Origin of the sequence: Frankia sp. CpI1-P (assembly GCF_001421075.1) — a bacterium.
GTDB classification, from domain to species: Bacteria; Actinomycetota; Actinomycetes; order Frankiales; family Frankiaceae; genus Frankia; species Frankia torreyi.
The window spans coordinates 2,658-116,052 of sequence record NZ_LJJX01000001.1 but is presented as its reverse complement, the minus strand read 5'-3'; the positions used below and the strand labels follow the sequence as shown (position 1 = coordinate 116,052).

Genomic DNA, 113,395 nt, shown 5'->3' with positions numbered 1-113,395 from the left:
TCGTCGAGCACCTGGCCGGCGAAGAGCGCATTCCGCGGGAAAGTATGCGGGCACAGTTGGCGAACTTCGTCACCAGAGTCCTGGCTTCCGGTCCACTGCAAGGGTTGACCGCCGAGGAGTGATCGAGGATCGGGCGAGTCCTTGATCAGCGGGGGCCTCTCGCAGACGACCACCGTGCTCCGCCGCAGGGCGCTCGGCGAGTCCGTCGAGCAGATCCAGCCCGACCTGATCATCTCCACCGGCAAACGCAGCAGGACGCCGGCGCCGGNCCGGCCGAACGGCAGCCCGACGAGCGCACCGACCCCGACCAGCACGCTACAGCCGGCGTCGGGGGCACCCTGAGTCGAGACACTCGCGATGTCTGACTCCGCCTTCCTTCTTCCTCGCCCTTCCGGGAGGGTTCCGCGTCCGGTTTGTTCCCTCTGGAAAGGCAAGGAAGTGGCACGACGAGGGCGGCGGGAGGCTGCCCGGCGTCNGGGTCAGGCGTCGAACAGGGCGCTGACCGACTCGCCGTTGTGGATGCGACGGATCGCCTCGGCCAGNGGCGGCGCGACCGTGAGCACCTCCAGCTTCGGCACCCGGTCGTCCAGCGGGATCGGCACCGTGTTCGTGCACACGATCTCCACGACGTCCGGCTGGTCGGAGATCCGCTTGAGCGCCCCGGCGGAGAACAGCCCGTGCGTGCACGCCACCCGCACCGAGCGCACGTCGAGCTCCCGCAGCCGCTCGAGCAGTTCCAGCACCGTGCTGCCCTTGGCGATCTCGTCGTCGAGGACGATGACGTCACGGCCGGCCACATCCCCGATGACCGTCGAGATGCTCACCCGGTCGTCGGCGAAACGCTGCTTGGCCCCGGCCGCGACCCGCACCCCGAGCATCCGCGCGAACGCCGCCGCCTCCTTNGCGTTACCGAGGTCCGGCGACACCACCGTCGTGTTCGACAGGTCGTGGCGGCGGAAGTGCTTGGCGAGCTCCCGCAGCGCGTGCAGATGGTCCACCGGGACGCTGAAGAAGCCGTGCACCTGCGGCGAGTGCAACGTCATCGCCAGCACCCGGCTCGCCCCGGCGGCCACGAGCAGGTCCGCGACGAGCCGCCCGCCGATCGAGATCCGCGGCGCGTCCTTCTTGTCGGAGCGGGCATAGGCGTAGTGCGGCAGGACCACCGTCGTGCGCGCCGCCGACGCCCCGCGCGCCGCGTCCAGCATCAGCAACAGCTCGACGAGGTTCTCCTGCACCGGGGCGACCAGCGGCTGGATGAGGAAGACGTCGCGCTCCCGGCAGTTCGCCGGCAGCTGCACCTCCAGGCAGTCGTTCGCGAACCGCTGGACCCGCACCCGGTGCAGCGGCACGTCGAGGTGCGCGCAGATCTCCTCGGCGAGGATGGGGTGGGCACTGCCGCTGAAGACGGCGATGTCTCGCACGAACCGCTCCCTGTTCTCTTTTCCCTGGCCGGCCGGCGTCGGTCGTCGCCGGCCTGGCGCCGCCGGCATGGCCGGCGCCCGGTCGATCGTTCCGGATGCTACCGATCGCGGCGCGCAGACGGCGGGCTCGGGCGGGGGCTCAGGCGGCGCGCAGGGCGTCGCGCAGCGCCACCCGCGTCCCCGAACGCTTCACCGCGTTGCCGTACACCCGCCCGGCCAGCCAGACCAGCACCGCGATCCACGCCAGGGTCAACGCCAGCGCGACCAGCACCTGCCAGACCGCCACACTGCCGATCCCGATCACCATCGGCATCAGGATCGGCGCGAACAGCGGGACGATCGCCAGGGCCAGGATCAGGCCGCTGTCCGGGGACGACGGCAGCACCGAGAAGCCCAGCACGTACGGGATGAGGATCATGGCGATCATCGGGGCGGTCACCCCGCCGGCGTCCTCCTGGCGTGACACCAGCGCCCCGGCGGCGGCGAACATCAGCGCATACATCGCGAAGCCGACCAGGTACCACAGCAACGCCAGCGCCACCGACCCCACGGCGACCCCCGCCGGGATACCGAGCTCCCCGGTGGCCAGCCCCAGCCCGACCCCGACCGCGCCGATCAGCACGAGCTGGCCGAGGGCCACCACGCCGATCCCCAGCACCTTGCCCGCCATGAGCTGCCACGGGCGGATGACGGCCAGCAGCAGCTCCACCACCCGGCTCGTCTTCTCCTCGATCACACTCTGCGCCACCACCGGGCCGAAGATCAGCAGCGAGATGTAGATCAGACCACCGGCGAGCAGCCCGAGCACCAGCCGCGCGGAGTCCCGCTCGGGCTGCGGGCGCAGCGCGGTGACGGCGACCCCCGCCGTCGCGACCGCCTGGCCCACCGTCGCCGGATCACCACCGAGGGCGGAGATCTGCCCCTCCAACGCCGCCTGACGGGCCGCGACGGTCAGCACGGACGTCAGCGAATCCCCCAGCTCGGAGTCCACCACCACCCGGTAGCCGCCGCCCGTCCCCGCGGCCCCGCCCGCCGGCGGCGCCGCCAGCACGAGGGCGTCGACGTCCCCGTCGAGCACCGCCTGCCGCCCGGCCGTGGCGTCGGCATAGGTGCGCACCTCGACGTCGACGCCGAGCGAACGCGCCGCCGCCCCGATCGCCGCCGCCTGCGTGCCGTCCGCCGCCGTCACCGCGACCCGCCGCACGGACGGACCGCCGCCGACGGCGCTGGTCACCAGGACGCTCGCGGCGATCGCGACGACGAACAGCGCCGTGGTGATCTGGAACGCCCGCGACCGCACCCGCGTGCCGACCTCCCGGCCGGCGACCAGGCGCAGCACCCGCCACGACCCCAGCTCGCCGTCCGCCTCATCCATCGCCGGCTCCACCGCCGCCATGACCGCCGCCATCGCCGGCGCCGACCACATCGCGGAACAGCTCCGCCAGCGACGGCCGGCGGGGATGGAACTCGCGCACCGGACCGCTCGCCAGCGCCGCGCGCAGCACCGCCTGGTCGTCGGCCCCCGGCTCGAGCTCGAGCACCGTGCGCGACCCGTCCCGCCCGCGCACCCGCACCCCGACCAGACCGTCCGCCCAGTCCGCCGGCGCGTCCGGGGCGTCCACGACGAGCCGCCCGCCACCGCCGGCCCGCAGCTCGTCGACCGGCCCGCAGGCGACCAGCCGGCCCGCCCGCACGATCCCGACTCGATCACACAGCCGCTCGACGAGGTCGAGCTGATGGCTGGAGAACACCACCGGCACCCCGGCGGCGCGCCGCTCCCGCAGCACCTCGCTNATCACGTCGACCGCGACCGGGTCCAAGCCGGAGAACGGCTCGTCGAGCACCAGCGCGACCGGATCGTGCACGAGCGCCGCGGCGAGCTGGACCCGCTGCTGGTTGCCGAGGCTGAGCTTCTGCACCTCGTCGTCGCGCCGCGCGGCGACGCCGAGCCGCTCGGTCCACCGTGCCACCGCCCGGCGCGCCGCCGCCGGCCCCAGGCCGTGGAGCTGGGCGAGGTAGTGCAACTGCTCAGCGACCTTCATCTTCGGGTACAGCCCGCGCTCCTCGGGCATGTAGCCGATCCGCCGACGGGTGCGCAGGGTCAGCGGCGCACCGTCGTAGCGGACCTGGCCGGCGTCGGCGGTGACCACCCCGAGGATGATCCGCATCGCCGTCGTCTTGCCGGCGCCGTTGCTGCCGACGAACCCGAACAGCTCGCCGGCCCGTACCTCGAACGACATCGCGTCCAGCGCCACGACGTCGCCGTAGCGCTTGGACACGGCGTCGACCTCCAGCCCCCCGTCGCCCATTCCCACCGCCTTCCTGCGCGATCCCGCGACCGCTTCGCGCCCCTGCACCAGGGACCGTTCGGACGAACATCCTCCCAGCAGCTCGGTTAGCGTGTTCGCGCCCACTTCGACCGCAGAATCGCACACCGCGCCAGCGGGTCGGGCGGCCGACTGCGGTCTGTCGGCGGCGCGGTTCCGGTGCCGACGGGTGGCGATGCCCAGCAGGAGGAAGCCGGCGAGACACAGGATGCAGCCAGCCGCGGTGCAGGTGCGAGTCTCGGCGGAAGTGGCGCCGGCCAGGCGCGGAATCGTGTTGAGGGGCGCCGCGCAGTAGAACAACAGCAGGACCCAGCCGCGCGTGCGTATCGGCGCCAACCATGTACGCAGGCGGCGGGGCACCCGGTTGGCGGCCAGGACCAGTCCCGCGGGCAGCACCGTGAGGGAGAACAGGGCCAGGCCGATCCACTGCCACATCATGATGCGGGGACTCCTCTGCTGAGGCGCCGTGCTCGTGCTGCCGTTCGCGAGCGGCAACGACGATTACCCGTGATTGCGGGCTTGTCGCCCTATCCTGAGGCATGGACACCGTGCCCCCGGGTGGCTACAAGTGGATCGTCGGGTTCTCGACGGTCAACCTCGTGGTGGCAACCGTGGGGTCCGCGGCCGTCCGCCGACGGTTCGGTGACACCGCAGCGCAGACCTTCCAGCGTCGCGCCGGCACAGTGGTCAGCGGCCTGTTCATCGTGTGGGCGGCAGTCTTCTGGGGCCTCTTCCCCTATGGCCTCTTCGGCGCGGGGCTGTTCCTGGTGTCGTTCCTCGTCGAGTGCTACTGCCGTCGGCGGGCACGCGCGGGGAGACCGCCGACCACGGACACGCGCTCACAGACACGCCGTGACGATCCGACTGCAGACCAATCGCGCTCGACAGCGGATTGACGCCAGAGCCCCTCGGATGTCCTGCTGACCACTCCCCCGGCCGGTATCGGGCACCGTCAGCTCGACGGGACGAGCAGTCCCGCCATGGCGAGCTCGACGAGCCGGCCGGCCTGGTCGGCGGACATCTGCTCGGCGACCCAGGCGGCGGCGTTCATGAGGGCGAAGATGTCGGCGCCCGTCGCCTCGCGCCGCAGCGCGCCGGCCTCGCGCGCCCGCGCGATGAGCCGGTCACCGATGTCGGTCATCTCGACGCACGCCTGGTGCAGCTCGGAGGCCTCGTCGTCGACGCCCTCGGCAAGCACGGCGGCGAGCCCCTGGTAGGCAGCGGCGTGCGCGATGACGGCGTGCACCCAGGCGGTGAGCGCCGCGGCGGCGCCGGGCTCGTCGAGCAGATCCGCCCCGCGTGCGAACAGGGCGTCGTTGCGCTGGTGCAGCAGCGCGCCGAGCAGCGCGCGGCGGTTGGGAAAGTGTGCGTAGAGCGTGCCGATCGCGACCCCGGCGCGGCGGGCGATGCCCTCCAGCGAGGCGTTCGTGCCCTGGGCGCGAAACACTGCGTCGGCCTCGGCCAGCAGCCGCTCGCGGTTGCGCCGCGCGTCGGCGCNCGGCCGCCGCCCGGACTCGGTCATTCACCCTCCATGGGCATCCATCCTCGGACGAACATCCGTCCTCGACAAACCTGAGGTTGCCTCGGAATACTGTTCCTGAGGCATCCTCAGATTAGCGGACGAGACCTTCGGGAGACACGGATGATCCTGGTAACCGGTGCCACCGGCTCCATCGGACGACCCCTCGTGCGCCGGCTGCAGCGCGCCGGGGCAGCAGTGCGGGCGCTGGTCCGCGACGAGGCGAAGGGCCGCGCGCTGGGCTGCGAGTTCGTCGTCGGCGACTTCGACGACCCCGCGTCGATCGTCGCCGCCCTGGCCGGGGTCGACCGCCTGTTCCTCAACGGCGCGGGGGCGCAGCCGGCCGACGGGGAGCAGCCGATGGTCCGCCAGCAGAAGACGATCATCGACGCGGCGGTCGCCGCCGGCGTCGAGCGGGTGGTGAAGGTGTCGGTCTGGCACGCCCAGGAGGGCGAACGGCTCGCCGGGGGCGCCCACTGGCAGATCGAGCAGTACCTGAAGGCGTCGGGGCTGGGCTGGTCGATCCTGCAGCCGAACGGCTTCATGCAGAACTTCATCACCGGACAGGGGTCCTTCACCGCCGACGGAAACCTGGTCGGCGCGTACGGCGACGCCGCGGTCTCCTACATCGACTGCGCGGACATCGCCGCCTGCGCCGCCGCGCTGCTGACCGACCGGCCCGGCGACGGCGAGACCTTCCTGCTGTCCGGGCCGCAGGCCCTGACCCACGCGCAGATCGCCGAGAAACTCTCCGCCGCGCTGGGGCGAACCGTGCGCTACGTGAACCTGACGGTCGAGGAACTGGCCGCCGCGCTGAGGGCCCAGGGGCTGCCGCCCCGGTTCACCGAGGACGTCGCCGTCCTGACGCAGGGGCTGGCCAGCGGCACCGCGGCGCCGACGACCACGGCGGTGCGCGACCTCACCGGCCGCGCGCCCCGCACCTTCGACGAGTTCCTGGTCGCCCACCACGAGGCGCTGGCCGCCCTCGCCCCGGTGCTCCCCCGTTGATCGACACGTCGCAGGTAGCGGGACGCCGTCAACACTGTTGATTATCGGTCGGGGCGGCCTGCGGCCCTCACGCGGGTGCCGAGACGCGGTCGGCCACGAGGATGCGGCCGTTGCGCAGCGAGCGGCGGTGCTGGACCGGGGTGCCGAGATCCTGCGCGAGGGNGAGCAGGGAGTCGTCCCGGGTGACCGCGAAGCCGTGGACGCCGACGGCGCGGCGCAGGGCGGCCGGCGTCCACACCGAGCGGTTCGGCTCGCGGGTCATCGGATTCGCCTGCCGGGACAGGGCGCTGAGCAGGCGCGCCGCCCCCCGGCCGAGCGGCGCCGAGGGTGCCGGGGTGTGGTAGTGCACGATCAGGCGGCTGCCCGCGGCGGAGCGGTCGCCGACGATCCGCAGCGTCCGGGTGACCTCGCCGCGGGTGAGGTAGGGCACGACGCCCTCCCAGATCCAGATCGTCGGGACCGACCGGCGGTGGCCGGCGGCGGCCAGCGCCGCGGCGAGGTCGTCCCGGCTGAAGTCCACGGGCACGAAATGCGGCGACGCGCCCGCCGGCGCCAGCTCGCCGGCGCGGTCCCGCTTGTCGCGCTGCGACGCCGGATGGTCGACCTCGAACACCGGCGTGGCGGCGAGTTCCGCCATCCGCCACGCCCGCCCGTCCAGCCCCGCCCCCAGGATGACGACCTGCGCCGCGGCAACGGGCACGCCGGCCCCGACCTCGACCTCGACGTCGGGGCCGGGGCCGGCGTCAGGGTCAGGGCCGACGCCGACGCCGGCGCCTGGGCCCGCGGGGGCTTCGCCGGTGGCGGGTAACGCCTGGCGGACGGCCTCGTCGATCGCGACGGTGCGCGGCGCCATCACCTCGGCGCAGGCGCGCACCATCTCGAAGGTCAGCCGCGGCCCCCAGCCCGCCGGCGCGTCCTCGGATCGCACCTCGTCGACGATGCCCCGCTCGGCGGGAAGCAGGAACGCCCTCGCCGTCGGATCGTCGAACCGGCCCGGGGCGAGCCGCCCGTGGGCGACAGCCCGTCCCTGGCAGACCATCACGGCCGTGCGGCTGGCACCGCCCGTTCCGCCCATCGGCCGATGACCTCTCCCCCGCGGCCGTCCTGCGGCAGAGCCCCGTGCCCTCATCGCCCGCCTCCCTCACCCTCCCCCGCCGGCCGCGGCCCGCCCCGCCGGGCGCCCCGCGTCGACGACGCCGGAGTTCCGGCCCTCATCGTCGCAGCCCACACGTCCCGGCGGCCCGGCCAGGGTCCCTTCACACCGCGTCGGGCGGCCTGTCCCGCTCGCCGCCCGCCGCGGGCCCGCGGTCGCCGGGCTGCGGATGGCGGGCGTAGTCGCCGCCGGCGAGCACGGTGATCCCGGCAGCCACGGCGAGGGCGATGACGGCGATCCGCCCGGCGGTGTCGTCGAAGATCCCACCGATGGCGTCGAAGATCTTCACGACCACTCTGGCGGTGACCGCGGCCATGACGGCACGGCCGAGGATCCGCACCACGATCGCGGCGGTCGAGCGGCCCCCGCCCGTCATGTCCCGCTCCGGCCAGGACGCGCCGCGCGCGCCGCCGCCCCGGCCCGCCACGGCACCCGCCGCCCCGCGATCATCGGATCCACTGGACCATCCACTGTCCTCATCCCCACGTGCCCCGCCGGTCCGGCCGGCGTCCGGTTGCCCCGTCACCGGTGTCGGCGTGCCGCGGTCGTGCCCGCGATGTGCCGCGGCACGGCGGCGGTGCTTCGCCGCCGGCGGGCGGGATATCGGCGGCGGAAGCGGGCAGAGAGCCGGAGGTCAACGTCATCCGTGGGGACGTCCGCCGCGGCGGGAACCGGTCGCGGCGGACGGCGAGCCCGCAACGGCGAAGGTATGGGGGTGGCATGCCCGGCAACGACAGCGGCGGGTTGGGGACGATCCGCACGGCGATCCCGGCCCGACTCGACCGGCTTCCCTGGGCCCGGTTCCACTGGATGATCGTCATCGGGTTGGGGACGGTGTGGATCCTCGACGGCCTCGAGGTGACGATGGTGGGCGCGGTGGGTTCACGCCTCACCGAATCGGGCAGCGGAATCTCGCTGTCCGCCTCCGACATCGGCACCGCGGCCGCGATCTACGTGCTCGGAAGCTGCCTGGGTGCATTGTTCTTCGGTCAGCTCACCGACCGTTTCGGCCGGAAGAAACTGTTCCTGCTGACCCTCGGCGTCTACATCGTGGCGACGANGGCGACGGCGTTCTCGTGGGCGCCGTGGTTCTTCTTCCTGACCCGGTTCTTCACCGGCGCCGGAATCGGCGGTGAATACGCGGCCATCAACTCGGCGGTCGACGAGCTGATCCCGGCACGGGTACGGGGCCGGGTCGACCTGCTCATTAACGGCTCCTACTGGCTGGGCTCCGCGGCGGGCTCGGCACTGACCGTTTTCTTCCTGTCCGAGCGCATCTTCCCGACCGATGTCGGCTGGCGCCTCAGCTTCGGCCTCGGCGCGGTGCTCGGGCTGGTCATCCTCGTCGTGCGCCGGCACGTGCCGGAAAGCCCGCGCTGGCTGTTCATCCACGGCCACGCCGACGACGCCGAACGGATCGTCGGCGACGTCGAACAGACCGTCGAGGCCGAGACGGGCATTCGGCTGGCCGCCCCGGACAGGCAGATCACCGTCCGCCAGCGCACGGTCATCCCGCTGCGGACGATCGCCTCGACGGCGTTTCGCACCTACCCCCGCCGCGCGGTGCTGGGACTGGCGCTGTTCGTCGGGCAGGCCTTCCTGTACAACGCGTTCACCTTCGACCTGGGCACGATGCTGACGACGTTCTACGGGGTCAGCTCGTCGGCGGTGCCGGTGTTCCTCGTCGTCTACGCCCTGGGTAACTGCGCCGGCCCGCTGCTGCTCGGNCGGCTGTTCGACACCGTCGGGCGCAAGCCGATGATCGCGTCCACCTATCTGGCCGCCGCCGCGCTGGCCGTGCTGCTCGCCGTGCTGTTCGACGGCGGCGCGCTGACCGCGTGGACGTTCCTGCTGCTGGTGGCGGCCACGTTCTTCTTCGCCTCGGCGGGGGCGAGCTCGGCGTACCTNACGGTCAGTGAGATCTTCCCGATGGAGACCCGGGCACTGGCGATCGCGTTCTTCTACGCCGTGGGTACCGCGGTCGGCGGTATCACCGGCCCGCTGCTGTTCGGCCACCTCATCGACACCGGCCGCACCGGGCCGGTGATGGTCGGCTTCCTCGTCGGCGCGGCGGTGATGGCCGTCGGCGGTGTCGCCGAGCTGCTGTTCGGCGTGGACGCGGCCGGCCGTTCGCTGGAGGACATCGCCGCCCCCCTCACCGCTACTGAGGACGGCGACGAGCCGTATCCCGACGAGCCGACCCGCACGTCCGGCCCAGACCGGTCGGCCGCCGCCGTCGAAGGCGGCTGACGGTCAGGGGCAGCCGCGATCCGGCTGCCCCTGACCAGCTACCCGATGTTCACCCACGGGCTCGCAGGCGCGCCGCCGGCCGGACGGCGCGTGACGGCCCGGTGGCGGATCTAGCGGGCCCGCGGACCCGCGTCGCGCTGGACCGGTACCCGCACGCCGCCGGGCGGCGCCGCCCGGCGGAGCTCGGTGAGCTCCGCCAGCCACAACTGGGCGAGACGCTCGTGGTTCGGCACACTGTCGCTGGCTGCGAACGTGATCCCGATGCGGTCCCCGAGGCCGAACAGCGCGACGGACAGGTGCTGGCGTCCGACNAGCAGCGGCCCGGTGCCGATCAGGTCGGTGACGGCGCGTCCCGCGACGGCCAGCGGCCCGCGGATCGTGCGGGCGTTGGTCGCCACCATGGCCAGCTCCCGGGTGCGCCCCCCGAAGCTCGCCGCGTAGGACAGCATGCGGGGGGTGGCCCGCGCCGCCACGGCGGGAAAGTGGTGATGCTCCACCACGCCCATCCCGCCGTCCTTGAGCCGGCGGGTCACCTTGGCGATGCGGGCCAGCCGCCGGGCCGGGTCCGGTTCGCCACACGGCAGCGGGACCCGCACTCCCGAGGTGTAGTTCGACAGCACGTTCTGGTCGGCGGCGATGCGGATGCTGACGGGCATCAGCGCGTGGACGGGCCGGGAGTCGTCCCGCCACTCCGGAAACGACCACGCCCGCACCGCGCCGGCCAGGGCGGCCAGGTAGACGTCGTTGACCGAGGCGTCGTGGCGGCGGGCGACGTCCCGCATCGGCCCGAGCTCGGTGGTGATCCAGGTATGCCGCGCCGGGCCCACCGGCTGGCCGCCCCAGGCGTCGAGAACGCGCGTCGGCGACAGGCAGCTCAGCCCCCGGCTGACGAAGCGCAGGTAGTCGCCGGCCTGCGGGCGGGGGATCGACGCGGNCAGCCCCAGGTCGGGCTCGTCCTCGCCGCCGAACAGCAGGTGCAGCGACCGGTAGAGGGCCGCGCCGTCCTGGGCGATGTGGCTGGTCCGGTAGACGACCACGGCGCCCGCGCTCCCGCGCTCGCACAGCAGATAGAGCATCCACGGCTGGGCGCTGGTGTCGACGGGGCGCCTGGCGATCCCGTCGATCGCGGCGCGGATGCGCCGGTCACCGATCGCGTCGCCGCCGATCAGACCGGCGACCTCGGCCGCGCTCGGCAGCTCCACGGCGACGACGCGCTCGTCGACCCTCATCTCCGGGTCGCAGACCCAGTGGGTCTCGTGCACCGTGGAGCGGCGGTCGGCCGGGCGGACCGTGACCGTCTCCAGCCGGTCGGTGAGCATCCGCGCCCGCGGCGCACGCAGCCGTTCGGCGACGTGCGCCCGCAGGTCCGCCAGCTCCACCGGTCCGTCGAGGAACAGCACCGCGCCGACGTCCTGGTATTCACCGGGATTGAGCCGGTGGAAGGCGAGATAGGCGCGGTCCCCCGCGGTCAGCNGGCGGGCGAATGCCCGGTTGTAGCCGGTCTTCGAGACCGTGTCGAGGAGGGTCATCAGGCGCGCCCCCAGCCCGTCGCCGGGCATTGGGTGCAGGCCTTGACAACGCGATCAATAATGTTAGCAGATCGACGCACGGATGCGTCGTGGATACCTGTACCCATGTACCTGTTNATCCGCGGGCCGTTCAGCCCATCCAGCCTTGTGTCGTACGTCTCCACACGGATGGGCAGGACGGGCGAGAACGATCCCGCCGGAGGGCACGAGCAGCAAGGGAAATGCAGGTGAGGGCGGGTCCGGCACGCTACCGACGCCCGGCCGGGACATCAACACGAATGGGCTACGGTGCTACCGCGACCGGGGTTACACGAATTCCCTCGATATTCGCGTGATAATTGCCGGAGTGCCGATCGGGGGACACCCGGGGACAAGGGATTTGGCCTTCGTGGAGGTGTGCGGCTCCCCGGCGCGCCCATCGTCGGGGCACGGCCGGCCCGGTCGCTCGCCGTGCGGACCCGGCGTCGACGAGAGGTGCCGGTAACGCGGCGGGGCCGAGGTCTTCGCCCAGATCGGGACGGTCGATCTGGGCCAGGCGGCGCGGGTCCTGCTGCAGGTCCAGACCCACATGCTCCAGGGCATGATCGACGGTCTTGGCGGGTCGTCCCGGCTCTGACCTGCGCGTCACCGACGTTGCGGGGTCCGAGGCGACCGGCGTGGTTGCAGGGCGTCGCCGGGATATGCTTTTATTCACCAAAATTGTTGAGAAAGCCGCGGGCGCGGCTGGAGAGAGGACCCGATGAGGACGATTGTGATCACGGGCGGAACCGACGGCATCGGCCGGGCGCTCGCGGACGTCCACCTCCACCGTGGCGACGCGGTCCTCATCGTGGGCCAGAGCGCCGAGAAGGGGGAACGGTTCCTCGACTCCGCGCGCGAGCTCGGCGCCGGCGATNGGGCCCACTTCGTGCGGGCGGATCTGAGTCTGATCGGCGAGAACATCCGGCTGTTCGAGGAGGTCGCCAGGGTCCTTCCCACGGTCGACGTCCTGGTGCTGGGTGCGCGCTACCACCGGTCGGTGCGCACCGAGACACCCGAGGGTCTGGAGAGCAACTTCGCGCTGTTCTACCTGAGCCGTTTCCTGCTCAGCCACGGGCTGGCACCGTCGCTGGAACGCGCCGCGACACCGATCGTTCTCAACGTGGCGGGGCCGGGGGGAACGAGCCCGATCCAGTGGGNCGACCTGCAACTGCGCCGGCACTACGTCGGGACCGGGGCGCTGGGCCACGGCGGTCGGCTCAACGACCTGCTCGGCGCCGGGTTCGCCGCCGTGCACCCGGACAGCCGGATCAGGTACATCCTGTTCCACCCCGGCGTCGTGTCGACCAGCTTCTCCGGGGAGTACGACCAGGCCACCGCCGCGCAGGTCGCCGGGCTGAAGGTGACCGGCAAGACGGTGGCACAGAGCATCGGCCAGATCCTGCCCTGCCTGGACCGGCCGCCGGCCGAGCGCCTGAGCGCCTTCACGGAGGGCAGGCGCATCGACGTGGACACCCCGTACTTCGACCGCGACGAGGCGGCCCGGCTCCACGAGATCACCGAGAAGCTGCTCAGGGNCTGATCCGCCCGGGTCCGCTGAGGGGTGTGACCGAACGCCGGGTGAGGCGGGAATGGGGNGTGTGCCCGGGGNCGTTACGCTGCCCTTGTGAGCGAACATTTCGACGTGGTGGTTCTGGGTGCGGGTCCGGGCGGGTACGTGGCCGCGATCCGTGCCGCCCAGCTCGGTCTGACCACGGCAGTGGTGGAGGAGCGGTACTGGGGCGGGGTCTGCCTGAACGTGGGCTGCATCCCGTCGAAGGCGCTGCTGCGCAACGCCGAGCTCGTGCACACCCTCACCCACGAGGCCAAGACGTTCGGCATCTCCGTCGACGGCTCGATCACGGTCAACTACGGGGCGGCGTTCCAACGCAGCCGGAAGGTCGCGGACGGCCGGGTCAAGGGCGTCCACTTCCTGATGAAGAAGAACAACATCACCGAGTACTCCGGGCGCGGCACGTTCGTCGACGACCACACCCTGTCCGTCGCCGGTGCGGACGGCTCGACCAGCACGGTGACGTTCGACCACTGCATCATCGCCGCCGGTGCCACGCCGCGNCTGCTGCCGGGCACCTCGCTGTCCGAGCGGGTGGTCACCTACGAGCAGCAGATCCTCAGCTCCGAACTGCCGCGCAGCATCGTCATCGCGGGCGCCGGGGCGATCGGCGTCGAGTTCGCCTACGTGCTGCGCAACTACGGCGTCGACGTCACGATCGTCGAGTTCCTCGACCGCATGGTGCCGCTGGAGGACGCCGAGGTCTCCGTCGAGCTCGCCCGCCACTACAAGAAGGCCGGCATCACGGTGCTGACCTCCACCCGCGTCGACACCATCGACGACTCCGGTGACACCGTCAAGGTCACCGTGACGGGCAAGGACGGCGTGTCGCAGGTGCTGGAGGCGGAGAAGGTGCTCCAGGCGATCGGCTTCGGGCCGAACATCACCGGCTACGGGCTGGAGAACACCGGCGTGGCGCTGACCGAGCGCGGCGCCATCGACGTCGACNGCTACTGCCGCACCAACGTCCCGCACATCTTNGCCATCGGCGACGTCACGGCCAAGCTCATGCTCGCCCACGCCGCCGAGGCCATGGGCATCATCGCCGCGGAGACGATCGGCGACGCCGAGACCTACCCGCTGGACTACGTGATGATCCCGCGGGCGACGTACTGCCAGCCGCAGGTCGCCAGCTTCGGCTACACCGAGGCGCAGGCCCGGGAGAAGGGCTTCGACGTGCAGGTCGCGAAGTTCCCGTTCTCGGCGAACGGCAAGGCGCACGGCCTCGGCGAGACCGCCGGCTTCGTGAAGATCCTCAGCGACGCCAAGTACGGCGAGCTGCTCGGCGCGCACCTGATCGGCCCCGACGTCACCGAACTGCTGCCGGAGCTGACCCTCGCGCAGCGCTGGGATCTCTCCGTCGCCGAGCTCGCCCGCAACGTGCACGCCCACCCGACGCTGGGCGAGTCCGTCAAGGAGGCGATCCACGGCCTCGCCGGCCACATGATCAACTTCTGAGCTGTGGTGGCTCGGCGGGTGCGCCGAGCCGCTGCGTTCCGATGACCTTGAGAAGTTGCAGCGCCCGGTGGGTGGGAGTCCCGGGTGCCGCGCTGTACAGGATGATCCACTGGTCTCGCTCGGGATCGTGCAGCGCGTCGCAGTCGAGATCGAGCCAGCCGACGTCGGGATGGTTCAGCCGCTTGCGCGTCGAGCGCCGGACCCGCACCTCGTGTTCGTTCCACAGCCGGCCGAAGTCATCGCTGGCGTCGAGGAGCCGACGCACAAGATCGCGAATGCCCGCGTCGTGGGGATAGCGTGCGGCGGCGGCGCGCAGATCCGCGACGGACTCGCGGGCGAACTGCTCCGCGCTGGTTGCGTCGTGACGTTGCCGGGCACCCGGACGGGTGCGGATGTAGTACTCGACGGACATCCCGGCGAGCTGGGCGACCTCCTGCCGGCGCAGCCCGGGCGTGCGGCGACGGTAGCCGGCTTCCAGGCCGACGTCGTCGGGCTGTAGCCGGGCTCGGCGATGGCGCAGGAACGCGGCCAGCTCGCCGCGGTCCACTTTTTCCATGGAATCAGCGTGTCCTACCGCCGGCATCGGCACCATGGGATGGCCGGTACCACCCTCGACGAGGCTCTCCCGCGGCCCCGCTCCCAGGCGGCACGGTACAGGCATGACCTCGACCACGACCAAGAAGGTCGTTCTGATCACTGGGGCGAACAAGGGCATCGGCTTCGCCTCGGCGACGTCGTTCGCCCGCGACGGGCACACCGTGTTGCTGGGCGCCCGCAACCCGCGCCTCGGTGGACCGGCCGCCGCGGCCCTCGCCCAGCGCGGACTGGACGTCACCTTCGTCCACCTCGACGTCACCGACGAGTCGACGATCGCGCAGGCCGCGGCGTTCATCGACGCTGAGTACGGTCACCTGGACGTCCTGGTCAACAACGCCGGTATCACCCGTGACCGGAGGCGTCCGCCGTCGGAACTTCCCGTCACTGCGTTGCGGGAGATCTACGACACGAACGTCTTCGGCGTCGTCGCCGTCACCAACGCCATGATCCCGCTGCTGCGCAGGTCCCGCAGCGGATTCGTCGGCAACGTCTCCAGCGGGCTCGGCACGGTCGCGTTCCTGGCCAGCCCCGACCCGGCGCTGGAAAGCTACGCCCAGCTGCTCGGCTACAACTCCTCCAAGGCCGCGCTGAACGCGATCACTCTTGTCTACGCGCGGCATCTGCGCGCCGACGGCATCACCGTCAACGCCCTGTCACCAGGCTTCTGCGCCACCGACCTCAACGGCCACACCGGCCACGACACCGCCGAGGAAGGCGGCGCTCGCATCGCGGCACAGGTACTCACCCGCCACGAGGACGGCTCAGGGGTGTTCCTGAGCGAGAACGGCGGCACCTATCCCTGGTGACCGCTATCCCTGGTGACCGCGCAGGACTGGTCGCCGTCAGGCGGGGGCACCCTGGTGCCNCCATGCCTGCGCGGTGTGCCGCGTCAACACGCCGGCCGCGAGGGCGCGCAACTGCTCGACCTCGGCGGCGGCCAACCCGGCGAACAGCTCGGGCTCCGCCTCGTCGAGCAGCGTCTCGGCCTGGTTCAGCAGGCGCTGGCCGGCCTGGGTGATGGTGAGGATCTGGCGGCGCCGGTCGCGCGGGTCGCGGTCGCGGCGGATGAGCTCGGCCGTCTGCAGCCGGTCGAGGAAGGACACCAGGTCGCCGCTGTCGAGGTCGAGACGGGCGGCGACGTCGCGCTGGATGGCCGGGCCGAACTCGTCCAGGCAGCACAGGATCGCGTGCTGGTGCTGGTTGAGGCCGAGGGTCGCCAACCGCTCGGCACAGTGCATCCGGGACAGGGCGGCGAGCCGGGCGAGCACGAAACTCGTGCGGTGACGCAGCGCGGCGGGCAGCAGAGCGTCGGACACCGTCATGATCCCCATCCTAGCCGTCGGCCGCTGGCACCCCTATTCATTGGCGATGCCAGCGATTGGTATAACCAGCAGTATGCCTTGCAAGAGAGATCCCGACGGCCGGCTGCTGCTACCGGTGGTGCTGGCCGCCTACGTCCTGTACGGCTTCGACGCCAACGTGGTGAACGTCGCCATCCCCGACCTGCAACGCCGGCTCGGCGCCGGACCCGCGGCGCTCGAGCTCGTCGTCGGCGGCTACGTGTTCACCTACGCGGCGGGAGTCGTCACCGGCGGGCGGCTCGGTGACCTGTTCGGCCACCGCCGCCTGTTCCTCGCCGGGGTGACCGGCTTCGCCGCGGCCTCACTGCTGTGCGGGCTCGCGCAGGGACCCGTCGAGCTGGTGGCGGCCCGCATGGCGCAGGGCCTGACCGCGGCGGCGATGGTCCCCCAGATCCTGGCCCTGGTGACCGCGTCGTTCACCGACGCCGAGCGCTCCCGCGCGTTGGCCTGGTACGGGGTGGCCGGCGCGGTCAGCGGGATCGGCGGGCAGGTGCTCGGCGGGCTGCTGCTCGACGCCGACGTGTTCGGCCTGGGTTGGCGGGCCGTCTTCCTCGCCACCGCGGCGGTCGGCGTCGCCGTCGCCGCGGTGGCGAGATGGGTGCTGCCCCGCGCCGAGCGGCGGACCGCCGCCGGGCTGGAGCTGGATGTTCCCGGGGCGGTAGGGATCTCCGGCGGGCTCGGGCTCGCGCTGCTGCCGCTGGTGATCGGGCACGAGACCGGCTGGCCGGTGTGGGGCTGGCTGCTGCTGGCCGCCGCCGTCCCCACGATGGCGGCCGCAGTGCGCTGGGAGCGGTCCGTGGCGCGCGGCGGCGGGCAGCCCCTCGTCGATCCCGCCCTGTTCCACACCGCGACGTTCGCCACCGGTCTCGCGGTGAACGCCGCGTTCATGGCGTCGTTCAGCAGCTGCCTGTTCGTGCTGAGCCTGCTGTTGCAGGCGGGACTCGGGCTCGGTCCGCTGGCGGCCGGGCTGGCGTTCGCGCCGATGGGCCTGCTGGCGATCGGCAGCTCGTTCCTGGGGCGCCGCCTGGTCGCCCGCCTCGGCCCGGCGGTGCTGCTGGCGGGCTGCGCCGTGACCGCCCTGAGCTTCCTGACCCTGGCGGTGGCCCTGCACACCCATCCCGGCGGCCTGTCCCCCGCCTGGCTCGTCGCCGGGATCGCCGGGATCGGGGCCGGCAACGGGCTGATCCTGCCCTCGCTCGTCGGCGCGCCGCTGGCCGGCGTCCCCCGCGAGCGGTCCGGGGTCGCCGCCGGGGTCCTGACCACCACCCAGCAGTTCGCCAGCGTCACCGGTGTCGCCGTCCTCGGCGCGGTGTTCTTCTCCCGGCTGGGCATCCATCCCGACCGCGGCGCGCACATCCGCGCCGCCGAGTCCGCGTTCTGGCTCGGCCTTGTCCTGGTCGTGGTGATGACCGCCCTGATGGCCCGCCTCNCCTGGCTCGATCCCGCCCGGCGCCACGGCCGGCCGACGGCTGCTCCCACAGCATGTGAGGAACGCGCACCAACCCCCGTGATCACGACTGCAGACGCGCCCTAGCGGGCCCCGGCGCCCGTCGGTCGGCGCGGGCGGAAGAGGACGCTGGGGGTGTCCGCGCCGGGGCGGACGTGGAACGCCGCCCGGACGGGTTGGCCGATCCTCGCCTCCCCCGGCGCGACCCCGTCGAGCCGGCCGGGCAGCCGGACCCCCTCGTCCAGGCTGACCAGCGCGAGGACGTACGGCGGGCGGCCGGCGAACGCGGGCACGCTGGGATGGCGGATGACGAGGTAGCTCTCGACGACGCCGGTGCCGGCCGACGGTGCGAAGTCCGTCGACCCCGCGCAGTGCCGGCAGCGTTCCGGGCGCGGTGGCAGCCAGCTTCGGCAGTCCAGGCACCGGGACAGCACGAACCGGTCCTCACGCAGCGCGGCCCACAACGGCCCGATGCCGTCGTCGTCCTCGGGTGGTGGCCCGGACGCTGCCGCGGAGTCCACCCCGCCCGCAGTGTCCCCGCCCGCAGTGTCCCCATCCGCCATGTTCTCCGCGCCCGCCGCGAGATCCGCCGCAGCCGGCGCCCGCTCGGTCGCCGCCTCCCCCGCACCGTCCGCCACCGCCGGTGCCACCGCCACCGCCACCGCGGCTGCCGGTGCCGTCCCGGTCGCCGCATCCCTGGAACTGTCTGCCGCCGCCGGCAGAATCACGGTCTGCGCGTCCTCGCCGAGGTCCGCCCCGGCCGCAGGATCGGCGGTCCCCGCAGCGGCGACGCCCTGCGCACCCGGGGGGTCTGCCGCCACCCGGCGTCCGGTCGGGTCCGCTGCGGGCGGTGATTCCGCGCTCGGTGATTCCGTTCCCGATTCCTCGCGGGTGTCGGAGGTCGTGGGGGACGGGGCGGTTGCAGGGGACGGGGCGGTCGTGGGGGACGGGGCGGTCGTGGGCGTGGCCGAGGGGATCACCCTGACCGACGGGATCCTGGTGGACGGGTGGATGGCGGGCGGGGAGCCGGCCGCCGACGGGTCCGGCGGGCGGGCGACCGGGCGAAGGACGCGCACGTGGGGTTGACCGCTGATCATCTGCTCCGCACCGCCGTTCTCACGATCCCCTCCGACTACCGCCGGCGCCGTCGGGGCCCGTCCCCGCCGGTGACGAGCGTCACCGCCCCTGCCGGCGGCCGGCGCCCGACGACGCCCACCACACCATGGTGGTTCATCCGATGGAGCTACGCCTCAGACACGGACTCCCCGTACGAATCGGTCGGGGAGGGATGCGGGCATACCGCGACGGACCCGCGCCGGTGACGGGCGGGCCGACCCGGTCGAACGCCTATCCTGGATCACAGTTCTTGGATCACGGTGGGTCACCGACGTCGCCGACGTCACCGGGCGCCAGGCACCGGGCGCCAGGCACCGGGCGCCAGGCACCGACATCGGCCGGGATCGCGCCGGGAGCACGGTCCGGGTCGCGCCGCGAAGGGAGATGCCGGGTGGTGATGGTGGCGATCGTGAGCCCCGGCGCGATGGGCTCGGCGCTGGGGCGCGGCTACGTCGAGGGCGGCGCCCGGGTGGTGGCCTGTGTGGCGGGCCGCTCGGAGCGGACCCGCGCGCTCGCGGATGGCCTGGACCTCGTCGACTCCCTCGACGCGGCGGTCGGGGCGGCGGACATCGTCCTGTCGGTGGTGCCGCCGGGCGAGGCCGTTGCGGTGGCCGGCGCCATCCGTCAGTCGGCCGCCGCGTCGGGAGCGACCCCGCTGGTCGCCGACCTCAACGCGGTCTCCCCCGCCACGCTCGCGCGGGTGGGGCAGGCCCTGGGCGGCCTGGACCTCGTCGACGGGTCGATCTCCGGCCCGCCGCCCCAGGCGGCGTCCGGGCGAGCCCGCACCCGGCTGTACCTGAGCGGGCCGCGAGCCGGTGAGATCGCCGCGCTGGCCCATTCCCGGCTCGAATCGCGCGTCCTGGCGGGTCCGGTGGGCACCGCGAGCGCGCTGAAGATGAGCACGGCGAGTGTCTACAAGGGGCTCGCCGCCCTCTTCCTGCAGGCGACCGCGGCGGCGCAGCAGGCCGGGGTGCTCGACGTGATGCTCGACGACCTGGGGCCGACATTCCCCGCCCAGGTCGACGGGCTCGGATCGTGGCTCGCGTTGTCGGCGAGCAAGGCGGACCGCTACGTCGCCGAGATGCGCGAGATCGCCGCGACCCAGGCCGCCGCGGGCCTGCCGCCGGAGCTGTTCGAGGCGATGGCCGTGGTGTGGGAGCGGGTCGCCCGGTCCCCGCTCGGTGCACTCACCCCGGAACAGGCCGCCGGCGTGGCGGACGCGGCCGCGGTGATCCGCGCCTTCGGCCTGCCCGCCGCCGGGCATCCGCCCGGGGCCTGAGACCGAGACCGGCAGGCCACCCCACCCCCGCCCCGCGCCGCGTCCACGGGGCGGCGGTCAGCCGGTACCGACCACGCGGGCGAGCTCGGCGGCGATCTCGTGCGGGTCGCGGCCCTCGGTGTCCACGACCTGCCCGACGCGGCGGTAGGCGTCGTCGCGGGCGGCGAACATCTCGTTCAGGGTGGTCAGCAGGTCCTCGCCGAGCCAGGGCCGGCCCTGGCCGCGGCCGACCCGCCGGGCCAGGGTCGCCGGGGTCGCCCGCAGGTAGACGACGCGGCCGGCGTCGGCGATGCGGCCGAGGTCGTCGGGGTTGTCGGCGACGCTGGCCGCGATCCCGGCGACATACGGCGCCGGGGTATCGAGCAGAGCGTGAAGCTGCCGCGACTCCTGGTCGTGCAGGGNTGCGCGGCCCAGGTCGGCCAGGGCGGGCGCGTCGAGTCCGGTTCGCTGCTGGAGCAGGGCGTCGTTGTCGAGGTAGGGCCGGCCGAGCCGATCCGCGAGCGCCCGGCCCACCGTCGACTTGCCCGAGCCCATCAGCCCGACGAGGAAGATCCGCCCGGCGCCACCGGTGGCGGCCCGTCCGACAGCCGGCACAGGCCGGGATGTTGACGACATCTGACCCGTGTACCCGCCGCCTGGAGCAGGTGAACACGGCACGAGAGCATCGACCGTGCGTAGCAGCCGAGGCCGGGCGTTACCGGCGAGACGCGGCCAGGAAGACCGTAAAAGGGTGATCGGCGAGTCCTTGTTGTTCGTTCTTCCGCCTTTAAATTCCGTCACAGGCACCCGTCCGGGACGCTTCCGATTGTGGCGTCAGATGCCCGGAGCTGGGCGCAGACATTCTAATTCCACGTCGGTTTGGCGCTGGCCGGACGGGCTGGGGTAGCGTCCCTTCCGCGCCCTCAGCGCGTTCGGATAATGACCGGAAGGGATCATAAAATGGCCCAGCAGGACCAGCAGCAGCAGCGCCAGCAGGTGGAGCAGCAGCTGCGCCAGAACTGGCGGCAGATCCGCTACCGCATCCTTGACCAGTTCGGTCAGGTCAGCACGGCGGACCTCGATGCCGCGACCGACATCGAGGACCTCGTCGCGCGCATTGCGGACAAGACGCACCACAGCGAGCGCTACGTCGAGAACCGCCTGCGTGAGCTGGCGGGCGTCGGTGGCGGCCAGGGCGGGCTCGGCGGCTCCGGCGAGCGTTTCGGCGGCGGCCAGCAGGGCGGCCAGGGGAACCTGGGGAACCAGGGCCAGCAGGGCCAGCAGGGCCAGCCGTTCGGCGCCCAGCAGTAGCCTCGTAGCTCAGGCCGGCCAATCCCGGCGCGCCATTGGTTAGTCGGTGCGTCGCCCAGCTTTCCTTCGCTACTCGGCGCGCGTTCTCAGCGCGCGNCGAGTAGCGATCTGAGCTCCAGCAGGTCGTCGATCAGCTTGACCGTGTCGGCGTTGCGAGGAAGCTGGCGTAGTTCTTCGAGCATCGCGTCGGTTTGCTCCATGCTGGGAATATCGTTGATTGACGCGACTATCGTCACGATTTCGGCCTCGGGAACACCGCCTGTCTGCATACCTCAGAGTCACACACGAGGGTTCACTCAAAATTAACTCAGGCTTCCTCCGCGTTAATTCTGGCGCCGGTCTCGGCACGGAGAGTGAGAGTCCACCCCTCATGTCACCATCCGTGTCGAACGACTGACCCCGCCAGCCGCGCGTGATCGGCGTCGGGAAGCCAGTCGCGGCCGGGTGCGTACTCGAGCCAGCGACGGCGGGCGGCGGTCTCGGCGAAGGCGCGCTGCAGGTCGCGGCCCGCGGCGCACGGTTCGCCCCGCCACAGCAGCGACCACGCGTACAGCGGCGTCGGGTCCACCAGCGGCACCCCTCGCAGGCCGGCGTCGGCGGGCAGCACCATCTCGGCGGGCAGCACGCAGACGTAGCGCGGGTCCGTGCGCGGACGCTCCAGCAACGGTTCCAGGCCGAGGTTGGCCGCGGCCGCCTCGGCCGCAATCCCGAACCTGCCGGCGAAGCGGCGCAGGAAATCCAGCCGGTCGAGGGGCGCCGGGCACCACAGCACGCTGCCGCGCAGGTCCGCGGGACGCACCCGCCCGCCGCCGGCCAGCGGATGGGCGGGGTGGAGGACCACGTCGAGTGGCTCCAGGCGGACGAGCCGGTGCGCGAACGACGGTGCGAGGCCCCCGCCAGCACCCGCGTGCTCGCGGGGGGTGTGATCGGTGAGGGCGTGATCGGTGATCGCGTGCACGCGACCGAAGCCGAGGTCGATCGATCCGCGGGTCAGCGCGTCGACGGCCGTGGGCAGGTCGCGGCTGGCGCCGAGTTCCATGGCGAGCGTCGGGGCGTCGTCGAGGACGGCCCGCAGGGTGCGCATCGGGCCGTAGAGGTGGCCCCACACGTCGACGCGCAGCGGACGGAGTTCCGTTCTGGCCGCGGCGACAGCACGGTCCCCGGCCCGCAGCGCCGCCCGGGCCGGCTCCAGGAACCGCCGTCCCGCGTCGGTCAGCTCCACCGCGTGCCCGGACCGGTGGAACAGCGCGACGCCGAGAGCGTCCTCCAGCCGGGCGATCCGTTTGGACAGCGCCTGCTGGGTGAGGAACAGTCGCCGGGCGGCCCGGCCGAAGTGCAGCTCCTCGGCCGCTGCCACGAAAGCCCGCGCCTGGCCCAGGTCGAGATCCACGGTCACCACCATGGCCGACCACCCTCGGTTGTCAAGGCGGACGGACGGCTGTTGGCCGGCGACGGNGACCGGGCGGCAGGCTGGCTGGCACGTCCGCGACAACGCCGTTCTCACCCGGNAGGAACGTTGACCACGAATCCCGCCAGCCCCGCGACCGGAGGCCCCGCATCCGCCGGACCGGCGAGCGACGACGCGCGGGCGGTGGTGGTCCGCTACGTGGAGGCCGTCCGCGACGGCGACGCCGCGGTGATCCGCGACAGCTTCGCCGCCGACGCCGTCTGGCACTATCCGGGCAGTCTGCCGATCTCGGGTGAGTGGCGGGGACGCGCCCGCATCGTCGACGACTTCCTCGGCGGGATGGGCAGGCGGCTGCAGAGCGGCGCGCCGCTGCTCGTCGAGCTGACCGGCATCCTCGCCGAGGGCCCGCGGGTCGTCGCCACCTGGACCTCCCGGGGCACCGCCGCCAGCGGCGCACCGTACGACAACCAGTGCCTCGGCATCTTCGAGGTCCGCGACGGTCGCATCGTCTCCGTCCGGGAGTACACCGACACCGACCACGTGGCCCGCGTCCTGTTCGCCTGACCGCCGGACGCCGCGACCGTCCCACCCGAGCACGGCCACCCACCCGAGCACGGCCACCCACCCGAGGACGGCCACCCACCCGAGGACGGCCACTCGGCCGGGTCGCGAGGCTCAGCCGAAGGCGCCCTGGGCGCGGTAGTCGTCGACGGTGGCGGCGTCGAGGCCGAGGCCGCGCAGCACCTCGGCGGTGTCGGCGCCGAGTTCGGGAGCGCGGGTGCGGGCGCGGGCGGGTTCGCCGTCGAACTGGTAGGGCGGGACGACCACCCGGAACGGCGTGCCGTTCTCGGCGGTCAGCTCGGAGAGGTACCCGTTCTCCCGGACCTGGACATGATCGTGGACCTCGGCGGGGGTCAGTGCGGGCGCCCACACCCCGGAGAACCCGGCCAGGGTTTCGCGCCACTCGTCGAGGGTGCGCTCGGCGAAGATGCCGTCGAGCACCTCGACGCAGGCACGGTTGTGGGTGAAGCGGGCGGCGGCGTCGAGGAACCGCGGGTCGGCGACGAGCTCGGGACGGTCGAGGACCAGGCACAGTTCGTCCCAGAACCGGTCGGCCTGCAGGCAGACCAGGTTGATCCAGCGGCCGTCCTTGGTCCGGTAGTAGTTGACGATCGGGTTTCCCGGGGCGCGGCGGTCGGCCCGCGGCACCTCGCCGGTGAACGGCGCGGCGGCGATGTCCGCACCCAGCGCCCACATGCCGGTGTTGAGCAGCGAGACGTCGACGACGGCGGTCTCGCCCGTCCGCTCCCGGCGGTAGAGGGCCATCGCGACGGCGCCGGCGATGGTGTTGCTGCCCTGCAGGTCGTAGAAGGCCGCCGGCTGGGCGACCGGCTCGTCGTCGGCGGCGCCGGTGAGCTTGTGCAGGGTCCCCGAGCTCGACCAGGCCGCCGCCGAGTCGTACCCGCCGGTGTTGACCATCGGGCCGCGGCTACCCCAGCCACTGCCGCGCACGTAGACCAGGCGGGGGTTCACCGCCCGCAGGTCGTCGACGTCGATGCCGAGGCGGGTGCGTAACGCCGGCAGGTAGCTGGTGAGGAACACGTCGGCGTCGGCGACGAGGCGCAGCAGCAGCTCACGGCCGGCCGAGGTGGTCAGGTCGAGGGTGACGCTGCGCTTGCCGTGGTTGGGGATCTCCAGGAACGGGTTGGGACCGCTGTCGTCCTGGTTGAGCAGGTTGCGCAGCAGGCGCTGCGGGTCGCCGGTGGGCGGCTCGACCTTGACGACGTCGGCGCCGAGGTCGGCGAGGATCGCGCCCGCGGCGGGCACGAACGTCCAACCGGCGATCTCGACGACGCTCACGCCCTCGAACGGTCTGCTCATCGTCCGCTCCTCCTCGCTGCACACCCGCTGCCTGAACCCCCAGGCCGTGAACCTAGTATGAACAGTAATCCATGTCAGCCAGATCACTCTTCTGACGGCGCGCAANCACCCGGCCACGAGTGCTGCTGGTGGTGGTGTCGCGAGGTGTTCGACTTCAAGATCAAGATCTTGGCGTACTGCACCGTCAACAGTGTTGATTATCTTGTACCAGCACCAGCCCCGAGTCCGACGCCTGGTGTTCCGCGGAACCNCACCATGCCGCCCGGGCACGGCGCCCTACTCGGCGACGAGGCGTTCGATGTCCGCCGGCTGCCACGCCCCGACGGCACCGGGCCGGGTGGCGAGATACCCGGCGATCCGGCCGGGCGGCCAGCCGTGCGCCTCGCGCAGGCCGGCGGCGAGCATGGCCAGGTAGCCGGCCGACGGCACGGTGGGACGCACGTCGGCCAGCGACCACGGCGCGGTGAACGTCAGAACGGGGACGCCGGCGCGGTGGCCGACGAGCACCAGCGTCTCGTAGCGGCCTGGACCCACCCGGGCCCGGCCGGTGCGCAGCACGGCGGCCAGGTCGAGGTCGACGTCGGGGGCGCGGTGCATCTCCTGGGCGGCGACGTCGGCGAACTGGCCGGCGGTGAGCAGGTAGGCCCGGCCGGCGACCTCCCCGGGGGCCGCCGGGTCGTAGAAGGCGATGCCGCCCGTCCAGATCCGCGACTCCAGCGCGAAGTACAGGGTGCCGGGCAGCATGACCGGAACCGCCAACCGCGGCGGGCGGGGATCACGGCAGCCGGGATGGCGGTGGTCGCTGCCCGGCGGGCGACCGCCGGCGAGGTAGTACGTCAGCCGGGCCCTGCGCATGTTCGAGCCGTAGCTTGCATACCAGACCAGCTCGGGCCCGGCCGATCGAGCCTGATCCGCTCGCCCGGCGGGCGCCGGTCCGCTCACCGGGCCGTCTTGCGCCCCGCCCGGGCACCGACCGCGGCGCCGTCGCCAGCGGTCCACCTCCCGCGGGCGTCCCCCCGCCGGGGCCGGCCGCGCGCACCCGGTACGCGACAACGCTTTCGCACCGTCACAGTATGCGGATCCTGTAGGTAGAAATCAGCCGGTTATGACAATTGTCAGGCACGGACGGCGACCGCACCCACGGTGGTAGGTCGGCCGGCGGAACGGACTGGCGGCCGGCCCCCCGCTCGCCCGACGCGAGGTCGACCAGGGCGTCGGCGCGTCGACGGCGGGCAGCGCCGCGCCTCAGCGCCGGCCGGGTGACGACAGGGGTGTGACCGGTCCGTTCACGACGATTCCGGCCACCGGTACCGGGTACGCCCAACGGGTGCCGCGATCCGCGTCGCTCGACGGAGGGAGGACCGCCGGACCCGCCCTGGACGTGACCGACTGTCTGTTGGAACGTCTCGACATCGGCCTGTTGGCCACCACGGCGTCCGACGGCGTGATCAGCGACGTCAACGACACCGCGAGCCGGATCCTCGGCCGCGACCGGGCCGCGCTGATCGGCTCCCGGCTGGGGGACCACCTGCTGCCCGGCGACGCCGCCCGGCTGCGGGACTACCACCACCGGCAGCTCGCCCACCTCCCACCGGACCCGGCCCACTCTGCGGTGCGCGGCCGGGCCGCGGGCGAGGCGCCGGAGCCGCCGCTGGCGGTGCGCCTGGTCCGCCCGGGCGGCTCGCTGGTGCCGGTGCTGATCGTCGCCACGGCGGTGCCCGGGGACGACGGGCCGCAGGTCGTCAGCCGGGTGCAGGACGTCACCGAGCAGGAGCAGGCGAACCGGTATCTGCGGCTCGTGCTGGACCACAGCCCGGTGTCGATGCTGCTGATCGACCAGTCGGGTCGCTCGGTGTTCGGGTTGGGCGCGCACACGGCCGAGGAGGCCGCGGGCCTCGCCGCCGCCGAGTCGGCGTCGGTGTTCGACGTGTTCGCCGATCATCCGCAGCCGATGGCCCTGCTGCGCCGGGGTCTCGCCGGTGAGCCCGGCGCGCGGATCGTCGGCGCGTTCGGCCGCTACCTCGATCTGCACGTGATGCCGATCCGCGACCCCATGGGCCAGGTCAGCCTGGTCGCGGCCATCACGATCGACATCACCGAGCGGGAAAGCGCCCGCGCCGCGCAGGCCCACCTCGCCGACCTCGCCCGCGAGGCCCTGGTCACCCTCGAGCCGGCCGTGCTGTGGCGCCGGGCGACGGCGGTGCTCGCCGAACATCTGGGGGCGACGGCGACCCTGCACGAGGTCGACGGGGATACCGGCGCGCTGGGCCTGGTGGCCACCGACGGTCCGTCGGTGTCGCGGACCGTGGCCGCCGCGATCGCCCAGCAGGCCCTGCGCGGACCCGCGGGGTCACGGTCGGCGACCGCCGGCGGCGAGGTGGACCCGCGCCAGGACGGCTGGTTCGTCCTCGCCGAGCCGATAGGTCTGCGCGGCGAACCTTCGGCGGTCCTCGCCGTCCAGCGGCCCCCGGGCGCCGCCGGGCCCCCGTACACCTCCCCCGGGACCGTCCTGCCGGCGGGGGTCGGGGCCTTCAACGACTCCGAACGCAGCTTCGTGGCGGCGGTGGCCGGCGTGCTCGGTGCGGCCGCGGCCCGCTTCGCCGCCGAGCGGGAGATCCGCTACCGCTCGCAGCACGATCTGCTCACCGGCCTGCCCAACCGGGCATCGCTGCTGGAGCGGCTGCGCAGCAGCCTGGCGGAGGACCACCGGGCGGGGGACGGCGAGGGCCGGGCGGGCGCGGGGCGCACCGGCATCGTGTTCGTCGACCTGGACAGCTTCAAGGCGGTCAACGACACCTACGGGCATCTGGCCGGCGACGCGCTCCTGCGCACGGTCGCCCGCCGGCTGCGTGCCGCGGTGCGACCGTGCGACGTCGTCGCCCGCCTCGCCGGCGACGAGTTCGCCGTGCTCTGCACGCGGATCGAGTCGGCCGACACCGTGGAGCGGGTCGCCGCGCGGGTCCTGGCCTCCCTCGCCGAGCCGGTGGCGATCGACGGCAGCACCAGCACCAGCACCATCACCATCACCGCCAGCGCCGGCGTGGCGGTCTCCGGGCCCGGCCTCACCGACCCCGACCGCCTGCTCAACGCCTCGGACATCGCGATGTACGCCGCCAAGCGCGCCGGCGCCGGGCGCTGCGTCGTCCACCAGGACTGGATGCGCCTGAGCGCGGGTCCGGCGCCCCCGTCCCTCGCACCTCCCGGGCCGCCCCCAGGGTAGGACGACGCCAGGACGGACCACGCGAGGACGGACCACGCCGGGACGGACGACGCCGGGACGGGTCAGGAAGGACGTGCGCCGATGTGCCGACTGTTCGGGCTGACCGGGGCCCCGCGACGGACCCGGGCCACGTTCTGGCTGCTCGACGCCCCGGACAGCCTCGACGAGCAGAGCCACCGCAACCCGGACGGCACGGGTCTGGGCTACTTCGACGCCGACGGCCGGGCGGAGCTGTTCCGCCAGCCGATCGCCGCCTGGGAGGACCGCCAGTTCGCCGCGCGGGCGCGCCAGGCACAGTCGACGACGTTCGTCGCCCACGTCCGGCACGCCTCCACCGGCGGGCTCGCGCCGCGCAACACCCACCCGTTCCGCCAGGACGGCCGGCTGTTCGCGCACAACGGGGTGATCGAGGGCCTCGACGTGCTGCAGGAGCATCTCGGTGCCGCCATGGCGCAGGTCGCCGGTGACACCGACTCCGAACGGCTCTTCGCCCTGATCACCCGGGAGATCCAGATCGCCGGCGGTGACGTCGCCGGCGGGATCACCGCCGCGGTGCGTTGGGTGGCCGCCACCCTGCCGGTCTACAGCATCAATCTGATCCTGATCGCGCCCGGGGACCTGTGGGCGCTGCGCTACCCGGACACCAACCGCCTGTACCTGCTGCGGCGACCCGGCGGCGGCCAGCCGCTGGACCACAGCGACGCCACAGGGGCGACGCGGGTCCACGCGGCGGAGCTGGCCAACGCGCCCGCCGTCGTCGTCGCCAGCGAGCCCATGGACGATCATCCCGGCTGGCGCTCGCTGCGCTCGGGTGAGCTCGTCCACGTCGACGCCGGCGGGCAGGTGCACTCCGTCACCATCCTGCCCGATCCCCCGGCGCACCCGCTCACCCTCGCNGACCTTCGCCCCGAGGCGGCGACCTCGCAGCAGCCCCACTGACCCGCCGCCCGGCCCGCACGCCCGATGAGATAGTGCTCTTCGNTGACCTAGTGCACTATGATGCCCGTCACGGATGCCGGGTTCATCGTGGACGAGGGAGAACGGCGTGACACAGACCACCTCCGACGGCGGACAGGCCGGGCCGGCCGACCAGGGACCCCTGGCGGGGCTGCGCGTCGTCGACCTGTCGGGCAGCCTGCCCGGGGCGCTGGCGACGCTGTTCCTCGCCGACGCCGGGGCCGACGTCGTGCTGGTCGAGCCGCCCGGCGGCAGCGCGCTGCGCCGGCGGGTCGACTGGCCGGTCCTCGGCCGCGGCCGACGCAGCGTCGTGGTGGACCTGCGCGCCGACGGCGGCCGCGACGAGCTCGACGCCCTGCTCGCCGACGCCGACGTCCTGGTCACCACGTACCGGCCGGAGACGCTCGCGGCGCTGCGGCTGACCGCCGCCGACCTCGCGGCGGCCCACCCGCGGCTGGTCAGCGCGTCGATCACCGGCTTCGGGCCGGCCGGGCCGTGGCGCGACCTGCCCGGCTACGAGGGCCTGGTGCTGGCGAAGCTCGGCGTCTTCCACGTCAAGGAGGCGATCACGGCGCGGCGCGGGCCGGCGTACGTGTCGGTGCCGTTCGCCTCCTGGGGCGCGGCGCACACCGCCGTGCACGGCATCCTCGCCGCGCTGCTCGAACGCGACGCCAGCGGGCTGGGCCAGCAGGTCGCCGCCGACCTCGCCCGCGGTGTCGGCGCCCTGGACACCTGGAACTTCTACACCGAGATCGTCGGCATCCGCTGGCCCGAGGCGTTCACCGTCGTCAACGCGTTCAACGCCGCCGGGGAGGTCCAGGGGCCGCTGGTGTACCCGCTGCTGACCGCGCCGACGAAGGACGGCACCTGGCTGCAGTTCGCGCAGGTCGAGCCGCGGCTGTTCGTCGCGCTGATGCGGGAGTTAGGCCTGGGGGACGTGTTCACCGACCCGAAGTGGGCCGGCATCCCCGCCCTGCCGACGCAGGAACTGCGCACCGAGCTGTGGGAGCTGATGATCGAACGGGTCGGGCAGCGGACCCTCGCCGAATGGGAGGAGGTGTTCGCCGCCAACGGCGACATCTCCGCCGAACCGTTCCGCCGCGGCGCCGACGCGCTGGCCCACCCGCAGCTCGTCCACGAGGGCCGCCGCGTCACCGTCACCGACCCCGAGCTCGGCCCGGTCGTGCAGCCCTCCACCCTCGTCCAGGCCGACGGCCGCCCGCTGCGCGAGCTCGCGCCCGCACCCCGCCTCGGCCAGTCGGCCGCCCCGACCGCGCCCGCCGCCCCGACCGCGCCGCCGGCGGGCGGCGCGGCCGGGCACCCGCTCGCCGGGATCATCGTGCTGGACTTCGGGCTGATGTTCGCCGGGCCGTTCGCCGCGACCCTGCTCGCCGACCTCGGCGCCCGCGTCATCAAGATCGAGACACTGGACGGCGACACCATCCGCCAGGTCGCCGGCTTCCCCGAGTCCGGCGGCGCCAAGGTCATGCAGGGCAAGGAGAGCCTGTGCGTCGACCTGGCCACCGACGAGGGCCGCGCGATCGTCCACGACCTCGCGAGGCGGGCCGACGTGGTGCTGCAGGCGTTCCGGGCGGGCGCCGCCGAACGCGCCGGCGTCGACGCCGCGACGCTGCGCGCCCTCAACCCCGACCTCGTCTACGTCAACGCCCCCGGCTACGGCACCGACGGCCCCTACGGCCGCCGCCCGGCCTATGCCCCGGCGATCGGCGCGGCCAGCGGGCTGGCGCTGACCGACGCCCCCGGCGTGCAGAGCGCGGTGACCACGGTGGCGCAGAAGAAGATCGGCGCGGTGCGCTGCTTCGCCGCCACGGCCGCCGTGCCGGTGCAGGCCGACGGCATCGCCGCCCTCGGCGCCGCCTCGGCGATCCTGCTGGGCCTCGTCGCCCGCAGCCGGGGCCGAGCCACGGGCACGCTGACGACGACGATGCTCGCGACCGCGACGCACGCCATCCTCGACCAGGTCGTGGACTACCCCGGCAGGCCGGCGCCGCGGGAGGTCGACGACGATGCCTGGGGGCTGTCCGCCCTCTACCGGATCTACCCGGCCGCGCACGGCTGGGTGTTCCTCGCCGCCCCCGCGGACAAGGAGTGGCCGTGCCTGGCCGCGGCGCTCGCCGCCCACACCGACCTCGACGCCGACCCGAGGTTCGCGACCGCGCCGGGCCGGGCCGAGCACGACGCCGCCCTCGCCGACGTGCTGGCCAAGACGTTCGGCACCCGGCCGGCCGCCGACTGGGAACGCGACCTCACCGCCGCCGGTGTCGGCTGCGTCGAGGTCGCCGGACGCTCCCAGCAGACGATCATCCAGGTGGAGCCAGCCGCGGCGGACGAGTACTGCGTGACGGTGCACAGCGACGTGTTCGACGAGCACCTGCGCCCCGGTCCCGCCACCCGCTTCTCCCGCTCCACCACGAGCCCGAAGGGCTTCACGTACGCCGGTGCGCACACCGACGCCCTCCTCACCGAACTCGGCTACGGCGCGGCCGCCATCGCCGACCTGCGCGAGCGCGGCATCGTCGGCGGCTGACCGGCACGGCCGCACCCACCGGACGGCCGCACCCACCGGACGGTCGCACCCACCGGACGGTCGCGCCGCCGGACGGTCGCGCCACCGGACGGGCCGGCCGCGCTAGCGGGGCAGGGGCGTCGGGTCGGAGCCGGCGGCCGGCACGTCGCGGCGCCCCGGGCCGGCGGCGGGTGGCGGGACCGTGACGAGGGCGGGGACCGCCTCCGGGCGTCCCTGCCCGGCCTCGGCGCCGCGGCGGGCGCGGATCCGCCCGCGCAGCCGACGCAGCGCGCGGGTCAGGGCCCGACCGACCACCTCGGCGAGCACCAGCAGCACGACCGCGACGATGCCGTCGGCCCAGAAGTGGTTCGCGGTGACGACGACGACGAGGGTCGTCACGATCGGATGCAGGACGATCAGCCACCGCCACCGGCTCGGGCTGATCCGGATGACCTCGTAGGCGATGAGGAACGCCCAGCCCACGTGCACCGAGGGCAGCGCCGAGAGCTGCGCGGCGACGCCGCTGCCGAACTCGCCGTACACCGACTGGCCGAGCAGCACCGCCTCGTCGACGAAGCCGACGGAGGTCAGCATCCGCGGCGGCGCCACCGGCAGGAACATGTGGAACAGCAGCGACGAGCCGGTGAACAGCACGATCGTCGTGCGCACCGGCGGGTAGGCGCGGCGGTGGCGGGCGAACAGCCACACCAGGAACAGGTTCATCGCCGGGAAGTGCACCCAGGAGTAGAAGTCGTTCGCCGCCCGCAGCAGGGTCTCGTGGCGCAGCATGAACCGTTCGAGCGTGACCTCGCTCGGCAGGTGCAGCCACTGCTCGGCCCGCCAGATCCATTCGGCGTGTTCGATCCCGCCGGCGACCCTGGTCACCCCGAGGATGCGGGCGATCTGCCAGAGCGTGAANAGGCCGAGGATGATGNCGNCCTCCCGGGACGCGGCGGCGATCAGCTCGATGCCGCGCCGCGGCCACCACCGGTGCACCACCCGGGCCACCACGGCCAGCGCCAGCAGCGCCCCGGCCCCGACCGCGGCCTGCTGCCACAGCGGCATCGCGCGCTCCCGTCTCCATCCCCGACATCGTGGTGTGCGGCGTACGCCGCAGATGGTGTGCGCCGTGCGCCGCGGCCAGGCCGGTCGGCGATGCGGACGCCCCGGCCGTCACGTTACGACCCGTTCGCGCCGGATGCCGTCACCGGCCCGCCGGCACCCGTAAAACCCACCGGCGCCGACGGCGGGCGCCCGCCACCCCTTGTGACGCAAACGTCAGATCATCTAGGGTCGTCTCACGTTGACCGGGATGGACTGATACGGGAGGTCTGGGATGGCGGACGTCGGCATCGTGCTCGTGCACGGCGGTCAGCACGCCGGGGACTGCTGGGAACCCACCGTCGCCGAGATCGGCTTACAGGCGCCGGGTACGCCGGTCCTCGCCGTCGACCTGCCCGGCCGGCGCTCGGCGCCCGCCGACCTGGCCACGGTCACCGTCGACGACTGGGTGACGAGCACGATCGCGCAGATCGACGCCGCCGGCATCGGCGAGTTCATCATCGTCGGCCATTCGATGGCCGGCCTGACCGTGCCCGGCGTCGTCGCGCGGCTGGGTCCCACGCGCGTGCGCCGGATGATCCTGCTGGGCGCGGCCGTGCCGCCACAGGGCCGCTCGATCGTCGACACGGTACCCGGCATCCTGGGCTGGGTCGCCCGCCGCAAGGCCGCGACCGGCCGTCCCGCCGCGCCGATGCCGCGGCTGCTGGCGCGCTACTCGTTCTGCAACGNCATGACCCGCGAGCAGCGGGCGTTCAACCTGTCCCGGCTCTACGGCGAGTCCACTGGGGTGACGATCGAGCCCACCGACCGCACCGACCTCGACCGCTCCGTCCCCCGCACCTGGCTGCTGACCCTGCGCGACCGCGCCCAGACGCCTGCCACCCAGCGCCGCTCCATCGAGGCGTTGGGCGGCGTCGACGAGATCGTCGACCTCGACACCGGCCACAACGCCATGATCAGCCACCCCGCCGAACTGGCCCGCCTCCTGCTCGACCGCGCCGGCCACGCCCTCCCCCACCCCACCGCCTGACCAGCCTCGCGCCCGGGGAGCGCTATCTCGTCGCCTCCGGCTGACAACGCGGTCAGGGCAGAAGGCGCCGCCCNACGGCGCCTCCCACCGCCGAGCAGCGGGGCCGGCCACGGCTCCGGACCTACTCCGTCGATCCAGGTGCCGCGGAACCGCGTCACGCTGCCAGCGTTTGGCCTTCAGCTCAGGGATCATGGTGATTCCGCGAAGACCCCTGCCGCTCCGGACTCGGCTGTTGCCCGATATCCGCCTCGTTGATCAAGGTGTTCCGCGGAACCGTGTCGCGGTCCCCGCGCCTACGCGGCTGGTGGTCTCTCTCCCACGCATCCACCCCGAACACCGACCCGTCGCCGCCACGCTCCGCGATCGCCGCCACCGCCACGAGCACGTGACACGGTCATTCAGATTCCGCGGAACCGGGTCCCGAGGTACGCGGCCGGCCAGGCCGGCCATCGGGCCGGACTGCGCCGTCGACATCGACAGCGCAGAAAACGGGTCGCCCCGGCGCCGGTGGGACGTTAGCTTCCTCGGCATGATCGACGACGATCCCACGGACCTCGTGCATCGCAGCTATGACGCGATCTCCTATCACTACCGGCGAGAGGCCGACGTCAGCCTTCCCGGGGAGCCCGACGGTCGACCAGGGCGGCGAGCCACGCGGGGGTGACATGGGCGAGGCTCGGCACGACAGCGTCGGCGGGGACGTCGGGGGGCTGCGGCGTCGANGGGACGAGCACGGTCACGCAACCGGCGGCCAGGCCCGCCGTCGCGCCCGAGGCGCTGTCCTCCAGCACGACGCAGCGCGCTGGCGGCACGGCGAGCAGGCGGCTGGCCCGCAGGTACGGCTCGGGATCCGGCTTGCCGCGCACCACCTCGTCTCCGGCGACCGACACCTGGAAGCGGGCGGCGCCGACCGCGCCGAGCACGTGGTCCATGAGCACCCGGGCCGACGACGACACCAGCGCCAGTGGCACCCGGTGCACCGCGAGCGCGCCGAGCAGCTCGACGGCGCCGGGCCGCGCCACGATCGCCCCCGGCGCGGCGAACAGCTCGACGATGCGGCCCATGACGAACCGCGCCGCCTCGGCGAAGCGCGATCCGTCCACCCCGAGCAGCGACAGCATGAGGTGCAGCGCCGTGTCCGGGCCGCGGCCCATGAGCGCCGCCTTGATCTCGGGGGTGAACACGCCGCCGAGGTGGGCGGCGAGGTCCTCCTGCGCCCGCGTCCACAGCCGCTCGGTGTCGACGAGCAGGCCGTCCATGTCGAACAGCACCGCCGCCGGCGCCCTCCCCTCACGTAGCCCCGCTACGGCAGACGTCATCGGTCGAGCCTGGCACATCCGCGACCCCCGCAGGCCTCGATCACGCCCCCGGCGTGGCCGGCGGAGGTCCCGGCGGGCGCGGCCGGCGCACGGCCCGCCGGGGGTGCGGTCTCAGCGCGGGCCGCCGGGGGTCAGCAACCAGCGGACGACGGCCGCCGTGCCGGCGCGGTTGGAGCCAAGGTGGTCGACGCCCGCGCCGAGGTCGACGATCGGGGCGTCGACGCCGTGCCCGCGCAGCGCCGCGCGGCAGTGCTCGCTGTTCGCCCGGGGCACCTGGGTGTCCGCGCCGCCGACGTAGAGCCGCACCGGCGCGGGCAGCGACCGGGGCAGCGACCGGGGGCCCGGTGGCGTGGAGCAGGTCGCGTCGGCCACCGCCAGCGCCGCCGCGAGCCGGCCCCGCGGATGGTGGACCAGCTCGGCGCCGCGCGGGGTGAGCAGGGCGTCGATGCTCGCCGGCAGGCCGGCGACGAACTGCTGGCCGGAGTGCTCGCCATCGAACAGCGCCTCGACCGACGGGTCGCGGAAGACTTCGGCGGGCGTGTCGTAGAGGTGGTGCAGCCGGTTGAACGCGACGAGCAGGTAGGCGGTGTAGCCGACGCCGTAGGGCCATTCGACCCGACCGTCCAGCAACGCCGGCAGCTCCACCGAGCGAAAGTCGTAGGCGCCGCTGACCGGCGCGAGCGCGCCGAGGCGCAGCGACGGGTCGGCGCCGGCCTGCAGCGCCGCGCCGAGGCCGGTCGCCGCCGAGGCGCCCTGCGAGAACCCCGTCACCAGGACCCGCGGGTCGACCGTGCGCCCCTGGGTGGCGACGAACGTCCGGGTGGCGCGCAGCAGGTCGAGCGACGCCGACACCTCGGACGGCACGTCCATCCACGGGTGCGGGCCCGGCCCGACGCCGAGGCCGAGGTAGTCGGGGGCGGCCGCGGCGAAGCCGGCCGCCGCGTAGGTGAGCGCCGGGGCCTGCCCCCAACCGTCGGCGGCCAGGTCCGTCGCCGTCGACGGGGCGTCGGCGCGGGCGATCTCGGTGCCGTGGGTGTAGGAGACGACGCGCAGCCGGCGGTCGCCGGTGGCGGGCAGGGCCAGCAGGCCGCTGGCGGTGGTCGCCCGCCCGCGCGGGTCGATCGTGCGGTAGACCAGCCGGTAGGTGACCACGCCCGCGCGCACGACCGCCGGGTCCGCGTCGAAGCCGCTCGCGGTCAGCACCGCCCGCACCTGCGCCGCGGACAGGACCCGCAACCGCTCGGACGAGATCACCCCGCCGCGGTCCACATGTCCCGCGGTCGAGAGCGGCGATGTCGCGACGACGGTAGAGGCGACGACAGCGGCAGACGCGATGGACCCGGCAGGCACGGTGGCGGGAGCTGCGGTGGCGGGAGCTGCGGTGGCGGGAGCTGCGGCGCTGCCGAGGGCGCCGGCGGCCGTCAGCGCGAGGACGGCGAGCGCGGCGGCCGCCCGCCGCCTCGGGAAGCGGCCTGGCGGGATGGTCGTTTCGTCGCGGAAACGTCTGTCATGAGGACGTACGGTCATGTCGATCACGCTAGAGAGCCCGGCGCCCCGCCCCCATCCGGCCAGCGGCCGAACCCGTCGGGGGACTGCCCCCGTCCGTTTCCTGGGGATGTCCTCACGTCTCGTCGGGGTCCGGTTGGCCGTCGCCGTGCCACTGCCCGGCGGCCGGCCGCCGGCGAGGTCGGTTCTGCGGTGCGTTGCGCACGGTCTGGGCCGGTGAAACGTACGCACCGCACCGCAATGCGGTCGGCGTGCGCGGTCGGCACGGCGGAACTGTCCGGCGGGGGGCGGCGGCGCCCCCCGCCGGACCGAGGCGGCCCGCGCGACGGCCGGGGCCGGGCCGTCGCGCGGAGCCGTCAGAGGGTCGGGCCGAGCGCCTTGCCGCACAGGTTGTCCTGCGCGACGGTGAAGGCGCTGCCCGACGGGTTGACCTGCATCAGCGCGAAGCAGGTCGGCTGGCGACCTCGGGTCGCGCCGACGTTGGTCGGTTGGATGAGGCCGCTGGCGTCGTAGTGGGTCAGGGTGCGCATCCCGGCGAGGAAGGACTGCCGGGTGGGGCAGGGTCCCGCGGCCTGCAACCCGCGCAGGAGCAGGTCGGTGTCGATGTAGCCGATCAGGCCGAACTCCTGCTCGGGGTCGTCGGTCTGCGGCGAGTAGCGCGCCATCACGTCGAGGTAGTGCGCGATCGGGGCGCCCCCGGCCTCGAACGGCCGGTAGAACACCGGGACCAGCACCCCGGCCAGGTCGGGGCCGTGGTGGCGCAGCAGGCTGTGGTCGTAGCCGGTCATCGACAGCACCACCTTCGGGCTCCCCCCGGCCTCGCGGATCGCGCGCAGCACCGGCGGCAGGGCCGGGGGGGTGAGCATGGTGACGATGGTGTCCGCGCCGGAGTCGACGATCTGGCGGGCGACGTCGGTCACGCTGTCCGCGTCGGGGGTGTAGGCGTGGCTGCCGACGACCTGCACGCCGAGGGCCTGCAGGCTCTGCCCGACCCGCAGGGTCGCGCCGGAGACCCCCGCGGACATCGCGCTGTACAGCAGGAAGGCGGACGTGCCGCCGCGGTCGTGGACGAAGCGGCCGTAGGTGTCGATCGGCGCGCCGAGGGTGTTGGAGAACGAGAACATGTTCCCGTATCGCGTCCAGACGTCCTCGGCGGCGAGGCCCACCGTGGGGATCCCCCGATCAGCGAGGTACTTCGCGCTGCCGGTGGCGGCGACGGTGAACTCCAGCAGGCCGAACACGCCGCGCTGGTCGATCAGCTCCCGGGCGCCGTTGCTGTTCCCCTCGACGGTGCCGGCGTCGTCGCGCCATTCGTAGACGACTTTCCGTCCCTGTATCCCGCCGGCGGCGTTGACCTCGCCGAGGCGGGCGTCGACGCCGGCCCGCAGCGCCGGAAACGCGCCGGCGAGCAGGCCCGAGTCGGGGTAGAGCAGGCCGACTCGAACCTCGTCGGGCGTCACCCCCGGCGCCGCCCTGCCCCCGGTGCAGGACGCCGCCGAGGAGGTTGCCCCGGAGCATCCGGTCCCGACGACCAGACCCAGCAGGATCGTCGACATTCCCAGCTTCGCCGGCAGGCTCAGCTTCGCCGGCAGGCTCAGTTTCGCCGGCAGGATCAGTTTCACGGCACAGCGGCGCATTCGAAGGTGACCCCCATGCTGACGCGGNGCACCGCCACCACAAACGGCTCCGCAAAACGGTTCGGAATCATTCAGCCAGAATGGTCGCTGCGGTCGGGCGGCATTGGCGCGGCATCATCGGCAGTGCGCTCCGCCGCCGGGGGGCCGTCCGATCCGGACCGGAGAAGACGCCCACCGAACGCGTTGACCTGTCCAGACTGCCCGGCACGTCTCGGTCGGGCCGCCACCGGCCGGAACCGAATGCGGTTTCCGGTCGGTGAAACGACAGTACTAAGCCATCCAGCACCAGGGGTCACATTGCGATGACGACACGGCATGGCACGATGGTGCACGGTACCGGGCCCCCAAAGCAATATGCAAGAGAAACGCGGTTCGGGGTGCAACAAGAAGTTGCACCCCGAACCGCGTCACCGGTAATCAGTTTCCAGTTTGTATCCGGAGGGTTTCTCTACCCGTCCGGTCGACCGTGGACGGTCAGACTTTCTGGTCGATCGCGAAGCCGGCCGGGATGAGGATGTCCTCGGGCGACAGTTCGTGNACCGACGCATGGCCGAGCCCCAGCAGCGTCTCGCTCACGCCCTGCCGGAGGATCTCCAGCACGTTCGTCACCCCGCGCTCGCCGCCGGCGGCCATGCCGAACAGGGCGGCCCGGCCGATCAGCACCGCGCGGGCGCCGAGCGCGAGCGCCTTGACGACGTCGCTGCCACGGCGGATCCCACCGTCGAGCAGCACCTCCACCTGGTCACCCACCGCGTCGACGACGCCGGGCAGGCAGCGGATCGACGCCGGGGTGGAGTCGAGGTTGTTGCCGCCGTGGTTGGACACCGAGATCGCGCTCGCGCCGACGTCCACCGCGTGGCGGGCGTCGTCCGGCCGGGTGATCCCCTTGATCATGAAGGGGCCGCCCCACTGCTCGCGCAGCCAGGCCAGGTCCGACCAGGTCGGCGGGGGCGTGCCGATCCACTGGCCGTAGGCGCCGAAGAAGGTCGGCGGCGTCGCCTCCCGCGGACCGAGGTTCGGCACGCCGAGGTCGGGCAGCGACCGGCTGCGCAGCCAGCGGGCGAGGTACCCCGGGCGCACGGCGACCTGCGGGGCGTAGCGCGCCATCGCCTTGAGGTCCAGCTTCTCCGGGATGAACGGGCTGCCCCAGTCCCGCCGCGAGTCGAACACCCAGTCCAGCGTCACGATCAGGCCCTTGGCGCCCGCCGCCCGGGCCCGCTCGGCGCGGGCGAGGATCTCCTCGCGCGCCCCCACCCAGTAGGTCTGGAACAGCAGCTTGTCGTTGACCGCGCCGACCTCCTCCACCGGCTTGGAGGCGAACGAGGACAGGCTCATCGCCGTGCCCGCGCCGGCGGCGGCCCGGGCGACGGCGACCTCGCCGTCGGGATGCACCGCCTGCACCCCGGTCGGCGAGATGAGCACCGGGAAGCTGATCTGCTGCCCCATCACCGTCGTCGACAGGTCGCGGGTCGCCGGCAGGTCGGCGACCCGGGGCCGGATCTTCAGCTCACCGAACGCGTCGACGTTGTCGTTCATCGTCACGCCGGCCTCGGTCCCGGCGACGAGCGCCTGGTACACCCCCCGCGGCAGCCGCTTACGCGCCCTGCGCTGGGCCTCGGCGACCGTTTCGAACCATGTTCTTGTGCTGGCCATCGCACTCCCACCTCGTCGTGTCCGCCCGCCACCGACCGACGATCGACGGGCCCGGATGCCTCGCCCGGCCGGGCACCGGCCGCACGTGACAGAACATCGGCCGGCAGGGTCGGGCACGATTTGGCACCGAGTGCCACTATAGCGATGCCGGTGACGGTACGCACCGGTCGCCGGGGCGGATAATCCGAGGTGTGCGCCGGCCGTTCGCCCACGAGTTCGTCCTGGTCCTGGCGCCCGGCGGCGACGAGCGCGCGCCCGGCGCGGCGATCACGGCGGCACTGTGCGGGCGCTGGGAGCATCCGCCGCCCTGCCCGCAGGCCACCTGCCCGGCGAGCCCGCCGCCGCTGCGATACCGCGCACGCGGTGGCGGCTCGTGACAAGCCGGCCCTGCGAGGTCCGCCCGGACGAGGCCGAGCGTGCCCGCCGCCTCACCGCCGGCTGACCGCCGCGGACCCGGCGGCCGAGGGCGCCCGGTTCCGCGGAACACCATGATCATCGAGAGTCGCACTCGGGCCGAGCGTTCCCGCGTCCAACCGATCACGCACAGATGTGAAGATCGGTCCGCGGCAGTCCGGCCGCGTGGCGGTCAGCAGATGCTGGAGGTTGATCCCCGTTCGCCCGGCCCAAACCGTCATCACCCTCCGCGCCCTGAGCGACCGCGCCCTGAGCGACCGAGACCTGAGCGACCGAGACCTGAGCGACCGAGACCTGAGTGGTCCGTCGCCGGGGTCCGATCGGGCGACGGGGCGGGGTCACCTCGGCGCTCGATGTGCCACGGGCCACCAGATCCTTCGCATCTGAAGACAGGGACAGCGGACGGACACCTGGCGTCACGAGAGCGATGCGGAACCACTCGCCTGGAGGCGTCTGGAGGGCCCCGTATCAGTGTGGCGAGCACGAGACCGCGCCACGCGCCCGAGCCCCGACGCGACTCGACGATCAAGGTGTTCCGCGGAACCGTGTGGACGGCGAGCCGCGAGGGCGGTCAGGCGGAGGCGTGGCGGCGGGCCTGGCGGAACAGGTCGACGACGGCGTCGACGGATCCGACCTCGGTCCAGGTGCGGGCGGCGCCGAACGAGGCGTTCCAGAAGCCGGCGGGCAGGTTCGGCGGCGGCAGCGGCGGGCCGACGTAGGCGTAGGGCGCCGCGACCGCCTCGTCCCCCGGCGACACCCCGTAGTTGATCTTCCCGGCGCGGATCGCGACGTCGAAATGCTCCGGCCACAGCGTGGGCGGGCTCGGCGCGTCGGCGGGGATCTCGGCCGACCAGCGGCGCAGCGCCGCGTCGCCCAGGGCGTACCAGTCGGCGAGGCGGCGGGCGGCGGAGGGGTCGATGTCCAGCGGCTCGTCGGGGNGGCAGGGGGNGCTCAGCCGGTAGACCGCCGCCGGGCCGCCCGGGTCGATGCCGGCCAGGCGCGCCGCCTCGCGCAGCGTCGTCAGCGGACCCCGCGCCGTCTCGGTGTCCCCGTCGCGCACGACCAGGTCGGTGCCGACCACGGCCACGGTGCGCCCGCCGGGGCCGAACGGGGGCGTGGCGAACCCGCCGGGGGTGACGGCCAGACCGAGGTGGCCGCTCGCCCGGTGGCGCGCCGCCGCGAGGACGTGCTCGGCGACGGCGTGCAGCGCGCGGCGGGTCCGGGCGAGGCCGTCGACGCCGGCGCCGGGATCGGGCGACGGCGGGGGCCCTGGTTCGGTGCTCATGCCGCCGACCCTCTCGCGCGTCGGCGTCGGGCGCCAGGCCGGTCCTGGCCCGGCCCCCCGGTGACTTGCATTTCGTTAGCCACTATCGTTTCGTACGCCCACCGTTGCAGCCGCAACGGTGTCCCGGCCTGACCGCCCCTGGAGGTCCCGTGACCGCCCCCTCGTCCGAGCTCGCACCGCTGCCGCTCGTCCCCGGAACCTGGACGCTCGACACGGCGCACTCCGCCATCAGCTTCCAGATCCGCCACCTCGGCGTCACCAACGTCCGCGGCCGCTTCGACACGTTCTCGGCGACCCTCGCCGTCGGCGAGACGCTCCAGTCGGTCGCCGTCGAGGCCTCGATCGACCTGGCCTCGATCAACACCAACCAGGCCGACCGGGACGCGCACCTGCGTTCCACCGACTTCTTCGACCTGGCCGCGCACCCGGCGATGACCTTCGTGTCGAGCTCCATCTCCGGCAGCGGCGAGGAGTACGAGCTGACCGGCGACCTGAGCATCAACGGCGTGACCAAGCCGGTGACGTTCGCGGTGGAGTTCTACGGCGTCGACACCCACCCGGCCGACGGCCGCGTCCGCTCCGGGTTCTCGGCGACCGGCGAGATCAAGCGCAGCGACTACGGCATCAACTTCAACATGCCGCTCGGCGCCGGCAAGCTCGCCCTGGCCGACAAGGTGAAGATCGAGCTCGACCTGCAGTTCATCGCCCCCTGACCCTCCGCACAACCTCACCGCATACACGCTCTGGCGCCGGGGAGGCCGGGACGTCCCGGCTCGCCCCGGCGTTCGCGCGCCGGTGTCGCGCCGTCCCCCGTCACACCGTCCCCGTCACACCGTCTGCCGCGCGCAGGCATTCCGCGACCAGGCGTCGTGGCGTTCAGTCGCAGCCGGAGGCCGCCGCCCGCGGGTCGGCGGGGACGAGATGCTCCTGCGCCCACAGCTCCAGGGCGTGCAGCGCCGGGCGCAGCGCCTCGCCGCAGGAGGTCAGCCGGTAGCGGGTGGCCAGCGGCGGCCCGCCGAGGACCTCCCGCTCGACCAGCCCGGCCTGGGACAGCTCGGCCAGGCGCCCGGACAGCATCCGCTCGCTCACCCCGGGCACCAGCTTCGCGATCTCGGNAAAGCGGGCCGGGCCGGCCAGCAGCGTGCCGATAATCAATCCGCTCCACCGCTTGCCCAGCAGGGCGAAGACGGGGGTGAGCGCCTGGCAGCTCACCCCGTCCGGCGGCATCGGGACCATGCGGTCATGCTAACGAGCCCGGCCCCGACGACCACCCGTTCGGTTGATCCCCGTCAACGCGCGACCCCGGCAGCCGGCGCGACCGCGGTAGCCGGGTCGAAGCCGGCGAGCGGGTCCTCCTGGCAGGCGCTGACCGGGGGCAGGGCCGGGGACAGCACGCTCGGTGCGCGGCCGATCGTCACCGGCACCGGACCGCTGCCGCGGCGCTTTGATGCCGTGGCGATCGAGCGGGAGTGGTCGACCGACGGCTTCGGCGGGGCGGTGTCGCCGCGGGCGAGCAGCGCGTCGACGCCGTGGCCGACCACGCACTCCGGGTCGGGGCCGTCGAGCGGCAGGCCGGTGAAGAACTTCGCCGCCATGCAACCGCCCTGGCAGGCGTCGAAGTGCCCGCAGGACGCGCACGCCCCGGCGGACTGCGGCTCGCGCAGCGCCGCGAACAGCTCCGAGGTCCGCCACACCCCGGTGAAGCCGCCGGTGTCGCGCACGTTGCCGGCGAGGAACTCGTCGTGGATGGCGAACGGGCAGGCGTAGACGTCGCCGACCGGGTCGATCAGGCAGACCACCCGGCCGGCACCGCACAGGTTCAGCCCCGGCAGCGCCTGGCCGTAGGCGGACAGGTGGAAGAAGGAGTCGCCGGTCAGCACGTTCTCNCCGGCGGCGACGAGCCAGTCGTAGAGCTCGCGCTGCTGGGCGGCGGTCGGGTGCAGCTCGTCCCACACGTCGGCGCCGCGCCCGGACGGACGCAGCCGGGTCAGCCGGAGCTGGGCGCCGTAGCGGTCCGCCAGCGCGGCGAAGGCGTCGAGCTGGCCGACGTTCTGGCGGGTGACGACGACGGACAGCTTGAACCCGCGGAAACCCGCCTCGGCCAGGTTCGCCATCGCGCGCACCGCGGTGTCGTACGAGCCGGGGCCGCGCACCGCGTCGTTGACCTCGGCGGTCGCGCCGTCGAGGGAGATCTGCACGTCGACGTAGTCGCTGGCGGCGAGCCGGGTGGCGACCTCGGGAGTGATCCGCACACCGTTGGTGGAGAACTTCACGCCGACGTGGTGGGCGGTGGCGTAGTCGACCAGCTCCCAGAAGTCGGCGCGCACGGTCGGTTCACCGCCGCCGATGTTGACGTAGAAGACCTGCATGCGCTCCAGCTCGTCGATGACCGCGCGGCACTCGGCGGTCGTCAGCTCGCGGGGGTCGCGCCGTCCGGAGCTGGACAGGCAGTGCCGGCAGGCCAGGTTGCAGGCGTAGGTGAGCTCCCACGTCAGACAGATGGGGGCGGCAAGTCCGCGGGCGAAGTGGTCGACGAGACGCGCCGGGGCGGCGGTGGTCACGGGGTGCTCCCCTCGACGATCATGGAGGACGCGGCGAGGGTCGCCAGCGCCCGCTGGTAGCGGCCGAGATCCGCGGTGGGCAGCCCGACGGCGGCCGCCGCGGCCCGCGCGCTGGTATGCGCCGGCAGGGCCTCCACCAGCGCGAGCAGCCCCGGCTCCTTGAGGAACGACAGCTTGCGGGTGCCGAAGTGGTAGAGCAGCGCCCCGAACGACTCCGGCCGCACGGACACCTGGGGATGCAGGCGCCAGGCCCGGTCCAGGTCGAACGCGGCGGCGGCCGGCGAGAGGCCGGCCGCGCCGCGCTCATCCGTCACGTCGGCGCTCAGTAGACGCCGCACATGCCGTCGATGGAGACCTCCTCGACGAGCAGGTCCGCCACGACCGGCTCCGCGGGCGCCTCGACGGCCTGGTCGACCTGCACTGACTCCTCCATGAGCACTCCTCATCGTGAGAGCTGACCGGGTCCGGAACCGGTGTCGCATGGTCCCGCCGCGGAGACGACTGTAATGGCACCGAGTGCCAAAGGGAAGATGTCGGAGCGGAACGGGCAGGTCAGGCAGGTCAGGTAGGTCGGGTAGGTCAGGTAGGTCAGGTAGGTCGGGTAGGTCAGGTGGGTCGGGTAGCTGGGGCCGGTCGGGCAGGTGGGGGGCCGGTCAGGGCAACGGGACCGTCAGGCCGGCGGGGGCGACGCGGGGCGCCGGCCGAGGGCCGGGGCGACGGTGTGCGCCACGTCGCGCAGAATCTGCTCTTGACTTCCTCCCCCTCGTACACGAGGGGGATTCCCGGTGGCGGTCATGCCACCTTCCCGGGTGGTTGACGCTTCACCGTCCCCGGCAACCCGGAGATCTCCACGTCCATGGACGACAGTCCAGCCGCCCTGATGTTCGGACTTGCGTTGGTGGTATCCGCGTTCCCCGACCAGCCACACGACGTGCACAGGAATGTTTCCTGGTCGGGGCGGGACACCCGGTCGACGACCCCACAGACGTGACAGCGCTGCGACGTGTACGGCGCCGGGACCTGAACGCGGCGGACGGGCCAACCCCGCATAGCAGCGTTTCCACGCGGTCTGATGCCGCTTCAACACCTGCTGGCCTGCCTGCACGGGCAGCGCGGAAAGCCACGCGAAGCCTTCCGGTGGATTCCTCCGCGCTTCCCTCATCTNCCGATCGACCTCGGCCATGGCGAGCATGGGACGGCGATGCTCCCGGCACGTCGTGTGCCATGCGTGCAGTAGATTCCACCACCCCCGCGCCGCATGACCCTGCCCGTCCAGTTTCCCTGCCCGTCCAGTTTCCCTGCCTGACCCGAATCCGGGTACAGACGGGCGACATGAACCGACCGGGGCACGGCTGTAATTCCACCCGAATACACGGCGATTCACCTCCCGGCTGAAGGCGGAAGCCCTCTCACCGCGAAGCCTGGCAGAGACAGCCACGGGCCCCGGAGGCCTGTCAACGGCTCGAACGTCGCACAGTCCGCCGCCGCGGGCCGCGGCCCGTCCTGGCCTGCGGCGCGGCTTGTTACCGTCGCTGCCTACCAGGCAGCGTCGCCGCGCATCGGGCGAGGACGACCCCGAACTACGACGACCCCGAACTACGACGACGACGATGAGGTGGGCGGATGAGCCGGCAACACACCAGCGCCGATGCGCGGATGCCGGCCCGAACGGCCCGTGAGGTGGTCGAGGCGAAGGAACAGGCGATGCTGGCCGCCTCCCGGGCCATCGTCGAGCTCTTCATCGAGCGCGGCACGAACGCCTTCACCATCCGCGAGCTCGCCTCGCACGCGGGCGTCTCGGAGCGTTCCTTCTACCGTTACTTCCCGCGCAAGGAGGACGTCGTGCGGCCCTTCCTGGCAGCGGGAGCCGAGCGGATCGCCGCCGAGCTGGCCGGGCGGCCGCCCGACGAACCGCTACCGACCTCGCTGGTGCGCGTCTGGGCCGGTTCCTGGGCGGCCACCCACGTGGAACAGCTTCGGAAGCTGTACCGGATTCTGCGGGAGTCGGAGGGCTTCCGGGCCCAGTGGTTTCAGATCATGGCCGACAGCGAGCGGTTGTGGGCGGGTGCCATCGCGGCGCGGCTGGGCATCGACCCGCGCTCCCACCAGGCCGCGCTGGCCGGTGCGGTGGTCTCGGCCGCCGCGCGGCTGTCGACGGTGGAGTACGGCGAGGCGGGCGATGGCGAGGCGGGCGATGGCGAGGCGGGCGGCGGCGAGGCGGGCGGCGGCGAGGCGGGCGGCGGCGAGGCGCCCGCCGAGTTGTTCGCCGCCGCCCTGGCGATGCTGGGGCCCACCCTGTTCACCGCCCCCGACCCGCGACCGCGCTGAGAGCACTGGGCGGCCGGGCGGTCAGGCCGCCACGGCCCGCTCGCCCCGCAGGACGGCCTTCGCCGCGGCGCCGGTCGCCACGGGACGACCGACGTCGGCGGCGAGCGCGGTCGCGGCCTCGACAGTCTCGCGGTTGGTCATGGCGTTGAGGGCGGCCATGTCCTCGATGCCGACCCGGAGATGACCGCCGCGTTCCAGGGCGTAGCGGGCCAGCTCGGAGTCGAGCAGCACGCCGCCCTGGATGCTGACGACCCACGGCAGTGCGCATCCGTCCATCATCGACAGGTACATGTCGAGGGACTGCCGGGTGGGGGGCAGTCCGAACCCGGCGGTGGGCGCGCCGTTGATCAGGTACCGGCCGCCGAAGTACAGCTTGATGACGGAGCCGGCCGGGAACATGCCCCTGGCCGCGTAGGCGAGGGTCCAGCGCAGGTTGCTCGGGTCGTAGATGCCGATGCTCAGCGCGGCGCCGGTGCGGCGGGCGAACGCGACGACCTCGTGCGCGGACGCGTAGTCGGCCCCGGCCTGCCGGTGGCGCGACGGCAGGCCGTCGTCGTCGAGCACGGCGAACTGCGTCAGCCCCGGGTCCAGCGCCGCCATGGTGAGCAGGCCGGCGTCGGCCAGCGGCTGGAGATGGGCGTTCTTCTCCGCCATGACCTTCTCGCCGCGCAGGTAGTCGTTGTAGAGGAAGGCGTCCGGGTAGGTGTCGAGCACCTCGCGCTGAATGCGCAGGACCTGGGCGACGGCCTCGTCGCGGGCCAGGCGGAAGTTGTGGTGATGGTGGATGATGCCGGCCCCGGCGGCCAGGGACTCCCGAGCCTGGGCGATNAGTTCCTCGGTGGTCTGAAGCTGTCGCCCGTCGCGCAGCGGGGAGATTGCCGCCTCGATGACGACCGGATCCGGACGGGGTACAGGACTCATGGCTGCACTCCTTCGGTTCGCGAAGGATGGTGACGCTAGCAGCGTCTGGCAGTTTCTGCCATACCCGGCTCGCCGCGGCCGACCGCCGGCACGGCCGGTCGGCTCAGGCGCCGTGCCGGCGCCCGCGGGCGGCGAAGCTGCGCAGGGCGCGCAGGAAGTCGATCTCGCGGAACGCGGGCCAGTAGGCCTCGCAGAAGTACAGCTCCGAGTAGGCGCTCTGCCAGAGCAGGAAGTTCGACATCCGCTGCTCGCCGGAGGTCCGGATCACCAGGTCCGGGTCGGGCTGCCCGGCGGTGTAGAGGTGGCGGGCGATGTCGTCCATGGTCAGCGAGGCGGCGGCGTCGGCGAGGGAGTCACCGGCCTCGGCGCGTTCGTACAGGTGCTCACGCAGCGCCTCGATGACCTCCTGCCGCCCGCCGTAGCCGACGGCGAGGGTGACGTGGAAGCCGGTCGTGCAGGCACGGGTCGTCTCGACCGCGTCCTTGAGCACTCGCGCGGTGCTGTCGGGCAGCGCGTCGAGCATGCCCGCGAGGTGGACCTGCCAGCGGGCGTCGGGCCGGGCGAGCCGGTCACTGACCACCTGCTCGATGACCTGCATGAGGAAGGCGACCTCGGCGTCGCCGCGGCGCTGCAGGTTCTCGGTCGAGCAGACGAACACGGTGACGTGGCGGATGCCGACGGCCTCGCACCAGGACAGCACGTCCTCGGCATGCTCGGCGCCGTAGCGGTGGCCCAGGCTGGGGTTGGCCAGGCCCATCTCGCGGGCCCAGCGGCGGTTGCCGTCCATGACCAGCCCGACGTGGGCCGGCAGCGGGCCGGCCATGACCTGCCGGCGCAGCCGCCGGGTGTAGAGCGCGTAGAGAAGAGGACCCGGTGTCATCGTTACCTTCCCCTACAGCCGACGCCCGCGCTCGGCACGGGTCGACTCCCGGCTGGTACCGACCGGGATGGTGACGATACCCGTCCAAGGTGACCATCGTTTGGGGCGGGCCCGTGACCTGGGGGTGATCAGCCCTGCGTGCCGGTCAGCCCCGCGTCCCGGGCGCCGCCGGGAGGAACCTGCGTACGACGTCGTCCACCACCGCGGCGAAGGGCCGGTCCAGCCGCCCGCGCGCCCGCATCTCCAGGTAGCGCACGACGACGGCGTGGATCGCGAGGGCGTCCCACTCCGGCTCCGCGGCGGGCAGGCTGCCGTCGGTGCGCCCGGCGGCGAGGACCTCCGCGAGGATGCCCCGGTGCTCGGCGTAGATGTCCTCCAGGGCCTCGGCGATGCCGACGACGAGACCGACCTCCGGGGTCATGAACGTCCGCCCGTCCCGGCTGGCGCGTTCGTCCCAGCCGATCGCGAGCAGCTCCTCGATCCATGCCACGACGGCGNCCCGGGCGTCGCCGGCCTGGCGCACCACCGCGCGCAGGCTGTCGCGCACCCCGGCGGCGGCCTCCCGCTGCATGGTCAGGATCAGCGCGTCCTTGGACGGGAAGTGCCGGTAGAAGGTGCGCCTGTTCACCCCGGCGCCGCGCAGGATGTCCTCCAGCGGCGTCGTCGCGCGCCCCTCCCGGCCGATCAGCCGGTGCGCGGCGCGGATGATCGCCCGACGCTCCCGCTCGGCGCGGTCCGGGTCGTCGGCGGCAAGCCGCAGCGACGTCTCAGCCACTGGGGCCCATCCCGCCGACACACCCCTTCGCGCTCGTCCCGACCGGGTGCCCGCGTCGGCCAACGCACGACGGCACCGACGGTTCGGCGGCGCTGCGGCGCTCCGGGTGGATGATACGGGAGCACCGGACTCGCTGATCGCCGGCCAGGCGCGCCCGAGCGCGTGCCTTACCAGCCCGCGTGTGGGGGCGACCCGCGTGTGGGGGCGACCCGCGTGTGTGAGCAACCCGCGTGTGGGGGCGACCCGCGTGTGTGAGCAACCTCTGACGCGTCCGTCACAGTTGCGCGGCCGGCACTCCATACACTGGATCGACCATGGGCGACTCAACCTCCGCGGAGATCGTCGACGAGGGCACGGCCCCCGACGGCGATCCCCGGATCCCGCAGGTCGAGCCGGCCGGCGTCGAGACCGCGGCCGGCCGGTTGGGCTGGCGCGCGGCGCGCACCCGCAACGCGATCCTCGACGCCTCCAAGAAGCTCTTCCTGGAACGCGGGTACGCCGGCACCCGCATCAACAACATCACCGACGCCTGCGGCATCTCCCGCGCCGGCTTCTACACCTACTTCCGCGACAAGCGGGAAATCTTCGACACCCTGGGCCAGGCCACCTTTCAGGAACTCCTCCAGGTCATCGCCGAGTGGGAGACCATCCCGCGGCCCTGCACCCAGGCCGACGTCGTGGCCTGGGTGTGGAAGTACTTCGCGTTCATGGACCAGCACGGCGCGTTCATTCTCTCGGCGCAGTCCGGCCCGGCCGACGAGAGCGTCGGCGCGGCGAGCAACAAGATGCAGATGCGGGTGGCCTGGCTGCTCGGGGTGCACCTGCGGGGTCGCCAGCGCACCCCCACCGACGCACCCGAGGCGCTGGGCCTGGCGGTGCAGTCGATGATGGACCGCACCTGGTACCACTGCCACGCCCAGCACCTGCCGGTCGACGACGCCGACGTCGTCACCACCATCGGCGGGTTCATCACCGCGGTGCTCGAGGCCTGAGCCCCGCGGGCGCCGTCACACCCCTGGCTGCACCACCGGCGGCCCGGCGGGCACCGACGGGACGGTGGCGACGAGATCGCCGTACTTCTCCCGGGCCGCGGCGAGGCGACGGCCGAGGAACTCCTCGGGCCACGCCGGGTCGTCGGCCTCGTAGTGCCGCAGGAGCTGGNGGGCGAGGTTGACCTTGTGCGCCTCGGTGGGCCCGTCGGCGAGGCCGAGGGCGAGTCCCGTGGTGAACATGTCGACNAGGGGAAGCTGCTCGGTGATGCCGAGCCCGCCGTGGACCTGGATCGCCCGCAGCACGATGGACTGGATGACCTTCGGGGTGAGCACCTTCAGGGCCGCGATGTCGGTACGGGCGGCGTGCTCCCCCTGGGTGTCGATGAGCCAGGCGGCGTGCAGCACGGCGAGCCGGAACGGCATCAGCTCGGTGTAGGAGTCGGCGATGAACCCCTGCACGAACTGCTTGTCGGCCAGCGAGCTGCCCTGGGTGAACCGGCTGCGGGCCCGCTGTCCCATCATGTCGATGGCCCGCTGGGCGACGCCGATGGCGCGCATGGCGTGGTGCAGCCGGCCGCCGGCCAGCCGGGACTGGGCCACCTCGAAGCCGCGCCCCTCGTGGCCGAGCAGCGCGTCCGCCGGCACCCGCACCCCCTCGTAGCGGACGAGGGAGTGGCCCGGCTCGTGGTGGTGCGCGCCGAACACGTGGTGGCTGTCCTCGATCACCACGCCCGGGGTGTCGCGCGGGACGAGGAACGTCGACGCACCGTGGTGCACGGGGACGTCGGGATTGGTGATCGCGACGATGATGAGGAACGAGGCCACCGCGGCGTTGGACGACCAGTACTTGCGGCCGTCGATCACCCACTCGTCGCCCTCGCGTCGCGCCCGGGTGGTGAACACCCGCGGGTCGGCGCCCCCCTGCGGCTCCGTCATGGAGAAACAGGAGAAGATCTCACCGGCCAGCAGGGGCGCCAGGTAGCGCTCCTTCTGCTCCGGGGTGCCGAACCGGGCGATGATCTCGGCGTTGCCGGTGTCGGGCGCCTGGGTGCCGAAGACGATCGGCCCCCAGTCCGTGCGGCCAAGGATCTCGTTGAGCAGGGTCAGCTTCACCGCGCCGAANCCCTGCCCGCCGAGCTCCGGGCCCAGATGCGGGGCCCACAAGCCCTCGTCGCGCACCCGCTGCTTGAGCGGGTCGACGATCGCGCGTCGCTCGTCGTCGAGGGGCAGGTACTCGCAGCCCGGGAACAGCACGTCGAGCGGTGCCACTTCCTCGCGCACGAACGCCCGGACCCAGTCGAGCTTGGCCTCGAACTCGGCATCGGTCGAGAAGTCCCATGCCATGGCTTTTCCTCCCAGCACTCGGGCCGGTGTCGGCTCAGGATCGGTGTCGACTCAGGGGATGGTGTCGGCTCAGGGGATGCCGCCGTCGACCCGCAGGGTCGCGGCGGAGGTGTAGCTGGACGCATCCGAGATCAGGTACAGCGCGGAACCGACGATCTCGCGCGGGTCACCGGCGCGCTGCAGCGCGTGTGACCTGGCCGCCTCGGNGACGGCGTCGAGGTCCCAGTGCTTGCTGACGTCGGTGTAGAACGGGCCGGACATGAGAGTGTTGACGCGCACGTGCGGGCCGAGGCCGAGCGCGAGGCCCTCGGTGAGCGCGTTGAGGCCGGCCTTGGCCGCGGCGTACGGCAGGATCGCCGGCGTCGGGCGGATNGAGCCGGTGGAGCTGACGTTGACGATGGAACCGCGGCCCGCGGCCACCATCCGTTCGCCGACGAGCACCGACAGTCGGAAGGGACCCTTGAGGTTCAGGTTGACGACCGCGTCGAACAGCTTCTCGTTGACGTCACCGAGGGTGTCGTACAACGGCGACATCCCGGCGTTGTTGATCAGTGCGTCGACCTTGCCGAACCGCTCGTAGGCGGCGTCGACGAGGCCGGGCAGCTCGTCCCAGCGTCCGACGTGCACCGCGTACGGCAGGGCCGTGCGGCCGGTCTCGGCCTCGATCTCGGCGGCGGTGGCCGTGCAGGAGTCGAGGTCGCGGCTGGCGATGACAACGTCGGCGCCGCAGCGCGCCGCGCCGAAGGCCATCTCCCGGCCGAGCCCGCGGCTGCCGCCGGTGATGAGCACGACGCGGTCGGTCAGGTCGAACAGGGTGTCCGCGTATCCCATGGTCAGCCTCTCCGGGCCGGCAGCGAGCGGGCGAGGTCGGCGGCGGTGGCCAGCAGCTGCAGCACCAGCGGCCCGAACGTCTCGACCTTGGGGTCGACCGTCCCGCCGCTGCTGAAGGCCGCGTAGCTCTTCTCCAGCACCACGCCGAGCTTCCAGTTGGCCAGCACCAGGTAGTAGTCGATGTCCGCGGTCGAGCGTCCGCTCACCCGCTCGTAGTGTTCCAGCAGTTCGGCCCGGCGCGGCATGCCGGAGACGTCGAGGTAGAAGCCCTCGGTGCGCGGTTGCTCCCCGTCCCAGCCGAGCAGCGCCCAGCCGAGGTCGAGCAGCGGGTCGCCGACCGTCGTCATCTCCCAGTCGATGATGGCGGCGAGCCGGGCCGGGGCGCCGTGCTGGAACATCACGTTGGCGAACTGGTAGTCGCCGTGCATGATCCCGGGTTCGAAGGTGGCCGGCCGGTTCGCCCGCAGCCAGTCCGCCGCGGAGTCGAGGCCGGGCAGCTCGCGGAAGCGGTAGGCGCCGAGGAACGTCAGCCAGCGGTCGACCTGGCGTTCGTGGAAGTTCTCCGGGCGGCCGAACCCCTCCAGCCCGCGGGCCCGCCAGTCGACCCGGGACAGCTTCGCGATGCCGTCGACGAGCTCGAACGCCAGCCCGCGACGGGCGGCCGGGTCGGTGTCGAACGGGGCCGGCCAGGTCGCGGTCGGGCTCCAGCCGTCGATGGCGCGCATGACGTAGAACGGCATTCCCAGCACCTCGCCGGTGGGGTCACCGGCGACGAGCTCGGCGTGGGGCACGTCGGTTCCGCGCAGCGCGCGCAGCAGTCGCAGCTCCCTGCGCAGCCCGTCGACGCGGGACGCGCTCGCGGCCGCCGGGGGCATCCGCAGCACCGTGCGCTCGCCGCCGCGGGTCAGCGAGTACAGCTCGTTCTGNGAACCACCGGTGAGCCGCTCGACGACGGGCAGCTCGCCCGCCCCGGGCACCTGCTCGGCGTCGAGCCAGCGGGCCAGCCGGGCGACATCGAGCGCCACGCCCTGTGCCGCCGCACCCGCGCTCACCGCGGGCACCGGCTCAGTGCGGCAGGCTGGCGCGGGTTGGCGGGCTGGATCGGGTTCCCCATCCGGACCTCCTCGTCGACGGGAGCGGGACGTTGGGCAGAATAGCATTCTGTCCATCTCAGAACCAGATTCTGCGACATGGCCGGATCCGGCCCCGCTTCGCCCGCCACGCACGGCACACTGGCATCCATGGAGTCGACCCGACTGGAGTGGGACGCAGCGCCCGCGTCCGTACGCGCCGCAGTCGATCGAGCACTGCNCCGCCACCAGCGCGACGCCCTCGACGAGCTCGAGCAGATCCTCGACGCCGCCCTGCGGGTGGCGGTCCGGGTCGCCCCGGCGGAGCCGCGGGTGAGCGACATCGTCGCCGAAGCCGGCACCTCCAACCAGACCTTCTACCGCTACTTCGCGGGCAAGAGCGAACTGCTGCACGCCGTGATGGAGCGCGGCGTCCTGCGGGTCCGTTCCTACCTGGGCCACCAGATGGCCAAGGAGACCAGCCCCGCCGATCAGGTCGCCGCCTGGGTCCAGGGGCTGCTCAGTCAGCTCACCAGCCCCGAGGTCGCCACGCAGAGCATCGCGATCAGCCGGCTCACGCTGGGCTCGGGCGGCCCCGAACCGGGGCGGTCGACCCTCGACAACCAGCTCGGCGACCTGCTGGTCACGCCCCTGGCCGCGGCCGGACGCCCTCACCCGGAGCTGGACGCACGGGCCATCCTGGACGTGGTCCTCGGCGCGCTCGAGCGCCACGTCGCCACCGGCACGGGGCCCGACGCCNTGGAACGCGACCATCTCGTCACGTTCTGCACGGCCGTCGCCGGGCCGGCCTGACCCCGCCCACTCAGCGGGGCGGGCCGCCGGCGGACAGGGGTGTGCGAGCGCCGAGCAGACCACCGACGAGCAGGAGCGCGAGCGAGCGATGGACGTCGTCGCGGTCGAGGACCGGATGGCGCTGCCAGGCGTGGTAGGGAAACTCCCCCAGCAGGACCCACAGCACGATGGCGGCCGCCGACGGGTCCAGCGATCGTCCCGGCGCCCACCGCGCCAGCAGCCGCGCGGTGACCGCGTCGAGGTGGGTCCGAAGCTGACGGCTCAGCCGCTGCAGCGGGGCGGTCGGCAGCACCTCGGTCGTCCACACGTGCAGGGTGGGGCCGCGCCGTCGCAGCACGTCCAACCAGCGGTCGATCCAGGCCAGGATGTCGCTCTCGTCCTCGGCGCGCAGCAGGTCGTCGAGGTGGGTGCAGATGTCGACCGCCGCCTGGTGGGCCAGCGTCGCGAAGATCGCGTACCGGTCCTCCCAGTACTGGTAGAACGTGCCGTGGGCGACGCCGGCCTCGGCGGTGATGTCGTCGACGCTCGTACCGGCCAGCCCGCCTCGCTCGAACGCCTGATTGGCGGCGGCGAGAATGCGCCGGATCGTCGGTTCGGCCCGCCGGGTGACCCGCCGACGAAGGCCGAGCGGGGCCGTCTCGCGCCAGGCGCCGAGCGGGTCCGCGCGATCCGTGCTGCTGTCCAGGAGAAGGTCCGGCCAGGGCGGCGGGTCGCCGTCGGCGCCCACGGCGCCCACGGCGCCGGCCTCCCGCGGGAACAGCGAGGAGTGGATGATCGTCGCAAGCGTGGCGTGCACGGACGATTCGGGCGGCAGGACGCCGGGGCGGCGTGGATCGAGCACGACGTGCGTCCACTGCATGAGACTGATGATCGCGATCGCGAGGACGCGGGTGTCCACCGGACCGGTGCCGGCGAGCGCCAGCCGAGGCCGCATCTCCTCCGCGAGCACGTGCAGGTACTGCTCGGAGGGATCTTCTGGCATCAGGGCGTCGTCCGCGACCAGCGGCCAGGCGGCGAAGACGGGCGAGTGCCGGCGCAGGACGTCGTCGAGGCCCTCGAGCCAGGCGCGGAACTCCGTCAGCCCGGCCGGTCCGGGCTCGATGACCCGCTGGCCGCGGAAGTGGCGGACGAGGTCCCGGCCGAGCTGCTCGTAGAAGAGGGCGAACAACTCGATCTTGCTCTGGAAGTACTGGTAGAAGGCGGTGTCCGAGCGGCCCGTGGCCTCTGTGATCGCCAGGATGCTGGTGCCGTGGTAGCCGCGCCGGGCGAACAGTCCGCGGGCCGCCGCCACGATCTCCGCACAGGNCCGCTCGCCTTCCGGACCGATCACGGGACTGACCGGATACGGATCCCGCCGCCGCGATGGCAGGAGCGGCTCACGCTCGGGTTCGACCACCACCCGGCGCCCCCTCACNCATTCCCACTCCTCCACCGGCCCCGACAGGGCATTCCCGCAGGCAAGTGTAGGACGCCGCTCAGACGCGGGCCTCGATACCGCCCTCCCGCCAACCGTTCAGGCCGGATTCGTGACGGTATCGGGGCGGCGTCGTCGCCTCCGGCCAGCCTGCGGCGCCGGCTGCCGGGCCTGCGTTGCCCGCCGGAGGAGTCCCGCACTAGTGTCTAACCAATTAGCCTTTGGTTTCGGCAATGCGTCAATGCGGCAGGGCGGCGGGCGTCCGTCGCGTGGGAGGCGACATGACAGCGCGGGTGGTCCGATGACGCTGCGGGTGGGCATCGTGGGGGTCGGCTGGGGGGCGATCGTTCAGGCTCCGGCCTACCGGGCGGCTCAGGGGTACGAGCCGGTGGCGCTGTGCGCGCGGACGCCGGAGCGGCTCGGGAAGGTCGCCGCCCGGCTGGGCATCGACGACACCTCGACCGACTGGCGCTCGTTCGTACGCCGCGACGACCTTGATCTGATCTCGGTCGCGACCCCGACCGCGCTGCACCACGAGATCACCCTCGCCGCGCTGGATGCGGGCAAGGCCGTGCTGTGCGAGAAGCCCCTGGCCGCCGATCCGGCGCAGGCCAGGGAGATGGTCGCCGCGGCGCAGGCGTCGGGCCGGCCGACCGGCTGCTGCTTCGAGAACCGCTGGAACCCGGAGTGGCTGGCGATCACCGACAAGGTGCGGGCCGGGCTGCTCGGCACCCCGCACGTGGCCCGGGTCAGCCGCAGCGCCTCCTACTGGCATCCGAGCCGGCCCCTGCAGGCCGCCTGGATGTACGACCGCGCCCAGGGCGGCGGCTACCTCGCCGGCATGCTCGTCCACGACCTGGACTTCGTCTGCTCGCTGTTGGGGCCGCCGGTGGCGGTGTGTGCCGACGTGCGCAGCTCGGTGCCGACGCGGGCGCTGCCCGACGGCGGGGAACTGGCCGTGACCGCGGACGACACCTCCGCGGTGCTGCTGCGGCTCGCCTCCGGCGCGATCGCGATCCTGAGCGTCTCCACGATCGGCGCGAACGTCGACCACTTCCGCCTCGAGCTGCTGGGCGGGGAGGGCACCATCGTCGCCGACGGCAGCCTGCGCCACACCACCTACCAGGCGGGTCCGGCGAGCGAGAAGGGGCTGGCGCCACTGGCCCCGATCGAGCGCGAGCCCGCCGCCCCGCAGCACCTGCCCGAGGGCCTGGCCGGGCACGGCAGCCGGGCGATGGCGCTGATGCTCGAGGACTGGCTGCCCGCCTTCGACGGCCAGCCCACCCCGGTCCCCACGTTCACCGACGGGCTGCTGAGCCTGGAGATCATCGACGCGGCGCACCGGTCGTCCGAGGGCGCCGGCTGGGTTCCCATCGAACTCTGACGATCGACGGGCGTGCCGATCGACGGACGTGAGGTGGAGCTCCGCCGACACGTGGGATTGCCGACGCGGGGGGTCACAGCCCCCTGCGAGGACCGCAGAAAGGACGGTGTACGCATGACCGACGCAGGGACCAACCCCGCCGCCGTCCCGCAACGCGAGGACGAGGACGACCAGGATCTGCTCACCTACAGCGAGGTGGCGGTACGCCTCGCCGAGGAGATCGAAGCGCAGAACACCCTGGTCACCGAGTTGGAGGGCGCCGAGCCGGTGGACGCCGAGCGTGTCGGGCGCGAGCGTGCCCGGCTCGCGGCGTTGCGCGACGCCCTGGAGCGCAACTCGCGGCGGCCGATCAACGACGAGAACTTCGAACGTTTCTTCGGCTACCGCGGCACACCCCGCTACGAGAGCTGAGTCCGCGCCACCGCCGCCCGCCACCGCCGCTCGGCGGGCCGCTGGCCGGCGGGTGAGCGCGGCACCAGGCGTGGGCGGTCGGCGGCCGGCGTGCCCGACCGCCGGGCCGGCGGCCCGCGCCTGATCGTTCCCGCCGTCCCGAGTACCACCCCGAACCCCGGCGTCCCACGGCGCCGGGGCATGTCCTTTTCCTTCACCGTTCCCCGGCTGCCTGCACCGTTGTCCAGCCACCTCCATGGTACACCAATTGTCCATTTTGCCCCTTTCCCTCTTGTCCCCTCCCTTCCCTGACCGCTTCCACGGGGGTTCACGATGCGTCGCCGTTCCTTATCGTTATCCAGCGCTGCCGCCGTGCTGGCGTTAGTCGCCGCGGGGGCGAGCGCGTGCTCGTCCCCGACCGCGTCGTCGGCGGGACCCTGTGACAGCCCGGGCGTGACCTCATCGGAGGTCAGGCTCGGGCTTCTTTATCCCGACTCCGGGCCGACGGCGGCCTCGATGGCCGCCACCCGCGCCGGGGTCGACGCCCGCATCGGCCAGGCGAACGCCGCCGGCGGCATCCACGGACGCAAGATCGTCTACGACTGGCGGGACGACCAGGGCGACCCCTCGGCCAACGGCGTCGCCGCCCGGGACCTGGTCGAGCAACGAGGAGTCTTCGGCATCCTGGAGTACTCCCTGGCCACCGACGGCAGCGCCCAGTACCTGGCCGAGCACGGCGTCCCGGTCGGCGGGCTGGCCACCGGCGACGTCTGGGCGAAGTACCGCACCATGTTCTCGTTCTCCTCCACCACCGGCGCCGCGACCGACACCTACGGCACGTTCCTGCGCTCGCAGGGCGGGACGAAGGCGATCCTGCTGCGGACCGCGCTGTCGGCCGGGGTCGGCAACACCAGCGCCAAGATGACCCAGAGCGCCCAGGCCGCCGGCATCCCGGTCGTCGGCGAGATCGCCTACACCGCGAACGCGGACAGCCCGGCGTCCGTCGCCCGGCGCATCGCCGACAGCNGCGCCGACACCCTGCTCACCGTCATCAACGCCCCCGACCTGCCCGCGGTCCTGACCGCCGTGCGNGCCGCCGGGGTGAACCTGCGCGTGATCCTGTCGGTCAGCGGCTACGACACCCAGCTCCTGCACGACTCCGGCGGCGCGCTGGCCGGCGTGACCATCCCGGTGTTCTACCNCCCCTTCGAGGCCGNCGGCCCGGCAATCGCGAACTACCGCACGGCGATGTNGCGCTACGCCCCGCAGGTCCCCAACNCGCAGCAGGAACTGGCGATGATCGCCTACATCGACACCGACCTGTTCCTGCGCGGGCTGACCGAGGCCGGTCCCTGCCCGACCCGCGAGGGTTTCGTCAACGCCCTGAACGCGGTGCACAACTACGACGCCGGCGGGCTGATCCAGCCGATGGACCTGGCCCACNACCGGGGCAAGCAGACCACCTGCTGGTCGTTCGTGCAGGCGAACCGCACCGGTGACGCCTTCAGCGTCGTCCGCGAGAACCTCTGCGGCCACGAGCTGCCCGCCACCACCGGCTCCTGACCGACCCACCCCGCTCGCGCCCGCCCGTCCGCCCGCGCCCTCGCCCGGACACTCCGGGCGAGGGCCCGCTACGGCGACAGGCTGCCGGCGGCAGCGGCGTCGTGGCGGGCGCGCAGGGCGGGGCGGGTGAGCTTGCCGGCGGCGTTGAGCGGCAGCGCGTCCACGACGTACCAGTAGGCGGGCACCTTGAACCCGGCCAGCCGGTCGCGGACGAACTGGCGCAGCTCGTCGGCGGGCGGCGGGCGGTCGGGGTCGGCGGGGACGACGAACGCGGCCAGCGTCTCCCCCAGCCGGGCGTCGGGCACCCCGACGATCCCGACGTCGGCGACCCCGGGATGTTCGACGAGCGTGTGCTCGATCTCCAGCGGGTACACGTTCTCCCCGCCGCGCACGATCATGTCGTTGCGCCGACCGACGAGGTGCAGGTAGCCGTCGTCGTCGAGGAAGCCGAGGTCGCCGCTGTGCAGCCAGCCGTCGGCGGCGTGCACGCTCAGGTGCGCCGCGGCGGCGAGCACCTCGCCGACCCCGGCGTCGTCCGGGTCGTCGATGCGCAGCCGCAGCCCGGGGACGGGCCGCCCGACGGTGGCGAGCAGGTCGGGGGCGCCGGCCGCGGCCCGGTCGTGGTCGGCCGGGGTCAGGCAGGTCAGCGGGCTGCCCTCGGTCTGGCCGAACAGGTTGACCAGACGCACCCCGGGCAGCACGGTCTGCACCCGGCGCAGGGTCTCCGGGCTGATCGGCGACGCACCGTAGATCAGGGTGCGCAGCCCCACCGCGTCGAGCGTCCCCTCGGCCAGCAGCATCTCGATCATCGTCGGGACGAGCTGGCAGTGCGTGGCGCCCTGCTCCCGCAGGCCGGCCCACCACTCGTGGCTGAAGCGCGCCGTCGGCAGCACGGTCGCGCCGACGGTCACCGCGACGAGGGTGTTGCCGAGCCCGCCGATGTGGTGCAGCGGCGAGCCGGTGGCGTAGCGACTGTCCGGGCCGAGGTCGAGCAGGCCGGACAGCAGCTCGGTGCGCGCGGCGAGCACCTCCTGGGTGACCGGCACCCGCTTGGCCGCCCCGGTGGTGCCCGAGGTGTGCAGGTACAGCGCGACCGGTCCGCGCGGCACCGGCGGGGCCGCGCCGGACGCCCGCATCGCCGGCACGGGTATCACCCGCGCCCCGGCCAGCGCCGCGGCCTCGGCCGCGACGGCGGCCCAGGCCGGTTCGGTGAGCAGGACGCCGGCGCCGCTGGCGCGCACCGGGCCGGCGAGTTCGGTGGCGGTCAGCCGGGGCCCGAGCGGGGCCACCGGCCGGTCGGCCGCCGCCCCGCCGAGCAGCAGCGCCAGCGCGTCGGGATTGCTGGTGAGCAGCGCCGGCACCGGCGTGTCCGCCGCGACACCGAGCCCGATGAGGAACTCGGCGGCGTAGGTCGCCCGCCCGACGAGCTCGGCGCCGCTGACCGGACCGCCGGCGTCGAGCACCGCCGGGCGGGCACTGCCCGCGTGCACCGCGAAGACGCGCTCCAGCCAGCCCCCGCCGACCCCGACCTCGACCCCGACGGCCACGCTGGCACCGGCGGCGCCGCCCACGCCCGCCCCGGCGCCGATGCCGGCGTCCGGGTCAGGCACCGACGTAGCCGACGGTCTTGGCCTCGGTGTAGGAGGCGAAGCCCTCCAGGCCGCCCTGCCGGCCCAGGCCGCTCTGCTTGAAGCCCCCGTAGGGGCCGTCGGAGCCGTAGAACATCCCGCCGTTGACGTTGATGCTGCCGGTGCGGATGCGCCGGGCGACGCCCAGCCCCCGCTCGACCGACGCCGAGTACACCCCGCCGGACAGGCCGTACGGGCTGTCGTTGGCGATGCGGACCGCGTCGTCCTCGCCGTCGAACGGGATCGCGCACACCACCGGCCCGAAGATCTCCTCCCGGGCGACGGTCATCGTGTTGTCCACGTCGGCGAGCAGCGTCGGCTGCACGTAGTACCCGCGCGGGAGGTGCTCGGGCCGCCCGCCGCCGACGACGACCCGGGCCCCCTGCGCCCGGCCGGCCTCGATGTAGCCGAGGACCCGTTCGCGCTGGCGGGCGTTGATGAGCGGGCCGGCGAGGTTCGCGGGATCGGTCGGGTCGCCGTAGGGCAGGGCGCCGATCACCCCGGCGAGGATCTCCACGCCCTCGGCGTAGCGCTCGCGCGGCAGCAGCACCCGGGTGAGCAGCGCGCAGCCCTGCCCGGANTGCAGGCAGGCGCCGAACCCGGCCAGCGGCAGCACCGCGGCGAGGTCGGCGTCGTCGAGAACGATCATCGCCGACTTGCCGCCGAGTTCGAGCAGGGTGCGCTTCATCGTCGCCGCGGACTTCTCCACGACGAGGCGGCCCACCCCCGTCGACCCGGTGAACGACACCATGTCGACCCGCGGGTCGACGAGGAGCTGGCCGGCGACGGCGTTGTCCGAGCAGGGCACCACGTTGACCACACCCGGCGGGATGTCGGTCTGCTCGGCGATGAGCCGGCCGATGCGGGTGGCGTTCCACGGCGTGTCCGGTGCGGGCTTGAGCACGACCGTGTTCCCGGTCGCCAGTGCCGGGCCCAGCTTGTTGATCGTGACCTCGAACGGGAAGTTCCACGGCACGATCGCCGCGACCACGCCGACCGGCTCCTGCCAGACGGCCCGGTGGCTGGTGCCCATGAGGTGGGTGTCGGGCAGGGACCGCTCCCAGGGGAAGCTGTCCATCAGCTCCAGCGGGGCGCGCAGCCCGTCGGCCAGCGGCCAGTCGAGCTGGGCGATGCCGGTGACGGCGACGGGCGCGCCGGCCTCGGCGACGAGCTCGGCACGCAGCGCCTCGCGCTCGCCCTCCAGCGCCTGCTGGAGCTGCTGCAGGCAGCGGCGGCGCAGGTCCCGGTCGGTCGACCACGCCGACTCGTCGAAGGCGCGCCGCGCCGCGGCGATCGCGGCGTCCAGATCGACGGCCGCGGCGTCGCTGGTCTGGCCCAGCACCTGCTCGGTGGCCGGGTTGATGTTGTCGTAGACGGCGCCGCCGGTGGCCTCGACCAGCCTGCCGTCGATGAGCATCCGGGCCTCGCCGGCCACGGTCGCACCGGCCGCGGCGGGGGTGGTGGGGGTGGTGGGGGTGGTGGGGGTGGTGGGGGTCATGGGTCCTCCGCAAGTCCTCCGCCTCCACCACGCCGGGGGGCGGTGATCCGATCGGGTGAGCGGGCGGGCGGGCCTGGCCGTCGCCGTGCTAGCGACGGACGTCCATGCCGGCGTCGACCTTGAGCAGGCTGCCGGTGAAGGAGCGCGCGGCGTCGGAGATGAGGAACAGGATGGCCTGGCTGACGTCACCGGGCTCGATCATGGGGAGGTCGGGCAGCATCGTCTGCATCGCGTTGACGAGGTTGGGGTTCGCCTCGATCACGCCGAACAGCGCCGGGTTCTCGGTGACCATCGGCGTCGCGCAGTTCGTCGGCGCCACCGCGTTGACCCGGATGCGGTGCGGGGCCAGCCAGTTCGCGTACGAGCGGACCAGCGCGATGACGGCGTTCTTGGCCATCCCGTAGGCGTCGGATCCACCGCGGCCGTCGGTGAGCGGCAGCAGCGCCGCCATGGAGCTGGTGGCGACGAGGTTGCCGCCCTGGCCGCGGTCGATCAGGTGCGGGATGGCGACCTGGAAGGTGTTCCACACGCCGATCTGCATGATGTCGATGCCGAGGCGCAGGGCCTCGTCGGCGTCACGCTCGTCGCTGTTGCTGAGGATGACCCCNGCGTTGGCGAGGACGGTGTCGATGTGGCCGAAGCGCTCGACCCCGGCGTCAAAGGCGGCCTGCAGCGCGGCCTTGTCGCGCACGTCGGCCTCGGCGGTGAGTATCTGCCCGCCGGCCTTCTCCACCAGCTGGGCCGTCTCGGCCAGGTCCTCGGCGGTGCCCAGTTTGTAGGGCACGGCTTCGAGGTCGCGACAGATGTCGACGCCGACGATGTTCGCCCCCTGCTCGGCGAACGTCACCGCGTGCGAGCGGCCCTGCCCGCGCGCCGCCCCGGTGATGAACACGACCCGGTCGTCCAACAAGCCCATGGATGCTCTTCTCTCGCCTCTGTCGGCCGCGGACCGGTGGCCCGCAGGGGCGGGGTCCGGTCGGACGGCACGGATGGTGCGGCCGGTGGTCCGGCCGGCGGGGCCGCGCGCTCCCCCCGAGCGCCGGCCGCCTGTGAGCCACCACACTAGTAAGACACCTGTCATATTGGAACCCCGGGGTGGGCCCCGATCGCCGCAGGCCGCCACGGACACCTCTTCACCTGGTGCAATGCCCGTCCGCATACACTCGTTGCACACGCAACGCGATGCCGGGATCACCGTCCGGGAACCGCTCGTTGCGACGAGGCCCGAGGGAGGCCGGGTTGCCGACGCCCGATCCGCTTCCCACGCCCGATCCGCTTCCCACGCTCGGCCCGCGCCAGGACGCCACGGACGCCGACTCCCCCACCCCCGACAGGGACACGCTCCCCGCCGAAAGGGTCACGCTCGCTCCTGGCGGGGACGCGTGGCTGCCGCAGCGCCGGCGTGCCCCGTATCCGGCCAGCCAGGCGATCGGCGCGGAGGGCGCCCGCGCCTGCCAGGAGATCATCGCCGCGGCGCGGCGACTGTTCGTCGAACGCGGCTACCACGGCACGAGCGTCCAGGCGGTGGCCGAGGCCACCGGCCGTTCCGACGCCGCCTTCTACCAGTACTTCCGCGGCAAGCTGGAGGTCTTCCGGATCTTCTTCGAGGAGCTCGGCGTCGACCTGGTCGACCACTTCCAGCGGCTGCCGGTGCTCAGCGCGGGACCAGCGGGGTTCGTGGTGTTCCGGGCCTGGCTGGGCGAGCTCGGCGCCGTGCTGCGCCGCCACTCACCGGTGTTCGCCGAATGGCCGCTGTCCACCGCGGAGGCCGCCCTCGTCGACAACGCGTCCGTCGACAACCCGTCCGAGGAGTACCTGCAGGTGCTCGCCGCGAGCCTGCCGCCGCGGCTGGCCCGCGCCGACACCGGCGGGGNGGACACCCGGGTGCTCTCCGTCGCCGTGATCTGCATCGTCGAGTGGACGCACATCGTCTCCGACGCCCGCGGCAAGATCGCACGGCACCCCGACGAGGACGAGGCGCTGCACGACGCCCTCGCGGGCATGATCCACCGCTCGTTCTTCCCCGCCCCCGAACCGGCCCCCCGCTCCTGCGGGCCAACCCCGCGCTCCCCCGGCCCGTCCCCCGCCGGCCTCGTCCCCCGGCCGGATCTCGCCGCGCTGGCCCGCGCCGCCGGCGTCGTCGGTCCCACCGGCACGGCTCGCACCGCCGGCCCGTCATCCGGCGAGGTCCCCGCGCAGCGGGACGCGCCGCTGCCGCCGGGGCTGCGCAGATCCGTCACCGGTCGGGGGCGCTCCACCGTAGAGACGATCACTGAGGCGGCGGTCGCGGCCTTCGAGCAGCGCGGGCTCGCCGGCACCAGCGTCAACGACATCATCGCCCGCTCCGGCGTCGCGCACGGAACCTTCTACCGCTACTGGGCGGACCGCACGGCCATCTTCACGACGCTGGCGCACCGCGCCGCAGTGNACATCTGCGACCACTTCGACGCGCTGCTCGCCGTGGGCACCGTCGACGAGCTGACCCGCTGGCTCGACGACTGGCTGCGCATCGTCGAACGGCACGGCACCGTGTTCCACATCTGGACCTGCGAGATCCTGGACAACCCGCCGCTGTGGCCGCTGGCCCGCGCGGTGCGCCTTCACCTCGAGGACGTCGCCGCCCGCCTGCCGACCCCCTGGCCCACCGCGACGACGCCGACCGCGGCACCACCGACCACCGCACCACCGACCACAGCGACGCCGGCCACCGCGACGCCCGCCACCATGACGATCGTGTTGTGGACGGTGCTCACCGAGTTCCCCTACAACGCCTGGCTGCGCCATCCGGTGCTCACCCGCGAGCAGGTGCTGCACTGCCTGACCCTGCTGATGGCCCGCGGCGTCCTCGGCCTGCGGGACGCGACGGTTACCAGCGGACGGGCGGAACACCCCAGGACCGGCAGGTGACCCGAGTAATCCATAGCATCGGGTCCTGACCACTGACTGGATCACCCGGCGGCCGGACGTCCCAGCGGTCGGCGAACGCCCTCCTGAAGGGATCATTTCAGCTACGGCTGGTGGCTTCAGCGGCCCAGCGCNGCGGCTGCCTCGTACGGCGAAGGCGTCCGGACGGCGACGGCCGCCCTCGACCACGTTGCAGATCACCCATCCCACGCATCGCCTCATCAGTGAATTGACAAAAATGGCCGATAGCGTGGCGATACTCTGCCTGCTCCCGGGTGAGTGACGCCGCTAGTCTGTAAAGGCTTGTTCGGAATTGCCGCCGCAGAGTGGAAGACCTGTCAGATGACGATCAAGGAAACACGCGTCGCCGTGGTGACTGGTGCAGGCCGCGGAATCGGTCTTGCCATCGTGCAGGCCCTGGTCAGGGAGGGCTATGCCGTCGTCGCGGCGAGCCGCACGATCACCAGCGCACTGAAGGAGTTGGCGCCAGACGCCCTCGAAATGGACCTTGGTGCTCCCGAGGCGCCGGAACAGCTGGTTCGTCACGCTCTGGACCGACACGGCAGAATTGATCTGCTTGTCAACAACGTCGCGGGTACCTCGACGCCTCCGGGCGGCTTCCTGCAACTCGACGACGACGCGTGGCAGCACACGTTCACCATGACGCTCATGCCGACGGTCCGAACCACACGCGCGGCGCTCCCGAGCCTGCTGGAGCACCGCGGCGCGGTGGTGAACATCAGCTCGGTCAACGCCAGACTGCCGCAGCCGCGGCTCGTGGCACAGTCAGCGCTCAAGGCGGCGGTGTCGAACCTGGGCAAGGCGCTGGCGGAGGAGTTCGGCGGCCGCGGGCTGCGGGTGAACACGATCTCTCCCGGTCCGGTGCTGACGGACCTGTGGACAGCGCCGGGCGGCCCGGGCGACATGTTCGCGCGCCGGGCCGGCGTCGCACTGGAGGACTACATCGACCAGATCCCGTCGTCCATCGGTGTATCGACAGGCCAGTTCACCCGCCCGGAGGAGATCGCCGACCTGGTGGTCTTTCTGGCCTCAGGACGGGTCGCCAACATGAGCGGCACGGAACTTGTGATCGACGGTGGCATGCTGAAATCCGTCTGACGCAGAACCGTCCGACCATGGAACCGCGGACGGGGCCCGGCGGCTCCAACCACGACAAGTACCTCCGCCTGATCCTGGACCTCGGCGTCAAACCCCTGATCGCCCGTCCGGCACCGAGAACGGCTCCGGGCTCGGTACCCAACGCCGGGTGGCGGAGCTCGTTCGCCCACCTGCACGGGTTCCGCCGCCTGCACATCCGCTGGGAGATACGCGACGACATCCACGAGACCTTCCTCACCCTCGGATGCGCACTCATCTGCCGGCGACGCCTGAAGGCATCTCGGTAGGAGTTCTCACGTGATGTCNTCGACAAGAGCCTCGAGGCGGCGCTCTCCGTCGCGGGTGTGCGCGCCGGCGGCCAGGGCAGCCCTGGCGAGACGGGTTGCGGCGGGTTCGTCGAACAGTCCCTTGAGGAGCTCGTTGGCCTTCCGCAGGCCGTGCGTGGTCGATTCGACCGCGGTGTCGACCGCTTCGGTCGCGGCGCGGGCGACGCCGGGAGGAAGAGCGGCGATGCGGGCGGCGAGGGTGTCGACGACGTGGTCGAGCTCGGTGTCCGGCACGGCCCGGTTCACCCATCCAATCCGTTCCGCGGTCGCGGCATCGACCAGCTGCCCGCCGAGGATGATCTCCAGGGTGCGTGCGCGCCCCACGAGACCGGGCAGGTAGGCAGTGCCTCCCGCGCCCGGGATGATTCCCAGCCGACACTCCATCTGGGCCATTGCGGCGCGTTCGAGCGAGGCGAACCGCAGGTCCATCGCGGACAGCAGTTCCGCACCGCCGCCGCGGGCCAGTCCGCGCAGCTTGCCGATGGTGATCTGCGGCAGCGACCGGATGCGTTCGTGCAGGCGCATCATCGGGTTGAGGGACTGGTCTTGTTCGGGCGCGAGGGGGAGCGCAACGAACGCCGCGGGGTCGTCGGCGGCCGTCATGTCGCCGTGCGCGACGAAGAAGTCCGGATCCGCGCTGTCGAAAACGATCACCCGGATGTCGTGGGCGCCGGACATGGCGTCCGCAAACCGGTCCAGGTCCGTCATCAGGGCCGCGTCGAGCAGATTGATGGGAGGGTTGTCGATCATGACGTACGCCACGCCGCCGGCGAGAGAGATCTTGAGGGTCGAGTATGCGTCAGTCATGATTCCCGTTTCGCCGTCAGACTGGTAGGTATCTGAGGTATATCTAGTAGTACGGATATACTTCAACGAAATCAGGTATCGCGAGGGAGACCGACGTGCCCGACGTGACGCTCGACGGCGACGNNCGACATCTGCTCGACCAACTCTTCGACAAGTGGTCCCTGCTGGTACTGGCCGCACTGTGCGACCGTCCCCGACGCTTCAACGAACTCCGGCAGGACATGCCCGCCGTCACCCCGAAGTCACTGACCGCCTGCCTGCGACGACTGGAGCGCAACGGCATGGTCGAACGAGCGGTGGTGTCCACGGATCCGGTGGCGATCGAATACCGCATCACCCCCCTGGGCCGGACCCTTCGGTCCCCTGTGCACGCCATCCTGGAATGGGCCGTCGGTCATCTCGACGCAGTCGAGGCCGCCCGCTGTCACTACGACGAGCGACGTGCGGACACGTGACATCCCGGCCTGTCTCGCGCAGGACGGCGCCGTTCACCTCGACGCGGCTGCGGCGGCGCGTTCGGTGAGGCGGCGGGTCAGGGGGCGGTCGGCGGCGCCGAGGGCGGGCACGGTGACGGCGCCTCCGGTCAGCAGCGCCGCGCCGGCGCGGACGTCCTCGGGGGTCAGCGCACCGTCGACGGTGAGAACGTCGCCGGTGGCCACCGCGATGCGGTCGACCGCGTCGATGCCGGCCTCGAAGGCCAGGCCGGTGACGGTCGTCGACTCGTGCGCGAGCCACAGCGCCACCGCGGCCACCGACGCCGGCGGGGCGACCCGCTCGATCGCGGCGTACATCTCGGGCCGCGACCGGGTCCGGTCGGCGGCCAGCCGTGACGCCGCGAACGGCGCGACCGCGTTGACTGTGATGCCACGCCGGGCGCCTTCGAGGGCGAGCGTCTGGGTCAGGCCGTGCAGGGCACCCTTCGCGACCGTGTACGGCAGCGCGGCGGCCAGGCCGAAGTAGCCGGCGGCCGAGGTCGTCGTCACGATCCGCCCGTAGCCCTGCCGCACCAGGTGCGGCCAGGCGGCGGAGCACAGCGCCCAGGTGCCCAGCACGTGCACCCGGAAGAACTCGCTCAGCACGTCGGCGGTGACCTCGCGCAGCCGCACGATCCGGTCGATGCCGGCGTTCGCGACGACGACGTCCACCCGGCCGAACTCGGCGAACGCGCGCTCGACCAGCGCCTCGGCGACCCCCGGCTCGGCGACGTCGCCGAGGTGCGCGATGGCCCTGCCCCCGGCCCGGCGGATCTCGGCGACGACGGCCTCGGCCCCCTCGGCCCCCTCGGCCCCATCAGCACCCTCGCCCTGACCGCCGGCGGGACCCGGCAGGTCGTTGACGACGACGGCGGCCCCGCGGGCGGCGAAGGCGATCGCGTGCGCCCGACCGACACCGCGTCCCGCACCCGTGACGAGCACCGTGCGCCCCGCGAACGACAGCGGCTCCTGGGACGACGCCAGCCCCGGAGAGGACGCGTGCCCCAGAAACGACGCCGGCGCGGTGGACGACGACGCGGGGAGGTCGGCCGCGGTCACAGGTCCGCCGTCGGGGCGACCAGCACGTCGCCGAGGCGGGCGACGTCGTCGCGCATCTCGGCGATCGTGCGCCCGCGCACGGCGACGGTGAGCCGGTGGACGCCGAAGTCGGCGTACACCTTCGCCTCCTCGACGTTGCGCGCCCCGCCCGCGGTGAACTCCATGGCGTCGGGGTCGCGCCCGACCGCCCTGGTCTCCTCGCGGACCCGGGCGAGCAGCTTCGGCAGCTCGACGAGCGGGTCCTGGCCGGGGAACACGAACGGGAAGTAGCCGTCGCCGCGGGTCGCCGCACGGCGGATCGCCGCCTCCGACGCCCCGCCGACGAACAGCGGGATCGCCCGGCGCACCGGCCACGGCCGGCACTCCACCTGGTCGAAGCTGACGTGCTCGCCGGCGAAGGTCGCCGTGTCGTCGCGCCACAGCACGCGCATGGCGTCGATGTACTCGTCCATGCGCCGGCCCCGGTTGCGGAACTCCATGCCGACGGCGGCGTACTCCTCGGGCAGCTCGCCGACGCCGATGCCGAGCATCAGCCGGCCCCCGGACAGATGGTCGAGGGTCGCGGCGGTCTTGGCGAGCACCGTCGGCTGGTGCTCCGGCAGGATCAGCACGCCGGTGCCGAGGCGGATGCGGCTGGTCACCGCGGCGACGTAGGTCAGCCAGATCAGCGGGTCGGGCATGCCGCCGCGCCGCGACAGCCGGTCCATGCTGCCGTTGGTGACGCCGCGGTACGGGGTGGCGTCGGTGCGGCGCGACTGCACGACGTGCTCCGGCGCCCACAGCGACTCGAACCCCGCCTGCTCGGCCGCGACGGCGAGCGCCACGGCGTCCTCGGGGTCGGGGAACCCGGTGCTGGCGAAGACGATGCCCCACTTCATCGCGTGCCCCGATTCATCGCGTGCCCCACTTGGTCACAGGCTCTCCTCAGGAGTTCACGGTCGGGGCGTCCTCGACCGCGGNGTGGCGGCCGAGCAGGTCGGCGAGGTAGGGCTGGGCGGCGCCCATCCCGCCGTCGACGCGCAGCACGACCCCGTTGACGTAACGGGCGGCGTCGGAGGCGAGGAACGCCACGACCCGGGCGACCTCGTCGGGCGTGCCCAGCGGGGACGGGGTGTGGGCGGCGAACACGGCGCGCATCCGGCGCAGCCCGCGGCCGGGGCCGCGGACGGTGTCGGTCAGCACGAGTCCCGGGGCGATGGCGTTGCAGCGCACCCCGACCGGGCCGTAGCGGGTGGCGATGCTGCGGGTCAGCGACTCCAGCGCCGCCTTCGACGCGCCGTAGGCGGGGCGCAGGTGCTCGGCGGCCGCGGCGGCCCCCGACGAGGTGTTGACGATCGACCCGCGGCCGGCGGCGATCATCGCGGGCAGCACGGCGCGCGCCAGCAGCATGGGCCCCCGCACGTTGACGGCCATCGTCGCGTCCCAGAGCTCCGCGGTCATGGTCAGCACCTCGGCGTCGCCGCCACCGCCGGACAGCGCGGTCGCGGCGGCGTTGTTGTGCAGCACGCCGATCGGGCCGAGCTCGGCCACGACCCGCTCGACGCAGTCGCGCACGGCGGCCTCGTCGGCGACGTCGAGGGCGAGCGCGACGGCCCGCCCACCGGCCGCGACGATCTCGTCGCGGACCCGCGCCGCCGACGCCTCGGCAAGGTCGGTGACGGCGACCGCCGCGCCCTCGGCGGCGAGCCGGCGGGCGCTGGCCGCGCCGATCCCCGAACCCGCGCCCGTGACCAGCGCGACCTCGCCGGCCAACGCACCGCCCGCCGACGAACCGCCGGCTAACGGGCCCTGGGCGCCGGCGCGGCCGGTCGGCTCACCGGAGGTAGTCATAGCCGCCGTCGACCATCAGGGTCGTGCCGGTGATGTACTGGGCGTCCGGGCCGACGAGGAAGACCACGGCGCGGCCGACGTCGGCCTCGGCGTCGCCGAGTCGGCCCAGCGGCACCTGGGCGGCGAGGCTCGCCGCGGCATCGGGCAGGTCGGCGGTCCAGCTGTCGAAGCCGGGCGAGCCGGCGAGCGGGCAGACGACGTTGACCCGGATGCCGTAGCGGCCCCACTCGGCGGCGGCGACGCGGCTCATCGTCCGCAGCGCCTCCTTGACCGCGGCGTAGGCGCCCATCGCGGGGCGGGCGGTCAGCCCGCTGCCCGAGCCGAAGTTGACCACGCTGCCCTTGCTGGCCCGCAGGTCGTCGAAGCATGCCTGCATGAACCGCAGCGACCCGACCGGGCCCGACTGCCAGACGGCGTCCAGGTCGTCCTCGGTGAGCCGGCGGATCGAGCCGTACCGGGTGGTCTGCGCGACGTTGACGAGGCTCGTCACCGGGCCGAGACCAGCGCGCACCGCGGCGACGGCGGCGTCCACGTCGGCGCGGACCCCCGCGTCGGCCTGCACCGCGATCGCCCGCCCGCCCCGCTCGACGATCTCGGCCGCCACGGCCTCGCACTTGGCGAGCGTCCGCCNGACGACCGCGACGGCCGCGCCCTCGGCGGCCAGCGCCAGCGCCACGCCGCGCCCGACGCCCTGCCCGGCGCCGGTCACCAGGGCAACCGTCTCGGCCAGCCTCACGCCGTTTCCCGCACTGTCGCCGTTTCCCGCACTGTCGCCGTTTCCCGCACTGTCGCCGTTTCCCGCACTGCCGCCGTTTCCCCTACTGCCGCCGTTTCCCCTACTGCCGCCGCCTGCAGGGTGGCGTAGAGCCGGTCGGTGCGGTCGCGCCGCGGCAGGTGCTCGCCGAACTTGGTGATCCGGTCGCGGTCGGCGTCCCAGGGCCGGACCCACTCGATGACGGTGATCCGGTCGGCGATGCGCCACCGCCCGTCGCGGCGCTCGAACCGGTCGACGTACCGGAAGCCCGCGGCGTAGTTCCACCGCACGTCGCCGGCGGGTTCGCCCACGTGGTAGGCCACGCCGTAGCTCTCGGCGACGGCGACGTGGGCGTCGGCGACGTCGTGGCCGGCGGGGATGTCGACGAGGACGTTGCCGAGATGGTGCATGGTCATCGTCTGGCGACCCAGCAGCGGACCGACCCAGTCGATGAACTCGTCGCGGGTGCCGGTGAAGGGCCCGTGCCGGTCGGTCGCCTCCGGCCAGTAGCAGCCGCGGACCAGTTCGAGGTCGAGCCGGTCGATGCCGCGGCAGTACTCCAGCAGCACCCGGCGGATGGCGGCCTCGTCCGCGGCCGTGGCCGGCCCGCCCNTCAGCGCGCTCACCGGCAGGCCTGGCGCGCGTCGCGGGCAGCGGGACCGACGATGTTGACGGGAGCGACAGATTCGGCGGGTGCTCGGCCCCCGAGCTGCCCGGTGGCGGACAGTACGCGGGCAGTTCCCTGGCCTCGTAAGTCGGGAATGTCCGTCGTCATCGCTCGCCCACCTCCATGGGAGGCCGCCGCTGGCCTCGCCACCGTCATTGGAGCGACGTTTGACGGTCATGTCAACATGCAGGATGCTCGACCGGTGGGGCCGTCGGGCGCGGCGATTCAGCATGCGTCCGGAACGTCATCCGGACCGGTCACGCCGCCGCNACGGCCGACCGATCCGCCTTCGGAACATCAGCGACACACACTGTAGAGATCAGTCCGTCATAGCTCAGTCCGTATGGACATCGAACTGTTCGAGGAGACCGGAGCCGATGAGGCAGGACATCCGATGAAGCAGGACATCCTGGCCGGCGTGCGGGTCGTCGAGGTGGCGACGTGGACGTTCGTCCCGTCGGCGGGCGCCGTGCTCGCCGACTGGGGCGCCGACGTCGTCAAGATCGAGCACCCGGTCACGGGTGACCCGCAGCGCGGCCTGATCAGCTCTGGCATCGTCGCCGGTGCCGGCAGCATCAACCACTTCATCGAGCAGCCCAACCGCGGCAAGCGCAGCCTCGGCCTGGACATCGGCAGCGAGTCCGGCCGCGAGATCCTGCNGAAGCTGGTCGCGCAGTCGGACGTGTTCGTCACGAACCTGCTGCCCGACTCCCGCGCCCGCGCCGGCATCGACGTCGACGACGTCCGCGCCTGGAACCCGAAGATCATCTACGCCCGTGGGCACGGCTACGGCTCGCGCGGCGAGCAGGCCGGCCGCGGCGGCTACGACATGGCCGCCTACTGGTCGCGCGGCGGCATCGGCGACTCGCTCATCCCGCACGAGGGCGACTGGCCGGCGCCGCAGCGGCCCGCCTTCGGTGACACCTACGGCGGCTTCGCGCTCGCGGGCGGCATCGCCGCGGCGCTGTTCCGCCGCGAGCGCAGCGGCGAGGCGCCCGTCGTCGACGTGTCCCTGCTGGCCGCCGCGATCTGGCAGCTCGCCCCGGACATCGTCGGGGCGGGCGTCACCGGCGCCCCGATCCCGAAGTTCCAGCTCGAGGAGATGCCCAACCCGGTCGCGAACCTCTACCGCACCGGCGACGGACGGTTCCTCGCGGTCGTGCTGCTGCAGGCCGACCGCTTCTGGGCGGACTTCTGCACCCGTCTGGGCCGCACTGACCTCATCGACGACCCCCGGTACAGCGACGCGAAGGTCCGCTTCGTCAACCGGCGCGAGTGCATCGCCGAGCTGCGGGCGACCTTCGAGTCGGCGCCGCTGTCGCACTGGGAGAAGGTCCTGGCCGACTTCGACGGCGTCTGGGACCCGGTGCGCACCGCCCCCGAGCTGCACCAGGACCCGCAGGTCCAGGCCAACGGNTACCTGCCGAAGATCACCGANGGCAACGGCAACACGTTCTCCGTCGCGGCGAGCNCGGTGCAGTTCGACGAGAAGCACCTCGAACTCACCGCCGCCCCCGAGCACGGTCAGCACACCGAGGAGATCCTCCTCGAGCTCGGGTACGACTGGGACAAGATCATCGAGTTCAAGGAAAACGGCGCCACGTCCTGAGCGATCACGGCGGTCCGGGCTGCGGCGACGCACGCCCGGACCACCGCCGCGCGTACTGCTCCGTCATCCCCGCGGGGCGCCCCCGGCGCCTCCCGCCGAGCCCCACGAGGTATCCAGCAGTGATCGACCAGGTCGGGGTCGCCGACACCGAGGATCAGGCCGCGCTCACCGAGGCGGTGGCCGGCCAGCTCGCCCGCCACTGGCCCGCCGACGAGCGGCACAAGCAGATCGCCGACCCGGCGCAGGTCTCGGAGCTGCCGGTGTGGGCGGCGCTGGCCGAGGTGGGGCTGGCGGGCCTGCCGCTGGCCGAGGAGCAGGGCGGCGCCGGCGGCCGCTGGGCCGATCTCGCCGTCGCCCTGGAGGCGGTCGGCGCGGTGCTCGCGCCGGTGCCGAGCATCGGCGCCGCCGCGGCGCTGGGAACCCTGCAGGCGCTGCCCGGCGCGGCGGCGTCGGCGCTGCTCGCCGCCGTCGCCGAGGGAACGGCGGCGACCCTCGCCTGGACCGCGCACGAGGATCTGTGGGGCGCGCCCGGCTCGGTGCGTGCGGCCGCGGCATCCCCTGCGCCCTCGGACGGTGCGCCGGTGGCTCTCACCGGCGAGGTCTCGGCCGTGCTGTCGCCGGAGGCGGCCCACGTGCTGGTGCTCGCCGAGGCATCGGGCGGTCCGCTGCTGGTCGCGGTCGACGCCGGCGCGGCCGGGTTCGACCTGACCCGCGTCGCCGGCGTCGACCCGACCCGGCCGCTCGGCACGCTGACCCTGCACGACACCCCGGGCACCGTGCTGGCGACGGGCGCCGAGGCGCTCGCGGCGGTGCGCCGGGGCCAGGCCACCGCGGCGCTGGCGCTGGCCGCCGAGCTCACCGGTCTCGCCGGGCACTGCCTGACCGGGGCGGTCGCCTACGCGGCCGACCGCCACCAGTTCGGCCGGCCGATCGGCTCCTTCCAGGCCATCAAGCACCGCTGCGCCGAGATGCTCGCCGAGGTCGAGCAGGCCCGCGCGGCCACCCGCCACCTCGCCGCCCGCCTCGACGCCGCCGCCGACCCAGCCGAGCTCGACGACGCCCTGGCGCTGGCCCTGCTCGCCGCCGGCCGCGCCGCCCACGTCGTCTCCAACGAGTACCTGCAGGTCCTCGGCGGGATCGGCTTCACCTGGGAGCACGAGGTCCACCTGTACCTGCGGCGCGCCGCGGCCACCGCGCCGCTACTCGGCGGCGCCGCCGCGCACCGCGCCCGGCTCGACCCGACGCGGCGCGGCGCCGGGGCCCGCCCGGCGCTGAGCGTGCCCGACTCCGGGCCCGCCGCCGAGCTCGCCGGGCACGTCGCCGCCCTGCTGCCCGCCTGGCGCGAGCGCTGGGGCGACGAGGTGTCGTTTCCCGCCCGGATGGCCTGGCAGCAGGCGCTGCACTCGGTCGGCTGGGTCGCCCCCCAGTGGCCGGTGGAGTACGGCGGGCGCGGGCTCGGCATCGTCGACCAGGTCGCCTGCGACCGGGTCATGGCGACCCACCGGGCGCCGCAGCCGCTCGGCGGCGTCCTCGGCCTGAACAACGTCGCCCCGACGCTCATGCGTTACGGCACGCCCGCNCAGAAGGCGCACCTGCCGGCGATTCAGGCCGGCACCGAGATCTGGTGCCAGGGCTTCTCCGAGCCGGGCTCGGGCAGCGACCTGGCCTCGCTGCGCACCCGGGCGGAGCTCGTCGGCGACGGCGACGACGCCGAGTTCGTCATCACCGGGCAGAAGGTGTGGACGTCGGAGGGCATGGAGGCGACCCACTGCCTGCTGCTGGCCCGCACCGATCCGGACGCGGCCCCGCACCGCGGGATCTCCGCGCTGCTCGTGCCCCTCGACCTGCCCGGCATCACCCGCCGCCCGATCACGATGATCACCGGCGAGAGCGGCTTCGCCGAGGTGTTCTACGACTCCGTCCGCGTCCCGCGCAGCGCGCTGCTCGGCCCGCTGCACGCCGGCTGGACGGTCACGATGACGACGCTCGGCTTCGAGCGGGCCGGTGTCATCGAGCTCGCCGCCGGGCTGGAGCAGTCCGTCGACGACCTGGTGACGGCGCTGTCGGGGCACGGCCTGGACGAGCAGACCCGCCTGGAGCTCACCGACCGGCTCGTCGAGGCCCGCCTCGTCGGCCTGCTCGGCAGCCGCGCGCTCGGCCGCATCGCCGAGGGCGGCGCGCCCGGCGCCGAGCATTCGGTCATCAAGCTGCTGTGGTCGCGGGCCACGCAGCACCAGGGCGAGACGCATCTCGCCGCGCTCGGCCTCGCCGGCATCGCCGACTCGACGGGACACCGCGCCCAGCGGGAGTACCTGCTGTCGCGGTCGGCGACGATCGCTGGCGGCACCACCGAGATCATGCGCAACATCCTCGCCGAACGCGTCCTCGGCATGCCCCGCTGACCTGCGACCAGGCGGCGATCACGGGGTGCCGCGGAGCCGGGCCCAGGTCGGCCCTCGGCCTCGGACACGCGTCGGGCCGGTAGCCTGGAGATCGGCCCCACCGAGGAGACGCGCATGCCAGCAGCCGAGCCCGACGTGGGCGGGGGCGTCACCGGCAGCGCGGCCAGGACCGCCGCGGCCAGGACCGCCGCGGGCGGGACCGGCGGGGTCGGCGCGGGCGGGGTCGGCGTCGTGGGGCAGCGGCTGCGGGTGCCGAAGATGGCCGAGCTGGTCTCGGCCGACCTGCGCCAGCGCATCGTGCGCGGCGAGCTGGTCGAGGGGCAGGCGCTGCCGACGGAGGCACTGCTCGTCGAGCAGTACGGGGTGTCCCGGCCGACGCTGCGGGAGGCGCTGCGCATCCTGGAGGCGGAGTCGCTGATCATGGTGCGCCGCGGCGCGGGCGGCGGGGCGCGGGTGCAGACACCGAGCCCCCAGGTCGCGGCCCGCTACGCGGGGCTGGTGCTGGAGCATCGCGGCACGACCGTCGCCGACGTGTGGGAGGCGAGGCTGTACCTGGAGCCGCCGGTCGCGGGGCTGCTGGCCCGCCGGCGCACCCGCGCCGACCTGAGCCTGCTGCGCGCGGCGCTGGAGCGCCACGGTGCCGATCCGGCCGAGACGGTCCGGCTGCACAACGACTTCCACGCCCTCGTCGTCCGGTTGGCGGGTAACGAGACCCTCGAGCTGCTCATCGGCATGNTCAGGGAGATCGTCGACCGGGCCACCTGGTCCGCGGTCGAAAGCGACCTCGGGACACCGGTGCAGGCCGACACCGAGCGGGCGACCATCCGGGCGCATCACGCCCTGGTCGATCTGCTCGAGGAACGGGACGCGGCCGGTGCACAGGCGTTGTGGCGGCGCCATCTGCGGGCCGGCGCCGCCTACCTCGACGGGGGCGGCCGCAACGCCGCCGCCCTCGACCTGCTCGCCTGAGGGCGTGAGCCGCGGTTCACGCAGCCCACGCCCTCGGCGGTCAGCTCAGCAACGAACGGGTCAGTTCGCGCCGAGCTTGTAGATTCCGGTCGCGTCGATGGTGCGGAAGTTCGACAACGTGCCGGTCTTGGACGCGTCGGCGACGAATCCGGTGGTCGAGCAGATGTTCGCCGACACCGGGCTCGCCTTGCCGTTGCACTGGAAGGTCGCCCCGCCACCGATCGGGTAGGGGGTGGCCGGCGCCGTCTTGATCGCCGTGGTGACCCCGGCCGGCGTCACGTCGGTGCCCGGCACGGCGTTGACCGCGCGGATCAGGCCGAGCATGCCCTGGTAGCCGCTGACGGTGTAGGCGTCGACGGTCTTCAGGCCCTTGCCGTAGGCGTCGATCACGGCCGAGTACAGCTTGTACTCTGCGGTGGTCGGGTCCTGGTTGGCCTGACCCATGATCTTGACACCCTCGAAGCCGCCGGGGATCGAGGCGCCCTTGTCGGAGCCGACGNAGCGGTCCAGCGCGGTGATCGTGGCCTTGATGCCGAGAGCCTTGATCGCCTTGATCGCGCTGGCGCAGAAGGTCGGGTCACCCGTGATGTGGTACAGCGCGGGCTTGTCCTTCTGCGCGGTCTGGATCTGCGGGGTCATGTCGGCGGTACCCGGCGGGATCGCGATGACCGTGGCCTTGCTGCCCGCGTTGTTGAAGAAGATCGGCGAGAGCGCCTTGGCCGGGCCGCTGGCCGCGGGCACGTCGATGACGAGCACGACGGCCGGGGACAGCTTGGCTTCACGCGCGTACGCCGCCGCGGTGCCGAACGGCCCGAGCGGGTTGCCGAGCAGGAACACGTTCTTCGTCGACAGCGCGGTCTGCGTCGCGACCAGGTTCAGCACCGTCGGGATCCCGGCGGGAGAGACGATCTTGATCCAGGGGTCGGCCTGCCCCGGGCTGCCGCCGGCCACGGCGGAGACCTTTTCGCGGACGAACGTGTTGCCACACGCCTGCGCGTCCGCGGGGACGGATTTGTCCTCACAGCTGACGATCTCGATCGGGTGCCCGCGCAGTCCACCGAGGTGGGCGTTGGCGTAGTCGGCGGCGGCCTGCGCCGACCTCTCCTCCGCCGAGGCGTCCACGGCCTGGGTGTGGCCGGTACCGATCCAGCCGATTTTCACCGGGGTGCCGGTGGCGGCCTTCGCCGGGCCGAGCAGCGCCGAGTCGGCCTTCGCCGTCCCGCCGCTGCTGCCACCGCCGCTGCTGCCACCGCAGGCGGCGGCCACCAGCGAGGTGGCGAGCAGGACGCCGGTCAGCGCGGTGCGGGTACGCGGCCGCGCGACCAGCCGGCCGGCGGACGTGAAACGAAGCGGTAACAAGCGCACGGTGGTGCTCCTTAGTCATCTCATCAACTACATGGATGCGCGGTCCGTGGACCGAACAGCCCACGGACCGCGCGGATGGTGCGTGCTGCGGGCCAGAAAGGATGTGGGGGGTCAGGCGGAGGCGCCCGCCTCGGCTCCCAGGTAGGCGGCCTCGAGACCGGCCCGGTCGTTGGCGAGGTCGGCGGCCGGGCCGCTGCGGACGACCTCGCCGTGCACGAGCACGATCGCCTGGTCGGCGACCTCCAGCGCGAGCTGGACGTGCTGCTCGACGAGGATGACGACGGCCCCGGTCTCGTCGGCGATCCGGCGGACCACGGGCAGCAGGCCCTCGACGATCACCGGTGCGAGACCCATGCTCATCTCGTCGATGAGCAGCACCCGCGGCTTCTGCACGAGCGCGCGGGCGACGGCGAGCATCTGCTGCTCCCCGCCGGACAACGCCCCCGCCGCGACGCTGAGCCGCTTGCCCAGGCTCGGGAACAGCTCGACGACATCGTCGAGACTGTATCCCCCGGAACGCCGGGCGACGACGAGGTTCTCCCGGACGTCGAGATCGGGGAACAGCGCACGGTCGTCGGGGACGAGCACGATGCCGGCCCGGTTCGCCGCCGCCGGCCGTCCCCCCGGCACGGGCGTGCCGTCCACCAGCACCTCGCCGCCCAGCCGCGGCAGCAGCCCGGCGAGGGTCATCATCATCGTGGTCTTGCCGGAGCCGTTCGGGCCGAGAACGCCCAGCACGGTCCCACTGTCGGCGGTCAGGTCCAACGACCGGACCACCCGCACGGCGCCGTAGCCGGCCTCCAGCCCACGCACGTCCAGCAGCGGCGTGGCGGCGCCCGTCCCGGCCCCGCCAGCCACCACCGCGGCGGTACCCGCGACCGGCTCCTTCACCACGACCGGCTCCTTCGCCGCCGCGGGGATCACCGCCGGCTCGCTCGCCGCGGCCACCTCCTTCGCCGCGGCCACCTCCTTCACCGGGGTCGGCTCGGCGGCCGCCGTCGGCGCGGCGGTCGGCTTCTCCGCCGGGGTCGGCTCGGNCCGGGGTCGGCTCGGCGGCCGCCGTCGGCGCGGCGGTCGGCTTCTCCGCCGGGGTCGGCTCGGTCGTGCCCGCCGGCTTGCTCGCCACCGCGTCCTTCGCCACCGTCGACTCGGTGGCGGTCGACTCGGTGGCGGTCGACTCGGTGGCGGTCGACTCGCTCGTCGCAGTCGGCTCGTTCGTCACGCCGGGCTCGCTCGTCGCGGTCGGCTCGTTCGCAGTCGGCTCGTTCGTCGCGGTCATGCCGACACCTCCTCCGCGTGGGTGCTGCCGAGATAGGCCTCGGCGACCGCGGAATGGCTGCGGATCTCCGCCGGGGTGCCGTGCGCGATCACCTTGCCGAAGTTGAGCACGTGGATCTCGTCGCAGAGGCTGAGCACGAGGCTCATGTCGTGTTCGACCATGAGGATCGTGACGCCGCTGGCGCGGATGTCGCGCAGCCGCTGGCCGAGCCAGTGGCTCTCGACCGTGTCGAGACCACCCGCGGGTTCGTCGAGCAGCAGCACCCGGGGGCGCCCGACGAGGGCCCGGGCGATGGAGACGAGCTGGCGCTGGCCCTGGGAGAGCTCGCCGGCAGGACGGTCGGCGACGGCGGTGAGCCGCAGCAGGGTGAGGGTCGCCGCGACCTCCTCGGAACTGGAACTGCCGGCCTGGCGCCGCGAGGCGCCCGCGGTCAGCCCGACGCTGACGTTCTCCCGGACGCTGAGGTCCTCGTAGAGCTCGATCGCCTGGAAGGTCCGGCCGAGCCCGGCGCGGACCCGTTCGTGCGGACGCAGCACCGACACGTCCTGGTCGGCGAGCGCCACGCTGCCGGTGGCCCGGGCGAATCCGCTGATCGCGTCGATCGCCGTCGTCTTGCCGGCGCCGTTCGGGCCGATGAGGCCGACGATCCGCCCCGGCGGGACGGCCAGGGACAGGCCGTCGACGGCGAGCACACCGCCGTAGCGGACGGTGAGGTCGCGCACGGTCAGCAGGGGCTCGCCGGCGTCGTCGAAGGTGACCGCCGGCGTCGCGGTCGCCGCCGCGGCGTCGGCGACGATCTCGTCGGCCTGCGCGACCACGGCGTCCTCGGGCGCGACGAGCGCGTCCGACCGGATGTTCGCGGCCCGCGAGCGGCGGCGTTCGATCAACTGGTGGGCGGGGCCGACGATGCCCTCGGGGTTGAACACGACGGTGAGGATCAGCAGCAGCGCCGCCACCGCCTCGTACCAGACCCCGGTGGAGACGACCTTGTCGACGAGCGCGTAGACCAGCCCGTTGACGACGGTGACCCCGGCGAGCAGCCCACCGGAGACCGAGGTCGTGCCCGCGAGGTAGACGGTGCCGAAGAAGGTCAGCCCGACGATGGCGGTGAACGGGTCGTTGGTGACGTTGCCGTACTTGTAGGCCAGCAGCGCCCCGCCGATGCCCGCGATGAACGCCCCGAGCGCGAACGCGGCGAGCTTGACCCGCACCACGTTGACGCCGGCCGCGGCGGCGGAGCGCTCGTTGGCGCGCACGGCGAGCATCTGCGAGCCCAGCGTGCTGGTGCGCAGCCAGGCCACACCGAGCCCGACGAGCACGAGCACGAGCAGGCAGACCACCCCGAACGTCACCCGGGGGAAGTCCGAGCCACTGCCGACGCCGAGGTCCCACCCGAAGATCTCCGGGTTGGGCACCGACGCGCCGGAGGAGCCGACGAAGTCGAGGTTGCGGAACCACAGCGCTTCCAGCGCGAACGCCAGCGCGAAGGTCACCACCGCGACCGTCAGTCCACGGATGCGCAGCGCGGGCAGGCCGATCACCACGCCGATGACGGTGGCGCCGAGCGCGGCGACGATCGGCGCGAAGGGGAAGGCGATGTGCAGGTGCTCGGAGATCGGCCCGACCAGGAACGCCGCGACCCCGGCGAGCGGGAGCTGCGCGAACGACACCTGCCCGGCGTAGCCGGTGACGACCACGACCGACAGCGCGATGACGGCGTAGACGAACGTGGAGATCAGCCCGTCACGCAGGTCGCCGGTGAACGCGATGAGGCCCACGACACCGAGCACGGTCGGAACCANGGTCGGCAGCACCACGTTGTGCGGTCGAGGGGCACGGCCGAGGTTGCGGGTGATGACCGCTCCGCGGCCGGGCAGTGGCTGGGCGCGCACGACGAGGACGATGAGGATCAGGACGAGTGGGACGAGCTCCGGCAGGCCGGACNACGGCAGCCAGTCGTAGTTGTTCTGCAGGTACTGGGCCTCGGACTGCAGGGCACCGATGACGATGCCGGCGACCGTCGCCCACAGGACGTGCTGGAACCGACCCATGATCGCCGCCGCCAGGGCGGGGACGATGAACAGGGTGTAGGAGACGGGGATCAGCGGGACGATCGGCGCGATGAGGATGCCCACCAGCCCGGCCGCCGCCGAGGAGATCATCCAGTTGCCGGCGGCGACCCGGTCCGGGGAGATGCCGCTGACGTAGGCGCCCTTCTCGCTCGACGCCGTCGCGCGGGTGGCGAGGCCGAAGCGGGTGCGGGCGAACACGAGCGAGATCACGGCGGCGAGCGCGAGCACGGTGATCGCCAGGTAGACCCGGTCGCTCGGAACGTTGATCGAACCGGCCTTCCACAGGTCGGTCGGGAAGATCGGGTCGACCGCGACGGCGGTGGTCCCCATCCGCGCGGCGATCAGGGCGGTGATGGCCAGCGAGACGCCGAGCGAGGCGACCGCCTTGGCGACCGGTGGCGCGTTGCGCAGCGGCCGGAAGATCACCAGATGCAGCCCGAGGCCGAGCAGGGCGGAGAGCGCCACCGCGATCGGCAGCGCGGCACCCATCGGTAAATCGCCACCGATGTCGATGGTCGTCGGCGTGCCGGGGATCAGGTTGATCAGCTCGCCGGAGCGCAGGTAGGCATAGACGTAGGCGGCGAGCAGCGCGATGCTGCCCGTCGCGAAGTTGATGATCCCCGAGCTTCGGTAGGTGATGGTGAGCGCGAGCGCGAGCGCACCGAACACCGCACCGTTGCCGAGGCCGAGGAGCAGGAAAACAATGTGTTGACTCAAAAGTCACTCCGCAGGATCGTCCCAGAGCGGGAGGGGCGCTCAGGCCTGCGCAGGTCGCGGATCACCGCGCCTCGACAGGACCTCGGGGCGCGTGACGGATCTCGCCGGCCCCCCGATTGAGTTAAACTCATTGGATTCTTGTGTCTTACTTCACAGCCTGTCAAGCGATGCCGTGACCTGCGGCGGAACGGGCGGCAAACGGCCGGTTCGCGGCCAGCCGGAGGACCCGCTCCGCACCCGGCGTCACGCTGCGTCCGCGGNGGGCACCCGGCAGGCAGACCGATCAGAAGGCCGAGCGGTGGTGGCCCCCGTCGACGGCGATGTAGTGCCCGGTCAGGTAGCCGGCCTGGCGCGAGCACAGGTAGACGATCGACGAGGCGATCTCCTCGGGCTCACCGAGCCGGGCGGCCGGCACCCCCGCGGTCTCGATCATCCACTCGCGGCGCGCGTCCGGCTCGGTCAGGCCCTCGTGGGTCGACAGGTACCAGTTGGTCGTCTTCGTCGCGATCCAGCCCGGGGCGATCGTGTTGATGGTGATGCCGTGGCGGGCGTACTCGTCGGCGACGCTCTTGAGCAGGCCGACGGTGGACGGCCGGGTGGCGTTGGCCACCGTGTGGGGTGGCTTGTTCTGCGGCTCCTTGGCCGTCGCCGAGCCGATGTGGACGTAGCGCCCGAAGCCGGCCTCCTGCATCCCCGGCAGGACCGCGTGCAGCATGTGCACCTGGCTGAGCGTGTAGGTCCGGTAGGAGTCGACGTAGTCCTCCGCCCGGGTGATCTCGGCGAAGAAGNCGCGCACGTGGAAGTCGGCCTGGGTGACCACGATGAGCGGGGGCCCGAGGCGCTCGGTGACCTCGGCGACGGCCGAGGTGATGCCCTCGGCGGTGCTCATGTCCGCCGACACCCCGACCGCCTCGCCACCAGCCTGCGCGATGGACGCGACGGCCGAGTCGATGTGGCGCTGCGTGCGGGCGACGACGGCGACGCGGCTGCCCTCCGCGGCGAGCATCCTCGACACCTCGAGCCCGATCCCCTTGCTGCCACCGACGACGAGCGCCACCCGGTCACGAATGCCAAGGTCCACTGTTCTGCCTCTCCCACCGGGACGGTTCCAGCCTGCCGCCGTGCCCGCGCACACCGGCCGGGAACGGCGTTCCCATCCTGGCACGTGCGCCAACCGGGCGCCCGCAACGGTGATCACAACAGCTCATTGACAACACAACGTGACCTAAGCCACAATCGCGGCCGGACGTCAGCCGGCTTCGACCGACCGACCTCCGAGCGGCCACGCGTCCGACGGACTCGACGGCCCGTCGCCCGTCGCGGGGCTCGGCTCCCGCACCACCACCCCAGGCCGGCCCCCGGGCACTTCCCGAACACCATGAGGAGTTCCAGCGTGCATATCTCCAGCTCGCGATTACCGCTTCGGCGCACGTGTCCGACCCGCTCCCGCGGGCACCTGTCCCGTTCGGGCGGGCGCGCCCGCGCCGGCCTGTCGGCCGTGGCGCTCGCCGTGGCGGTCGCCACCGGCGTGGCGGCCTGCGGCGGCAGCAGCGGTGGCGGCAGCAGCACAGGCAGCACGGGCAGCACGGGCGGCACGGGCAGCACGACGAAGGCTGACAGCAGCCTGCTCGGCCCCGCCAAGGCCGCCACTGACACCCCGGTCAAGATCGGTTGGGTCAGCACCGGCCGGACGCAGGCCGTCGACACCTCCGGCGAGATCCGGGCCGCCCAGGCCGTGGTCGACTACGCCAACGCCCACCTCGGCGGCCTGCGCGGCCACAAGATCGAGCTCGTCACCTGCGAGGACAAGTCCGTCCCGGCCAACGCGCAGGCCTGCGGCAACCAGTTCCTGCGGGAGAAGGTCGCCGCGGTCGGGGCTGGCAGCCCCGGGCAGACCGACCCCTGGCTGAAGATCGTCGCGCCGGCGGGCATCCCGGTGGGCATGAACCTCGTCGCGACCCAGGCCACCCTGACGACGAAGAACGTGTTCATCTGGGGCAACCCCCTGGCCTCCTTCGGCACCCCGGCCGCCTTCGCCCGGGACAAGAAGCTCACCAGCGCCGCCGTGTTCGTCATCGACGTGCCCGCGGCCAGCGACCCGGCCAAGCAGCTCGTCCCGCCGTTCTTCGCCAACGCCGGGGCCAAGGCCGAGGTGATCGCGATCCCGCCGGGCACCGCCGACATGACCCCGCAGGTCCAGACCGCGCAGAAGAACAAGCCGGCGATGTATCACGTGATCGGCGACCCGACGTTCTGCGCCAGCGCCATCAAGGCGATCAAGGCCCTCGGCATCACCGCGCCGATCACCGCGCTGGACCGCTGCATCGGCGCCGACCACGGCGCGTCGATCCCCGGCGGCTTCGCCGGCGTCGACATCATCGCGCAGGCCAACGTCGACCCGTCCACCCCCGAGTTCAAGCTGTTCAACGCCGTGATCGGCGCCTACGGCAAGAACCTGAAGATCGACTCGATCAGCATGAGCGGCTACCAGGGCATGTTGAGCCTGGTGCGGGGCGTGAACTCNGTGCCCGGCACGGACGTCTCCTCCGCGGCCATCGCCACGGCGCTGCACACCATGCCGCCCACCACGTACGCGCTCGGCGGTGGCGCCGACTTCCAGTGCAACGGCAAGGCCAACTCGATCTCGCCGAACATCTGCTCCACCACCGGGTTCATCGCGGACGCCGACAAGCAGGGCACGCTGACGAACTTCCGCTCCCTCGACACCACGGGGATCTTCAAGCTCGGCGCGAGCTGACGGTCCCCGCCAAAGCGGGCAGCACACGCAGACGGGCGCTCCGGGGCCGCTGGCCCCGGAGCGCCTCTGCGTGCGCCCGGCTACCGCGAGGCGGCGGGCCGGGGCAGGCCGACGAGGTCCAGGACCAGCTCCGCGTAGGCGGCGACCTCGTCGGTGTCGGGCTGATGGTCGAGAGCGATCCAGGCCGCCTGGCGGCTCATGACCAGTTCGAACGCGGCGTCGGCGAGCAGTTCCGCCCGCGGCAGCTCGGCGCTGCGCAACGTCCGGGTCAGGGGCTGGCGCAGCGGGAAAGTCAGCGTGGCCTCGGCCTGCGGGAAGCGGTGCAGCAGGCGATAACGGTCCAGGGCGAGGGCGCGGATCGCCCGCGCCGCCTCGCCCCGAGCCAGCGACAGCAGCGCCACCGCCCAGGTGCGTACCGCCTCGACGGGCGGTCCGGCGGCGGCGACGCGGCGCTCCACCACCATGGCCGTGCGCCGCGTCGCCTCCTCGACCACGGCCAGGGTCAGCCCGTCCTTCGACCCGAACACCCGGTAGAAGGCGGCGTTGTGCCGCCCGGCGCGCGCCACGATCCGGCTCACCTGCAGGTCGACCGTGTCGGTCGCGGCGAGCAGGTCCAGCGCCGCGGCGATGAACGCCTGCCGCTCGCGCGCCAGGGCGGCGGGATCGTCGAGGTAGCGCAGCGGACTCGCCATCGGCGCTCCCTTCGTCGGCGCACAGCGGCATCTGTGGGCGCACGCCAGCAGCCGGACACGGCCCGTGGAACATCATTCTACGGCGTGTGGACGGCGGCCCGGCGACGTGCCCGCGAGGCGGACGTGAGGGATCCCCACGGTAGTTGACGCCACCGCCAACGGAAGGCCCCTGCGGACCGCCGGACCGCCCGGCCGGACGAGAGACTCTGCCGCCTCCCCGCTTGCACGGGGCATACGTCCTGTGTGCACGGCACGTCGACGCTCAGATTCCCTGCGCAGTCACCTGACCGGCGGACAGCAATCAGGTGACGGGTGCGTCAACATTGGGTACNCTGCCTCGCGCCCAACCGCAACACCGACGAGGGAGCGCGTCTCATGCCGCTGCAGGATCATCATCAGATCGTCTCGGTGGACGACCACCTCATCGAACATCCCCGCGTCTGGCAGGATCGGCTGCCGGCGGCGCTGCNCGAGNAGGGCCCGCGCATCGTCGAGCAGAACGGCAAGCACGTCTGGCACTACGACGGTTCGGTCTTCCCGACCGTCGGGCTCAACGCGGTCGCCGGCCGCCCGCCGCAGGAGTGGGGCATCGACCCGGTCCGCTACGAGGAGATGATCCCCGGCTGTTACGACCCGGTCGCCCGGGTCAAGGACATGGACCTCGACGGCATCCAGGCCGCCCTGTGCTTCCCGTCCTTCCCCGGCTTCGGCGGCGGCGTGTTCCAGCGGGCGCCCGACAAGGACCTCGCGCTGCTGTGCGTGCAGGCGTGGAACGACTTCCACATCGACGAGTGGTGCGCGGCCGCGCCGGACCGCTTCATCCCCCTCGCCCTGATCCCCACCTGGGACCCGCAGCTCGCCGCGGCGGAGATCCGCCGCACCGCCGCCAAGGGCGCCCGGACCATCTCCTTCCCCGACAGCCCCGTGCCGCTGGGGCTGCCGTCGTTCCACAACGCCGCCTGGGAGCCCGTGTGGGACGCCTGCGAGGAGACCGGCATGGTCATCTCGCTGCACTTCGGCTCGGGCAGCTACGTCCCCGGCTTCTCCTTCGCCGCCACCCGCGCCATTCCCGGTGAGGTCGTCCTGCCCGACGCGCCGTTCGCCGTCGCCATCACNATCTTCTCGACCAACCTCATGTGGTCGACCACCGACCTGCTGTTCTCCGGGATCCTCCAGAAGCACCCGAAGCTGCAGTTCTCCCTGGCCGAGGGCGGCATCGGCTGGATCCCCTACCTGCTCGAGCGCGCCGACTTCGTCTGGGAGCGCCACCGCTACTACCAGCCGATCGACTTCGACGCCCGCCCCTCCGACCTGTTCCGCGAGCACTTCTGGGGCTGCTTCATCGACGACGAGTTCGGCCTGGAGAACCGGCACAAGGTCGGCATCGACCGGATCATGCTGGAGATCGACTACCCGCACTCCGACTCGAACTGGCCGAACAGCCGCAAGCGTGCCGCCGAGGTCCTCGCGAACGTCCCCGACGACGAGGTCGTGAAGATCACCGAGACCAACGCCCGCACGATGCTCAACTTCCCGCGCACCTGAACTGACCGGGCACCTGAACTGACCGGGCACCTGAACTGAACCGTCAGGACGTGCCGGTGGTCGCGGCGCCGGGGTAGAGCGCGGAGGTCAGCAGCTCGGACTCGGCGTCGCGCCACCGCGTCCAGGACCGCTCGTCGTCGAAGTCGAGGCCCAGGGCGTGTTCCAGCATCGGGCCGAGCAGGACCGGAGCGAAGCCGAGGATGAACAGCATCGCCGCCTCGGCGCGCAGGTCCGTCGACGGTCGGGCCTTGCCCAGGCGTTCGCGGTGGGCGAGTTCCTCGGCGGACAGGTCCACCGCCCGGCGGAACCAGTCCAGGCCGTCGGGCTGGCCGTCGAGCAGCATCCGGCGGACGTAGGCGCCGAGCAGCGGCACCTCCGCGACCATCCGCTCGAAGCGGACGAGCCGGCGTTGCAGCGCCTGCGCCGGGTCGCCGCCGCGATCGGGTTCGCGGGTGTTGCGGTGCAGGTACTCGACGATCCACGTCGAGATCGCGTCGATGACCCCCTGCTTCGAACCGAAGTGGTGGATCACCAGGGCCGGTGAGACGCCGGCGCGCTGGGCGATCGCGCGGACGGTCGTCGAGTGCACGCCCCGCTCGGCGACCAGGGCGAAGGCCGCCGCCCGGATGCGCGCCTTCGCGGTGAGATCCTCCGGCCCGGTCAGGTGCGTCGACATCGCCATCCCCCTCCATGGTGAACAGATGTTCAGCATAGGGTCGCGCAGACGAGAGGAGTCCCGAGNTGGCCGACACCGGTGCAGCGACGCCGACGACGGTGGCACGGAACAAGGCGGCGGTGCGGGCGTTCTTCGACCGGATGAACGCCGGCGACGTGGCCGGCGCCTTCGACCTGCTCACCGACGACGCCGCCTGGTTCAGCCTGTCGACGCGGCGGTTCTCCGACCGCGACCAGATGCGCGCGTCGATCGACTGGGTCAACACCGAGCTGCTGCGGGCGCCGATCCANCAGACCGTCACGACGCTCACCGCCGAGGACGACCGGGTCGCCGCCCTCACCGAGGGCCACGCGGTCACCGTCGCCGGCAAGCACTACGACCAGGCATACCACTTCCTGTTCGAGTTCTCGGGCGAGCGCATCAGCCGGCTGTGGGAGTTCAACGACACCTACCACTCCCGGACGGTCTTCGCGCTGAGCGAGGCCGGCGACCTGCCGCGGACCGACCCCGCCTGATCACGGCGCCGGGTGCTCCCGGACCGCCCCCGCGGCGAGGAGCTCGGCGATGCGACTGTCGGAGTAGCCCAGGCCCGCGAGGATCCGGCGGGTGCCCGCCCCCGGGGGCGGAGCCGCCGCGGTGATCTCGACCGGGTTGCCGGACCAGTCGGCGTAGCGGCGCACGACCGTGCACGGGCCGACGTCCGGTTCGTCGATGCGGGTGAGGATGCCCGCCGCGGCGAACCAGGGATCGGTCAGGAAGCCGCCGCGGTCGAGGACGGGGGCGGCCGGCACGCCCGCGGCGGCGAGCAGGTCGGCGGCCTCGGCGCTGGTCAGGCCGGCGAGCGCCGCGGTGATCCGGTCGGCCGCCGGGCCCGCGGCCGGCGCCCGCAGCAGCGCCACGGCACCGGCCTCCCCTCCCACGCCGGCCTCGCGCCCCACGTCTGCGAGGTCGAGTGCGGCCACGAGGGCGGCGGCGTGCTCGGGCGTCGTGGCGGCGACGGCGACCCAGCCCTCCTTGCACGGGTGCAGCCGGTGCACCGCGGTGTCGCCGACGTACTCGTGGCCGCCCACCGCCGGCGCGGGCCGCCCGGCGTGGCGGACGAACTCCCCGGCCTGCATCATCACCGAGGAGTTCACCATCGTGGTGACGACCTCCTGCCCGAGCCCGTCGCGCCGCCGGGCGTACAGCGCGGCGAGGATGCCGAAGGCGACCAGCGACCCGGTGCCGATGTCGTGCACGAGCATGGCGCTCTGGCAGGGCGCGCCGGCGCCGCCCTGGGCGGTGATGAGCCCGGAGCGGGCTTGCAGCAGCGGATCGAACGCAGGGGTGGCGCTCAGCGGGTTGCCGGTGCCCCAGGCGGTGACCGTGCCGCGCACGAGCCGCGGGTTGATCGCGGCGAGGGTGGCGTGGTCGGTACCGATGCGCTCGCGTACCCCCGGGCGCACGTTGTCGAGCAGGACGTCGGCGCTGCGCACCAGGTCGTGGAACGTCTCCCGGCCCTCGGGGGTCTTCAGGTCGACCACGATGTCGTCCTGACCTTTGTGGAAGGCGAGGAAGGAGACGGTGTAGATCCGGTAGGGGTCGCCGCCGGGCCCCTCGACCTTGATGACCTCGGCGCCGTAGTCGGCCAGCAGCGTCGAGCCGAACGGCCCGGCGACGAAGCTGCCCAGGTCGAGCACGCGCAGCCCGGCCAGCGGCGCCGCCGGCTCCCCCGCCACCGCGGCCGCCGGCTCCTCTCCCCCCGCGGCAGGGCGCGGATCGGTCCAGACCGCCGCGGCGTCGACGAACGCCTGCGCGCCCGGCAGGTGCGAGAACGTCCCCGGGGTGCGGCTCAACCGGATCGGATCGCCGGGGATCTCCACCGGGCCGAGCTCGGGATGGACGTGCACCCGGCGCATCCCGTTCGACGCGACGACCTCGCCCGCCCACCACTCGTCGCGGGTCTGCGCCGGGGCGTTGGGCACCCCGGCGTCGGTCAGCAGCCGCTCCCAGTGGGCCAGCGGCCGCTCGGCGAACCTCGCCGCAAAGCGTTCGACGACCGGGGCGCCGACACCGGGGCGCAGCATGTTCAGCATCGAGCCGTCCACGCCCGGCATGGTCAGCACCTCGAACAGGTCGAGCACGTCGAGCGCGGTGAGGAAAAGCGGCTCGGTGAGCGCGCCGAGGTAGAGCCAGCGGTCGTCGGAACAGCGGTAGAGCCGGTAGTTCGGCGACGAGCCACCGCCCCCCGGCTGGCTCGCGCGGATGATCCCCTCGGCGTCGGTGAGGCTCGCGGCCTGCATCGCCGCCGTCGCGTGCAGCCCGCTGACCAGCACCGCCCGCCCGCGGCCGGCACCCCCGCGGGCGGCATCCCCGCGGGCGGCATCCCCGCGGCCGGCACCGTCGCGGCCGGCACCGTCGCGGCCCAGCAGGGCGGCCGCGGCGGCGGTCGCGCCGAGGATGGCCTGGCCATAGGCGGCGATCGGGGTGACCAGCGCGAGTGGGTGACCGTCGTAGGAGCCGTGCTCACCGGAGGCGCTGGACACGGCGTCGGCGAGCAGCGGATCGGCCGGCAGTCGGCCCCACGGCGCCGCCGGGGCGAGCAGCGGCAGCCACAGGTGGATCAGGTCCGGATGCGCCGCGCGCACACCGTCCGGGTCGAGGCCGTCGCGGTCGAGGTCGTCGGGAGTGCCGTCGACGACGAGCACGTCGGCGGCGGCGAGCAGGCGGCGAAGCTGCGCCGCCCCGGCGGGGGTTGTCCGGTCGAGGGCGCACAGCCACTTGTTCCGGTCCCAGCACAGCGCACCCGGGCCGCCGTCGAGCGGGCCGCGCCCCGGCGAGAGTAATCGCACGACGTCGGCGCCCTGGTCGGCGAGGTACATCGCGGCCATCGCGCCCGCGATCCCCCCGCTCGCGTCGAGGACCCGCACGCCGTCATACGCGCCACTCATCCCGCACCCCTCCCGCCGAGGTCGCGCTGCCGTCCACACCTCCCGGTCCCCGGCTGCATCTCGGACCCGACGACAGCGGTGGGCGCCGGATCGACCAGGACGGCGAGCATCCACGTCCACCCTAATCCGTGTATTCCTGCAGCTCAGCCAGTTCTAGACACATCGTGTACGCAGCATCCGCGCTGCCACGGCGTGGGCCAGGACTTCGTCCCCCGGTGCGGGACTCGGCTGTATTGCTGCGGCTGCGGCGATCTTGGTGTTCCGCGGAACCGCGTCGCGGTCATCGCGCCTGCGGCGCAGGGCGGGCGCATGAGCCTTCCCTGCATCCGTCGCGGACCACCTGACAGCCGCCNCCACGGCCCGCGTGCTGAGGCCAGGAAAACGGTCCGCGTCAGAAGGCGAGCTGGAGCTGGCGCTTGAGGACCTTGCCCATGGAGTTGCGGGGGAGCTCGGCGACCAGTTCGAGCTGCTCAGGGATCTTGTAGGGGGCGAGGCCCTCGGCGCGGCAGAACGCCACGAGCGCCGCGAGCGTCGGCGCCGGCTGGTCGGGGTCGGGCACGACGACGGCGACGGCGCGCNCCCCCGTGCGGGCGTCGGGCAGCCCGACGACGGCGACCTCGGCGACCGCCGGATGGCGCAGCACGACCGCCTCGACCTCCAGCGCCGAGATGTTCTCGGCATTGCGGATGATGATGTCCTTCAGCCGCCCGGTCAGGTGCAGCCAGCCGTCGACGTCGACATAGCCGAGGTCGCCGCTGCGCAGGTAGCCGGCCTCGTCGAAGGCCCCCGCGTCGAGGGCGGGATCGGTGTAGCCGGCGAAGAGCTGCGGGCCGCGCAGGCGCAGCTCGCCCTCCTCCCCGGGTGCGGCGGGCGTGTCGTCGGCGCGCACGACCCGCACGCTGACCCCCGGCGCCGGGCGGCCGGCGGTGCGTTCCATCCGCTCGTCCGGGGACCCGGGCGCGGCGTAACCGACGACGGGATGCTCGGTGAGGCCCCAGCCGTTGCAGATCCCGGCCCCGCCGAGCTCGGCGCGGATCCGCGTGTGCAGGCCCGGCTCGTTCGGCGCCCCGCCCGAGACGCACAGCCGCAGCCGGGGGAACAGCGGCTCGTCGCCGTGGCGGCGCTGCGCGTCGAGGTAGGCGTGGAAGAACGGCGCGGCGCTGCCGAGCATCGTCACGCCGTGGCGGGCGAGCATCTCCGGGGTGGCCTCCCGGTCGAAGGTCTCCACGAGCACGCCGGAGCACCCGACCCGCGCCATGAGACCCAGCATCCCCGGGCCGCCGATGTGCGCCAGCGGGAACGGGATGGACGCGACGTCGGCCTCGGTGAATCCGAGCTGGTAGACCATCCCGTTGGAGCTGGCGAGCACCGAACGGTCGGTGTGCCGCACGCCCTTGGGCACGCCCGTGGTGCCCGAGGTGTAGAACACCCAGCGCACCGCGTCACCGTCGGCGTCCACGGCCACGGNCACGGCCCCGGCCAGGGGCGGGAGCACGGCCGGGTCGCCCAGCGGCAACCCGATCGGGATCCCCGCCTCCCCGGCCTCCTCTTCCCCGGCCTCCCCTCCCCCGACCGACGTGGCGGGATCGCAGACGAGGACGCGGGCGTCGTGGCGGGCGGCGACCTTCTCCGCCATCGTCCGATGGTCGAATCGGCGGAAGACCTCGGGGACGACGATCCAGCGCGCCCTGAGCTGGCCGACGATGAAGTCGACCTCGGCCTCGCGCAGGACCGGGATGAGCGGGTTCTGTACCGCGCCGAGGCGGGCCAGCGCCGACATGAGCACGGCGGCCTCGATCGTCGTCGGGAGCTGCCAGCTCACCGTCTCCCCCGGGCGCACCCCCAGCTCCCACAGCCCGGCGGCGACCCGCTCGGCGACGTCGCGGAACTGCCGGAAGGTCAGCCGCCGCCCGCCGGCGTCGACGAGCATCGCCAGATCCGGGGTCGCCCGCGCCCGGCGCTCGATCAGCTCCCACCAGGTGACGGCGTCATTGATGACCGAAACCGGAACCGGCACGCGAAGCACCCCTCGGACTCGATGCGGCGCGGCCGGCGGAACCGACGCAGACGAGATCCCCGAATGACCGAGGAATCCCGGCGCAGGATACGGAGGACACTTCTTCGCCGCGCGTAGAACGATATTCTATGAAGCCGTCGCAACCATCGTCAATGACGGGACGCCGCGAAGCGGCCCGCTCACTCGACGTGCGTCAGACCCGGCGGAAGACGGCGCGGGCGACGCTGACGACGCGGTCCCCTCGCCCCTCATCGCGCAGCGTCAGCTGCGTCGCGATCCGCTCGGAGCGCCCGCTGACCACCTCGGCCTCGGCCCGGAACGGCCCGGCGACGCCGGGGCGGATGAACATGACGATCCAGCTGTCGACCTGCAGTGCGTCGGTGCCGGCGTGCGCGGCGGCGGCGTCCGTCGCCGCGGCCTCGAGGACGATGTTGATCGGCCCGAGGTGCAGCGCGGCGTGCGGCGAGGACAGCTCCGGGGTGACCTCGGGCAGCCGCCAGACCCCGTCGTCCCCGCGGCGCGCCCCGAAGACCTGGTGCAGCGGCGGCAGCGACGGGGAGTCCACCACTGGGACCGGGGGGTTGGAGACCTTCTGGTAGTCCTCGGGGACGTCGCCGAGGCTCACCCCGGTCCCGCACGACACGGCGATCACCCGGCTCGGGTCGTCGGCGTCGACCGTCAGTGACCGGCTGAAACCCATGGAGCGGCCGAGGTGGATGACGTCGCGGTGCACGACGACACCGCGGACGTCGCGGGCGCTGTCGAGGATGTCGTAGGACATCACCACCGGCGCCGGCACGCACTGGCTGTCCAACCAGTAGGGCTCGGGCGAGGCGATGCACAGCGGCGCCGCCATGATGCCGCCGGTCGAGTTGCGCATGTCGTGGCGCAGCGGCATCGTCTCCCGCTCGACTTCGCTGTCGAGATCGGGGCTCAGCTTTCCCAGATAACGGTAGCTGAGCAGGGCCGTCCAGGCCTCCTCGAACTGCTTCCAGTGTTCTTCCGGGGTGACTTCACGAATATCCCTGACCATTCCTGGACGGTACTACAGGGATACCGGGCGAACCGCCCCGGAATTCTTTCCGAGCGCGGCGGCCAGCGCCTCGACGTCGCCGAGCGAGCGCAGCAGGTCGTTGAGATGGGTGCAGGTGGAGATGCCGCGGAACGCGCCGCCGACCAGCCCGCGCACGGCGCGGACGTCGGTACCGACGAGGCGGTCCGCGCTCGCGCCGGCCAGCGGGCACTCGACCCAGGGCAGGACCCGCGGCTGCGCGGCGACCGTCACGACGGTGAACGTCGCGGCGTCGATCCCGGCGCTCAGGCCGTACTCGTGGACGACGGTCTCGTCGCCGTCGGAGTCGACGTAGGTGTCGCGGAACATCGCGTCGACGTCGAGCAGCCCGTCGTGGACGGTGAGGTCGAGCCGCCGGCGGCGGCGCACCCCGTGCACGCCCAGCGGCGCCAGCTCGTGCCAGGCGGCCGGGTCGTCGGGGTCGGCGAGGTCGGGGGCGACGGGGCCGGCCATCGGCGGCAGGCCGCCGGCGCGGCGCAGGGAGACCATCATCGTGCCGTCGGAACGCCAGCCGGAGCAGATGTCGGCCTGGGCCATCCCGCCCGGATGCGGCCCGTTCTCGCCGGGCTCCACCGCCCAGGCGTACCCGGAGATGATGACCGCGCCGGGCACGTCGTCGAGCAGCAGGTGCCCCAGGGACGACCCCTCGGCGGGCAGGGCGGCGGCGATGGCCTTGCGGAACCCGCCGGGCACGCTCGCGCCGACGAGCGCCTCGGCGCCGGGCAGGGGCGGGTCGGCGGTGACGCGGGCGACGGCGGGGCGCGCCGTGCGGTCGATCTCGACCTCGACGGCCGCGTGGGCCAGCTCGAACCCGGTCCCGGCGGGGTCGGTGAGCAGGTCGCGGCCCCGCCCGCGCAGCACCAGCGGGCCGCTCAGCTCGCGGCCGCCGACGATGTCGACGGTGCTGGTGCGCCGGATCGAACCCGGTCGGCGCCGGGGGGTCGCCGCCGCCGGAATGCGCGGACCATGGCCGGGATGACCTGCTCGGATCATCGCCACTCCCCCGTGTCAGATCGGGCCCGGGTCGGGCCGGGTGGAACGTGGTGCGGCCACGAGGTCGCCACCGCCGGGCCAGGCCGGCTGCGGCGGGCGGCCCCGCGGCCGCCGAGCCCTACCGGGGCTGGAAGCGCTGCGCGCCGTCCAGGCGGATCGTCTCGCCGTTGAGGTAGGGGTTGGTCAGGATGTGGGTGACCAGCGCGCCGTACTCCGACGGGTGGCCAAGCCGCTTCGGGAACGGCACCGCCGCGCCGAACTTCGCCAGCGCCTCCGGCCCGACCGACTCCATGATCGGCGTGCGGATGGTACCCGGGGCGATGCAGACCACCCGGATGCCGAGCGAGCCGAGGTCGCGGGCCGCGGCGAGGGTGAGGCCGACGACGCCGCCCTTGGCCGCCGCGTACGACGACTGGCCGATCTGGCCCTCGAAGGCGGCGATGCTGGCCGTGGTCACGACCGCGCCGCGCTCGCCGTCCTCGCCGGGCTCGGCGCGCGCGATCGCCGCGGCGGTCAGGCGCAGCACGTTGTACGTGCCGGTGAGGTACAGGTCGACGGTCTTGCGGAAGCCGTCCAGCGACGCCGGCGAGCCGTCACGCTGCACGACCTTCTCGGCGACACCGAAGCCGCCGTGCGCCGCCACCGCGTAGCGCAGCGTGCCGAGCTGTCCGGCCGCCTCGATCGTCGCGAGGACCGAGTCGTCATCGAGCACGTTGGTACGCGAATACTTCACCGCGTCGCCGAGCTCGGCGGCGAGCTTCTCGCCGCGCTCGTCGTTGAGGTCGGCGATGATCGCCGACCCGCCCGCGGCGACGATCGCCCGCACCGTGGCCTCACCGAGGCCGCCCGCGCCGCCGGTCACGAGGGCGACGTTGCCTGCCAGTTCCATCCGGTCCCTTTCCCGTCTGTGTCGTTCAGCCAATGGGTCGTCCGGCCAGGCACTGCGCCGGTCAGCCCCGCTGGGACGACAGAATTGTCACCGCGGACACCGCAGTGGGGCCACCGATGTTGTGCGCGAGCGCCGTGCGCGCGCCGTCGACCTGGTTGGCCGCCTCGCCGCGGAGCTGCTCGAACAGCTCCACGCACTGCGCGACGCCGGTGGCGCCCGGCGGGTGCCCCTTCGCCTTCAGACCGCCGCTGGGGTTGACCGGCTTCGCGCCGCCGATGGAGGTCACGCCGTTCTCGATCAGCTTGTACGCGCCGAACTTCTCGGCGAACCCGAGGTCCTCGTAGCTGATCAGCTCGACGCCGGTGAAGCAGTCGTGCACCTCGGCGACGTCGATGTCCTCGGGGCCGATCCCGGCCATCGCGTAGGCGGCCTTCGACGCCTTCACCGTCGGCGGGAACGTCGTCATGTCCTTCTTGTGCTGGTGCATGACCCGGTCGAGGCCGAGCCCGACGCCGCGCACCCAGACGGGACGGTCGGTGTAACGCTCGACGACGTCCTCGGAGACGAGCAGCAGCGCCGCGGCGCCGTCGCTCTGCGGCGTGCAGTCGTACAGGTTGAACGGGGCGACCACGACGGGGGCGTTCAGCGCCTGCTCGACGGTGATCTCATAGCGCAGCTGCGCCTTCGGGTTCGGCAGGGCGTGCTTGTGGTTCTTCACCGCCACCATCGCGAGGTGTTCCTTCGTCGCGGGCGACTCGTGCAGGTAGCGGGCGACGTGCAGGGCGAAGTTCGCCGGAGCGACCAGGCCGAGCGGGTAGTCCCAGGCCATGTCGCGGGTCAGGCCCGCCCACTCCCAGAACGTGCTGCGCGCCGAGGACTCGCGCACCTTGTCCGCGCCGACCACGAGCACGACGTCGAACGCCCCGGACGCCACCGCGTAGGTGGCGTTGCGGACCGCGTCGTTGCCCGTCGCGCAGGCGTTCTCCACCCGGGTGACGGGAATGTCGAGCAGCCCGCAGGTGTCCGCCAGAATGCCCGTCGGGAAACCGTCCGAGGTCGTCAGCTCACCGAACCAGGCCGCCTGGATGTCGTCACGGTTGAGGCCCTTGTCGACGTGCGCGGCCATCTCGGACACCGCCATCGGCAGCAGTTCCTTGATGCCCAGGCCAAAATGCTCGCCGAACGCCGTCATCCCGGCGCCGACCACCGCCACTCGCCTCATCGCACCGCTCCCTCGCCTGCATCCGCGGCTGTGGCCGCATCCGGGTACAGCGCATAGCCGTAGTCCGGAATTCCTGAGCGCACCGCGACCCGGCGCAGCACCAGCCGCCCCCGGTCGCCGATCTNCACCGTTCCGGCCGGGGCGCCGGTCACCTTCACCAGCGCGCGCACGTCCACCCCGTCGAGCTGGACGATCGCCAGGGAGTACGGCGTCGGCAATCCCGGCACGGGAACATGCACGGTGACGACCGTGTACACCTCGCCGGTGCGCGGCAGCGGGGTCAGCGACCAGCCGTCCTCCGAGCCGCAGTTGAGGCACCGCCGCCGCGGCGGCAGCGCCAGCGTGCCGCAGGCGTCGCACGCGCCCGCGTCCCAGCGCAGCTTCGCGTCGAAGGCCCGCTCGTAGGCGGCCAGCGAGATCGCGATGTCCGGCCCGGGGGTCCGGGTCAGCTTCTCCGGCGCCAGCAGCGCCGGCTCATCGCGGCGCACCGCGGGCACCCCGTCGACGCGCAGCGCCGTCGCCGATCCCTGCTCGACGGCGAGGACCAGCCCGCCGCCGCCGACCTCGGCGAGCGCCGCCACCGCGAACAGCGCCGCGCTCGCGCCCGTCGTCGGCAGCGTCGGCGGCACCCCGGCGCACAGCGCGCGGGCCTGCTTGGCGGGCAGCCCCGCCACGACCACCGGCTTGTCGGTCAGGTCGAGCCGCTCGATGGCGACCCCGACGCCGCGCTCGCGCTCCAGCCGGGCGTCGGAGTAGTCGCGGGCGCCGCCGCCGTTCGCGCGGCTGAGCACCGGCAGGCTGCGCACGACCCGGCCGACCAGCTCCACGCCGACCCCGGCCCCGTCGCCGGCGGCCACCAGCGCCGCGGCCGCGCCGACCGGGCCGGACTCGGCCGCGTCGACACCGATGACCAGCGTGCCGGCCTCGGCGCCGCCGAGGGTGTCGAACACCGCCGGCCCGCCGCCGACCTGCTCGACCACGGGCACGTCATCGGGCAGGCCGATGCCGGCGAGCAGCGCCGCGGCGTTGCCGCCGACGAGCAGCGGCAGCTCCCGGGTCACGAAGACCACCCGGCGCACGTCCGGCGCCGTCGCCGAGCCGGCCGTGGTGGCCTGCTCCAGCGCCGCGCGGGCGGCGGCGACGGCCAGGGTCACCGCGTCCTCGTCGGGTCCCAGGACCCGCCCCCGCGCGCTGCCCCAGGGGGGCAGATACGTACCGACAGCGGTCACCGTCGTCATCGCGTTGTCTCCTCTCGCCGCCAGCAGATCAGTGACACACCGATCACAGACACCCCGATCACAGACACCCCGCGATCACGAAATGATGTTCAGGCCGGCCAGGCCCGCCGGGGCGGTGCCCAGCACCACCCGCAGCCCGGCGTCGAGCTCGGCGGCGTCGAGGCGCCCGCCGCGGGCGGCGCTGTAGCCGCGGCGCACGCTCCACGGGTCCACCGGATGCACGGTGTTGCCGTCGATGCGCAGCACCCGCCCGGTCAGCCAGCCGGACCGCTCCGAAGCCAGCCAGGCGACGACCGGGGAGGAGTTCGCCGGATCGAACCGGTCGAACCCGTCGGCGGCGCCGGGCTGGGCGATGCCCGTGCCAGCGGTCATCCGGGTCGCGGCGACGGGCGAGATGCAGTTGGCGGTCACGCCGTAGCGGCTGCCCTCGAGTGCCGTGGTGAGCGTCAGGTTCGCGATGCCGGCCTTGGCGGCGCCGTAGGCGGCCTGCCCGACGTTGCCGGCCAGGCCCGTGCCCGACGTCGTGTTGATGATCCGCCCGGCGACCGGGCGACCCGCCTTGGACTCGGCCCGCCAGTAGTCGCAGGCGTGCTTGGTCAGGGCGAAGGTGCCCTTGAGGTGGACGCCGATGACGGCGTCCCAGTCCTGCTCGGTGAGCGAGGTGATCGTCGCGTCCCGGAGAATGCCGGCATTGTTGACGATGGCGTCGAGCCGACCGAACCGCTCGACCGTGTTGGCCACGAGGGAGNGCACCGCCGCCCAGTCGGTGACGTTGCCGGTGTCGCGCACCGCGACCCCGCCCTTGGCCTCGATCTCGGCGACGACGGCGTCGGCCGGCTCCTCCTGCGAGGACTCCCCGCGCACCCCGACGCCCAGGTCGTTGACCACGACAGTTGCCCCGTGCGCGGCCAGTTCGAGGCTGTGGCTGCGGCCGATTCCCCGACCTCCGCCGGTCACGATGACGACGCGTCCCTCCAGGAGACGCTCACCCTGTTGCGACACCCGTCAGCTCCTCTGCCCGGTCAGTCCGCACGGCGACGCTGGCGACTCTAGGGTCTACTTGACATATTCGTCAAACCTTAGTGTCATGAGGCCATATTCCTTGCTCATGCCGTCCCGGTGTGCCCCTGCAGGCCGGGATTTCCCGCCATACTTGACACCCCAGTCGGAGATCGCCCATGCCGAGCGAGATGGACCAGTTCGTCGCCGAGGTCACCGCGTTCCTCGACGCCCACGCCACCCGCCGTGCCCGGGCGGCCGAGGACGTCGCCTGGGGTGAGGGCGAGGACCGGATCACCTACTTCAGCACCGACCCGCCCGACGTCGAGAACGCCAAGGTNGCCGCGGCCAAGGCGTGGCAGCGCACCCGCTACGACAACGGCTTCGGCTGGATCACCGGGCCGACCGAGTTCGGCGGGCGCGGCCTGACCACCCTGCACGACCTCGTCTACGACGGCCTGGAGGCCGGCTACGACGTGCCCGAGACCGGGGTGCTCTCCCTCATCGGCCTCGGCATGATCGGCCCGACGATCCTCGCCCACGGCACCGACGAGCTCAAGCAGCGCTACCTGCCCAGGCTCTACAGCGGCGAGATCATCGCCTGCCAGCTGTTCAGCGAGCCGGCCGCGGGCAGCGACCTGGCGAGCCTGGAGACGAAGGCCGTGCGCGACGGCGACGGCTGGATCCTCAACGGTCAGAAGGTCTGGACGTCGGTGGCGCACCACGCCGCAATCGGGCTGGCGCTGTGCCGCTCCAACCCCGACAACCCCAAGCACAAGGGCATCACGGCGTTCGTCGTCGACATGACCGCCCCCGGGGTGGACGTGCGCCCGCTGCGCCAGATGAGCGGCGGCAGCGAGTTCAACGAGGTCTTCCTCACCGACGTCCACGTCGGCGACGACCACCGCCTCGGCCCCGTCGACGGCGGCTGGGGCGTCGCCCTGACCACCCTGATGAACGAGCGGGCCAGCGTCGGCGGCGAGGGCGCGGGCCCGGTCGGCCGCGCGGTCGCCCTGCCCTTCCTCACCGAGCTGCTGCGCGCCAACGGCCGCCTCGACGACGGCGCCGCCCGCCGGCGCCTCGCCGAGCTGCACGCCGACACGCTCGCCACCGAGTACCTCAACCACCAGATGGTCCGCAAGTTCCGCGCGGGCGAGCAGCCCGGCCCCGAGGCGTCGGTGTCCAAGCTGATGTACGCCCAGAACCTCACCCGGGGCGCCCACTTCGCCGCCGAGATCATCGGTCCCCGCCTGATCGCGGACACCGGCGCGTGGGGCACCTACTCGTGGACGGAGCTGCTGCTGTCCACCCCGGCGCTGCGGATCCTCGGCGGCACCGAGGAGATCATGAAGAACATCCTGGCGGAGCGGGTGCTCGGCCTGCCCAAGGAGCCCGGCATCGACACCAGGTCCCCCTTCCGGGAGCTCCGCCGTTCGGCCGGCGCCACGGAATCGAGGTCCGCATGAGCACCGAGAACACCACCAGCACCGAGCTGGACGAGCTGCGCTCGGCGGTACGCGACTTCATGACCGCCAAAGCCGACGAGCGCGCCGTGCGCGCCGCGATCGACTCCGAGCGCGGCTACGACGACAAGGTCTGGGCGCAGATGGCCGAGCAGCTCGGCCTGCAGTCGCTCGCCCTGCCCACCGAGCACGGCGGCGACGGCTACGGCCTGGTCGAGCTCACCGTGGTGCTGGAGGAGATGGGCCGGGCGCTGCTGCCCTCGCCGTTCCTGTCCTCGGTGGTGCTCGCCGGCACCGCGCTGGTCGCCGCGGGCGGCGACGAGGCCGCGCGGATCCTGCCCGGCATCGCCGCCGGCACCACCACCGCCACCCTCGCCCCGCCGAACGTCGACGGCGGCTGGTCACTCGGCGGCCGCGGCACCGGCGACGCCCTGGCCGTCACCGCGAGCGCCGGCACGGATGACGTCACCCTCGAGGGCACCGCGCCGCTCGTTCTCGACGGCGCCGGCGCCGACGTGCTCCTCGTCGTCGCGGGCGGACCGGCCGGCCCCGGCCTGTACGCCGTCGACGCCGACGCGGCCGGGCTCACCCGCACCCCGCTGCCCGTGCTCGACCTGACCCGCCGCATCGCCACGGTGACCTTCGCGGCCACCCCCGCCCGCCTGGTCGGCGCGGCCGGCGGCGCGGCGGCGATCCTCGACCGGGTCCTCGACGTGGCGACGACGGCGCTGGCCGCCGAGCAGGTCGGCGCCGCCCGCGCCTGCCTGGAGGCGTCCACCACCTACGCCAAGGACCGCGTCCAGTTCGGTCGGCAGATCGGCAGCTTCCAGGCCGTCAAGCACAAGGCCGCGGACATGCTCACCCGCGTCCAGGTCGCCGACGCCGCGGCCCGCGAGGCCGCCCGCGCCGTCGACGGGCTCGCCGACGCGCCCGAGGCCGGCGTCGCCGCCGCCGTCGCGCACGCGGTGTGCTCCGAGGCGTTCCTCGCGGTGGCCACCGAGAACATCCAGGTCCACGGCGGCATCGGCTTCACCTGGGAGCACGCCGCCCACCTGTACTACCGGCGGGCGAAGGCCTCCCAGCTGCTGTTCGGCGGCCCGGCGGTCTACTACGAGCGACTGCTGGCCAAGGCCGGGGTGTGAGCGCCGGCCCGGACACCGCGGGCACCGTGCGCACCGCGGCGGGGCTGCGCTTCACCGGCCTCGCCGCCACCGTCGGCGACGGGGCGCGCGCCACCGTCGAGCGGGTGCCCGACGCCGAGGCCCTCGTCGACCTCGCCACCGGCCGGCGGCTGACCTACCGCGAGCTGTGGGACGCCGCCAGCCGGGTCGCCGGCGGCCTCGTCGTCGCCGGCGTCGCCCCGGGCGACCGGGTGGCCGTGCGGCTGCCCAACGGCGCCGCGTGGTGCGCGGCGGTGCTCGGCGCGATCCTCGCCGGCGCCGTGCCCGTCCCGGTCAACACCCGGCTGACCCCAGCCGAGGTCGAGCACATCGTCACCGACTCCGCCGCCACGCTCGTCGTCGACGACCCGACCGCGCTGCCCGACGGCCCGGCCACCGTCCGCCTCGCCGACGACCCGGAGGCGCTGGCCGCGCTGTTCTACACCTCCGGCACCACCGGCGTGCCCAAGGGCGCGATGCTGTCGCACCGGGCGCTGCTGTCCGCGGCCGAGCAGTGCCGTCGCGCCCTGCACCTCGGCCCGACCGAGGCGACGCGGACGCTGATCGCCGCGCCGCTGTTCCACGTCCTCGCCTTCGGCATGCAGTGGCTGCCCGCCCTGCTCGCCGGCGGCACGGTCGTCATCGCCACCCACTTCGAGACCGGCGCCTGGCTGCGGGCGATCCGCGACGAACGCATCGACGTGCTCAACGGCGTGCCGGCGATGTACTGGCAGGCGCTGCGCCACCCCGACTTCCCTCGCACCGACGTCTCCCACGTCCGGCTGGTCAGCTACGGCGCCGCGCCGACACCGCCGAGCCAGGTCGCGGAGCTGCTCGCCGCCTTCCCCGCGGCCCGGTTCGGCCCCGGCTACGGGCTGACCGAGGCCGCCTGCGTCAGCGGCCTGGACCACGACGACGTCCTCGCCCACGCCGACACGGTCGGCAGCGCGGTCGCCGCCACCGAGCTGCGTCTCGACGGCCCCGAGGCCGCCGCCGGCGTCGGCCAGCTCCTCGTGCGCGGCCCGCAGCTCATGAGCGGCTACTGGCGCCGCCCCGAGGCCACCGCCGAGGCTCTCGTCGACGGCTGGCTGCGCACCGGCGACCTCGCCCGCATCGACGACGCTGGGCGCATCCACCTGCTCGACCGCATCAAGGACATGATCAACCGCGGCGGGGAGAACGTCTACAGCATCGAGGTCGAACGGGTCCTGGCGGCGTTCCCCGGCGTCGGCGAGGTCGCCGTCGTCGGCGTGCCCGACCCACGCCTCGGCCAGCGGGTCGCCGCGGCGATCGTCCCCCGCCCCGGCCCCACCGTCGACGTCGACGCCCTGCTCACCCACGCCGCCGGCCGCCTCGCCGACTTCAAGATCCCCCAGTACGTGGCGATCCTGACCGAGCCCCTGCCCCGCAACGCCGCCGGCAAGGTCGACAAGGCCCGCCTGCGCACCGACACCCCCTGGGGCCCCCGCCGCTGAGCTGCGGACGAACCACCTCCTGGTCAGCCCATCGACACGAGCCGGGCCCCGCCGTCGGTCTCGATGACCGTGCCGGTGAGGTTCGGATTGGTGGCGGCGACGACGGTGACCTCGGCGATGTCGTCCGCGGTCGCGATCCGCTGCGCGGGTAGCGCCCGAGCGGCCTGCGCGAAGTAGGACCGCCGCACGTCGTCGGGCAGGCCACTCCACCACGGGGTGTCGACCAGGCCAGGGGAAACGCCGTTGACCCGGATCGGAGCGAGTTCGACGGCGAGCGGCCTGATCAGGGCTTCGACAGCACCGTTGAGGGCCGCGATGCCGGCGGTTCCCGGCATCCCAGCATGTGCGCTGATCGCGCCGAGCAGGGTGATGGAGCCGGTCGGCGCCAGGTGCGGCAGGGCCGCCTGGATGGTGGTGAGGTGGGCCCAGAACTTCGCGTCGAAGGCCCGGCGAAGCAGGTCGAGGTCCAGGTCGGCGATGGGTCCCAGGCCATCGCTGCCACCGAGAGTGATGATCAGCCAGTCGATGCGGCCGACGGCGGCGAGAACGGCGGCGATCTCGTCGCGGTGGCCGCCGTCCGCCCGGTGACCGATCAGCCCAGGGTCGGTGGCCGCGACGCCGTCGAGTCGCCGCTTGTCGCGGCCGACGACGTGGACCGTCGCACCGAGGGCACGCAGCCGCCGGGCGGTAGCCAGCCCGATGCCGGACGTTCCGCCGACGACCAGTGCAGTGTGCTCACTCATGCACTCTCCTAATTCGAACCGTGACGTCTCGTCTCGCAATCACGCTAGCATGGCGACCGTGACCGACCAACCCACGCCGGCCCGGCCCGGACGCAGGCGCAGCCAGGAGAGCCGGCTCGCCATCCTCACGGCGGCGATCGAGCTCGCGGGTGAGGTGGGATACGCCGGTCTGACGATCGAGGGCATTGCCGCCCGCTCCGGNGCGGGCAAACAGACGATCTACCGCTGGTGGCCGTCCAAGGCTGACGTGCTGCTCGACGCCCTGGCCACCAAGGCCGACCTGCACGTGCCCATCCCCGACGAGGGCAGTTATGCCGCCGACCTGCGTGCCTTCCTCGCAGCTACCTTCCGGTTGGGCCGCGACCGGCGGGTGGTCGACGCGCTGCGCGCCCTGATGGCCCATGCCCAGCTCGACGAGGAGTTCCAGCAGCGGTTCCGCTCCGCGTTCCTGCAGCGCCGCCGCGACGCGCTCGGCATCATTCTCGACCGCGCCCGGACCCGCGGCGATCTCCCACCAATCCCGTCCCCCGGCACCGCCGCCGACCTCGTCTTCGGCGTCATCTGGTACCGGATGCTCGCCACCAGCCAACCCGTCGACGAGAACCTGATCGACGAGCTCGTGTTCNCCCTCGCCGAGCCGCGCTGAGCACAGGCACCGCCGACCACTCCGGCGATCATGGTGTTCTGCGGAACCGGACTCCGGTGCCCGACCGGCCTGGTCTGCGGTACTACCGAGCCGCCCAGCGGCGGCGACGGTCAGTGGACGGCATTGGGCTGGCTGTCGGTGTGGGCGCGCACGACCGGGGCGACGGCCTCGGCGAAGCGGTGGATCGAGTCGGCGACCTGCTCGCGGGGCAGGCCGCCCCAGTCGATCTGGCCGTAGAAGCGGTCCAGGCCGAGGGTCTGGTGAGCGTCGAGGATCTTCTCGATGAGCTGGGCCGGTGTACCGATCATGATGGCGTTGCCGCGGCGCATCCCGTCGGCGAACGCCTCCGCGGAGACGACGAAGCCGCGCCCGCCGGGGGTCTTGGGGCGCAGGTACTCGTAGTAGTACGGGTGGACGTCGCGGGCGTCCTGCTCGGAGGCCGCCGCGTAGAAGTGCGTGGAGATGCCGACCTTCAGCCGCTCGGGATGGCCCGCCTGCTCGCCGGCCGCGCGGTAGATGTCCACGGCGCGCCGGGCGTGGCTGAGCGGGCCGCCGATGTAGCCGAGCACCATCGGCAGGCCGAGCCGGCCGGCCCGCTCGGCGCTCGTGGGTGATCCGCCGACCCCGACCCACACCGGCAGCGAGCCGGGCTCGGCCCGGGGCGTGATCGGCGCGTCGGCCAGCGGGGGGCGGAAGCGGCCGCGCCACGTCACCCGTTCCTGCTCGCNCAGGGTCAGCAGCAGGCGGAGCTTCTCGTCGAACAGCGCGTCGGCGTCGGCGAGGTGCTCGCCGAACATCTCGAACGGCTCGGCGTACGCGCTGCGCCCGGCGATGATCTCGGCCCGACCGTGGCTGAGCAGGTCGAGGGTGGCGAAGTCCTGGTAGAGCCGCACCGGGTCGAGGATCGGCAGCACCGTCACCGCGCTGGTGAGCCGGATTCGGCTGGTCCGGGCGGCGACGGCGGCGAGCACGACCGCCGGCGAGGAGACGGCGAAGTCGAGGGTGTGGTGCTCCCCCAGGGCGAACAGGTCGAGCCCGACCCGCTCGGCGAGCGTCGCGTGACCCACGATCTCGTCCAGCCGCTCGCCGTGACCGACCCGCTGCCCGGTACCGAGCCGGATCTGCGTGTCACTGAGCGAAAGCACCCCGAGTTCGAGCATGTGCGCAGCCTACGGGATAACCGGATAAGGCGCTCCAGATGGTGCGGTACGGTCGGAGCCGTGACGGATGACGGCCAGCGGATCCGCATCGATGCGCGGCGCAACCGCGACCGGATCGTCGAGGCCGCTCGGGAGTTGTTCACCCGCCACGGGCTGTCGGTGTCGACCAACGAGGTCGCCCGGCACGCCGGCGTCGGCATCGCCACCGTGCTGCGCCGCTTCCCCACCCGCGACGACCTCGTCGGCGCCGTGTTCCTGCCCAAGATGGCCGGCTACCGCCACGCCATGTCCGCCGCCCTGGCCGAGCCCGACCCCTGGCACGGGTTCAGCCAGTTCCTCGAGACCGTCTGCGGCATGCAGGTCGCCGACCTCGGCTTCACCGAGGTCCTGATCCGGACCTTCCCCACCGCGCGGGCGCTGGAGTCGCAGCGCGACGAGGTCGCCGCCGACTTCGGCCGGCTCATCGCCAGGGCCCAGTCCGCCGGCCGGCTGCGACCCGACTTCGCCCACCAGGACCTCGTCGTGATCCTCATGGCCAACGCCGGCGTCGTCGCCGCCAGCGGCCCCGCCGCCGAGGCCGCCTCCCGACGCCTGGTCGGCCACCTGCTGCGCTCCTTCGCCGTCGCCTCCCATGGCCACAGCCTCCCCGCACTGCCCTCACCGCCGAGCCGCACCGCCATGTACCTCGCGATGCTGCGCCTGCGGCCGGCGCCACCGAAGCCGGCCACCCGCCGCTGACCGGTCAGGCCGGCGCGGGCAGGCGCAGTTCGCGGCCGGGCCAGCGGGAGCGCAACCAGCGGTCGTGGGAGGCGACGACGATCGCGCCGGGGCCGGGGCCCAGGGCGTCCTGCAGCTCGTCGGCGAGGCGCGGCGAGAGGTGGTTGGTGGGCTCGTCGAGCAGCAGCAGGTCGGGCGGGTCCGCGACGAGCAGCGCCAGGGCGAGGCGGCGGCNCTGGCCGACGGACAGCTCCCCCACCGGCCGGCCCAGTTCCCGCGGGGCGAGCAGGCCGAGCTCGGCCAGCGGTACGGTCTCGGCCCGGCGCTGCCCCACCACGCGCGCGTAGGTGTCGGCAGCGGTGCGCTCCGGTCGGTCGAACACGCTGTCCTGGGCCAGCAGGCCGACCCGCAGGTTGCCGCGGCGGCGCACCTCGCCGCCGGCCGCGAGGTGCCCGGCCAGTACGGCGAGCAGCGTCGACTTGCCCGCACCGTTCGGACCGGTGACGAGCAGCCGGTCGGCCGCGGTCAGGTCGAGCCGGTCCAGCGCGAGGCGGCCGGGCACGCGGACGTCGCGCAGCGCCAGCAGCGTCCCGTCCGGCGAGGCGCTCGCCAACGCCGGCGCGGCGAAGCGCAGCGGCGGCGGGGGCCGGCGGACCTGGGCGCGTTCGAGCTCGCCGAGGCGGCGCGCGGCGTTGCGTACCCGCCGGGAGATCTGCTGCTCCACCCGGTTCGTCAGCAGGCCGAAGCTCATCTTGTTGTTGTCGCGTGGCCCGCGGTTCGCCGCGATGGTGCGCGAGGTGGTCGCGACCGCGTGGCGCAGCGCGGCGAGTTCGGACTGCTCGTCGGCGAAGCGCCGCTCCCAGCGGTCCCGCTCGGCCTGCTTCGCCGCCTGGTAGGCGGTGTAGCCGCCGCCGTAGCGGGTCGGGCCGTCGACGGCCGGGTCGAGGTCGATCAGGTCGGTGCAGACGGCGTCGAGGAACGCCCGGTCGTGGCTGGCCGCGACGACGACGCCGGGCAGGGCGCGTACCTGGTCCTCCAGGAAGGCCGCGGCGTCGTCGTCGAGATGGTTCGTCGGCTCGTCGAGCAGCAGTGCGGCGGGCCGGCGCACCAGCAGCGCGGCGAGAGCGAGGCGGGCCCGCTGTCCGCCGGACAGCGTCGCCAGCGCCCGACTCTGATCGATCCCGCCAAGCCCGAGACCGGCCAGGGTGATCTCGGCGCGCCGGTCGGCGTCCCAGGCCGCATGGTCCTGCGCCCGGTCGAGCCGCAGTCCGTACGCGGCGAGCAGCGCCGGATGGTCGGGGCCCTCCGGCGGGGTCGCGGCGAGCGCGGTCGTGAGCCGGTCAAGCTCGGCGAGGTCCTCGCGGGCCTCGCGCAGCGCCTCGTCGAGCACGTCGGCGATCGTCGCGGCCGGATCGAACGGCATCTCCTGATGGAGGAAGCCGACGTCCGCCGGCCGCGTGACGGCGCCGCCGTCGGGTTCGTCGACGCCGGCGAGCAGCCGCAGCAGGGTGCTCTTGCCGACCCCGTTCTCACCGATCAGCCCGACGCGATGCCCCGGCGCCGCCGTGAGCGACACCCCGTCGAGAACACGGCGCCCACCCAGCGAGCGGACGAGGTCGGATGCGGAAAGTGCGGGCTGAGCCACGCGAACACCACCGAGAGGATCGCATCTCTCGCCCGCCGGGACGCTGCCTCGGCCGCGGGCGCGGGTGGTGTCAGAGCTCCATGATGCGTCCATGCTAACCCTGGCCCGGTTCCGCGCAACCGGCTGCGTCGGGTTCTGTCCCGACTCAGGGGTTGAGGAGGGCGTGGATCGAGTCGATGAGGCCGAGTCGGCCGCCGTCGGGGGTGTGGATGGCGGTGGGGGTGATGTGGCGGGTGGCGTGGGCGAGTTTGCTGGCGGGTTCGGGGCCGGGCAGGATCGGTGGGGCGGCGGTGAGGACCCGGCCGTCGGGAGTGCGGGCGGTGACGGTGCCGTCGGCGGCACGGTCGAGGCGGATGTCGTCGTCGTGGACGGCCCGATGATGGGCCGAGCAGATCAGCAGCAGCCGGCTCACGCTCTAATTAAGGCACTGCCGTTTTAGAATAGTTCTATGACGGTAACTGATCCTTTCGTCACGGTGGTGGGTGTTCCGGGGCCGGTGCGTCCGGTGGGCTATGTGCGTATCTCGTTGGATCGGGAGGGCGCGGGTCTGGGGGTTGCCCGTCAGACTGCGGACTTGAACGATTTGGCGGATCGGCTGGGGATGCCGCGTCCGGAGGTGGTGACGGACAACGATGTGTCGGCGTATTCGAAGAAGCGGCGTCCGGGGTATGAGGAGGTGCTGGCNGGGATCGAGTCGGGCCGGTGGAACGTGTTGCTGGTCTGGCATGTGGACCGGTTGACGCGTAGCCCGAAGGAACTCGAAGAGATCGTGGATTTGGCGAACGGGACCGGGTTGCGTATCGAGACGGTCAAGGGCGGCCGTGTTGACCTGTCGACGGGTGAGGGCCGGTTGCATGCTCGGATCCTGGGCGGGTTGGCGCGGTATGAGTCGGAGCACCGGTCGGACCGGGTCCGGCGGAAGATGTTGCAGAACGCCGAGGCGGGTTTGCCGCATGGGGGCATGCGGCGTCCGTTCGGTTATGAGGCTGACGGGATGACGGTCCGCCCGGCGGAAGCGGAGGTGATCCGCTGGGCGGCCGGTGGGGTGATCGCGGGCCGTCCGCTGCGCGCGCTGGTGGCTGAGTTGAACGATGCGGGCGTGGNGACGTCGCAGGGAGCGCGCTGGTCGTCGTCGACACTGCGGGGCATCCTGGTCCATGGGCGGGTTGCCGGGTTCCGGGTGCATCAGGGTCGGATCCTGGGTCCGGCGGCGTGGCCGGCGATCGTGGACGTGGCGCGGTGGGAGTTGTGCCGGGCGGTGCTGACGGACCCGGCGCGGCGGAGTTCTCCGGGGAACAAGCCGAACCGGTTGCTGTCGGGGATCGCGGTCTGCGGCCGGTGTGCGGGGGCGATGCGGTCCGGGGGGAACCGTGCCGGGGCGCGGATGTACCGGTGCGCATCGCAGAATCATCTCCGGCGCCGCGGGGATCTCGTCGACGATGTGGTAACCCGGTTCGTGGTCGGCTGGCTGGCCCGGGACGGGGTGACGTTCGACGTTCCTGACGTCGCGGTTCCCACCCATGATCTGCGGGCGCGCGCCGATGAGGTCCGGCTGCGTATCAGTCAGGTCGAAGACGCCCTGGTCGGCGATCCCACCGATGATCTGAAAGATGTTTCCGTGGAGGGATTGAAGCGGAACCTGACCCGGCTGCGCGGGAAGCTCGAAGACCTGGAACGGGACGAGAAGTTGACGGTTCTGCCGTCGGCGTTGCACGGGGTGACGGCGAAGAACTTTCCCGGGCTGCCGTTGGATCGGCGGCGCAGCATCGTCGACTACCTGTGCAAGGTCACGGTCCTGCCCACCAGCAAGGGCGGGCACGCGGGCGAAGAGTCCATCGACGTGATTCCGCATCCGGACCGTTTCCCGGCTGCGGCGGCGNCATAGCGTCGCCCATGACATCCCCGCGGGCAATGGACCGTGCGGGATTGGCAAGGAATAGGCGGCCCGGGACGGTGTTACGAGCACCGGTCCCGGGCCTTGATCCCCATCCTGAGCGAACAGGAGAGGAACCCGTGAGCATGATGCCAGAGGTGCGGATCGGTGGGGGTGGCCGGTCAACGGTGGGTGTGGATCTTCAGGCGCATCCCGGGGAACGGGCGGATGTGTATCTTCCTGCGGGGGGTCCGAGGTTCTCGGTGCTGCGGCCGACGTTGATCCTTCCGGCGGGGGTGCGGGTGAGTGTGGCGTCGNACATGCCGTATGACGTGGCGGCGCGGTGGTGGGACTCGGTGACGGTGTCGGCGACGATGGCAAGCCAGTGGTATGCCTCGCACGTCAACGGCTGGCCGGGTGGGAAGCAGCAGAACAGGTAGACGCCAACGGCGCTTCGGGCGGCCGGTAACCCTGTAGGGGTTACCGGCCGTCGTCGTGTCCGGGCCCGGTGGCGGCGTCGTGGGTGCTCCGACAGGGGCGGGCTCGTCGTCTGGCCGTGCCGGGTCGTCGGGGGCGGCGATCCTCGTCGGAAGCGGTGCGCCCGTGGGGCTCGGGCGGCCGGAAGCGTCTGGGGGCACCGGAAACCCGCTGCCCGTCCACCCTGAATCGTCACTTACGTTTCACTACACGCGATACGCAACGATGTGACGAAACGTTAAGGAATGGGTGTTCCGGTGAGGTCACGCGGCCGGCGCTCGGATCGATGCCGTCTGACCAGGAAGAATAGCCGTCCGCGNGGACGTCGGGGGGCGCGGGGTGTCCGGTGCCTCGGCGGGGTTCGCGGTGCCGGTCGGGTCGGGGGGCGCGGGGTGTCCGGTGCCTCGGCGGGGTTCGCGGTGCCGGTCGGGTCGGGGGGCGGCCAGCGCAGACGAAGAACAGCGGGTGTTGTCGGCCCCTCCGTTTTTTCGTCCTTTCCTGACAGCGCCTTGCCTTAGCGGAGTGGTGGGCGGGTCAAGGGTCATCCGAAGGATGATCGCTTGCGACGCGTAGCGCCCTTGACGTGTCCGCCAGTCCGTTAAACGATCCGGCGCCGGCGGGAAAGGGGGAAACCGACTGCCGGTGACCGGCGTTCCCGGTGGGGCTGGTGCCGTTGTCCGCCAGGCTGAAAGGTCTGGTCCTGGGCGTGGCTTGCGGGGCTGGTGCTGCGGTTGTCGTGGGGTGGGCTGTGACGCTCCGACGCGTCGACACTCCGACACTCCCGTGGGGCCGACGCTCCGGCGGGGTGCCGACCGGAGGGAGGCGGGGCCCCGTCGGAGTGCGGCGAGTCCCGCGGGCGTGGCGGGTGTGGCGGCGTGGCGTGTGCGGCGCGGCCCACCCGGCGGCCCGAAGGGCCGCCCTTGAAACCATAAAGAAAGTTCGCGATAGCTACTTTCGGCGATCCTTCGATTGCGGATCGTCTATCTTTGTGGGCGTCAGGTGATCAGGCGGCTGGTGTATCCGGCGGCGACGAGGTCGCGGTAGGCGTCCCGGACCTCGTCGGGGACTGGTTGGGGGATGGCGTAGCCGCGTTCGGCGTAGAGCCAGATGCGTTGGGTGTCGCCGACGAGCATGGACACGACCCGGTCGGTATCGCCGATGCTGGCGAGGTAGTCGTCGAGGCTCAGGGGTTGGGATGCGCACTGCACGTCGACGTCGGGCCACAGTTTGCGGCAGGTGGCGTAGGCGCGGCGCTGCTGGTAGGGCCGTGAGATCAGGGTGACGGACCTGGGTGTGAGGCCGTGGGCGGTGAGCAGTTCGCGGGTGCGGGTGATGTTCTCGCCGGTGTTGCGGGCGGTCGGTTCGACGAGGATGGCGGCGTCGGGGACGTCGAGGGTGAGTGNGTGTTCGCGGTAGTGCACGGCTTCGCCGCGGGGGAACGTGGCGATGGTCGTGGGTGCGTTCGCGCCGGTGAACACGATCCGGGGGAACATGCCGCGGTGGTAGAGGGCGGCGGTGCAGGTGGCGACGCTGAGATCATGGCTGCCCAGACCTATTCCGACGTCGGTGGGGCGTGGGTCGTGGTGCAGGTCGTGGTAGTTCCAGAGCACGTCGACTGGGATGCGTAGCGCGGACGGTAGTCGGGCGGCGGTCACGGGCGGTCTGCGGAGTTGGGGATCTGGAACCGGTAGGACCAGGCGAACCGTGATGCCGGGTGCACGCCGATGGCGTATTCGACGGGCGTGTCCTCGGCGGTGAAGGTCGTCCGATGCAGCTCGACGACAGGTTCGCCGGGTGGGAGCTGCAAGGTTGCCACTTCCTCGGGGGTCGGCATCCGTGCCTGTAGCTCTTCGTTGATCCAGGCGGGTTCGAGGCCCTGGTCGGTCAGGACTCGGAATCCGCCGCCGGGGCCGGCGGGGCCGGCGCTGTCGTCGGTCAGGCGGGTGCCTTCGACGTGTTCGGGTCGGTAGTAGCTGGTCAGTGTGTGCGTGGGCTGGTCGTGTTCGCGGATCAGGCGGGCGCGTTCGTAGACGTCGGTGCCCTGGTCCACGGCGAGTGCGGTGGCGACGTCGGGTGCGGCGGGAATCCGGCGGACCGTCTGCGTCTGGTCGCCGGGTTCCCAGGTCCGGCCGGAGGCGACCCGGTCGGCGGCGAACGCGACCAGGTCGGCGCCGCGCCATTTCGCCTTGTCGTAGCGGTCGATCCCGAGCCGGCGCAAGGGTGGCCGGGATCGGACGTAGACCCCGGCTCCTGCGCGGCCGCTGACCAGACCTTCTTCCTTGAGGCGGGTGACGGCGAGCCGTGCGGTCTCCGACGCAACGCCGTAGTGCCTGGCGAGTTCGGCGGTCGAGGGAAGCGCGGTTCCCGGGGCGAGGCGTCCGGAGGCGATCTGCTCGCGGAGATCGGCCCAGATCAGGTCAGAAGCCCCACGCTTACTGCTCATCGGTTGAGTGTAGATGCTTCCTAGGAAGGTCTTGACCTACCTAGGAAGGTGGGGGACGCTTGGTGCCTACCTAGGAAGGTTGGTTCCCCTGGTGCTGCCGCCGCTGGGCGGAAGGTGGCCGACTCCTGTCGTCGTCTCCTCGGAAGGGGGCTGGTTGTGGCCGGGTGCGGAACAAGGGCCGGGGGTGAAGCGGTGGCCGGGTTCGGGGGGTCGGGTGACGGCGTGCCGGTGGGGTCGGTTGTGCGGTGGGGGTTGGCGACGTTCGGTGCGGGGCGGCGGTTGGAGGGGCTGATCGGTCCGTTTGATTCGCCGGCGGCGGCGCAGCGTCATGCGCGGGAGCGGTGTTACGGGGACTGGCTGGTGGCGCCGATGTTGTGCGTGACCGACGTGGAGGGGGTGCCGGCGCTGTGAGCCTGCTCGAGGGCGACGGCCCGGACGATGTCCGCTACCGGTGGTTGCCGGAGGTGGTGTTACCCGACGTCGATGGGCTGCTGGTCTGCGCGGAACCGGCGTGGGACGGGCAGGCCCGGCGGCCAAGGATAGAAGCGGATTTCTGGACGGTGGCGGCGGGGG

The 113,395-nt window shown here is 73.0% G+C and carries 78 protein-coding genes and 76 pseudogenes (2 of these 154 only partly in view); 65 read left to right on the top strand and 89 right to left on the bottom strand.

Going from position 1 to position 113,395, the window contains the following annotated elements; all coding sequences use genetic code 11:
* Positions 1-19, bottom strand: a pseudogene (locus FF86_RS64570) (hypothetical protein); its annotated part reaches 229 nt to the left of the window's first position; the annotation flags it as partial.
* Between FF86_RS64570 and FF86_RS00545 the strand changes: the two are divergent.
* A pseudogene (locus tag FF86_RS00545) lies at positions 1-122 on the top strand (TetR/AcrR family transcriptional regulator) (its annotated part extends 73 nt beyond the left edge of the window); the annotation flags it as partial. The pseudogenes FF86_RS64570 and FF86_RS00545 sit on opposite strands and share 92 nt — an antisense overlap.
* A gap of 49 nt (positions 123-171) precedes the next feature.
* Positions 172-268 (top strand): annotated as a pseudogene (locus FF86_RS64565) (recombinase family protein); the annotation flags it as partial.
* A 211-nt stretch (positions 269-479) separates the two neighbouring features.
* On the opposite strand, the pseudogene FF86_RS61635 reads toward FF86_RS64565, so the two are convergent.
* The 6 genes and pseudogenes from FF86_RS61635 to FF86_RS37345 all read right to left on the bottom strand — a co-directional run.
* Positions 480-542, bottom strand: a pseudogene (locus tag FF86_RS61635) (hypothetical protein); the annotation flags it as partial.
* A 1-nt stretch (position 543) separates the two neighbouring features.
* Positions 544-902, bottom strand: a pseudogene (locus FF86_RS37360) (phosphoribosyltransferase family protein); the annotation flags it as partial.
* Between the two features lies 1 nt (position 903).
* Positions 904-1,421 (bottom strand): ribose-phosphate diphosphokinase (locus FF86_RS37355; RefSeq protein WP_313954285.1); only part of this gene is annotated, 518 nt, incomplete at its 3' end.
* A 139-nt stretch (positions 1,422-1,560) separates the two neighbouring features.
* A complete protein-coding gene (locus tag FF86_RS00530) occupies positions 1,561-2,796 on the bottom strand; it encodes an ABC transporter permease (protein WP_044883318.1) in 1,236 nt (411 codons plus the stop codon).
* Positions 2,789-3,214, bottom strand: a pseudogene (locus FF86_RS37350) (DUF4162 domain-containing protein); the annotation flags it as partial. The pseudogene FF86_RS37350 and the gene FF86_RS00530, both read right to left, overlap by 8 nt.
* A 1-nt stretch (position 3,215) precedes the next feature.
* Positions 3,216-3,730: ABC transporter ATP-binding protein (locus FF86_RS37345; RefSeq protein ID WP_242417975.1), on the bottom strand; the 515-nt coding region annotated here is incomplete at its 3' end.
* 557 nt (positions 3,731-4,287) lie between these two features.
* Here FF86_RS37345 and FF86_RS00520 point away from each other — a divergent pair.
* Positions 4,288-4,644 carry a hypothetical protein gene (locus FF86_RS00520; RefSeq protein WP_044883218.1) on the top strand — a complete coding sequence of 119 codons (357 nt, stop codon included), beginning with the start codon at positions 4,288-4,290 and terminating at the stop codon, positions 4,642-4,644.
* Positions 4,645-4,700: 56 nt separating this feature from the next.
* On the opposite strand, the pseudogene FF86_RS00515 reads toward FF86_RS00520, so the two are convergent.
* Positions 4,701-5,245 (bottom strand): annotated as a pseudogene (locus FF86_RS00515) (TetR/AcrR family transcriptional regulator); the annotation flags it as partial.
* A gap of 145 nt (positions 5,246-5,390) precedes the next feature.
* Between FF86_RS00515 and FF86_RS00510 the strand changes: the two are divergent.
* Positions 5,391-6,275: an SDR family oxidoreductase gene (locus FF86_RS00510; RefSeq protein ID WP_044883220.1), complete on the top strand. Its 885-nt coding sequence runs from the start codon at positions 5,391-5,393 to the stop codon at positions 6,273-6,275.
* Between the two features lie 163 nt (positions 6,276-6,438).
* On the opposite strand, the gene FF86_RS00505 is transcribed toward FF86_RS00510, so the two are convergent.
* Both FF86_RS00505 and FF86_RS00500 read right to left on the bottom strand, forming a co-directional pair.
* Positions 6,439-7,350: class I SAM-dependent methyltransferase (locus tag FF86_RS00505; RefSeq protein WP_242417921.1), on the bottom strand; the 912-nt coding region annotated here is incomplete at its 3' end.
* Positions 7,351-7,531: 181 nt separating this feature from the next.
* A complete protein-coding gene (locus FF86_RS00500) occupies positions 7,532-7,804 on the bottom strand; it encodes a hypothetical protein (RefSeq protein WP_236706036.1) in 273 nt (90 codons plus the stop codon).
* 344 nt (positions 7,805-8,148) lie between these two features.
* Here FF86_RS00500 and FF86_RS63875 point away from each other — a divergent pair.
* From FF86_RS63875 to FF86_RS37325, 4 pseudogenes are all read left to right on the top strand, one after another.
* Positions 8,149-8,488 (top strand): annotated as a pseudogene (locus tag FF86_RS63875) (MFS transporter); the annotation flags it as partial.
* 1 nt (position 8,489) lies between these two features.
* Positions 8,490-9,155 (top strand): annotated as a pseudogene (locus FF86_RS37335) (MFS transporter); the annotation flags it as partial.
* Position 9,156: 1 nt separating this feature from the next.
* Positions 9,157-9,335 (top strand): annotated as a pseudogene (locus FF86_RS37330) (MFS transporter); the annotation flags it as partial.
* Between the two features lies 1 nt (position 9,336).
* A pseudogene (locus tag FF86_RS37325) lies at positions 9,337-9,678 on the top strand (MFS transporter); the annotation flags it as partial.
* 110 nt (positions 9,679-9,788) lie between these two features.
* Here FF86_RS37325 and FF86_RS37320 read toward each other — a convergent pair.
* Together FF86_RS37320 and FF86_RS37315 are read right to left on the bottom strand one after the other, a co-directional pair.
* A pseudogene (locus FF86_RS37320) lies at positions 9,789-9,989 on the bottom strand (DUF1298 domain-containing protein); the annotation flags it as partial.
* Between the two features lies 1 nt (position 9,990).
* Positions 9,991-10,612: pseudogene (locus FF86_RS37315) on the bottom strand (WS/DGAT domain-containing protein); the annotation flags it as partial.
* Positions 10,613-11,946: 1,334 nt separating this feature from the next.
* On the opposite strand from FF86_RS37315, the pseudogene FF86_RS37305 reads away from it, so the two are divergent.
* From FF86_RS37305 to FF86_RS37280, 5 pseudogenes are all read left to right on the top strand, one after another.
* Positions 11,947-12,102: pseudogene (locus FF86_RS37305) on the top strand (SDR family NAD(P)-dependent oxidoreductase); the annotation flags it as partial.
* Between the two features lies 1 nt (position 12,103).
* Positions 12,104-12,385: pseudogene (locus FF86_RS37300) on the top strand (oxidoreductase); the annotation flags it as partial.
* Positions 12,386-12,852: 467 nt separating this feature from the next.
* Positions 12,853-13,301, top strand: a pseudogene (locus FF86_RS37295) (FAD-dependent oxidoreductase); the annotation flags it as partial.
* A 1-nt stretch (position 13,302) separates the two neighbouring features.
* A pseudogene (locus tag FF86_RS37290) lies at positions 13,303-13,746 on the top strand (FAD-dependent oxidoreductase); the annotation flags it as partial.
* Positions 13,747-13,779: 33 nt separating this feature from the next.
* Positions 13,780-14,256: pseudogene (locus tag FF86_RS37280) on the top strand (dihydrolipoyl dehydrogenase); the annotation flags it as partial.
* Here FF86_RS37280 and FF86_RS00475 read toward each other — a convergent pair.
* Positions 14,246-14,812, bottom strand: coding sequence for a hypothetical protein (locus FF86_RS00475; RefSeq protein ID WP_044883226.1), 567 nt, complete (start codon positions 14,810-14,812; stop codon positions 14,246-14,248). The pseudogene FF86_RS37280 and the gene FF86_RS00475 sit on opposite strands and share 11 nt — an antisense overlap.
* Before the next feature lie 103 nt (positions 14,813-14,915).
* Between FF86_RS00475 and FF86_RS00470 the strand changes: the two genes are divergently transcribed.
* Positions 14,916-15,659: an SDR family NAD(P)-dependent oxidoreductase gene (locus FF86_RS00470; protein ID WP_044883227.1), complete on the top strand. Its 744-nt coding sequence runs from the start codon at positions 14,916-14,918 to the stop codon at positions 15,657-15,659.
* Positions 15,660-15,719: 60 nt separating this feature from the next.
* Here FF86_RS00470 and FF86_RS00465 read toward each other — a convergent pair.
* A partial coding sequence (locus FF86_RS00465; protein ID WP_128423462.1) for a MarR family winged helix-turn-helix transcriptional regulator occupies positions 15,720-16,175 on the bottom strand: 456 nt, incomplete at its 3' end.
* On the opposite strand from FF86_RS00465, the pseudogene FF86_RS00460 reads away from it, so the two are divergent.
* Positions 16,174-17,643: pseudogene (locus FF86_RS00460) on the top strand (MFS transporter); the annotation flags it as partial. The gene FF86_RS00465 and the pseudogene FF86_RS00460 sit on opposite strands and share 2 nt — an antisense overlap.
* A gap of 101 nt (positions 17,644-17,744) precedes the next feature.
* Here FF86_RS00460 and FF86_RS31270 read toward each other — a convergent pair.
* The gene (locus tag FF86_RS31270) at positions 17,745-18,482 is read right to left on the bottom strand and encodes a Zn-ribbon domain-containing OB-fold protein (protein ID WP_242417920.1); all 738 of its coding nucleotides are present in this window, start codon (positions 18,480-18,482) and stop codon (positions 17,745-17,747) included.
* 70 nt (positions 18,483-18,552) lie between these two features.
* Here FF86_RS31270 and FF86_RS37275 point away from each other — a divergent pair, with 70 nt between their 5' ends.
* A complete protein-coding gene (locus tag FF86_RS37275) occupies positions 18,553-18,747 on the top strand; it encodes a hypothetical protein (protein WP_044883228.1) in 195 nt (64 codons plus the stop codon).
* A gap of 427 nt (positions 18,748-19,174) precedes the next feature.
* Positions 19,175-20,056 (top strand): NAD(P)-dependent oxidoreductase, encoded by an 882-nt coding sequence (locus FF86_RS00445; RefSeq protein ID WP_242417973.1) that lies wholly within the window; start codon positions 19,175-19,177, stop codon positions 20,054-20,056.
* Positions 20,057-20,113: 57 nt separating this feature from the next.
* Here the strand turns inward: FF86_RS00445 and FF86_RS37270 are convergent.
* Together FF86_RS37270 and FF86_RS37265 are read right to left on the bottom strand one after the other, a co-directional pair.
* Positions 20,114-20,457 (bottom strand): annotated as a pseudogene (locus FF86_RS37270) (shikimate kinase); the annotation flags it as partial.
* A gap of 1 nt (position 20,458) precedes the next feature.
* On the bottom strand, positions 20,459-20,650 hold a 192-nt coding region (locus FF86_RS37265), incomplete at its 3' end, for a shikimate kinase (protein WP_242417919.1).
* A gap of 345 nt (positions 20,651-20,995) precedes the next feature.
* Between FF86_RS37265 and FF86_RS00435 the strand changes: the two genes are divergently transcribed.
* Positions 20,996-21,346: a hypothetical protein gene (locus FF86_RS00435; RefSeq protein ID WP_044883230.1), complete on the top strand. Its 351-nt coding sequence runs from the start codon at positions 20,996-20,998 to the stop codon at positions 21,344-21,346.
* A 373-nt stretch (positions 21,347-21,719) separates the two neighbouring features.
* Here FF86_RS00435 and FF86_RS00425 read toward each other — a convergent pair whose 3' ends face one another.
* Positions 21,720-22,748, bottom strand: a complete 1,029-nt coding sequence (locus tag FF86_RS00425; RefSeq protein WP_052680907.1) for a LysR family transcriptional regulator — start codon at positions 22,746-22,748, stop codon at positions 21,720-21,722.
* A gap of 189 nt (positions 22,749-22,937) precedes the next feature.
* Here FF86_RS00425 and FF86_RS64560 point away from each other — a divergent pair, with 189 nt between their 5' ends.
* A complete protein-coding gene (locus FF86_RS64560; protein WP_044883326.1) occupies positions 22,938-23,318 on the top strand; it encodes a nuclear transport factor 2 family protein in 381 nt (126 codons plus the stop codon).
* A gap of 111 nt (positions 23,319-23,429) precedes the next feature.
* On the opposite strand, the gene FF86_RS00415 is transcribed toward FF86_RS64560, so the two are convergent.
* Together FF86_RS00415 and FF86_RS00410 are read right to left on the bottom strand one after the other, a co-directional pair.
* Positions 23,430-24,635, bottom strand: a complete 1,206-nt coding sequence (locus FF86_RS00415; protein WP_055408151.1) for a CaiB/BaiF CoA-transferase family protein — start codon at positions 24,633-24,635, stop codon at positions 23,430-23,432.
* A gap of 276 nt (positions 24,636-24,911) precedes the next feature.
* A complete protein-coding gene (locus FF86_RS00410; protein WP_044883233.1) occupies positions 24,912-25,577 on the bottom strand; it encodes a hypothetical protein in 666 nt (221 codons plus the stop codon).
* Positions 25,578-25,908: 331 nt separating this feature from the next.
* On the opposite strand from FF86_RS00410, the gene FF86_RS00405 reads away from it, so the two are divergent.
* The 3 genes and pseudogenes from FF86_RS00405 (at position 25,909) to FF86_RS00395 (ending at position 31,360) form a co-directional block, all read left to right on the top strand.
* Positions 25,909-27,855: a bifunctional diguanylate cyclase/phosphodiesterase gene (locus FF86_RS00405; protein WP_242417918.1), complete on the top strand. Its 1,947-nt coding sequence runs from the start codon at positions 25,909-25,911 to the stop codon at positions 27,853-27,855.
* An 81-nt stretch (positions 27,856-27,936) separates the two neighbouring features.
* Positions 27,937-28,751, top strand: a pseudogene (locus FF86_RS00400) (class II glutamine amidotransferase); the annotation flags it as partial.
* A gap of 116 nt (positions 28,752-28,867) precedes the next feature.
* Entirely contained in the window at positions 28,868-31,360 is a 2,493-nt protein-coding gene (locus FF86_RS00395) for a CoA transferase (RefSeq protein ID WP_044883235.1), read from the top strand.
* A 102-nt stretch (positions 31,361-31,462) separates the two neighbouring features.
* Here FF86_RS00395 and FF86_RS00390 read toward each other — a convergent pair whose 3' ends face one another.
* Positions 31,463-32,224 (bottom strand): phosphatase PAP2 family protein, encoded by a 762-nt coding sequence (locus tag FF86_RS00390; protein WP_255354311.1) that lies wholly within the window; start codon positions 32,222-32,224, stop codon positions 31,463-31,465.
* A gap of 451 nt (positions 32,225-32,675) precedes the next feature.
* Here FF86_RS00390 and FF86_RS37260 point away from each other — a divergent pair.
* Positions 32,676-33,129: pseudogene (locus tag FF86_RS37260) on the top strand (alpha/beta fold hydrolase); the annotation flags it as partial.
* 1 nt (position 33,130) lies between these two features.
* A pseudogene (locus tag FF86_RS37255) lies at positions 33,131-33,431 on the top strand (alpha/beta hydrolase); the annotation flags it as partial.
* Positions 33,432-34,154: 723 nt separating this feature from the next.
* On the opposite strand, the gene FF86_RS00375 reads toward FF86_RS37255, so the two are convergent.
* From FF86_RS00375 to mftD, 5 genes and pseudogenes are all read right to left on the bottom strand, one after another.
* The coding region (locus FF86_RS00375) for an HAD family phosphatase (protein WP_242417917.1) at positions 34,155-34,750 on the bottom strand (596 nt) is incomplete at its 3' end.
* Between the two features lie 111 nt (positions 34,751-34,861).
* Positions 34,862-36,277, bottom strand: coding sequence for a lipase (locus tag FF86_RS00370; RefSeq protein WP_242417916.1), 1,416 nt, complete (start codon positions 36,275-36,277; stop codon positions 34,862-34,864).
* 335 nt (positions 36,278-36,612) lie between these two features.
* Positions 36,613-37,716 (bottom strand): ABC transporter substrate-binding protein, encoded by a 1,104-nt coding sequence (locus FF86_RS00365; RefSeq protein WP_052680916.1) that lies wholly within the window; start codon positions 37,714-37,716, stop codon positions 36,613-36,615.
* A 651-nt stretch (positions 37,717-38,367) separates the two neighbouring features.
* Positions 38,368-38,430: pseudogene (locus tag FF86_RS61630) on the bottom strand (hypothetical protein); the annotation flags it as partial.
* A gap of 1 nt (position 38,431) precedes the next feature.
* The coding region (mftD, locus tag FF86_RS00360) for a pre-mycofactocin synthase MftD (protein WP_242417915.1) at positions 38,432-39,546 on the bottom strand (1,115 nt) is incomplete at its 3' end.
* 191 nt (positions 39,547-39,737) lie between these two features.
* Here mftD and FF86_RS37250 point away from each other — a divergent pair.
* Positions 39,738-39,923: a hypothetical protein gene (locus tag FF86_RS37250; RefSeq protein ID WP_044883240.1), complete on the top strand. Its 186-nt coding sequence runs from the start codon at positions 39,738-39,740 to the stop codon at positions 39,921-39,923.
* Positions 39,924-40,909: 986 nt separating this feature from the next.
* Here the strand turns inward: FF86_RS37250 and FF86_RS37245 are convergent.
* Positions 40,910-41,245: pseudogene (locus tag FF86_RS37245) on the bottom strand (hypothetical protein); the annotation flags it as partial.
* Positions 41,246-41,394: 149 nt separating this feature from the next.
* On the opposite strand from FF86_RS37245, the gene FF86_RS00340 reads away from it, so the two are divergent.
* On the top strand, positions 41,395-41,958 hold the full coding sequence (locus FF86_RS00340) for a YceI family protein (RefSeq protein WP_082121607.1): 564 nt from the start codon (positions 41,395-41,397) through the stop codon (positions 41,956-41,958).
* 163 nt (positions 41,959-42,121) lie between these two features.
* Here FF86_RS00340 and FF86_RS00335 read toward each other — a convergent pair.
* The 7 genes and pseudogenes from FF86_RS00335 to FF86_RS64555 all read right to left on the bottom strand — a co-directional run.
* Positions 42,122-42,360, bottom strand: a pseudogene (locus tag FF86_RS00335) (winged helix-turn-helix transcriptional regulator); the annotation flags it as partial.
* Between the two features lies 1 nt (position 42,361).
* A pseudogene (locus tag FF86_RS61625) lies at positions 42,362-42,481 on the bottom strand (transcriptional regulator); the annotation flags it as partial.
* 53 nt (positions 42,482-42,534) lie between these two features.
* A pseudogene (locus FF86_RS37240) lies at positions 42,535-43,131 on the bottom strand (SPASM domain-containing protein); the annotation flags it as partial.
* Between the two features lies 1 nt (position 43,132).
* On the bottom strand, positions 43,133-43,806 hold a 674-nt coding region (gene mftC / locus FF86_RS37235), incomplete at its 3' end, for a mycofactocin radical SAM maturase (protein WP_242417914.1).
* Complete coding sequence (gene mftB, locus FF86_RS00325; RefSeq protein WP_044883243.1) at positions 43,803-44,120, bottom strand: mycofactocin biosynthesis chaperone MftB; 318 nt, start codon at positions 44,118-44,120, stop codon at positions 43,803-43,805. The genes mftB and mftC, both read right to left, overlap by 4 nt.
* A gap of 8 nt (positions 44,121-44,128) precedes the next feature.
* On the bottom strand, positions 44,129-44,239 hold the full coding sequence (gene mftA / locus FF86_RS00320; RefSeq protein WP_044883333.1) for a mycofactocin precursor MftA: 111 nt from the start codon (positions 44,237-44,239) through the stop codon (positions 44,129-44,131).
* A 359-nt stretch (positions 44,240-44,598) separates the two neighbouring features.
* Positions 44,599-44,856, bottom strand: coding sequence for a zinc ribbon domain-containing protein (locus tag FF86_RS64555; protein ID WP_082121608.1), 258 nt, complete (start codon positions 44,854-44,856; stop codon positions 44,599-44,601).
* A gap of 573 nt (positions 44,857-45,429) precedes the next feature.
* Between FF86_RS64555 and FF86_RS00315 the strand changes: the two genes are divergently transcribed.
* On the top strand, positions 45,430-46,134 hold the full coding sequence (locus FF86_RS00315) for a TetR/AcrR family transcriptional regulator (protein WP_052680909.1): 705 nt from the start codon (positions 45,430-45,432) through the stop codon (positions 46,132-46,134).
* 21 nt (positions 46,135-46,155) lie between these two features.
* Here FF86_RS00315 and FF86_RS00310 read toward each other — a convergent pair whose 3' ends face one another.
* The 3 genes from FF86_RS00310 to FF86_RS37230 all read right to left on the bottom strand — a co-directional run.
* Complete coding sequence (locus tag FF86_RS00310) at positions 46,156-46,962, bottom strand: 3-keto-5-aminohexanoate cleavage protein (RefSeq protein ID WP_255355662.1); 807 nt, start codon at positions 46,960-46,962, stop codon at positions 46,156-46,158.
* Between the two features lie 196 nt (positions 46,963-47,158).
* Entirely contained in the window at positions 47,159-47,935 is a 777-nt protein-coding gene (gene uppS / locus FF86_RS00305) for a polyprenyl diphosphate synthase (RefSeq protein ID WP_044883245.1), read from the bottom strand.
* A gap of 498 nt (positions 47,936-48,433) precedes the next feature.
* Positions 48,434-49,010: TetR/AcrR family transcriptional regulator (locus tag FF86_RS37230; protein ID WP_242417913.1), on the bottom strand; the 577-nt coding region annotated here is incomplete at its 3' end.
* A gap of 14 nt (positions 49,011-49,024) precedes the next feature.
* On the opposite strand from FF86_RS37230, the gene FF86_RS00295 reads away from it, so the two are divergent.
* Positions 49,025-49,702 carry a TetR/AcrR family transcriptional regulator gene (locus FF86_RS00295; protein ID WP_082121609.1) on the top strand — a complete coding sequence of 226 codons (678 nt, stop codon included), beginning with the start codon at positions 49,025-49,027 and terminating at the stop codon, positions 49,700-49,702.
* Positions 49,703-49,717: 15 nt separating this feature from the next.
* On the opposite strand, the pseudogene FF86_RS64550 reads toward FF86_RS00295, so the two are convergent.
* From FF86_RS64550 to FF86_RS64545, 9 genes and pseudogenes are all read right to left on the bottom strand, one after another.
* Positions 49,718-49,871, bottom strand: a pseudogene (locus FF86_RS64550) (acyl-CoA dehydrogenase); the annotation flags it as partial.
* A gap of 1 nt (position 49,872) precedes the next feature.
* Positions 49,873-49,948 (bottom strand): annotated as a pseudogene (locus FF86_RS37220) (hypothetical protein); the annotation flags it as partial.
* Position 49,949: 1 nt separating this feature from the next.
* Positions 49,950-50,824 (bottom strand): annotated as a pseudogene (locus FF86_RS00290) (acyl-CoA dehydrogenase family protein); the annotation flags it as partial.
* Position 50,825: 1 nt separating this feature from the next.
* Positions 50,826-51,046 (bottom strand): annotated as a pseudogene (locus FF86_RS37215) (acyl-CoA dehydrogenase); the annotation flags it as partial.
* A gap of 69 nt (positions 51,047-51,115) precedes the next feature.
* Positions 51,116-51,252 (bottom strand): annotated as a pseudogene (locus tag FF86_RS37210) (SDR family oxidoreductase); the annotation flags it as partial.
* A gap of 1 nt (position 51,253) precedes the next feature.
* Positions 51,254-51,418: pseudogene (locus FF86_RS37205) on the bottom strand (SDR family NAD(P)-dependent oxidoreductase); the annotation flags it as partial.
* Between the two features lies 1 nt (position 51,419).
* Positions 51,420-51,877 (bottom strand): SDR family NAD(P)-dependent oxidoreductase (locus tag FF86_RS37200; RefSeq protein WP_242417912.1); only part of this gene is annotated, 458 nt, incomplete at its 3' end.
* Between the two features lie 2 nt (positions 51,878-51,879).
* A pseudogene (locus FF86_RS00280) lies at positions 51,880-52,803 on the bottom strand (phosphotransferase family protein); the annotation flags it as partial.
* 1 nt (position 52,804) lies between these two features.
* Positions 52,805-53,037, bottom strand: a pseudogene (locus FF86_RS64545) (hypothetical protein); the annotation flags it as partial.
* 30 nt (positions 53,038-53,067) lie between these two features.
* On the opposite strand from FF86_RS64545, the pseudogene FF86_RS64540 reads away from it, so the two are divergent.
* Together FF86_RS64540 and FF86_RS00275 are read left to right on the top strand one after the other, a co-directional pair.
* Positions 53,068-53,188, top strand: a pseudogene (locus tag FF86_RS64540) (TetR/AcrR family transcriptional regulator); the annotation flags it as partial.
* Position 53,189: 1 nt separating this feature from the next.
* Positions 53,190-53,706: pseudogene (locus FF86_RS00275) on the top strand (TetR/AcrR family transcriptional regulator); the annotation flags it as partial.
* A 64-nt stretch (positions 53,707-53,770) separates the two neighbouring features.
* Here FF86_RS00275 and FF86_RS00270 read toward each other — a convergent pair.
* Complete coding sequence (locus FF86_RS00270; protein WP_242417971.1) at positions 53,771-55,051, bottom strand: TetR/AcrR family transcriptional regulator; 1,281 nt, start codon at positions 55,049-55,051, stop codon at positions 53,771-53,773.
* A gap of 424 nt (positions 55,052-55,475) precedes the next feature.
* Here FF86_RS00270 and FF86_RS00265 point away from each other — a divergent pair, with 424 nt between their 5' ends.
* The 7 genes and pseudogenes from FF86_RS00265 to FF86_RS37150 form a co-directional block, all read left to right on the top strand.
* Entirely contained in the window at positions 55,476-56,558 is a 1,083-nt protein-coding gene (locus FF86_RS00265) for a Gfo/Idh/MocA family protein (RefSeq protein WP_044883250.1), read from the top strand.
* A 114-nt stretch (positions 56,559-56,672) separates the two neighbouring features.
* Positions 56,673-56,969: a hypothetical protein gene (locus FF86_RS00260; RefSeq protein ID WP_044883251.1), complete on the top strand. Its 297-nt coding sequence runs from the start codon at positions 56,673-56,675 to the stop codon at positions 56,967-56,969.
* A gap of 312 nt (positions 56,970-57,281) precedes the next feature.
* Positions 57,282-57,974, top strand: a pseudogene (locus tag FF86_RS37185) (ABC transporter substrate-binding protein); the annotation flags it as partial.
* A 1-nt stretch (position 57,975) separates the two neighbouring features.
* Positions 57,976-58,039: pseudogene (locus tag FF86_RS37180) on the top strand (hypothetical protein); the annotation flags it as partial.
* 1 nt (position 58,040) lies between these two features.
* Positions 58,041-58,149, top strand: a pseudogene (locus tag FF86_RS37175) (hypothetical protein); the annotation flags it as partial.
* A 78-nt stretch (positions 58,150-58,227) separates the two neighbouring features.
* Positions 58,228-58,391, top strand: a pseudogene (locus tag FF86_RS37155) (branched-chain amino acid ABC transporter substrate-binding protein); the annotation flags it as partial.
* A 1-nt stretch (position 58,392) separates the two neighbouring features.
* Positions 58,393-58,511: pseudogene (locus FF86_RS37150) on the top strand (branched-chain amino acid ABC transporter substrate-binding protein); the annotation flags it as partial.
* Positions 58,512-58,579: 68 nt separating this feature from the next.
* Here FF86_RS37150 and FF86_RS00250 read toward each other — a convergent pair.
* From FF86_RS00250 to FF86_RS37130, 5 genes and pseudogenes are all read right to left on the bottom strand, one after another.
* Positions 58,580-60,121, bottom strand: a complete 1,542-nt coding sequence (locus FF86_RS00250; protein WP_236706025.1) for a class I adenylate-forming enzyme family protein — start codon at positions 60,119-60,121, stop codon at positions 58,580-58,582.
* A pseudogene (locus tag FF86_RS37145) lies at positions 60,114-60,719 on the bottom strand (aldehyde dehydrogenase family protein); the annotation flags it as partial. The pseudogene FF86_RS37145 and the gene FF86_RS00250, both read right to left, overlap by 8 nt.
* A 1-nt stretch (position 60,720) precedes the next feature.
* Positions 60,721-61,556, bottom strand: an 836-nt coding sequence (locus FF86_RS37140; protein ID WP_242417970.1) for an aldehyde dehydrogenase family protein, incomplete at its 3' end; no start/stop codon positions are given.
* A gap of 169 nt (positions 61,557-61,725) precedes the next feature.
* Positions 61,726-62,244: pseudogene (locus tag FF86_RS37135) on the bottom strand (SDR family oxidoreductase); the annotation flags it as partial.
* Position 62,245: 1 nt separating this feature from the next.
* On the bottom strand, positions 62,246-62,553 hold a 308-nt coding region (locus FF86_RS37130), incomplete at its 3' end, for an SDR family NAD(P)-dependent oxidoreductase (RefSeq protein ID WP_242417911.1).
* 266 nt (positions 62,554-62,819) lie between these two features.
* Here FF86_RS37130 and FF86_RS37125 point away from each other — a divergent pair.
* The 4 genes and pseudogenes from FF86_RS37125 to FF86_RS64535 form a co-directional block, all read left to right on the top strand.
* A pseudogene (locus FF86_RS37125) lies at positions 62,820-63,510 on the top strand (helix-turn-helix domain-containing protein); the annotation flags it as partial.
* Between the two features lie 128 nt (positions 63,511-63,638).
* Positions 63,639-64,064 (top strand): annotated as a pseudogene (locus tag FF86_RS37120) (TetR/AcrR family transcriptional regulator); the annotation flags it as partial.
* An 819-nt stretch (positions 64,065-64,883) separates the two neighbouring features.
* Entirely contained in the window at positions 64,884-65,660 is a 777-nt protein-coding gene (locus FF86_RS00230; protein ID WP_044887279.1) for an SDR family NAD(P)-dependent oxidoreductase, read from the top strand.
* Between the two features lie 17 nt (positions 65,661-65,677).
* On the top strand, positions 65,678-65,947 hold the full coding sequence (locus FF86_RS64535; protein ID WP_173667305.1) for a hypothetical protein: 270 nt from the start codon (positions 65,678-65,680) through the stop codon (positions 65,945-65,947).
* Positions 65,948-65,966: 19 nt separating this feature from the next.
* On the opposite strand, the gene FF86_RS00220 is transcribed toward FF86_RS64535, so the two are convergent.
* A partial coding sequence (locus FF86_RS00220) for an enoyl-CoA hydratase/isomerase family protein (RefSeq protein ID WP_255355668.1) occupies positions 65,967-66,793 on the bottom strand: 827 nt, incomplete at its 3' end.
* Between the two features lie 125 nt (positions 66,794-66,918).
* Between FF86_RS00220 and FF86_RS00215 the strand changes: the two genes are divergently transcribed.
* On the top strand, positions 66,919-67,248 hold a 330-nt coding region (locus FF86_RS00215), incomplete at its 5' end, for a helix-turn-helix domain-containing protein (RefSeq protein WP_242417910.1).
* A gap of 33 nt (positions 67,249-67,281) precedes the next feature.
* On the opposite strand, the gene FF86_RS00210 is transcribed toward FF86_RS00215, so the two are convergent.
* The 6 genes and pseudogenes from FF86_RS00210 to FF86_RS00190 form a co-directional block, all read right to left on the bottom strand.
* Entirely contained in the window at positions 67,282-68,325 is a 1,044-nt protein-coding gene (locus FF86_RS00210; protein ID WP_236706022.1) for an SDR family NAD(P)-dependent oxidoreductase, read from the bottom strand.
* Positions 68,322-69,203: an LLM class F420-dependent oxidoreductase gene (locus FF86_RS00205; RefSeq protein ID WP_044887281.1), complete on the bottom strand. Its 882-nt coding sequence runs from the start codon at positions 69,201-69,203 to the stop codon at positions 68,322-68,324. The genes FF86_RS00210 and FF86_RS00205 overlap by 4 nt, the downstream gene beginning before the upstream one ends.
* An 82-nt stretch (positions 69,204-69,285) precedes the next feature.
* The coding region (locus tag FF86_RS00200; protein WP_242417909.1) for an SDR family NAD(P)-dependent oxidoreductase at positions 69,286-70,155 on the bottom strand (870 nt) is incomplete at its 3' end.
* Positions 70,139-70,785, bottom strand: a pseudogene (locus FF86_RS00195) (SDR family NAD(P)-dependent oxidoreductase); the annotation flags it as partial. The gene FF86_RS00200 and the pseudogene FF86_RS00195, both read right to left, overlap by 17 nt.
* Position 70,786: 1 nt before the next feature.
* Positions 70,787-70,891, bottom strand: a pseudogene (locus FF86_RS61620) (short-chain dehydrogenase); the annotation flags it as partial.
* Positions 70,888-71,521 (bottom strand): annotated as a pseudogene (locus FF86_RS00190) (nuclear transport factor 2 family protein); the annotation flags it as partial. The pseudogenes FF86_RS00190 and FF86_RS61620, both read right to left, overlap by 4 nt.
* Positions 71,522-71,970: 449 nt before the next feature.
* On the opposite strand from FF86_RS00190, the pseudogene FF86_RS37105 reads away from it, so the two are divergent.
* The 7 genes and pseudogenes from FF86_RS37105 to FF86_RS37075 form a co-directional block, all read left to right on the top strand.
* Positions 71,971-72,235: pseudogene (locus tag FF86_RS37105) on the top strand (CoA transferase); the annotation flags it as partial.
* 1 nt (position 72,236) lies between these two features.
* A pseudogene (locus tag FF86_RS37100) lies at positions 72,237-72,992 on the top strand (CoA transferase); the annotation flags it as partial.
* Between the two features lie 56 nt (positions 72,993-73,048).
* Positions 73,049-73,185, top strand: a pseudogene (locus FF86_RS61615) (CoA transferase); the annotation flags it as partial.
* 119 nt (positions 73,186-73,304) lie between these two features.
* Positions 73,305-74,764, top strand: a pseudogene (locus FF86_RS37085) (acyl-CoA dehydrogenase family protein); the annotation flags it as partial.
* Between the two features lies 1 nt (position 74,765).
* The coding region (locus FF86_RS37080) for an acyl-CoA dehydrogenase family protein (RefSeq protein WP_242417908.1) at positions 74,766-75,587 on the top strand (822 nt) is incomplete at its 5' end.
* Between the two features lie 258 nt (positions 75,588-75,845).
* A pseudogene (locus tag FF86_RS00175) lies at positions 75,846-76,322 on the top strand (FadR/GntR family transcriptional regulator); the annotation flags it as partial.
* 1 nt (position 76,323) lies between these two features.
* On the top strand, positions 76,324-76,556 hold a 233-nt coding region (locus tag FF86_RS37075; RefSeq protein WP_242417907.1), incomplete at its 5' end, for an FCD domain-containing protein.
* A 60-nt stretch (positions 76,557-76,616) separates the two neighbouring features.
* On the opposite strand, the pseudogene FF86_RS37070 reads toward FF86_RS37075, so the two are convergent.
* The 7 genes and pseudogenes from FF86_RS37070 to FF86_RS37045 form a co-directional block, all read right to left on the bottom strand.
* Positions 76,617-77,055 (bottom strand): annotated as a pseudogene (locus tag FF86_RS37070) (branched-chain amino acid ABC transporter substrate-binding protein); the annotation flags it as partial.
* 1 nt (position 77,056) lies between these two features.
* Positions 77,057-77,717, bottom strand: a 661-nt coding sequence (locus tag FF86_RS37065) for an ABC transporter substrate-binding protein (RefSeq protein WP_255355667.1), incomplete at its 3' end; no start/stop codon positions are given.
* A 315-nt stretch (positions 77,718-78,032) separates the two neighbouring features.
* A complete protein-coding gene (locus tag FF86_RS00165) occupies positions 78,033-78,659 on the bottom strand; it encodes an ABC transporter ATP-binding protein (RefSeq protein WP_396229724.1) in 627 nt (208 codons plus the stop codon).
* A gap of 537 nt (positions 78,660-79,196) precedes the next feature.
* Positions 79,197-81,001: pseudogene (locus FF86_RS37060) on the bottom strand (ATP-binding cassette domain-containing protein); the annotation flags it as partial.
* 144 nt (positions 81,002-81,145) lie between these two features.
* Positions 81,146-81,989: branched-chain amino acid ABC transporter permease (locus FF86_RS37055; protein WP_396229715.1), on the bottom strand; the 844-nt coding region annotated here is incomplete at its 3' end.
* A 283-nt stretch (positions 81,990-82,272) separates the two neighbouring features.
* Positions 82,273-82,777 (bottom strand): annotated as a pseudogene (locus FF86_RS37050) (SDR family oxidoreductase); the annotation flags it as partial.
* Position 82,778: 1 nt separating this feature from the next.
* A partial coding sequence (locus tag FF86_RS37045; protein ID WP_255355666.1) for an SDR family NAD(P)-dependent oxidoreductase occupies positions 82,779-83,046 on the bottom strand: 268 nt, incomplete at its 3' end.
* 321 nt (positions 83,047-83,367) lie between these two features.
* Here FF86_RS37045 and FF86_RS00150 point away from each other — a divergent pair.
* Positions 83,368-84,512: pseudogene (locus FF86_RS00150) on the top strand (ABC transporter substrate-binding protein); the annotation flags it as partial.
* Position 84,513: 1 nt separating this feature from the next.
* Positions 84,514-84,747, top strand: a pseudogene (locus tag FF86_RS37040) (branched-chain amino acid ABC transporter substrate-binding protein); the annotation flags it as partial.
* Positions 84,748-84,827: 80 nt separating this feature from the next.
* Here the strand turns inward: FF86_RS37040 and FF86_RS00145 are convergent.
* Positions 84,828-85,439 (bottom strand): TetR family transcriptional regulator, encoded by a 612-nt coding sequence (locus FF86_RS00145; protein WP_055863579.1) that lies wholly within the window; start codon positions 85,437-85,439, stop codon positions 84,828-84,830.
* Positions 85,440-85,914: 475 nt separating this feature from the next.
* Between FF86_RS00145 and FF86_RS37035 the strand changes: the two are divergent.
* Positions 85,915-86,554 (top strand): annotated as a pseudogene (locus FF86_RS37035) (amidohydrolase family protein); the annotation flags it as partial.
* A gap of 1 nt (position 86,555) precedes the next feature.
* A partial coding sequence (locus FF86_RS37030; protein ID WP_242417906.1) for an amidohydrolase family protein occupies positions 86,556-86,984 on the top strand: 429 nt, incomplete at its 5' end.
* A 43-nt stretch (positions 86,985-87,027) separates the two neighbouring features.
* Here the strand turns inward: FF86_RS37030 and FF86_RS00135 are convergent.
* The gene (locus FF86_RS00135) at positions 87,028-87,660 is read right to left on the bottom strand and encodes a TetR/AcrR family transcriptional regulator (RefSeq protein ID WP_044887313.1); all 633 of its coding nucleotides are present in this window, start codon (positions 87,658-87,660) and stop codon (positions 87,028-87,030) included.
* Positions 87,661-87,800: 140 nt separating this feature from the next.
* Here FF86_RS00135 and FF86_RS37025 point away from each other — a divergent pair.
* Together FF86_RS37025 and FF86_RS37020 are read left to right on the top strand one after the other, a co-directional pair.
* Positions 87,801-87,949 (top strand): annotated as a pseudogene (locus FF86_RS37025) (ketosteroid isomerase); the annotation flags it as partial.
* Position 87,950: 1 nt separating this feature from the next.
* Positions 87,951-88,175, top strand: a pseudogene (locus FF86_RS37020) (ketosteroid isomerase); the annotation flags it as partial.
* Here the strand turns inward: FF86_RS37020 and FF86_RS00125 are convergent.
* The 12 genes and pseudogenes from FF86_RS00125 to FF86_RS37000 all read right to left on the bottom strand — a co-directional run.
* Complete coding sequence (locus tag FF86_RS00125) at positions 88,176-90,590, bottom strand: CoA transferase (RefSeq protein WP_044887290.1); 2,415 nt, start codon at positions 90,588-90,590, stop codon at positions 88,176-88,178.
* Between the two features lie 391 nt (positions 90,591-90,981).
* A pseudogene (locus tag FF86_RS37015) lies at positions 90,982-91,168 on the bottom strand (cyclohexanecarboxylate-CoA ligase); the annotation flags it as partial.
* A 1-nt stretch (position 91,169) separates the two neighbouring features.
* Positions 91,170-92,057, bottom strand: a pseudogene (locus tag FF86_RS37010) (class I adenylate-forming enzyme family protein); the annotation flags it as partial.
* A gap of 1 nt (position 92,058) precedes the next feature.
* Positions 92,059-92,607: AMP-binding protein (locus tag FF86_RS37005; protein WP_242417905.1), on the bottom strand; the 549-nt coding region annotated here is incomplete at its 3' end.
* A 193-nt stretch (positions 92,608-92,800) separates the two neighbouring features.
* On the bottom strand, positions 92,801-93,640 hold the full coding sequence (locus FF86_RS00115) for a hypothetical protein (protein WP_044887291.1): 840 nt from the start codon (positions 93,638-93,640) through the stop codon (positions 92,801-92,803).
* A gap of 12 nt (positions 93,641-93,652) precedes the next feature.
* Positions 93,653-94,672 carry a DUF2889 domain-containing protein gene (locus FF86_RS00110; protein ID WP_044887316.1) on the bottom strand — a complete coding sequence of 340 codons (1,020 nt, stop codon included), beginning with the start codon at positions 94,670-94,672 and terminating at the stop codon, positions 93,653-93,655.
* A gap of 118 nt (positions 94,673-94,790) precedes the next feature.
* Positions 94,791-95,561 carry an SDR family NAD(P)-dependent oxidoreductase gene (locus FF86_RS00105; RefSeq protein WP_044887292.1) on the bottom strand — a complete coding sequence of 257 codons (771 nt, stop codon included), beginning with the start codon at positions 95,559-95,561 and terminating at the stop codon, positions 94,791-94,793.
* Between the two features lie 61 nt (positions 95,562-95,622).
* Positions 95,623-96,783: a thiolase C-terminal domain-containing protein gene (locus FF86_RS00100; RefSeq protein ID WP_044887293.1), complete on the bottom strand. Its 1,161-nt coding sequence runs from the start codon at positions 96,781-96,783 to the stop codon at positions 95,623-95,625.
* Positions 96,780-96,907 (bottom strand): annotated as a pseudogene (locus FF86_RS61610) (hypothetical protein); the annotation flags it as partial. The pseudogene FF86_RS61610 and the gene FF86_RS00100, both read right to left, overlap by 4 nt.
* 1 nt (position 96,908) lies before the next feature.
* Positions 96,909-98,021: OB-fold domain-containing protein (locus tag FF86_RS00095; RefSeq protein WP_242417904.1), on the bottom strand; the 1,113-nt coding region annotated here is incomplete at its 3' end.
* A 75-nt stretch (positions 98,022-98,096) separates the two neighbouring features.
* Positions 98,097-98,769, bottom strand: a pseudogene (locus FF86_RS00090) (SDR family NAD(P)-dependent oxidoreductase); the annotation flags it as partial.
* Between the two features lies 1 nt (position 98,770).
* Positions 98,771-99,023, bottom strand: a 253-nt coding sequence (locus FF86_RS37000; RefSeq protein WP_396229714.1) for an SDR family NAD(P)-dependent oxidoreductase, incomplete at its 3' end; no start/stop codon positions are given.
* A 338-nt stretch (positions 99,024-99,361) separates the two neighbouring features.
* Here FF86_RS37000 and FF86_RS00085 point away from each other — a divergent pair.
* The 3 genes from FF86_RS00085 to FF86_RS00075 all read left to right on the top strand — a co-directional run.
* Positions 99,362-100,486, top strand: a 1,125-nt coding sequence (locus FF86_RS00085; protein ID WP_242417903.1) for an acyl-CoA dehydrogenase family protein, incomplete at its 5' end; no start/stop codon positions are given.
* A complete protein-coding gene (locus FF86_RS00080) occupies positions 100,483-101,625 on the top strand; it encodes an acyl-CoA dehydrogenase family protein (protein WP_044887296.1) in 1,143 nt (380 codons plus the stop codon). The genes FF86_RS00085 and FF86_RS00080, both read left to right, overlap by 4 nt.
* A complete protein-coding gene (locus FF86_RS00075) occupies positions 101,622-103,118 on the top strand; it encodes a class I adenylate-forming enzyme family protein (protein WP_044887297.1) in 1,497 nt (498 codons plus the stop codon). Before FF86_RS00080 ends, FF86_RS00075 begins: the two co-directional genes overlap by 4 nt.
* 23 nt (positions 103,119-103,141) lie before the next feature.
* Here FF86_RS00075 and FF86_RS00070 read toward each other — a convergent pair whose 3' ends face one another.
* Positions 103,142-103,861 (bottom strand): SDR family oxidoreductase, encoded by a 720-nt coding sequence (locus FF86_RS00070; RefSeq protein WP_044887298.1) that lies wholly within the window; start codon positions 103,859-103,861, stop codon positions 103,142-103,144.
* Positions 103,862-103,919: 58 nt separating this feature from the next.
* Here FF86_RS00070 and FF86_RS64530 point away from each other — a divergent pair.
* Together FF86_RS64530 and FF86_RS36985 are read left to right on the top strand one after the other, a co-directional pair.
* A pseudogene (locus FF86_RS64530) lies at positions 103,920-104,062 on the top strand (TetR family transcriptional regulator); the annotation flags it as partial.
* A gap of 1 nt (position 104,063) precedes the next feature.
* A pseudogene (locus tag FF86_RS36985) lies at positions 104,064-104,486 on the top strand (TetR-like C-terminal domain-containing protein); the annotation flags it as partial.
* A gap of 131 nt (positions 104,487-104,617) precedes the next feature.
* On the opposite strand, the pseudogene FF86_RS36980 reads toward FF86_RS36985, so the two are convergent.
* Together FF86_RS36980 and FF86_RS36975 are read right to left on the bottom strand one after the other, a co-directional pair.
* Positions 104,618-105,234: pseudogene (locus FF86_RS36980) on the bottom strand (LLM class flavin-dependent oxidoreductase); the annotation flags it as partial.
* A gap of 1 nt (position 105,235) precedes the next feature.
* Positions 105,236-105,667: LLM class flavin-dependent oxidoreductase (locus tag FF86_RS36975; protein WP_242417902.1), on the bottom strand; the 432-nt coding region annotated here is incomplete at its 3' end.
* A gap of 60 nt (positions 105,668-105,727) precedes the next feature.
* On the opposite strand from FF86_RS36975, the gene FF86_RS00055 reads away from it, so the two are divergent.
* On the top strand, positions 105,728-106,405 hold the full coding sequence (locus FF86_RS00055) for a TetR/AcrR family transcriptional regulator (RefSeq protein WP_044887300.1): 678 nt from the start codon (positions 105,728-105,730) through the stop codon (positions 106,403-106,405).
* Between the two features lie 4 nt (positions 106,406-106,409).
* Here FF86_RS00055 and FF86_RS61605 read toward each other — a convergent pair.
* The 3 genes and pseudogenes from FF86_RS61605 to FF86_RS00045 form a co-directional block, all read right to left on the bottom strand.
* Positions 106,410-106,618, bottom strand: a pseudogene (locus FF86_RS61605) (AAA family ATPase); the annotation flags it as partial.
* Between the two features lies 1 nt (position 106,619).
* Positions 106,620-108,029, bottom strand: a 1,410-nt coding sequence (locus tag FF86_RS00050) for an ATP-binding cassette domain-containing protein (protein WP_242417962.1), incomplete at its 3' end; no start/stop codon positions are given.
* A gap of 145 nt (positions 108,030-108,174) precedes the next feature.
* Positions 108,175-108,441, bottom strand: coding sequence for a hypothetical protein (locus FF86_RS00045; protein WP_044887302.1), 267 nt, complete (start codon positions 108,439-108,441; stop codon positions 108,175-108,177).
* 36 nt (positions 108,442-108,477) lie between these two features.
* On the opposite strand from FF86_RS00045, the pseudogene FF86_RS36970 reads away from it, so the two are divergent.
* The 3 pseudogenes from FF86_RS36970 to FF86_RS36960 form a co-directional block, all read left to right on the top strand.
* Positions 108,478-108,713 (top strand): annotated as a pseudogene (locus tag FF86_RS36970) (recombinase family protein); the annotation flags it as partial.
* Between the two features lies 1 nt (position 108,714).
* Positions 108,715-109,132, top strand: a pseudogene (locus FF86_RS36965) (recombinase family protein); the annotation flags it as partial.
* A gap of 1 nt (position 109,133) precedes the next feature.
* Positions 109,134-109,908, top strand: a pseudogene (locus tag FF86_RS36960) (recombinase family protein); the annotation flags it as partial.
* 1,466 nt (positions 109,909-111,374) lie between these two features.
* On the opposite strand, the pseudogene FF86_RS36955 reads toward FF86_RS36960, so the two are convergent.
* From FF86_RS36955 to FF86_RS00025, 3 genes and pseudogenes are all read right to left on the bottom strand, one after another.
* Positions 111,375-111,781, bottom strand: a pseudogene (locus tag FF86_RS36955) (YdcF family protein); the annotation flags it as partial.
* A 1-nt stretch (position 111,782) separates the two neighbouring features.
* Positions 111,783-112,034, bottom strand: a pseudogene (locus FF86_RS36950) (YdcF family protein); the annotation flags it as partial.
* Positions 112,031-112,822: a GntR family transcriptional regulator gene (locus FF86_RS00025; protein ID WP_044887304.1), complete on the bottom strand. Its 792-nt coding sequence runs from the start codon at positions 112,820-112,822 to the stop codon at positions 112,031-112,033. The gene FF86_RS00025 and the pseudogene FF86_RS36950, both read right to left, overlap by 4 nt.
* A gap of 192 nt (positions 112,823-113,014) precedes the next feature.
* On the opposite strand from FF86_RS00025, the gene FF86_RS00020 reads away from it, so the two are divergent.
* A complete protein-coding gene (locus FF86_RS00020; RefSeq protein WP_044887305.1) occupies positions 113,015-113,233 on the top strand; it encodes a hypothetical protein in 219 nt (72 codons plus the stop codon).
* Positions 113,234-113,395 lie beyond the last annotated feature (162 nt).

Excerpts from the sequence above, each read along its gene's own strand:
- FF86_RS00530 (WP_044883318.1), bottom strand. The coding sequence starts at position 2,796 with ATGGATGAGGCGGACGGCGAGCTGGGGTCGTGGCGGGTGCTGCGCCTG.
- FF86_RS00520 (WP_044883218.1), top strand. The coding sequence starts at position 4,288 with ATGGACACCGTGCCCCCGGGTGGCTACAAGTGGATCGTCGGGTTCTCG.
- FF86_RS00510 (WP_044883220.1), top strand. The coding sequence starts at position 5,391 with ATGATCCTGGTAACCGGTGCCACCGGCTCCATCGGACGACCCCTCGTG.
- FF86_RS00500 (WP_236706036.1), bottom strand. The coding sequence starts at position 7,804 with ATGACGGGCGGGGGCCGCTCGACCGCCGCGATCGTGGTGCGGATCCTC.
- FF86_RS00475 (WP_044883226.1), bottom strand. The coding sequence starts at position 14,812 with ATGGAAAAAGTGGACCGCGGCGAGCTGGCCGCGTTCCTGCGCCATCGC.
- FF86_RS00470 (WP_044883227.1), top strand. The coding sequence starts at position 14,916 with ATGACCTCGACCACGACCAAGAAGGTCGTTCTGATCACTGGGGCGAAC.
- FF86_RS00445 (WP_242417973.1), top strand. The coding sequence starts at position 19,175 with ATGGTGGCGATCGTGAGCCCCGGCGCGATGGGCTCGGCGCTGGGGCGC.
- FF86_RS00435 (WP_044883230.1), top strand. The coding sequence starts at position 20,996 with ATGGCCCAGCAGGACCAGCAGCAGCAGCGCCAGCAGGTGGAGCAGCAG.
- FF86_RS00425 (WP_052680907.1), bottom strand. The coding sequence starts at position 22,748 with ATGGTGGTGACCGTGGATCTCGACCTGGGCCAGGCGCGGGCTTTCGTG.
- FF86_RS00415 (WP_055408151.1), bottom strand. The coding sequence starts at position 24,635 with ATGAGCAGACCGTTCGAGGGCGTGAGCGTCGTCGAGATCGCCGGTTGG.
- FF86_RS00395 (WP_044883235.1), top strand. The coding sequence starts at position 28,868 with ATGCCGGGTTCATCGTGGACGAGGGAGAACGGCGTGACACAGACCACC.
- FF86_RS00370 (WP_242417916.1), bottom strand. The coding sequence starts at position 36,277 with ATGACCGTACGTCCTCATGACAGACGTTTCCGCGACGAAACGACCATC.
- mftA (WP_044883333.1), bottom strand. The coding sequence starts at position 44,239 with ATGGAGGAGTCAGTGCAGGTCGACCAGGCCGTCGAGGCGCCCGCGGAG.
- FF86_RS64555 (WP_082121608.1), bottom strand. The coding sequence starts at position 44,856 with ATGCGGGGTTGGCCCGTCCGCCGCGTTCAGGTCCCGGCGCCGTACACG.
- FF86_RS00315 (WP_052680909.1), top strand. The coding sequence starts at position 45,430 with ATGAGCCGGCAACACACCAGCGCCGATGCGCGGATGCCGGCCCGAACG.
- uppS (WP_044883245.1), bottom strand. The coding sequence starts at position 47,935 with ATGACACCGGGTCCTCTTCTCTACGCGCTCTACACCCGGCGGCTGCGC.
- FF86_RS00295 (WP_082121609.1), top strand. The coding sequence starts at position 49,025 with ATGGGCGACTCAACCTCCGCGGAGATCGTCGACGAGGGCACGGCCCCC.
- FF86_RS00265 (WP_044883250.1), top strand. The coding sequence starts at position 55,476 with ATGACGCTGCGGGTGGGCATCGTGGGGGTCGGCTGGGGGGCGATCGTT.
- FF86_RS00260 (WP_044883251.1), top strand. The coding sequence starts at position 56,673 with ATGACCGACGCAGGGACCAACCCCGCCGCCGTCCCGCAACGCGAGGAC.
- FF86_RS00230 (WP_044887279.1), top strand. The coding sequence starts at position 64,884 with ATGACGATCAAGGAAACACGCGTCGCCGTGGTGACTGGTGCAGGCCGC.
- FF86_RS64535 (WP_173667305.1), top strand. The coding sequence starts at position 65,678 with ATGGAACCGCGGACGGGGCCCGGCGGCTCCAACCACGACAAGTACCTC.
- FF86_RS00205 (WP_044887281.1), bottom strand. The coding sequence starts at position 69,203 with ATGAAGTGGGGCATCGTCTTCGCCAGCACCGGGTTCCCCGACCCCGAG.
- FF86_RS00145 (WP_055863579.1), bottom strand. The coding sequence starts at position 85,439 with ATGGCGAGTCCGCTGCGCTACCTCGACGATCCCGCCGCCCTGGCGCGC.
- FF86_RS00135 (WP_044887313.1), bottom strand. The coding sequence starts at position 87,660 with ATGTCGACGCACCTGACCGGGCCGGAGGATCTCACCGCGAAGGCGCGC.
- FF86_RS00125 (WP_044887290.1), bottom strand. The coding sequence starts at position 90,590 with ATGAGTGGCGCGTATGACGGCGTGCGGGTCCTCGACGCGAGCGGGGGG.
- FF86_RS00115 (WP_044887291.1), bottom strand. The coding sequence starts at position 93,640 with ATGGTCAGGGATATTCGTGAAGTCACCCCGGAAGAACACTGGAAGCAG.
- FF86_RS00110 (WP_044887316.1), bottom strand. The coding sequence starts at position 94,672 with ATGATCCGAGCAGGTCATCCCGGCCATGGTCCGCGCATTCCGGCGGCG.
- FF86_RS00105 (WP_044887292.1), bottom strand. The coding sequence starts at position 95,561 with ATGGAACTGGCAGGCAACGTCGCCCTCGTGACCGGCGGCGCGGGCGGC.
- FF86_RS00100 (WP_044887293.1), bottom strand. The coding sequence starts at position 96,783 with ATGAGGCGAGTGGCGGTGGTCGGCGCCGGGATGACGGCGTTCGGCGAG.
- FF86_RS00080 (WP_044887296.1), top strand. The coding sequence starts at position 100,483 with ATGAGCACCGAGAACACCACCAGCACCGAGCTGGACGAGCTGCGCTCG.
- FF86_RS00070 (WP_044887298.1), bottom strand. The coding sequence starts at position 103,861 with ATGAGTGAGCACACTGCACTGGTCGTCGGCGGAACGTCCGGCATCGGG.
- FF86_RS00025 (WP_044887304.1), bottom strand. The coding sequence starts at position 112,822 with ATGAGCAGTAAGCGTGGGGCTTCTGACCTGATCTGGGCCGATCTCCGC.